Below are 85,144 nucleotides of genomic sequence, written 5' to 3' on the forward strand. Positions count from 1 at the left end.
GAAACCCTTCATTCATTCACAATTTATTTTCAGCTGCGTCAGGATGTGGCGTCAGGGCTGCGTTTGCGCGCAGGCAGCCGCAATTCGCTGGCCAGCACCCCCGCCACGATACACGCGGCCCCCGCCACCGATGTCGCGGGCAGCACATCACCCGCGATCCAGCCGACAATGCCACCCCATACCGGCTCACCCGCGTAAATGATGGTGGCGCGGGTGGGGGAAACCGCTTTCTGCGCCCAGTTCATGGTCAGCTGGATCATCACGCTGGCCGCACCCAGCCCCACGCCACCCGCGATCCATGCCCATGAAAAGGCGGGCAGACCTTCACCCATGACCGGCATGGCCGCCAGCGCCAGCACGCCCGTCACCACCAGCTGCACCACCGTAATGCGCCGGCTGTCGCCACGACCGGCAAACCGGCCGATCAGGATGATTTCCCCCGTCGTGGCCACCGCCGCCAGCAGGGTCGCGCATTCACCGGGACCAAAGCCGCCCGACGCGGCCCCGGTACCCGACAGCAGCATGAGACCACAGAAGGCCAGCCCGATGCCCACCCAGCTCATCAAATGGGGGCGGCGGCGCAGCACCACCCATTGCGCCAGCGGCACCATGGGCACGTACAACGCGGTCAGGAACGCGGAACGGCTGCTGCTGATGGTCCGCAGCCCGTATGTCTGGCTGGCATAGGCCACGCACATGCACAGCCCGATGGCCATGCCTGCGCGGATTTCCGTCGCCGTCACCCCCCGCAGCGCGCGGTGGAACACGGCAATCCCCATAAGCGAGGCGGTGCCAAAACGCACGCCCACGAAAAACAGCGGCCCGCAATACTGCTGCACCAGATGCACCGCCAGGAACGTGCCCCCCCAGCAGAAGGTCACGGCCATAAGCGCCACCTCCTGCCGGGACACGCGGATCAGCGATGACATGGCCCGCGTCCCTTCCTGCTGGTGACCGGGGCGTGCGCCCGATGCGTCATGAACATCTCCATGGGGTTTTTCCCGCGCCGGGCAGCGACCTGCCCGGCAATGCCTTGCTTTTGTTTCCATACTGTTGTGACCCGTGCGGCGCGCGCAGGCAACCCCGCCCGCGCCTGCCGTGTTGATGGCATGACACACCGCCATGACAGACAGGGACCATGGGCACGCATGACCATACAGCCATCATTCACACCGGCGACCGTGGGGGAGGGATGGCTGCAGCTGGGGGAACTGGCGCTGGCGTTCGTGCTGTCGGCGCTGGTGGGGCTGGAGCGGGAGTTCCGGCAGAAAAGCGCGGGACTGCGCACCTATACGCTGGTTGGGGTGGCGTCGGCGCTGTTCATGCTGGTATCGAAATACGGGTTCAATAACATTCTCGACAGCGGGCGGGTGGTGCTGGACCCGTCACGTATCGCGGCACAGGTGGTGTCGGGCATCGGGTTCATTGGCGGCGGCGTGATCTTCATGCGCCGCGACGTGGTGCGCGGGCTGACCACGGCGGCATCCGTATGGCTGACGGCGGCGCTGGGCATGGCGTGCGGGGCGGGCCTGATCGCGCTGGCGGTCGCGACGGTCGTGGGCCACTTCATCATCATGCTGGGGTTTCCACGGCTGTCGCACCTGGTCCCGCGTGACCATGCGGCGCGGTCGGCGGGGCTGTTCATATCCTATCCCGACGGGCGGGGGCTGCTGCGCGCCATCCTGATCCGCTGCACGCAGCTGCGCTTCACCATCCACCGCGTGCGCATCGAACCACCGGCAGGCGCAACCGCTGATCCCGAGGCATTGCAGGACCTGCGCGACCGCCAGCATGACACTACGGCAACCCCGGACCATGACGCCCACGCCACGGTCACGCTGTTCATAAAGGTGCGGGGCAGGCGGCCGCTGTCGCACCTGGTGGCGGCATTGTCGGATATTGACGGCGTGATGGGCGTGGAAACCGAGGAAGCCGACAACGACCCCGACTGAATCCCTGGCCTGCAGCCGACGGGATCAGACCGGCAGGTCCACCCCGCCATCAGCCGTGCGCGCCACCGGGGCGGTGGCCACCACCGCGCCCACGGGCAGGGGCGCATACAGGTGCGGGAAAAGCTGCCCCCCGCGTGAGGGTTCCCACCGCACCACCGCCGGGTCCAGCAGGGACAGGTCCACCGCCACCAGCACAAGCCCGGACTGACCGCTGAAATGCCTGTCCAGCGTGCCCGCCACCTGTGCTGCGGCCGACAGGTGGATGAACCCGTCCGCGATATCGGCCGGCGAGCCTGAAAAACTGCCCGCGCGGGTCAGGGCGTCATGTTCACCAGATGTCAGGATTTTATATACAATGCGATCGGTCATGGGGTCTTTCCTGTCTACACGGCGCGACCATAGGCCATGGGCGTGGCCCCGCCAACCGGGTCAGCGCGTGGCCTGCCGTGCGTAATGCCGCCCCGCGCGCAGCACCCACAGCGCCGCCAGCGCGATGCCGACACTCCACCCCAGTATGGCGTATGACCCGGCGGTGGACAGCGCCACGCCGCCACACAGCGCGCCCGCGCCAATGCCGGTATTGAACCCGGTCACGCAGAAGGAGCATGCGGCCTCACGCTCATCCGGGGCCAGTTCGATGGCGTAGCTCTGCGGTGTCAGGTTCAGCAGGGCCGCGACCACGCCCCAGATCACCATGTCCACCCAGACCAGCCCCGGCAGCCACCCCGACGCCACCAGCAGCCCATGGCAGAATACCATGGCGATGATGGACAGCCCCATGGTCCTGCCAGCCGACCACGGCAGCCGCCCGCCGGCCCAGTTGCCGCCAATGCCCGCCACGCCATAGACCAGCAGCAGTACCGGCACCAGCTTTTCCGGGCTGCGCGGAATGTCGTGCAGCAGCGGGATGATATAGGTATAGGCCGTGAAATGCGCCATGATGACCAGCATGGTCAGCACCGCGATATAGCGCAGCAATGGCTGGCGCAGCAGCACCGTGATGTTGAGATGCCTGCGTTGGGAGGGCAACGGCGGCAGCAGCGCCAGCAGCCCCGCCATGACCACCAGGGCCGCCACCCCGCATATGATGAACGCCGCCCGCCAGCCCAGCCACTGCCCGACGGCCGACGCCATGGGAATGCCACAGGCAAACCCCATCGCCACCCCGGTAAACGCCAGCGCCGTGGCGCGGGTGACCGGCAGTTCGGGCGCCAGCCTGACCGCGACCCCCGATATGATCGACCAGAAAATGCCATGCCCCAGCGCCAGCATCACGCGCAGCACAGCCATGACCGCGTAACTGCTGACGAACGCGCACGCAATGTCCACCACGCCCGCCAGCGCCAGCAGGCCCGCCACCAGCACGCGCCGGTCCATGCCCGATGTCAGCAGCGTCAGCGGAATCGCGGTCAGCGCCACCAGCCACGCATACCCCGTGACCAGCATGCCGACCGAGCCGTCGGACACATTCAGCCCATGGGCGATATCCGTCAGCAGCCCGATGGGCAGCACTTCGGTCACCAGCCAGATGAATGCCCCGATCGAGAGCATGCCGATACGCATCATGAGCACGGACACCACAGTGGATTGACAACAGGCGCGACACCGTGCGCGCAGGCAGCGGCGTGTCCGGCCGCTTTAGCCCCATCGAAGCGTTACGAAAAGGGGATGATCATGAAATCGTACCGCAAAAGGGCGAAAGGGGCTGGCTTTTGGCGTCACGACGCGGCACCCTGTCGCCATGCAACCGCAGTAAGCCGCGTCGTGCGCGGATATTCAGAACAGAGGTCCAAGCGTCGTGATGCGCCCCCAGAATGACAATTCCAGTCCGGCCGTGCTGCATTTCCCGCGCCGCAACATTCTTTCCCCGCGTGAGGCCTCGCATTACCTTGGTATCCGCCCGTCCCACCTGCGCATCATGAAATGGCTGCGCTGCGGGCCGAAACCCATCTCCATCAACCGCCAGACACTCTATACCGAAGCGGAACTGCGCGCTTTCCGCCTCGGGCTGCTCCAGGCGGTGGGGGTGGGGGAACAGGACGGCCCCTACCGCGAAATACACGGCCACGCCCCGGCACTGACGGCGGGCGAGGAAGGCGGGACGGGGGAAAAACCCGCGACCGACCCGCTGCTGGTGCTGCTGTCAGCCAACCTGATCCGGCGGCGGGCGCTGGGGGTTTCCCTGTGGGGCATGCTGCTGCTGGGCATTGGCATCGACCTGATCCTGTTCTGACCCGCCCGGCCGCCTGACGCGGCGCAAAGGGCAGGGGACAGGGCACAAAAAAGGGGCGTCCCGGCATGGGACGCCCCCCTTTTCGCGCTACGATGGCTGCAGATTACTGCTGCTGGCCTTCGTGGTCATGATCGTGGTCGTGCTCGCCGTGCTCACCACCGTGCTCGCCGTGTTCGCGATCACCATGTTCGCCGTGCTCACGGTCACCGTTTTCGCCGTTCTGGCCGTTTTCTTCATGGTGCTTGCCATGATGCTTGCCGTGGTGTTCACCGTGGTGCTCGCCGTGGCGGCCCTGTTCGTTGTTGTCTTCAGCGTGGGCGACAACCGGCAGGGACAGACCAAGGACTGCAGCCAGGAGAAGGGACTTTTTCATGTATTTAATTTCCTACTTTACCAATCGGGTTTTAAAAACCTGCCATTGCCTTATAAAATAACAACCAGCGACAAGAAAGCCTGTACCAGTAAATTATTTGTAACAGAATGCATCATACCCGCGGTTACTACGGGATATTATTGCGGATACGATACATCATGCCTCCTCATGCACGTAACCGTCATCGGGGTGCACATGGGATGCATCCTGCGTGCGGACATAGCCGCGACGGTTTTTCCATGCATGGATCAGGGCTTCGCGCCATTCTTCATGTGGCTCTTTACGGGGTCTGGGGGTGGAGACGGCTTGCGTATTCATGATCCGGAAACCTCCTGATAAGGAGCCAGCACAGGCGCGGGCAGGAACAACCTAACAAAAACAATGGGCCATGAATGTGATGATTGTATGAATCTCCGATCACCGCTACGCGATCATCATGCTGGTTGAACGGGTGGCATACGCGCAATTATTACTTATAAATTAATCCCCCCGATTAAAAAAAATCCGTGCATACCTGAATTGCACACGGAAATAATTCCTATTCCATAAACGATTACCAATGAATTCCTGATAACAGGCACTGTTGGTATCTTTTTGTAACAATGCACGCCCTTTCATCTTCCGGGCAATTCTACAATGTTACCACTTTGTAACCCGGAGAAACATCATGAAACGTACACTCATGTTCGTGCTGGCGCTTGGCGCATCGCTGCCGGTCGCCGCACAGGCCCAGTCCTTTTTTGGCAACCATGAAGAACACCGCGAAGGCCGTGAAGGCGGCTTTGGCGGTGAGCATCGTGAAGGCCGCGAAGGTGGCTTTGGTAATGAACGCCGTGAAGGTGGTTTTGGCGGCGAACACCGTGAAGGCCGCGAAGGCGGCTTTGGTAATGAACGTCGCGAAGGTGGTTTTGGCGGCGAACACCGTGAAGGCCGCGAAGGCGGTTTTGGCGGTGAACACCGTGAAGACCACCACGGCCGTCGCTAAAACAGCCGTTTCCGTTTGACGGACTGTTCAGGGGAAGGGCCATGCCGGTCCTTCCCGTCCTGCCCGCCCGGCATGTATCCGTGCCGGGCGGCAGGCATGAAAGGCGTATCCGACCCGGCCGCCCCGCCATACGGGGATCCGGTGGGACCGGATGCGCCCTTCGCGCCCATGCGGATGTCGCCAGCACGGGGGACATCGGTAACAACAGGCATGATCGGGACCGCGCCACCGGCGGCCCGTCATTTAATCGTCGTGGTCCAACACCGGCGTAATCCCGCTGTCCATGGCGGCGGCCATCTGCCATGATGGGGAGATTCCGGCCATCGTGGCCTGGTGGAGATCATGATGGCGTGGATTGCCCTGATTGTGGCGGGCGTGTTCGAGATAATATGGGCAACCGCCATGAAACAGTCGGAGGGTTTTACCCGCCTGTGGCCTACGGTTGTCACACTGGTGGCGGTGGCGGTCAGTTTCTGCCTGCTGCTGTGGTCCATGCGCACCCTGCCACTGGGCACGGCCTATGCCGTATGGACGGGCATCGGGGCGGTCGGGGCCTTTCTTGCCGGTATCGCGATTTTTGGTGAGGCGGCAAGCCCGGCCCGCATCATCGCGGCCCTGCTGATCCTTGCCGGGCTGGTCATCATGAAATCCGCCACGCCGTGATGTCATTCATCCATGTTGCCCGTAGGTGGCGTGGAGGAAGATGAGGGCGCCGCGCCCCCGCCAGGCTGCGTTCCGGGTATGCTCGGGTTGCTCGGGTCCTTGCGCGGGCAGGGGTGGGAATGGCCATGTGCCGTATCCTGTGTCCGGCACTGGCTGTCCGGTGTCCGGGATGTGGAGGTAGAGGGCGCGCCATGTTCGGGCATGGTCTCGACCGGCATCCGCGGCGGCGTGTTGCCCTGTGCGTGGGCTGCGGTATCAAGACACAGCGCAAACGCCACAAGCGACGCGATACGAAGGGGGCGTACGATCATTGTCGTTTATCCTTTGACGGTAACGTCGCGACAGGCGGCGTTGTAATGTAACGCCCGTCATTATTGCCGGTTTTATTTTATATCGACCCGCGACCGCATGAAAATCAGGTGGCCAGATCGATCGCAACCCATGCCTTGGGCCCACGTTCACCCGCCAGCACGACAACCAGACGTGGAGGCATGCGATGACACCCGATACACACACCCGAAAAATCCGTTACGCCGTCATCGGGGGCGGCCAGATTTCCCAGCAGGCCTTCATGCCGGGCATGGCGCGGGCAAGGAATTCCGTGCTGGCGGCCCTGGTGACCGGCGACCCGGAAAAGGCGCGCAGGCTGGCGGCGCGCTACGACATCCCGGCCTGCCATTATGATGACCTGCCCACGCTGCTGCGTTCGGGGCAGATCGACGCGGTCTATCTGGCGACACCCAACGCGCTGCACCGGCAGTACGCGGTACCCGTGCTGGAGGCGGGGCTGCACCTGCTACTGGAAAAGCCCATGGCGACCAGCGTTGCGGACTGCGAGGCCATGCTGGATGCGCAGAAGCGGGGCGGCGGGAAGCTCATGATCGCCTATCGCCTGCATTGCGAACCGGGGACGGTGGAACTGATCTCACGCTGCCGCAATGGGGATTTCGGGCACCTGATGGCCTTCAGTTCCATGTTCGGGCAGAATTTTGCCGAAGCCAACCATCGCGGCCATTCCGGCTACTGGTCCGGCCCGGTGCCCGACATGGGCACCTATCCGCTGAATGCGGTACGCAACCTGTTTGCCCGTGAACCGGTGGAAGTCCACGCCGTGGGCACGAAAACGCCGGGGCGGGGATTCAATTTCGATGATACGGTATCCGTCACCCTGCGCTTTGCCGAAGGGCGGATCGCGCATTTCCTGGTCAGCTATGCCTGCGCGCCGGTCGAGAATTTCTCGCTGGTGGGGGACAGGGGCAGCGTGACCGCAGGCCCGTGTTACATGTTCGGCCCCGATGTCGGCATTACCTATACCACCAGCATAGACGGCCGGAAGCAGACATGCCGCCATGACCCGGTGGAGCAGTTTGGCGGGGAAATCGCCTATTTTTCCGACTGCATCCTGCATGACCGCGATCCCGAACCGGATGGGGAGGAAGGATTGCGCGACGTGCGCGTCCTTGCGGCGGTGGAACGCGCGCTGCAGACCGGCCAGCCACAGAAGCTGGACCCCATGCCGCCCGCGCGCGTCGCACTGCCTGATCAGGTCATGACCCTGCCGCCGGTTCCTGAACCGGGCGAAGAAGAGATGATCGGCATTATCCCGCAATCCGCCTGACGGCCGGTTTTGTGCACCAGGCGGCAGGCCATGACACCGCATTCATGGCCTGCCCCAAAAAAAACCGCAGGCCATGGCATGACGCCGTGACCTGCGGTTGCATGTCCTGCCGGATCCGGCCCGGCTTACATTTTCGGCAGGTCGCCGTAATAGGTATCGACCTGGCTGCCGTACTGGCTGTTGGTCCAGTCGGGGGACGTATCCTCGGCATAGGCGGGGGCAGCTTCAAGCTGCTCGCGCGTCAGGGCGACAATGTAGCCGCCGCGTTCCTTATCATAATGCAGGGCTTTCCACGGCAGGGGATGGTAGCTGTTGCCCATGCCCAGAAATCCGCCAAAACTCATGATGACGTAGGCAACGTCGCCATTGACCTTGTCCACCATGAAATACCTGACCGTGCCAAGTTTTTCGCCCGACGGGGAGTACACGGACGTGCCCTCGACCTTGTCGGAAGAAATCAGGTCATGCCGGCCGGCGATGTCGCCGGTCATTTTGCTGGTCATGGACCCGTCTGTCGTATTGTTTGTCATTGAAGCGGACATGATGCTTCTCCTTGCGTGTCATGAAGGCCGCGCCGCCACCGGGGCGTGATCGCACCCCGCGTGGGGGACATTCATGGATAACGGGCAGGTTGGGCGGGCCCCGGTCAAAGGTCCCGCCCACCCGGTTGCTTACGACTTGCCGCCGTGGCTGTGCTGGCCACCCTTGCGCCCGGCTTCCGCCGCGCGTTCGGGATCATCGGCAAAGTTGCCCGACCCGTGCTGCGTCGCCTTGTGCGTGCCGGTGGCATGGGTGCCGCCGGTACGGGTGCTGGCGGATGTCGATTTTTCCGCCGTCTGGCCGCCATGGCTGTGCTGGCCGCCCTTGCGGCCGGCTTCCGCCGCGCGTTCCGGGTTGTTCGCGAAATTGCCGGAACTGTGTTGCCCACCCTTGTGCCCGGCTTCGGACGCGCGGGCGGGATCATTGGCAAAGTTGCCGGGATTGTGCGCGGCCCCCCCACCACCACGGCTGTCGGCCGGTGCAAATGCGGGCTGGCTGGTACGTGTGTGCAGGGAGATATGATAACTCATGATCTTCACCTTTCCATATCACAGCGGCTACAGAAGGTCCTTGTTTTTCCCCGGCCCCTGCCGGGCCATTGGGGAAGCAACCCCGAAAATACGCGCTGTGGGAGGTTCAACGGCATATCATCCCGGCGGTTCCGTATTCCATACATAAAATAAATAAGGCGCGGTTTCGCTTCGTTCAGACACAAAACAGGTCAGTTTCATAATATAATTAAGACCATGTACTTTATAATTTCCTGTCACACATCACATACGAAGCCACGGACGGGCAGGCAAGCCGCCGTGTTCACGCAGCCGCTTCGCTGCATGATGTAAAATACAGAAAATACATTTGTTATATCGCATCGTTACTTACATTTCACATGTGCAACATCATGGACGGCGCGCCATGCCATCCGTGCTACACGCCCCGGACCAGAGCGGCCCGGCCCCTGCACCCAAGGACCCTTTCATGACCAGCGACCTGATTGCCCGCGCGGATACATTTGCCGAAGCTGCCCATGCCAGCATCGGGCAGACGCGCAAATACAGCGGTGATCCGTATATCGTCCATCCCCGCCGTGTCGCGCGCATGGTGGCGCAGACTGGCGCGCGCGATGCAGTCATCGCCGCCGCCCTGCTGCATGACGTGGTGGAGGACACGCCCGTCACACTGGCGGACATACAGGCCACGTTTGGCAATGACGTGGCGGCGCTGGTTGAAATGGTGACGGATGTCAGCCGCCCAGGCGATGGCAACCGCAGGCGGCGCAAGACCATGGACCGCGACCATCTGGCCATGGCATCGGCCGGGGGCCAGACGATCAAGCTGGCCGACCTGATCGACAATACGGCGTCCATCACGCAGCATGATCCGGGTTTTGCACGGGTCTATATGCGCGAAATGCAGGAACTGCTGGATGTGCTGACGCGCGGGGACCGGAACCTGCACCGACAGGCGGCAACACTGGCCGCGCAGTATTTCCAGCGGGGATAGAAGGACAGAAGTTCTTGGTGAAGCTTTTTTCAAAAAGGCGACACCCAAAAACTTCTGTTTTCAGACAACCTTCATAAATGCCATGCGGGCAGACCGGTCATGGGCGATCTGCTTCATAATATTCAATAAAAAACACCCGCATCTGTTCCTGGTGTTCCTGTATCATGGTTCCCATTCGTTCCTTGATGCCGACGCTATTATCGATTTCCATATTTTTTGTAATGGCAAATAGCCAGGCCAGTTTCAGTGAATCATATCTGCCCGTTTTTCTGCCTTTTTCAAAAAACTCGTTTCTCTTGTCGGTAAAACTCTGGTTGCCGTACGCACTGTTCTCACCCGGATTCAGCAGGGCAAGATTACCGAAACAATGCAGGATCTCCGGGTTCAGGCGAGGCAGATTGCGCGGCGTCTGCGGATAGACGTGTTCAACCGAATTCCTGGACACGATCCGATAGCGTCTGAACCTGTCTTTCATATCCCTGTCCGACAGGTTGGGAACCATTCCGTCGCGCGCCTTTTTCCACAATATATATTCCAGCTTCTGGAACCAGTAATGCGTGATTTGGGGATATTCACGATGCATCAGCCCGGCGATAGCGCCCTGCGCCGCTTCATAAATGGGCGTGCCGGAACCGGACAGGTCAGCGGATAACAGATCGAAACTGGCAGTTTTCTGGGTATGGATACCGTTTTCCTGCGCAACGCATGACAGCCGGTTATCCAGCCTTTCCAGCAGGCCCAGCACATGCGTATCTGTCGGGAACCAGTCTGCCACCCACCGATCATCTTTCCACTGGCCCTTTGCCAGTCGGCCCAGAAACGGCGTCAGCCAGTACTGCGCGCTGTGGTCACCCGTAAAATACCGCACGGTCTGCAACTGCTCCAGCGCGCCAGCCCAGACATCTGCCGTGGGGGTGGTGCGGGACAGGCGTTTTTTACCGGTTTTTGTGTCCCTGATCTGCGCACGGAACATGATGGACTGGCCCGATTGCGGGTCCGTAACCCGTTTCATGACCCACTGGTCAAACTGGTGGCGCACGGTCCACAGGCATTCGATAAACTGGCGTGCCTTTTCAGCGCCCATCTCCGCCGAGGTCGTAGTACATTCCTTCAGAAAACCAGCGAAACATTCATTCAGACGATCCGGGTTGATGCTGGGAATATCACCATTATCCTCATCCTTATTCTTATCTTTATCCGGTTTCTGCCCCTGCTGATGGCGGTAAATACGCAGCGTATGCAGCAGCAGTTGGGGAAAGGTCAGGATGGAGGTGGCATGCGTCAGGGCATTCTCATCTTCGCCATCGTCCTTTTCAGGCTCCCGGTCCTGCGTGCCCGATAAGCTTCCCCGCGCCACGATATCCGACAGGGTCATGGCGGCTGTCTGGTCGGGGCTGCATCCCTCAAAATGGAATTTGCCCGGATCAAATGTTTTCAGCCCGTCATAAGAACAGTTTTCCCACTCAGCATGGGGGAACACAGCGCGCAGGTTGCGTTCAAAAAAGCCGTTCATGTTTTCACAGGCCTGCCAGATGGCGTCATAATCCATCCGGCGGTCCGGGATCAGTTCCAGCAGGCGGGCCTTGATGATATCGGATGCCTCCAGCTGCACGCCGCTGGTATTCAGCGCAGTAAACAGGCGGTTGAAATCGGTGCCCTGTGGCACGATGTTGTTGACCCAGCTTACCTTGCTGAACAGATAGTTTCCGAATTCGCACAGTTCAGGACCTTTTTTGCCAGCTAGAAAGTCTTTCGCGGTCTTCAGGCCACCCGACAGGTCCTTTACGTACGCATCCCCTGAACCGGCTTCGAACTCCCCGGCCAGCCAGGCACGAAACAGGTCGCGTACCTGTTCACGAATGGCGAAATGCAGGCGGGGTTCATCATGCATTGTTGGATCGTAAAGAAATTTCTTCAATACGCCATGCAGTAGCGTCAACCCCCTGTCTGGTTTTTGTGACTCAAGCACGCGGACAAATTCTTTTGACTCAATTACGCGGACAAACGCCAGGAAAATCAGCATCAGCGTTGTCAGGCGCTGCTGCCCGTCAATCAGTTCGTAACAGGGTGGTTCGGCATCCGTTGCAGCCGTATTTGTTGTAATCAGCGTGCCGATGAAATAATGCGGCCGGGCCGCCTTCATGGCATTTTCTATGTCCTGCAGGAATTTTTCCACATCTTCGGGCTGCCAGACATACGGACGCTGATAGCTGGGTATATCCAGACGCGCCTTGCATATCCACAGTCTCCGCGCCGTCAGTACTTCGGTCTTTACCATTTCCATGTCAGGCGGCCCGTCCAGAAGCTGTCAATTTCCCAAAATGCTCTATCAGGTTGGTATCAAACCCGTTTTTTAACTGTTCTTTCTCAGTGCATGACTGGTCCATCACGCCATACACGCTGCGGACATACCGCGCCCGGATGCCACCCCCGTCCAGCCCGTCCGTATCAATGTCATAGGTATAGGCACGCAGGTATTGCATAAGCTGCGCATGGTTGAAGCTGCACGCGATATGGTCCAGAAGCTGGTGATCCAGACAGAACTTCTGCACGCCCTGTTCAAATACACGCAGCTTCGTCAGGCGCAGGCTGAAGACAAAGCGCAGCAGCCACAGCCGCGCTTCCGCCAGGTTGCTTTGCCCGAACCGGCTGGCATAAAGCAGGATTGCAGTTTCGTACAGCGCACGCAGATACCGGCTTTCCGCGGCATCCATGATCGTCGCCTCAAGCTGTTCATGGCCATTTTTCACCATGGCGCCGCCATCGGGGTTTTCGCGCGGAAACAGGTCATTATGCAGTGTGCAGAAATACAGCAGGTAATTAATGGTATTGACCCCGCTGTTCAGGGGCTGGCGCATGGCATAGCCACATTCCGGCATAAGCTGTTGCCACAACCCGAAGGGCTGGTTCTGCCATACGCTCAGCCGGTACGCCGGGTCCTGTTCCGATGGCTGCGTATCATCCCCGAATTCGGCAATGATTTCATTGCGCAGTTCCGACCAGTAGAACTTTCGGACATGCAGATGGGTCCAGAACCGCCCGGCGATCAGCAGCCGGACCACACCATCCAGCGACGTGCCCGTCTTTTCCCATAACCGCGCGTAATCATCCCGCTGCCCCGACGCAATGACGCGCAGGTGATAGGCCTTGATGATATCCGTCCCCGACAGCCGCCGCCCGCCGGTGTTTATCGTCTGGAAAAAACGCCATGCGTCATCTTCCGACCGGGTCACGATCAGGGTGACGTTGATACTGCGCAGATCAAGATTCGGGCGACTGGCCTGCTTTATCGCTTGCACAATGCCAAAATTGCGCCGGATCCGTTCATGGCTGGCCGGTGCGCGATAGGTCAGGTCCAGTAGGGGCTGCTGACCCCACGCCTGGCACAGGATCGCCATGGTGGTCAGGCGCTGCTGGCCATCAATGATATCCAGCACCACCTCGCCCTGATCATTTTCATGCTGGTGCAGGACAATACTGCCAAGATAGAAGGCAATGGGCGGGTCCAGCCTGAAATAGGCCTCCAGATCCCCCACCAGTTGCCTGACCTGCTTTTCCCCCCAGCAATAGGGGCGCTGATAGACGGGCAGGTTCAGTTTTCCCTGCAGTTTTTCCACCCGTCCCTTGAAAAGCTCATCAAGGGTGGCCGATATGGGGTCAATACCGAAAATCAGCCTGCTACTTTCCACGCCATTATCAGGTGCGGACTCCGTATTATTTAACATATATAAAATATATCCGGTAAAATCATGAATTCATTCTATCATGATAAAAAAGCATGACCTGAATGACAAGCCATACCCTGACACGCAACGCCCGCTGGCTCATGGTCCCGTCAGGAAACCGCAAAGCGGGCAGGGCAGGGACTGCACTGGGGCATCGTGCAGATTATAGAAAAGCTTCAAAAAAAAGACGGCACCAGCAGGACAGCAGACGGGCAATCCGCATGAAGGGCCGCCCGCCTGCCGGTTTTCGGGGTTACTGGTTTTTCAGCGCGTCCGCTTCTTCCTGCCGCGTGGCAAAGGGGACTTCCTGCCTGTCATCCAGTTCATCCATGCTGCCGCCGGAATTGCCGAGGTTTTCTTCCAGGAACGCCTCCTCGACCGGCTGGCCGTTCGCGTCCAGCGGCACGGGGGAGTCCACGGGGATCTGTCCCGCATCGGGGTTGCTTTCCATCCCGATCAGTTCCGACGCATTTTCCCTGTAGGCATCCGGCCCGCAGCCCGGCCTGCCATCGGCTTCCCACAGTTCCTTTGCCTTCGCGGTGATGCGGGCCTCGGTCTGCGGGGTGGTTTCCAGTGGGTTGACCATGTTCATATCCTTATAAATGGACCAGAGGCGGGGCGCGTGGCCCGACTGTCGTGAACCAGACATAGCGTAGTCCCGTGCCCCCCGTCACCCGCAACAGGGGGCATGGCAGTCGCGTTCCCATGCGGCAGCTACCATGCGCATCGGGAATACCCCTGTAACATACATGGCAAAATCCGGCCCGATATCAATGGTGGCAGGCCTGTTCCATACATGTGCCTTCTGACAGTCCGCTGTTTGATAAGCCATGGTTATCATGACATGCGCAGAAGGTCTTGGACGCGCAACTTTTTACTGATCTAGCACTGTGCCCGACGCGTTGTGGTTCATACCGCGACATTCCGTGTGACCGACGGGCCCGACCCGGGCCTGCCCTTGCACGGGCGTATCCCTGTTTTCAGGTTTGGGAAAGTTATCGATGCACACCGTCCATGATCCCGCGCTATTGCTGGCGCGCTTCCAGTTCGCCTTTACCGTAGGCGTGCATATCATCTTCCCGGCGTTTTCAATCGGTCTGGCAGCGTACCTTGCCGTGCTGGAAGGGCTGTGGCTGCGAACGGGAAGGCCGGTCTTCCTTGATCTGTACCGATACTGGATCAAGGTGTTTTCGATCGTATTTGGCATGGGCGTGGTGTCGGGACTGGTCATGTCGTACGAATTCGGCACCAACTGGTCGGTCTTTTCACGCAAGGCCGGGCCGATTACCGGCGTGCTGCTGTCCTATGAGGTCATGACCGCGTTTTTCCTGGAGGCAGGCTTCCTTGGCGTCATGCTGTTCGGCATGAACCGGGTCGGGCGCGGCCTGCATTTCGCCGCGACGTGCTGTGTCTCCGTCGGCACCCTGATTTCCATGACATGGATCCTGTCATCCAATTCATGGATGCAGACCCCGCGCGGCTATACCATCGACCCCGCCACGGGGCGGTTCATGCCTGCTGACTGGCTGGCGATCATCTTCAATCCGTCCTTTCCCTTCCGGCTGGTGCATATGGGGCTGGCGGCCTTCCTGTCGGTGGCGTTCATCGTGGGGGCCACGGGGGCATGGCATATGCTCAAGGCCCGCAGGCGGGGGCAGGTGGCCAGTGAACCCGTGCGGGTCATGTTTTCCATGGCCATGTGGATGGCCGCCATCGTCGCCCCCATCCAGATCATGGCGGGCGACGCGCACGGGCTGAACACGCTGAAATACCAGCCCGCCAAGATCGCGGCGATGGAAGGGGACTGGGTATCGGAAGACCACGCGCCCGAACTGCTGTTCGGCATTCCCAACATGAAGACCGAACATACGGATTATGCCGTCAGGCTGCCGCTGGCCGGGTCGCTGATCCTGACCCACAGCGTGAACGGCAGGGTACCGGGAATGAAGGACTTCCCCCGCGACCAGCGGCCGCCGTCCTATGTCATTTTCTTCACTTTCCGCATCATGGTCGCCCTTGGCATGCTGATGGTGGCGGTGGGCATGTGGTCGCTGTGGCTGCGGCACCGGGGCAGGCTGTATGATACGCCGCTTTTCCACCGCGTCGCCCTGTGCATGGCGCCCGCGGGTTTCCTGGCGCTGCTGTGCGGCTGGATCACGACGGAGGTCGGCCGCCAGCCCTGGACGGTCTATGGCCTGCTGCGCACATCCGACAGCGTGGCGCCCAATGCCCTGTCGTCCATGGCGGTGTCCATGACGGCGTTCGTGGTGGTGTACGTGCTGGTGTTCGGGTCCGGGATCGGGATGCTGGTGCGCCTGCTGGGCCACACGCCGCATACGGGTGAACACGGCACCAGCCCCGACCACGCCCCCGACATACTGGCCGCGCGCAGCCACCCGGCGGTCGTTGACCCCACCCATGGCGAAGGAGCCTGAGACATGATGGACGTTTCCTACTGGCTGCCGGTCATATGGGCGGTGATCCTTGTGGCCGCGATTTCGATATACGTCATCCTTGACGGGTTCGACCTTGGCATCGGCATGCTGTTCGCGCTGGAACGCGACCGGGGGTGCCGCGATGTGATGATCAACACCATCGCCCCCGTATGGGACGGGAACGAGACGTGGATGGTACTGGGGGGCGCGGTGCTGTACGGCGTGTTCCCCGGGGCCTATGCCACGTTGCTGCCGGCGTTCTACGTGCCGATCGTGGTGATGCTGCTGGCGCTGATCTTTCGCGGCGTGGCGTTTGAATTCCGTATCCTGACCCGCGATACCCCGCGTGAACGGCTGTGGGAGGGCGGGTTCATGGCCGGTTCCGCCATTGCCGCGTTCTGCCAGGGGGTGATCCTGGGCGGCGTGGTGCAGGGGGTCCGGGTTGTTGACGGCGCGTTTGCCGGCGGCCCGCTGGACTGGCTGACGCCGTTCAGCATCCTGTGCGGGGTGGCGGTCATGTGCGGTTATGCCCTGCTGGGGGCGACGTGGCTGGTATGGCGCACAACGGGCAGGCTGGAAGCGGCGTGCCGCCGGTGGGCGGGGTGGCTGGCCATCGGGCTGTTCATGGGCATTGTCGCGGTCAGCGCATGGACGCCGCTGCTGCATGCGCCCTACCTGCGGCGCTGGACCGACTGGCCCAACATCGCGCTTGTGGCCCCGGTGCCGGTGCTGGTGGTCGTGCTGGGGATTGTGCTGGCGCGCTCACTGCGCCGTGGGCAGACGCGCGTGCCGTTTGCCTGCGCGCTGGGCTGGTTCGGGCTGTGCCTGTCGGGACTGGGGATTACGGTCTGGCCCTATGCCGTGCCGCCGGGGCTGACATTGTGGGACGTGTCATCACCGCCCTCCAGCCAGTTTTTCCAGCTGGTCGGCACGGCAATCATGATTCCCATCATCCTGACCTACACCATCCATTCGTATCGCGTATTTCGCGGAAAGGTGACCGAGAGCGATGGCTATCACTGATATTGTCGCGGGAAACGGGGACAGGGCGCCCCGCCGCGTGGGCGTGCGGATCGCATGGTTCATCGCCATATGGTCGGTCAGCACGGCGGTGTTCTTCGGTGTGGCCAGCCTGCTGCACCTGATCGTGCCGCATTAAGCACTGCTTCAAACAGGCGGCGGTCTTCTGAAGCTTCTTGAAACAGGCCTTGCCAGAAACTGTTATCCGATGCCCCGCCATGAACGGGCGGGGCACCCAACCGGTTCAGCCAACGCTGACGCTGACCTTGTGCAGTTCCGCCTTCACCTTCGCATCGGGATGGCCGACGTGAAAGGGTTCAGCGGACAGCAGGCGGATGCCGGTCATGTCGGACAGCGGCAGCACGCTCCATTCGCCCGTGGGGGGCACGCGCTTTTCATGGGCGTCCTCGCCGCGATAGATCAGGACATGTGGCGTGCCATCGCGCTCACCCAGCGCGTGGGGGGAACCGGTGTAGTTCTTGCCATCGAAGGTGAAGCCGACCACGGACTTCTTCTGGATGGCGTCACGAAGCGTGTTTTCAACTGACATGTATGTTTTCCATTCTGGTTGAACCCGATACGGGTTGCCGCATGTTATAACGGGCCAGTCAGGATATAGCCTTTCTGGCGGCATGCAGAAGCGGCGGAGGTAATATATTGCTGCAATACTGCCCTGCATCGCGCCAGTTCTGGCGCGGCATGGCATAAATCCCGCCCGATGTCGTTGCGATAAAGTAAAGGACAGCCCTGCATGGAATGGACCGCATGGCATGATTGATCTGTATCACGGTCGGGGCCGGATATTGCCCGCAGCATTCAGGGTGCAGGGCGGAAATGACCCAAAACAGACCGCTCAATGGTATGTATCGAGGAGCAATGACCATGATTGCACGACCGACATTTGTCGCAACCCCGGTCCGTACGGCCACGGCGCGCACGGCCGACCCGTTCGCGGTGCTGCAACGCCAGGTGGGGCGACTGATCGATGACTACCGCGCGCCCGACACGTTCGGTTCCGGCCGGATCGGGTCCACGGACATTACCGAGGACGCAACCGGCTACCACATCTATATCGAAGTGCCCGGCTGTTCGGAAAAAGACATTACCCTGAACGCCAGCAACGGCGTGCTGAGCATCTCGGGCGAGAAGAAAAGCCCCGTGACGGCCGAGCAGAAACAGCATGTCGCCACCCGCAGCTTCGGCGCGTTTTCCGAGCATTTCAGCCTGCCCGAAGGCGTGGATGAGGACAGGATCAGCGCCCGCATCCGGGATGGGGTGCTGCAGGTGACCCTGCCGCGCCGCGAACCGGCCAAACCGACCGAACGCCGGATCGAAATCCAGCCCGGCTGACCGGGGCATCCGTCTTACGGTCACGTGGCCCGGGTACCGCTGGTATCCGGGCCATGCGTATGTACGCTTCAGTCCAGTCCTTCCTCGCGCCGGGCCTGCTGTGCCGCGGGACGGGCAAACACCGTATCGCGCAGGGCGCAGGCGCGCGGATAGGCCGAAAGATCGATCCCCAGCGGGCCGGCCCAGCTCAGGATCACGGCCATCAGCGCATCCGCCTGCGTGAAGCCCGCGGGCAGCATGTGCCCGTTGCCACCGGCCTCCAGCAACGCCTCGACCTGCTTCAGGCGGCGCGTGACATTCGCCAGCAGCCGTTCGCGCATCACATCGGGCAGGTCGGGGGCGAACAGCGCGCCGAATGCGCCATGTACGTCCTCACAAAAACCAATCGCTTCCAGCAGGTGGAAGAATTTGACCGTATCAGGGGCGGGGTGAAGGGCGACATTGCCCGACTGCTGCCCGATATAGGTCAGCACCGCCACGTTCTGCGTCAGTACCGTGCCCGGTTCGATTTCCAGCGCGGGCACGGCCCCGCGCGGGTTGATTTTCAGGTAGTCGTCGCCGCTGGCGGTCTGTTTGGTCTTCAGGTCCACCCGTTCGAGGCTGTGCGGCAGCCCGGTTTCATTCAGGATGATATGCGCGGCAAGCGAGCACGCGCCCGGCGTGTAATACAGCTTCATTGCAACGGCCTTCCGTCTGGGTCTGGCTGGGGCACGACGACAGCGTCCCGCCCCCTGTCGCCAGAACACTGGCACATGCGCCACGCCATGAAAAGCACAGGCCCATGACCGGTATGCAGGCCACGGGCGGGGACCTACCCGATTGTAACACCGTGCAGGGAACCAATAGCCCACCGGCACTGTTTGTGACTGCAGGCGGGCAGCACGAGGGTTCTGTCCGGCCTGTTCCCTTTCCGCCAGGAGACTGTTTGAAAAGTCGGCCCAGGACCGCACCAGAAAACTGAAGGACGTTTTTGGTGAAGCTTTTTTTCAAAAAGGCGGCACCCAACAACTTTTGTTTTTCATCAGTTGATTATCACCAGACAGTTTCCTGAAATATAAAGGCATTTCCGCATGACCTTTCCCTTCGACGCCCTGACCGCCTGTCGCGCGGAACTGGAGGAGGAAGCAACGGTCAACGATGCACGGGCCGCATTCCCCACCGGCGGGCTGGACCGCCTGCGTCACCTGGGCGTCCTGACCGCCGCCCTGCCACAGACGCTGGGGGGATCGGGCTTTGGCACCGAAGCCCACGGGGCGGCGGGACTTTTGCACATGCTGCGGCTGGTGGGACAGGGCAGCCTTGCCCTTGGCCGCGTGGTGGAAGGCCACATCAACGCCATCCGCCTGGTCGCGCTGTACGGCACGCCCGAACAGCTGGACCACGTCGCGGCGGAGGTGCATGACAGCGCGCTGTATGGCCTGTGGGTCACCGATGGCGCGACACCGCTGCGCATGGACCAGACGGCGCGCGGCATCATGCTGCATGGGGGCAAGGCCTTTGCATCCGGCGCGCGGCATGTCACCCGCGCCCTTGTCACGGCGCGAACGGGGCAGGACGTCACGCGCATGCTGCTGGTGGCAATGGGGGCAGGGCGCGCCGTCCATGATACCCATGGCGGGCTGGCCGGCATGCGCGGGGCGGGCACGGGGCAATGCGACCTGACCGGCATGACCGTACTGCCCGCGGCCCTGGTGGGGCAGGCGGGGGATTACCTGCGCCAGCCCGAATTTTCGGCCGGGGCGTGGCGCGGCATGGCCGTGGCGCTGGGCGGCATCGAACGGCTGACCACCCTGCTGCGCGGCCAGCTTGCGGCCCGTGACCGCGCGGGCAGCCCGGCACAGCAGGCGCGGATTGGCATGGCGCTGATTGCGGCGGAAACCGCCCTGTTATGGACCCGCCGTGCGGCCCTGCTGGCCAGCAGTCCCGACCGGTTCGCGGCAGGCGACATTTCCGCCACCGTCAACCTGGCCCGGCTTGCGGTGGAACGCGCGGGGCTGGAGGTGATCGAACTGGTCCAACGCGGGCTGGGGCTGTCAGCCTTTGTGCGCGATAACGTGGTGGAACGGATCATCCGCGACCTTGCCACCTACCTGCGCCAGCCCGCCCCGGATGAGACGCTGTGCGAGGCCGCCGCATGGTTCACGCCGCGCGACATGCCCCAGCCGGACATCCGTGCATGAAGACGGCCCGCCTGCATGCGGCCCTGCGTAGCCTGCCCATAGCCCCCCTTGCCGCCATTGCGCCCGGCACCGCGCTGGTCCTGGCCCCGCACGCGGATGATGAAAGCCTGGGCTGTGGCGGGCTGATCGCCGCGTGCTGTGCGGCCGGGCGGCCGCCGCTTGTGGTCATCATGACCGATGGCGCGGCGTCGCACCCGCATTCGCGCCAGTGGCCCGCCCCGCGCCTGCGGACAAAACGCCAGCACGAAGCACGCGACGCGGTGGCGTGCCTGGGCCTTGCGCCCGACCGGCTTGCCTTCCTCGGCCTGCCCGACGCCGCCGCCCCGCATGACGGGCCGGTCTTTACCGACATCGCGGCACGGCTGGCGCACCTGGCCATCAGTCATGGCTGCACCACGGTTTTCGCCCCATGGCGGGCGGACCCGCATTGCGATCATGAAGCGACGTGGAAAATGGGGGTGGCCGTGCGGGACCTGTGTGGGCTGCGGCTTCTGGCCTATCCCGTATGGGGCTGGCTGCTGCCACCCGAGAGCGAACTGGACCACCCGCCACCGCGCGGCATGCGGCTGGACATTACCGCCCACCGCGCCGCCAAGGCGCGGGCGGTCAGCATGCATGAAAGCCAGTACGGCGGCCTGATTACCGACGATCCCGATGGTTTCCACCTGCCCGACAGCCTGCTTGCGGCGCTGGTGACGGATTTTGAGGTTTTTATCCATCCATGAACGCCACAAGCTGGTCCCCGACCGTATTCGAACGCCTGCACCGACAGCGCACCGACCCATGGGGCGTGGCGACGCGAACCTATGAACATGACAAGTACCGCCGGACGCTGGCTGTCCTGTCAGGACAGCATTTCAGTCAGGCGCTGGAACTGGGGTGTTCGATTGGCATGATGACGGCGCGTCTGGCGCGGCAATGTGACCGGGTGCTGGCAGTGGACGTGGCCGAAGCCGCATTGAACCGCGCGCGCCACCGCTGTGCCGGGCTGCCGGGGGTGTCGTTTCATCGCGGGCAATTGCCCGGCGCGTTCCCGCCGTTGCCCGCGCGGTCATGCGACCTGATCGTGATTTCGGAAATGCTGTATTTCCTGTCCCGTCGCGATATCCGCACCCTTGCCGCGCACTGCCTGCGCGTGCGGCAGGCGGGCGCGCCGGTCGTGCTGGCCAACTGGACCGGTCCGACCGATACGCCATGCACGGGCAACGAAGCCGCCCGCCTGTTCATAAATACCTGCCGCGCCGCCGGCCTGCACGTGACCCGCGCCCGGCGGTACGCGCAGTACCGCATCGACGTGCTCAACGGGCCGCAGATGTCGGCGGCGGAGCCATCCATCCCTGAAACAGCCGTCTGATCCGATCGAAGTTTTTGGTGAAGCTTTTTCCAAACAGCTTTGAAGAACGCCGCCTTTCGGAAAAAAAGCCGGCACCCGAAAACCGTTATCCGCTCTATCTCGCGATATGCCCCGTTCAGCGCACCGTGGATTCCGCTGCCGGGACAGGCAAGACGTGGGGCATGGCCCGTGCCACCAGCAGACTGTTCACGATCCGCCGTGCCGCATCCATATGCATGGGCAGGTCGGCACGGCGGATGGGCACGCGCCGCAATACCGGACTCAATGCCGCCAGCCGGTCCCATGCCATGCCGTCAAACCGGGCACGCGACATATGGGCCACACAGCCCGCGGGCAGGCGCAGCAGGGCGGCCAGATCCGCAACCGCGTCATGCCACGGGCCGGTGGCGGCCAGCAGGGCGCGCAGCCGGCGCAACGTCGCGCGCGCCTGCGCGCGGCGCAGGCAGGCCCGTGGCGGTTCAAGGCTGTCATCCAGCATTTCATCCTGCCGCACCATGCGCCGCGCCATGGTGTCCGCCATGCCACCACAGGCCCGCCCCGCCGTACGGCCCGACACCCACACCGTGACATCCGGCGCGTGGCGGATGGCGGCATCCACGTGCCGCAGGGCGCGCACGAAACCCCGGTCCTCGCCCAACGGCACGGCGGGAACGCCACCCGCGCGCCGCCAGGCGGCCACCGTTACCGCAATGCTGGCGCCGGAATGTTCCGTATGGCGCGGCCACGGATCATACGGGTCGGGATCAACCAGGTCATGGATACGGTCCAGCAGCGTGGCATAGGCGGTTTCCATGCGGTCATCTTCATGCAGGTGGGCGGGGATCAGCCGCGCTTCCTCCGGGTCGATCAGGGCGCGGCCACAGACCACCTCGGCCCCCGCGTCAAGGGCGGCCAGGGTATGGACCAGCCAGTCGGGCGCAACACGGCCATCGGCATCGGTTGTCAGCACGATGCCATCCGGCCCCGCAAGGGCCGCGGCAACCTGCATGGCCGCCCGCCGGGCCGTACCCGCATGGGCGATGGGCGGGGGATAGGTCCGCGGCGCCACCACCACGCCAAAGGGCAGGGACGGGGCCAGCGCACGCACCACGCCGCACGTGTCATCCGTGCAGTTGTTGAGCAGCAGGACAACATGGGACAGGCAGGCCCCGTGCTGTGCGGCAAGGGCGCGCAGGCAGGGGCCGATCCGCTGTGCCTCGTTACGTACCGGGATCGCCACGACAGGGGAGCGGGCAGGCGGCATGGGTCACCTGTTGGAAGGGGAAATGGTAAACGCGGCGTGGACCGGACGGGTTGCACAAAGCGGACGAACCAGCAGGAGGGCATCTGGAACACTGCATTGATAAATAGATATAAAAGTTTTTGGGTGCCGCTTTTTTTCAGGAAGCTTCACCAAAAAATTCTTGATGGGTTTCAGGAAGTTTTCTTTCCTGTGCGCACCGTTACATGACACAGGCATGAACCGGATAATTTTTATTTTAAAATCCCCGCAGGGCAGGAACCCATCCGTATCGGGCGATAGTTCCCCGATGCCGGATTTTTTATTTATGAAATTACAAAATCAATAAATTATACTTCATAAATTATCGGAAATAATTACGAACATTTCCGGTAATGAAGATTATTTTAAATCTTATCTGTTCATACTTTGTAAAAAAAACCTGTATCTGTCGATTCAGGCAGATGCCGCATGACCCCATGCCGGCCCGCCCGTTACCGATCATGACGGAGCATCGTCCCATGTCCACCACCATGACCCGTAAACCCTAGGGGCCTGTCCGCCACCGCGCGGGGCGCGGCCAATCCATCCATACAGTAAAGACCGCATGCCAGTACTGTGGCGCGTGCCCACGGTGCTGCGCGGTTCTTCGTGCTACAGGGAATTATCCATCCCATGAATGCCATCGTAGTGACCGCACTGCGTCGGCCCTATACCTTTGTGGTGCTGTCGATCCTTATCGTGGTCTTTGGCATCATGTCGGTATTGCGCACGCCGACAGACGTGTTCCCCAATATCAGGATACCGGTCGTATCCGTTGTCTGGACCTATGGCGGCATGCTGCCAGAGGAATTCGCCGGCCGTATCATCTACAATTACGAACTGATGGTGACCTCGACCGTCGAGGGCATCGAACATATGGAAAGCAGTTCGTATTACGGACGCGGTATCGTCAACATATACTTCCAGCCCGGCACCGATATCGGCAAGGCGGAAGCGGAAGTCACCGCCATATCGCAGACGGTCATAAAACAGCTGCCCGAAAACATCCCGTCGCCCATGGTGATGAGCCTTGATGCATCATCCGTGCCGGTACTCACGCTGCAGGTCACGTCTGACAAACAGACACCATCCGACCTGTTCAAGCTGGCGATGATCCGCGTGCGCCCGCTGCTGGTCACCGTGCCGGGTGCGGTGGTGCCGCAGGCCTATGGCGGGATGGACAGCTTTGTCATGGTCGCGCTGAACCAGCAGCAGCTTCAGGCGCACCACCTGTCGGCCATGGACGTGCAGAACGCCCTGCGCGGGCAGAATATCGTGCTGCCGGCGGGGGACCAGAAAATCTCGGCCACGGACTGGATGGTGCAGACCAACGCGACGCCCCGATCCATGAAGGAACTGGGCGATATCCCGGTCAAGCGCGTGGGCAACGCCGTGATCTATGTCCATGACGTGGCCGAGGTCTATCGCGGCGGCCACCCGCAGACCAACCTTGTGCTGGTGAAGGGCCAGCAGGGGGTGGAAATCGTCGTGATGAAAAGCGGCGATGCCTCGACGTTGGATGTCGTGGCGGGGGCCAAGGCGCTGCTGCCACGTATCCAGAAACTGCTGCCACCAGATGTGAAGGTCAGCATACTGGGCGATGCCTCGATATTCGTGAAGGATTCCATTTTCGACGTCGTGCGCGAAATGCTGACGGCCGCCGCCCTGACCGGCATGGTGGTGCTTCTGTTCCTGGGGTCGTGGCGACCTACGGTCATCATCGCGACATCCATCCCGCTGGCCATCCTGTGCGCCATCATCGGCCTGCACTGGGCGGGGCAGACCATCAATGTCATGACGCTGGGCGGGCTTGCGCTGGCGGTGGGCATCCTGGTGGATGACGCCACGGTGATGATCGAGAACATCGACGCGCATCTGGAAATGGGCAAGGCGCTGGAACCCGCAATCATTGACGCGGCCAACCAGATTGTCATTCCCACCTTTGTCGCCACCACCTGCATCTGCATTGTCTGGCTGCCGCTGTTTGGCCTGAGCGGGGTCGCGGGCTGGCTGTTCATGCCCATGGCCGAAGCCATCATCTTCGCCATGATCGCGTCCTTCATCCTGTCGCGCACGCTGGTGCCGACCATGGCCAAATACCTGCTGGCCGGTCACAGTGTTGCGGGACACGGGGATTCCCACCATTGCGAACCGCAGGTGCATAACCTGCAATACCCCAAACGGCTGCCCGAACGCTTCCAGCAGGCGTTTGAACGCGGGTTCAACACCTTCCGCGAAAACTATGCAGGCGTGCTGGAACGCGCGATTGCGGGGCGCAGGCGGTTTGTGGGTGTGTTCCTTGGGGTCTCGGTCTGTTCGCTGGGGCTGTACCTGATCGCGGGGCGGGATTTCTTCCCTGAAACCAAATCGGGCACGATCCAGATGCACATGCGCGCGCCGCTCGGCACCCGGATCGAGGTGGCAGGGCGCGAGGCATCGCTGGTGGAAGACCGGATCAACCAGCTGTTCCCCGGCAGGGTGGACAGCATGATCGAAAACTGCGGCCTGCCCGAAGGTGCCCATAACCAGGCCTTCATTCCCACGCCGACCATCGGCACGCAGGATTGTGATATCACCATTGCGCTGAAGGATGAGGAAACGCCGGTATGGGATGACCGCACCATCCTGCGCCACGACCTGTCGGCACGGTTTCCCGGCACGGTGTTCACCTTCCAGCCTGCGGACCTGACCGCCAAGATCCTGAACTTCGGCTCCCCCGCGCCCATCGACATCCAGATTTCGGGGCCGGACCTGCGCGACAATTACGACTATGCCCGCCTGCTGGTGAACCGCCTGCGCGCAGTGCCCGGCGCGGCTGATGTCGTAATCCAGCAGACCATGAAAACGCCGACCCTGTTCGTGCAGGGCAACCGCACCTTCGGTCAGGCCACCGGCATGACGGAAGCCGACCTGGCCAATAACGAACTCATGACCCTGTCGGGCAGCCAGACGGTGGACCCGCAATACTGGCTGGACCCGGCCACGGGCATCACATTCCCGCTGAATGTGTACGTGTCACAGGACCAGCTGACGCATTTCAACAACCTCATGACCATTCCGGTGGACAAGGGTGATGGCGACCCGCAGGGGCGGCACATGCAGCTGCTGGGCGGTATCAGCAATGTCAGCGCCACGGGCACACCGGGGCAGGTCTCGCACTTCAATTCCATGCCGGAAGTCGACATCTATGTCTCCGCCGAGGGCGCGGATCTGGGGCAGGTGACAACCGGCGTGCAGCACGTGCTGGACCAGACGCGGGGCAACGTGCCGTCCACCGCCGCCGTGGTGGTGCGCGGACAGACCGAAACCATGCGCCATGCCTATGTCGAACTGGTGTTCGGGCTGGTGGTGTCGGTGCTGCTGATCTACCTGCTGATCGTGGTCAATTTCCAGTCATGGCTGGACCCGTTCATCATCATTACCGCATTGCCCGGCGCATTGGCGGGCATCGCATGGGCGCTGTTCCTGACGCACACCCGCCTGTCGGTCCCGGCACTTACGGGGGCGATCATGTGCATGGGCACGGCGACCGCCAATTCCATCCTTGTGGTGTCGTTTGCGCGTGAACGGATCGAGGAACATGGCGATGCGCTGCGCGCGGCGCTGGAGGCAGGCTACGGCCGTATCCGCCCGGTGCTGATGACCGCACTGGCCATGGTGATCGGCATGGTGCCCATGGCCATGAGCAATTCCCAGAACGCGCCGCTGGGCCGCGCCGTCATTGGCGGGCTGCTGGTGGCCACTGTCTCCACGCTTTTGTTCGTGCCCTGTGTTTACGCAATTTTGCACAACCGTCCGTCCCGTGTCCGGGGGGAAATGAAGTGATGTCCACCCAGAACAACAGAAAAATCATCATGCTGGCCGGTGCCGCCGTCGTCGCGGGGTGGTGCGGGTACCTGCTGGTCGGGCGGGTGCAGCATGCAGCCGCCCTGCGGCGGGAGGCCGCCATTGCCTCCGTGCCCGATGTCATGGTCATCGCGCCGCGCCGGGAAGCCCGCCACGTCAGCCTGGACCTGCCCGGCACCATCGAGGCCTGGTACCAGGCCCCGATCTACCCGCAGGCATCGGGCTATGTGCGCATGTGGTACAAGGATTACGGTGCGCGGGTGGCGGCTGGCGACGTGCTGGCGGAAATCAACACCCCCGGCCTTGATGCCCAGTTTGCGCAGGCGCAGGCCGACCTGCAGTCATCACAGGCCAAATACGACCTTGCGGTGGTGACAGCCCAGCGCTGGCGGCTGATGGGCAGGTCACAGGCGGTATCGGGCCAGTCGGTATCGGTTCAGGACGCTAACGAGAAATCCGCCGCCGCCGACCTGGAGGCCGCGCGCCACAACCTTGACCGCTACGCCGCCCTTGAACGCTTCAAGGTCATTGTCGCCCCGTTTGACGGCGTGGTGACGGAACGCGACATCAACGTGGGCGACTACGTGCATGAAGGCGGCGGCAACCTGAATGCGTCGGGTGCGGCCAGTGAACTGTTCAGCGTGGCGGATACGCACCGGATGCGGCTGTTCGTCTCGATCCCCGAAAACATGTCCTACATCCTGCAGCCCGGCCTGCAGGCCAGCGTGCAGGTGCCGCAGTTCCCCGACCGGCGGTTTGAGGCGAAGTTCCTGACCGTATCGGGCGGCTATGACCCCGACACCCGCACCAGCGTGAGCGAGTTCGTGATCGACAATACCGACCACGCCCTGTGGCCCGGAACCTTTGCCGCCGTCACCCTGAGCGCCCCCGAACAGGCCACCCACCTGACCATACCCACCGGCGCGCTGGTGTTTCAGGAACACGGCATGCAGGTGGCCGTGGTGGATGCGCAGGACCACGCGCATTTCCACACCATAACCGTGGGCCGCATGGGCGACGGGGCGACACAGGTGCTGTCGGGCATCGCGCCCGATGACCGGATCATCGACAACCCGCCCGCCGACCTGCTGGAAGGCGAACACGTGCGCGTGACCCAACCCGTGGCCGGATACAGCAACGACACCGATGAAAAGGACGATGAATGATGGCCCGTACCCTCCGCCGCGCCATGGGCATGGGCGGCGTGTGCACCCTGTCGCTGCTGTCACTGGCGGGGTGCGACCTGGCCCCCGCCTATCACGCGCCCAGTTACGTCATTCCCGCGACATGGCAGGGGCAGGCCCCGTTTGGCGTGGCCCATCCCATGGACGACACTATTCCCGCGCAGTGGTGGGAAAGCTTTGCCGACCCGCAGCTTGATGATCTGGAAACCGCCGCCATGGCCCATAACGGCGACCTGCAGGCCGCCAGCGAGCGCTTTTTGCAGGCGCGCGCGATCGTAAGCGAGGCACGGGCCGACCTGCTGCCGCATTTTGGCGTGGCCTTTGGCGGCAGCAACAACAAAAGTTCGGCCGAGCGTCTGTTCCGCTACAAGGGACCGATTACGGATTCAGATGAATTCTATGGCGGCATGGCATCGTGGGAACCGGATTTCTGGTCTTCCATCCGCAACCGGGTGCGCCTGCAGAAGGATTATGCGCAGGAACAGGCGGCACAATATGCCGCAGCAAGGCTGAGTTTGCAGGCCGAACTGGCCAGCGACTATTTCACCCTGCGCGGGCTGGATGCGCAGGCGGCGATCTATAGCCAGTCGATCCGGTATTATCAGGAATCCCTGCGCGTGACCCAGACACGGCTGGTGGATCAGGCGGCGTCACAGCTGGATGTGGCGCGCGCGCAGAACCAGCTGTACACCACGCAGGCCCGCCTGCTGGACATCCAGGCCCAGCGCGAGGTGATGGAACATGCGGTGGCCGTGCTGGTCAACGTCGCCCCGTCATCCTTCCATATCGCGGCGGATGCCCACCTTAACACCACCCGCTTCGGGCTGCGTGCCCCCATGCCGTCCGACCTGCTGCAGCGCAGGCCCGACATTGCCATGGCCGAACGCCAGATGGCGCAGGCCAACCGGGCCATCGGCATCGCACGCGCCGCGTTCTACCCGCATGTATCCTTCCAGATGAACGGGGGGTTTGATGATAACGGCTTCAACCTGGCCAACCTTGCCAACTCCATGTGGTCCTATGGCGCGACCGTAACCATGCCGGTGTTCGAAGGCGGCCTGCGCCGCGCGCAGCTGCAGCAGAGCTGGTCCGCCTACCGTGAAACCCGCGACCATTACCGTGTCACCATCCTCAACGCCTTTCGCGATGTGGAGGACGGGCTGTCGCGCACCAACCGGCTGGATGGGGAAAACGGCCGCCTGCGCGCCGCAGTCGGCGCCGCCAGCCAGACACAGGACATTACCATGAACCTGTACAAGGGCGGCCTTGCCACCTACCTTGACGTCCTGATCGCACAGGTCAGCACGCTGGATGCGCGCATACAGCAGGCCGAAATCCAGACCCGTTACCTGCAGGCGCAGGTCGGCATGATCCGTGCGTGTGGCGGGGGATGGGATGCGGCCAGCCTGCCCGCGCCCAACAAACTGTTCGGGGTTGACCCGCTACAGTATTCCGGCCTGCACAACGCGCCGCCCGTGGGCGACGTGCCCGCGCCACACAGCCACGGCCCCGACCCGGATGACAACCTGACCCGGCCCATGCTGTCGCCCGGCATGGGGCAGTAAGCAAAAACAGATAAAAGTTTCCGGGCGCCGCCTTTTTCCAAAAAAGGCGGCGTTCCCTGAAGCTTTTTGCAAAAAGCTTCACCAAAAACTGCTTTATTCATGACTGACCGTCATGCTGCGGCCAACGGGTTATCCCGATGCATAAATATGGAACCTGCAAAAACACAAAACCCGCAGGCAGGACCGGCGTTACCTGAACCCGGACATATATGGCGGCGGGACATGCGATTATTTGCGCGCCCGTAAATAATGGCGACATGCCGCTTCGCATCTCACGGACAAGGAACAGGACAATGGGCACAAATCGCGGTGTGGTCTATCTTGGGCCAGAACATGTGGAAGTGCAGGATATCGCCGACCCGAAAATGGAAACGCCAGCGGGCCGCCGTATCACGCATGGCGTCATCCTGAAGGTGGTTTCAACCAACATATGCGGATCGGACCAGCACATGGTGCGCGGCAGGACGACCGCACCGAAAGGCATGGTGCTGGGCCATGAAATTACCGGCGAGGTCATTGAATGCGGCAGCGATGTCGAAATGGTGCGCAAGGGGGATCTGGTCTCGGTCCCCTTCAACGTGGCCTGCGGGCGGTGCCGGTGCTGCCGCGAGGGGGATACGGGCGTCTGCCTGACGGTCAATCCCGGCCGGGCGGGCGGCGCGTACGGGTATGTTGACATGGGTGGCTGGATCGGGGGGCAGGCGAAATACGTCATGGTGCCCTATGCCGATTTCAACCTGCTGCGCTTTGCCGACAGATCCATGGCGATGGAGCGTATCCGCGACCTGACCATGCTGACCGATATCCTGCCCACCGGCTTCCACGGGGCCGTGACGGCGCGGGTGGGCGTGGGGTCGGTGGTCTATGTTGCGGGGGCCGGGCCGGTGGGCATGGCGGCGGCGGCATCCGCGCGCATCCTGGGGGCTGCGGTGGTGATGGTGGGCGACCTGAATGAAGAACGCCTGGCCCACGCCCGCAAGGTGGGGTTCGAACCCGTTGATTTGCGCCAGCATGACCGGCTGGGGGACATGGTGGCCCAGATTGCAGGCACGCCGGAGGTGGACAGCTTCATCGACGCGGTTGGCTTCGAGGCGAAGGGATATGGCGGCAACGCCAGACCCGCCATCGTGCTGAACCAGGCCATGGAGGTGACCCGGCCCGCCGGGTCGGTCGGGATTCCGGGGCTGTATGTAACCGAAGACCCCGGCGGGGCGGATGAAGCGGCCAGGACGGGCAACCTGATCCTGCGCTTCGGGCAGGGATGGGCCAAGAGCCTTGAATTCCACACCGGCCAGACGCCGGTGCTGCGCTACAATGCGCGTCTTATGAACGCCATCCTGCACGGGCGGCTGCCCATTGCCGACATTGTCAACGCAACTGTCATCCCGCTGGAGGACGCGCCGCAGGGATATCGTGATTTTGATCGGGGGGCGGCAAAGAAATTCGTGCTTGACCCCCACGGCATGCTGGCGGCGTGAAACCGTATCAGGGCGCGTCGCGCGCCTGTGCCGTGGCCATGTTGCGGTCCACCTGATCCAGCAGGTCCGCATGCTGCGCGCCCCAGCGGTAGAGCATCTCCAGCGGTTCGACAAACTGCCGACCCAGTTCCGTCAGCCGGTATTCGACCACCGGTGGCATGACCTGCATGATCGCGCGTTCCACCAGCCCCATGCGTTCAAGGTCGCGCAGGGTCTGGGTCATCATCTTCTTCGACAGGCCGGGCAGGGCGCGTTGCAACTGCCCCGGGCGCGATACGCCATCCATCAGGTGCAGCGTATGCATGATCATGGTGGTCCATTTGCCTGAAAACAGGCGCAGCAGGCGGCGCGGCGCACAGTCCTGCGCAAAGGGTGCGTGGCGGTAGGCGTCGGGCAGGGGGGCGATATCCATGGGCGGCCTTATGGGAACGTTCAGGTGACCAGGGCACGAAAAGGTGCCGGATTGCCTTTTATGGCGTTTGCCAACAGCGTGTGAAGCCCACACCCATCCATGGAGGATCACAATGTCCCACAGGGCGCTTGTCATCGGTGCGACCGGTATTGTCGGCCAGAACCTTGCCAACCGTCTGGTCGCGGAGGGCTGGAGTGTTTACGGCCTGGCGCGGCGGACGGAAAACCTGCCCGGCACCATCATGCCCGTCGCGGCCGACGCGCTGGACCCGGACAGCCTGCGCACGGCGCTGGCCGGTATCGTGCCGACGCATGTGTTTTTCACCACATGGACCCGCCGCGAAAGCGAACGCGAAAACTGCATCGTCAACAGCGCGATGGTCCGCAACGTGTTCGCTGCCCTGCCACGTCCGCACGCGCTGGTACATGCCAGTCTGGTGACCGGGCTGAAACATTACCTTGGCCCGTTCGAAGCCTATGCACGGGGCAACCCGCCACAGACACCGTTTCGCGAGACCATGCCACGTCTGCCAGCGGAAAATTTCTATTACAGCCAGGAAGATGTCCTGTTCGAGGCCGCCGAGCGGCTGGGCATTGCATGGACGGTGCACCGCCCGCATACGGTTATCGGGTATGCGATCGGCAACCTCATGAACATGGGCACGACGCTGGCGGCCTATGCCACGCTGTGCCGCGAGACGGGGCTGCCCTTCGTCTTTCCCGGCTCGCCCGTACAATGGGAGGGCCTGACGGACGTGACCGACGCCCGCCAGCTGGCCAGCCAGATCCTGTGGGCCGCCACCAGCCCGGCCGGGCGCAACCGGGCGTTCAATGTCGTCAATGGCGACGTGTTCCGCTGGAAATGGCTGTGGGGGGAACTGGCGGCATGGTTCGGTATTGATCCCGCCCCGTATCCCGGCCACGCCACATCACTGGAACACATGCTGGCGGACAAGGGACCGCAATGGGCCGATATCGCGCAGCGCCATGGCCTGCGGGACGCCGTGCTGGGCCGGCTTGCATCGGCATGGCATACCGATGCCGACCTTGGCCGTCCCGTTGAATGCGTGACCGATATGAGCCTGAGCCGCAGGCTGGGCTTTACCGGGTATCAGTACACGCCTGATTCCTTCTTTGACCTGTTCGAACGCCTGCGGGCCGGGCGGTACATTCCCTGAGGGCGTGTTGGAAAAGGTCGCCTTTTGATAAGAGACTGTTTGAAAACAATATGTTACTAAAAAAATTCCGGGTGCCGTCTTTTTTCAAAAAGGCGGCGTTCTTCCGAAGTTTTTTGGAAAAAGCTTCACCAAAAACTTCCTTCAGCTTTCAGGTGCCTGTCATGATCTGACTTTTCAAACAGTCTTTAAAAAGGCGGCATCTGGCAAATTTTATTTATCAGTATTCTGTTTTCAGACGGTCCCCACCAAGACAGGCAGGATGCCATACCTTAATGAGGCGGACCGGACATTGATCCAGCCCATAAAATATGGACATGGAATTCAGCTTTCCCTGCTGCGGTATTTGGAAATTACGCGGTAGATGGTGGCCTTGTGCACATTGAACCGATCCGCCACTTCCGCAACCGGCAGGCCCTCCTGCGTGACCATTCTATATATAGCGGCACTTTCCGCCGGGTCGAGTTTGGCCGGACGCCCCATATGAATGCCACGCTGACGGGCGTTCAGGCGGCCCATCGCCGTGCGTTCACGGATCAGGGCGCGTTCAAAATCGGCTATGCCCGCAAATACCGTCATGACAATGCGGCCTTCGGACGATGTCGTATCCATCCACGGTTCACAGATGGAGCGTAGCCCGACATCCCTGCGCCGCAGGGATTCCGCAATTTCCAGCAGGTGCTGCGTCGATCGCGCAAGCCGGTCGAGCCGGTACACGATGACGATATCGCCCTTCGTGACATCCTGCAGAAGGCGATGCAGCGCGGGCCGCTTCTTTTCATCTTCCAGCAGGGAATCTTCATAAACCGTTTCACAGCCTGCGTCATGCAAATGCCACACTTGAACGTCAAGGGTGCATTCATCCGTACTTACACGCGCATAACCGATCAGCATTCTATCATCAAATCAGAATTGAATTTCAATCAGCTATGGTAATCAAAAACGGCCAATGTGAACAGCCGTTATCATAATAGTTCCACATAAGTTCGCTTTTTCTCGTACAGAACGATGGAACACTAAGGAATATATTCCCAATATTCAATTAAAAACGCATTTATATATGTATGACAAAATATGTTGCGTTAACGGATGGTAAATAGTATTTAGAATACCACTTCTCGAAAATCTTAAACTTCTGCGAAACGGGATATCAGACCTCATGAGGCGCCGAACAGACAGAGTTCCCGACCTGCCCGATACTGAATTGGATCAGGAAATTCGTGGTGGTCTGTTTGTCCTGCGCCATACCCTGATGAAAGTTGCACAGGATGCATCCATGTTCGGCAGTTATGCCAATGCTTCGGAACGGCAGGTGGTCGGGGCGGGCACATGGCTGCGGAAATCGCTGGCCGATATTGCCCGCACCTGCCAGCGTGACTATGTTTTGCGCGGCGGCACGATGGAATTCGACAGCACGGGCGCGCTCCATATCCTTTGGGTGCGCGTCACGGCGGCGACGGGCGGGGGCAGGCTGATCCTTGGCCCCAAATCAGATGATTCCGGCCTGCTGCTGATTGATGTCACCCCGAATGACGAAATCGGCGACACCACCGTATCCATTACCTTCAGGGGTGTCGCCCGCCTGACCGTCACGCACGATGTCGATACGGATATTACCCTGATCGGCCTGCTGAGTGGCGCACAGACCAAACTGGACTGCAATACATGGGCGGTGGTCAGGCTGCGGGGCAATGTCTGTGGCCTGTCTGAAGAAAACAGCCAGTCCATTGCCACAGACGATGGTTGCGGCAGCCTTTACGTCCGTCATTACATGGCGGGGGATACAAACGAAATCTGCTTTACTGTCAGAAAATAAGACTATTCCGGTATCGTTAGCAGACAGTCACGAACATGAAACAGAACGCATCCCTTTTTTCAAAACCATATCATTCCCTGTCCGGAACAAATGCGCTGCAGGTCCTGCATGGCGCCACGGATGGCGTTGTGGTGATTGATGAACGTAACCGGATCGTCTTTTTCAATGCAGCGGCCGAAAAGCTGTGGGGATATACCCAGTCCGAGGTGATCGGCTATAACGTGAACATGCTGCTGCCCGCCGGCATGCGTGATGAACACGATGCCTTTGTCGAACGAAACCGCAGCACCGGCATCAATACCATTATCGGCACATCGCGTGAGATCCGGTTTGAAAACCGGGCAGGGGAATACGTGGCGGGTGAACTGGCCCTGTCCATGATCACGCTGCAGCCTGACCTGCGCAAATACTACCTGGCCACCATCAAGGGCATGCCCGAGGAAAGCCACCGCAGAAACCTGCAGGCCCTGCAGAATACAGTCTTCCGTGCCCTTTCGACCGACATGAGCGTGCGGGACATTGGCGACCTGATCTGCCGCGAAACGGAAACATTCGTTCCCGATACCGTTGCCGTGCTGATACTGGTGGAAAAGGACCGCCGCCTGCGCGTCCTGTCGGGTGCCGGTTTCCCCCGGCGCTATGCCGCGGCGGTGGAAAACATCACCCTGTCGGATGCCGATATCGCAGCCCTTGCCCGCAACCCGGCCCATGCGGGGACGCTGGTATGGAAAAGCTATTCCTCGCTGGGCCGTTCTCTGGGGCTGCACCACTGCCGTGCTTCGGCCATCGTGTCGCCAGATGGGGCGGTGACGGGTATTTTCGGCCTGTTTTCACGCAACCCCGATCAAAAGCCAGACGGGCCGGACACGATTGTCAGCGGGTGCGTGCCGTTCTGCGGCGCGGTGATCGAACAGTACGAAACCCGTCAGCATATTGCGCAACTGGCCAGTTACGATCCGCTGACCGGCTTCCTCAACCGTTCGGCCGCGCATGATGTCCTTGCCAGACTGGTCGGGCAGCCGGGGGACAACCATTTTGCCGTGCTGCTGTTGAATGTCGACCGGTTCCGCGACATCAATGAAGCATTGGGGCATGGCAATGGCGACCTGCTGCTGCGGGCGCTGGCCACCCGCATGCGCACGCTCAGCCCCGACAGTTATGTCCCCAGCCGGTCCAGCGCCGATGAATTCATCATCATACTGCCCGACACGCAGCCCGATACCGCGGTCGCATTCGTCACGACCCTGCTGAAGGGACTGACGCAGCCGGTTGAGATCAGGGGCAATTACATCGTGCCGTCCGTCAGTGCAGGCATCAGCATGTTTCCCCATACGGGGCCGGACAGTGAATCCCTGATCGGGCTGGCGGAAACCGCCATGCGGCAGGCCAAGAAGGACGCACCGGGCACATACCGTATCGCGACACCGGCGCGGCATGATGCGGCGCGCGAACGGCTGCTTCCGGGCAGGGCGATGCGCGAAACCCTGCAGCGCGGCCTGCTGCACCTGCATTACCAGCCACAGGTCAGGACGCGGTCCGGGCACCTGTATGGCGTGGAGGCACTGCCACGGTGGCACCATCCGCATCTGGGCAACATCTTTCCCGCCCGCTTCATTGCCGTGGCGGAAGACACCGGCCAGATCGACACCATCGGCACCTGGGCGCTGGAGGCCGCATGCCGCCAGATCAGCGCATGGGACCGTGACGCCATCCATGTGCCCACCGTGGCGGTCAACCTGTCTGCCGGGCTGCTGCGCAAGCGCCATCTGCCGGAAATGATCGCCAGCATGCTGGAAACCTGCCAGCTTGCGCCACAGCGCCTGACGGTGGGACTGACCGAACAGGTCATGATGGATGACGATGCGGATACGATGGCGGTGCTGCATGCCATCCGCGCACTGGGCGTCGGGCTGTCCATGGATGATTTCGGCACGGGGTCTTCCAGCCTGTCGCGCCTTGCCCGCCTGCCGCTGAGCGAGATCAGGATCGACCACAGCTTCATCGCCAACCTTGAACACGACGCCAATGCGCAGGCCATGACCACGGCAGTGATCGGCATGGGCGGCATGCTGGGCATGACGGTGGCAGGCGGCGGTGTCGAAACCGAAAGCCAGAAGACCCTGCTTGAACGCCTGCATTGCGATGTGATGCAGGGGCACCTTTTCTCCCGCCCGTTGACAGCCACCGAACTGGGGCCATGGGTGCGGGACCGGATTACGAAGCAATAAAGTAATAAAAGACCATAATATTTTACATATTCATAATAAATAAAGGAGAGAGAGATGGGAAAGGAAGTTTTTCCGGTAACGGAAGAAAACGTCAATTCCGACATCTGCGTGGACATGCTGCAGCAGGCACGTGACGGCGTCATCATTATCGATGACCGCAACTGCATCGTCTTTTTCAACCAGGCGGCGGAAAAGCTGTGGGACTATACCGCGGCGGAAGTCATGGGGCGCAATGTCAAATGCCTGGTGCCGATGGAATACCGCGGCAAACATGACGGCTTCATCGCGCATAACCGCGAAACGGGCATCAACCGCATTGTCGGCACATCGCGTGAGATCACGTTTGAAAGCAAGAACGGGGATTACGTCTCGGCCGAGATGTCGATTTCCACCGCGCTGATTGGTCCGGATAAAAAACGGTATTACATGGCCTTCATGAAGGGCGTGACCGAAGAAAGCCATCGCAGGAAGCTGCTGGACCTGCAGAATACGGTCTTCCGCTCCCTTTCGGGGGACATGCTGATACAGGACGTGGCCGACCTGGTGTGTGACGGCGTGGAGGAATTCGTGCCCAATTCCGTCGCCGTGCTCATGCTGCTGACGCCGGAAAATACGCTGCAGATCCTGTCCGGGTCGGGCCTGCCGCGCCGTTTCGCCACGGCGCTGGAACACATGACGCTGACGGATGCCGATATTGCCGCGCTGGCCAATGATCTGGATGAAGCCAGTTCGGTCGTGTGGGAAAGCTATCGTTCGGTCGGGATCTCGCTCGGGCTGAATGACTGCTGGGCTTCGGCCATCAAGGCGCCCAATGGCAAGATATCGGGCATTCTGGCGCTATATTCGCGCAACCAGCACAAGGTGGCGGACTGGCCCCAAAAGATCGTATCCGGGGCCGTGCCGTTCTGTGGCGTTGTGATCGAGCAGTACGAGGCACGCCAGCATATATCCCAGCTGGCCAATTATGACCCGCTGACCGGCTTCCTCAACCGCAGTTCGCTGCACAAGGTGCTGAAATCCATGATCAGCCAGCCGGGCGACAACCGCTTTGCCGTGCTGCTGATGGACCTTGACCGCTTCCGTGACATCAATGACGCGCTGGGGCATGTGCAGGGGGATACGTTCCTGAAGGCCATTGCCGAACGGCTGAAGAAACTGTGTCGCAGCAACTATGTCCTCTCACGCGCGGGCGGGGATGACTTTGTTATCGTCATACCCAACGCCACGCCGGACATGGCGGTCGATTTCACCAAAACCATCATCACCGCCATGCAGCAACCGCTGGATGTCGCGGGCAACCAGATTTCCGCGTCCTTCAGCACCGGGATCGCGACCTTCCCCGAAAACGGGCCGGATGGTGAATCCCTGATCAGCCATGCCGAAATAGCCATGCGGCAGGCCAAGAAGGAAGCGCGCGGCAGCTACCGCCTGGTCAGCACGATTGACAGCAAGGACGCGCAGGACCGGCTGGTACTGGGCAGCGCGCTGCGGGATTCCCTGTCCAAGGGCCTGCTCAACCTGCATTACCAGCCACAGGTCGAAGCCCGCACGGGGGAGATCTATGGCGTGGAAGCACTGGCGCGGTGGAACCATCCCACGCTGGGCAACATCTTTCCCTCCCGCTTCATTGCCGTGGCGGAGGAGACGGGACAGATCGAGGCCATCGGCCGGTGGTCGCTGGAGGAAGCCTGCCGTCAGCTTACCCGTTGGGAAAGCGAGGGCGTGCACATACCCGTCGTGTCGGTCAACCTGTCAGCGGCCCATTTCCACAACCGTGGCCTTGTGCCGATGATCGCGGGACTGCTGGAAACATACGGACTGGCGCCTGAACGCCTGACGGTGGAAATAACCGAAAGCGTGATGATGGAGGAAAGCGAGGAGACGATGAATGTCCTCGCCTCCATCCGCAAGCTGGGCGTCGGCCTGTCCATGGATGACTTCGGCACCGGTTTTTCCAGCCTGTCGCGGCTGACACGCCTGCCGCTGACGGAAATCAAGATCGACCGCAGCTTCATCATGAACCTTGAAACCGACCCGAATGCGCAGGCCGTCACCACTGCCGTGATCGGTATTGGCAACCGGCTGGGCATGACGGTCGTGACCGAAGGGGTGGAGACGGAAGCCCAGTATGACCTGCTGGAAAGCCTGCATTGCGACGTGCTGCAGGGCTACCTGTTCGCGCGCCCCATGTCGGCCACCGATCTTGCGGCATGGGCGCGCCAACCCCGGCTGCTCATGCCCGCAATGGTCAGGAAAAAAGACGAAGGCAGCCAGTCATGACCGCCTGAATCCGGGCAGGCACAACAATACGGACAGCAATGTGATCGGGACCACGGTCCCGGCCGCCGGGTTGCGGATTGCTGCCGGAAAACGCCTGCGGGAACAGCAAAAACTACGGGGGGCAGCAGGTGGCACCCCCGCTTTTTATCAAACCATCCGCACACTGGACCATTAACCATCATGCACAGGCCACCGCGCATCCCGCGCGGCACGGCACGACGACCCCATGCATGAAACGGAGTGGCCACCATGAACAGGACCGTCCTTATCACCGGTGCCGGAACAGGATTTGGCAGGGAAATCGCCCTGCGGCTGGCGGCACGGCAATGGACCGTTATCGCGGGTGTTGAAATCCCGTCCCAGATCTTCCAGCTGGAACATGAAGCCGAACAGCGCGGCGTGGTCGTGCAGGTTGAAAAACTGGATGTGACCGATGCGGCGGATCGCGCGCGGTTCAGCCTGCTGGATGTTGACGTACTCCTCAACAACGCGGGCATCGGGGAAGGCGGCTCCATGGTTGACATACCCGAAGCCCACCTGCGCAGGCAGTTCGAGGTCAACGTGGTCGGACCGGTCATGCTGACGCAGGCCATCGCCAGACGCATGGCGGCACGCAGGGCGGGGAAGATCGTTTTCATGTCGTCGTGCGCGGGGCTGACCTCGGACCCGTTTACCGGGGCCTATTCCGCATCCAAACATGCCATCGAGGCCATCGCGGAAGCACTGGGCAAGGAATTGCAGGAATTCGGTATTGCTGTGGCGACCGTCAATCCCGGCCCGTTCCTGACCGGTTTCAATGACCGTATCTTTGATTCATGGAAAAGCTGGGACAAAAGCCTTTCGGACAATCTGTTCGATTACGAACGCATTGCCTATCCCTACAGGCAGTTTGACATCAAACCGGTCGTTGACACCACGATTGGCGTGATCGAAGGCACGATTGACACCTATCGCAATGTTGAACCCAGACAGAATATCGAAATGCAGCGCAAACAGATGGATGCCGCATGGACCCGCAGATATGACGAAAACCTGGGCAAACGCTTCCCGCTGGTTGAAACCTGCTATGACATGCAGCCCGGCACGCCGGTGGAGGAATAGCGCGGTCCCTTCATGACAGGCTGCCCGCACAACGCTTCACCAAGAACTTTCCTATGATCCAGGCGATATTGCAAAGGCAGGCTTCGACATGGGGCAGGGATCGCAGGCCGTGATTGACCACGAACCGCGTCCACACCCATCCCATGGCGGGGTTGCCTGTCGCCTGAAACAGGGATTGCTTACATGCCTCTTATCCGTTTTGACATGCTCGAAGGCCGTTCCGAGAAGGAACTGACCGCCATACTGGACGCCGCCCACCAGGCGATGCTGGACGCTTTCGGCGTGCCGCCGCGTGACCGGTACCAGATCATATATGAACACAGGAAAAGCCGTGTGCGCATTGAGGATACCGGACTGGGCATTGCACGTACCGATGATGTCATGATCATATCGGTTACCACGCGCCCGCGCACGGTTGATGAAAAAACCGCGTTCTACCGCCTGCTGACCGAGGCCCTGACCACGAAGTGTGGCATCGCCGCCAGCGATGTCATGGTCAACTACGTTGAAAACACGGATGCCGACTGGTCATTTGGCAATGGGGAGGCACAGTTCCTGACCGGAAAGCTGGGCGCGCCCAAGGTCTCGTGACGTAAAGGGGGGACAGGGCCGGGCCTTTCATACCCGGTCCTGTCTGTGTCAGGGCATCATTCAACATTGGCCGGGGCCATGATATAAAGGGATTCAGGCGACATGATAAAAGTCTTGTCCTGTTTACTGACAATGGACCCGACAACCTGCATGTTGCATATGTCATGCGTCATGTCGGAACACTTGACAATCGCCTTGCGCAGGTCGCTTCCATCAGCGACATCCTTTACGCTGAATCCCAGATACTGATAATCACCGGCCGTACTGGATTCCAGCGCGGCCTCCGTCGATATGACGCAGACATTGTCGCTCAGGACACATGATCCGCGGCCATTGACCTGGATATGCTTGCCTATGATGGAATTCCCGGCAGCAATCACGTCAATGATACTGTAAACCGGTGTTACAGACCGGGCCTGCGCCGCGGGCGACGCCGCCGCCTTGGCCGCCTGCTGCGCGGCCATGAAGTTTTTCATGTCCTGATCGGTCGCGGCATCGATGCATGGCTGTCTTAATGCGACATTTGTCCGGAACGCCTCATTACATCTGCGCCCCATGTATTCCAGCGCGCCCTGCGACTGCACTTCCTGTGCATCGGCAGGCGTGGCAAATTCACTATTGGCAATGTCCCGGCCGGTGCGCTGCGCAAACTGCTCTGGTGTTTCCTGTGTCCCGGCATCCTGGGCCTGCGCGGTTGAGGCACCGGCCAGTAATACAAACATGGAAAATATCAGTCTATTCATATTTCACCTGTAATAAATAAGGATATACCATAATTTTTCATGACCGGCCATGCTTTCAGGGGGGCACCATACTTCATGCCCACCAGCACGGAAAGCCATGCCCGCAACGCATGCTGATGTTCATGCAGGGCCAGATGAAAGATGACAGGAACGCCCCCCGTAATGCGCACCCCGTGACCACGGCGGCCCATCCGTCACCCGCACCACGGTCCCATGCCCGGTCATCAATCATGACCTGAACCCGTTTCCATCCGTTGCTGAACGATACCGTGTCGTTTATATGGAGCCGGAACAGTGCCGGTACATCGCGTACACGGTCGGCACGGATCGGATCGATATGCATGAAAAGGGGACATTCATGGCCAAAAGAACACAGATACACAGGATCATGACAGTATTCATCAATACATCAGGAGCGTGCGCCCTGCTTTTATCGGGAGTGAATACGTGCCTGGCCGCCGGGACAACACGCGCGCGCGAAGCGCATGCGTGTGAAAAAGATGCGTTCAGGTTCTGCGGCACGGACATTCCCAACAAGAAAAAAATTGCAGCCTGCCTGCAGGCCCACCGTGAACAGTTGCGCCCTGCCTGCCGCGCCCTGTTTCCCGTTGCCGGAGCACAGCCCGGAAACAACACACAGGACACGCACATCGTGGACTAGCGGCCAGCACAGCGGGGCAGGGGGGGTACAGGCGGAAACCGGCGCAGCAAATATTATTTCATGCCGGCCGCAATGCAGTGGGCACTGTCTGGGGAATAGGCCCAGTATCAGAAACCCGTTCCGCCTGGCACGACAGAAATGACAAAGCACAACAGGAAACGGAGCGGACAGATTTCCTGACATTTCAGAGATTATGCAACCCGACAGGTGCGCCAGGTGTTTTCTGGTTTCATGGCACGGAAGAAAAGGACAGCTTTCCGTGCCCGTCCTTTCAGGAGAACACGGTCGAAAGACTGTGGATGCATGAATGAAAACGCTTACAGACGCGCAGAAGCTGGTTACGAAAATTGTCATGGTTGTCACGATGGGTGCGCTCGCATTCGGCTATGATACAGGGGTGATTGCGGGCGCGCTGCCGTTCATGCAGCTTCCATCCACACAGGGCGGTCTGGGCCTGACCCCGTTAACCGAGGGACTGGTTACGTCCGCACTGGTGCTGGGGGCGGCCATAGGTTCGCTGCTGTGCGGCATCATCGCGGACCGGGTGGGGCGACGCGACAGTCTCATGGGGTTGTCCGTCATCTTCATGATCGGCGCGATCGGCACGTCACAGGCCCCCACGGTCCCGGTCATGGTGGTGATGCGCGCCATACTCGGCTTTGCCGTGGGCGGCGCGTCCGCCCTTGTCCCGATGTTCATTTCGGAAATGGCGCCCCCCGGCAGGCGTGGCCGTCTGGTCAGCCAGAACGAGATGATGATCGTGACCGGACAGTTGGCCGCCTATGTTCTCAGCGCCCTGCTGGCGCGGTTTTCGGGCGCCAATGATATCTGGCGCACCATGCTTGCGATTGCGGCCGTCCCGGCCTTCCTGCTGGGGCTTGGCCTGGTGTTCGTGCCGCGCTCCCCGCGCTGGCTGGCCAGCCGTGGACGGACCGAAGAAGCGCGGCAGGTGCTTGAACTCATCCGCTCGACCGACCGGCAGGTCAGCAGGGAAATGGGGGAAATCAAAGCACAGGTGAACGAGGAATCCGACCAGATGGGCTGGCGCGAGGCCATGGGCACGGTCTGGATCCGGCGCCTGCTGCTGGTCGGGATCGGGCTGGGGTTTTCCGCCCAGTTCACCGGCGTGAATGCCTTCATGTATTTTACGCCGATCATCCTGCGCCAGACCGGCCTGGGCACCCAGGCGGCCCTGACCGCGACAATCGGCGCGGGTGTCGTAGCCGTCATCGCGACCTTTCTGGGGATATGGATGATCGGGCGGTTTCCGCGCCGTTTCACGCTTCTGGGTGGTCTTGCCGGTGTCGTGTGCGCGCATCTGGGGTTGGGGGCGACGCTGCTGTTCATGGCGGGATCACCCATGCAGAGCATGGTGGCGCTGGGCTTCATCCTTCTGGCCCTGCTGTTCATCCAGATGATGGTCTCCCCCCTTTACTGGCTGCTGATGTCGGAACTGTTCCCTATGCGCGCCCGCGGTATCCTGACCGGGCTTAGCGTTGCCGCACAGTGGGTTTTCAATGCCACGGTTTCGTTCCTGTTCCCCGCGGCCCTGCACTGGATTGGCGCATCGACCTTCTTCGCCTTTGCCGCGATCAACCTGGTTTCCCTGATGTTCGTGGCACGGTTCCTGCCGGAAACGAAAGGCATGTCGCTGGAAAAGCTGGAAGGACACCTGGAAGATCATTTTTCCCCCGACGCCCCTGCCGCCGGCAACCCGCATGGTCTGGCGCGTGGCCTGTAACCCGGCGGGGCAGGTGATTACGAAAAAATAATGAACTCCACCATTCGCCCTGAATATACCACTTTATTGAAATGATAATCATTTTCATAATATAATTTCATGCAAATTCCTGCCCACAGGCCATATATTCAGGTTCGCGTCAGGTTTTCCTGTTATACGTCAGGATGTCATCATCATGATGATGCAGGCTTTATGTATGATGGGGAACAGACGCAGTCATGCGAAAGATATTCCTGGCCACCGTGTATGCCGTCTGCGCTGTCGTCATGACAGCACAGGCCGCCCGGGCAGAAAGCGGAACAGAGGGCGTATGCATGACCGTAGGTCAGGGCATCCGCCTGCATGTGGACGGCATGTATGGCGGCTATCCCCATTCCGTACTGCGTGACGCCGTGCTGCAGGGCGTGGCCTGCCCATCTGGCCAGGCGGAACTGCATGCCTTCAGCATGGTTGCCGCCCCGTCGCCCCACATGCATATTTTCGTCACGCGCCCCATCGGTCAGGGGCAGCAGGGGGCGATTTCCGCCCGGCTGTTTTCACACGGGCATTTCGTGATCGGGGAACGCATGTCGCTGTCCCCGCTGGCGCGATCGCAGTCCCCGTTTTCGGTTACTTCTGACATCAATCTGATGATGGCGCGCCTGTGGAGCGATCTTGCCGAACGGGTCAGCCATGACGGGCATGCGCCTGCTCAGCCAACAGTTCAGCATTTCGGCTGACCGGCCCTTGGGTCATTGATTGCAATAGGGGGGATCGGACACGTCGTGTCGTGACGGGGGAAAGAGCCTGAGGTGGCATTCGGTCATTTCACCGATCCGGCAGGTCATGCGCCCGGCGGGGACGCCCTGCCGGTCATCATCATGATCTAGGTCCGATCGGTTGTGGTTAGCACTACAGTTGCAGTTTATTTTCCGGGCCAGAAAAACGAAAAAATTGCGGTTTTTCTCGCCGTAGACAGCCTGAAATTCGAGCCTTCTGCAAAGTATAGGATCCATGAACAATTAACGAACAAAACAAACTGCAACTGCAGTACTGGAAATCCGTTGCCGCATATTCCACAATCCGTATCATCCGGTCCATTCATACGCGTTTCAGATGACCGGAATCCCGCACCCACAGACACGGGTGACACAGAAGAGGTCATCAGTGATCGGGGCCATGACAGCAACCGGATCAGGCTGTTTCTCATCGCACGGAATATTACTGCCTACCTGACATCCTTCCTGAATGATGAAACAGGCGCTTGTGTCGATGTTCCGGAACGGCGCCGGCATGGCGTAATGCTGGCGGGTCGGGGCAGGCCTGTCTCATTTCGAAGCCCTTCAGGTATTGTTATATTATAACATTGCATATAGGCTTGATGGATCGCAACCGAATGAATGGTGTCCGTCATGCGCGAAAGACTTCCGGTAACGGTTCTTTCCGGCTTTCTGGGAGCTGGAAAGACGACGCTTCTCAACCACGTGCTCAATAACCGCGAGGGGCGAAAAGTCGCGGTGATCGTCAATGACATGAGTGACGTGAACATTGACGCGGACCTGGTGCGCGACGGCAGCAACCTGTCCCGGACGAACGAAACGCTCGTGGAAATGAGCAATGGCTGCATCTGCTGCACGTTGCGTGATGACCTGCTGCACGAAGTCCGGCGGCTGGCGGAAGAAGGCCGCTTCGATTACCTCCTGATTGAATCGACAGGAATTGCGGAACCCCTTCCGGTTGCGGCGACATTCGAGTTTCGTGACGAGGCGGGCGAAAGCCTGTCCGATATCGCGCGGCTCGATACAATGGTAACGGTGGTTGACGCCGCCAACCTGCTGAAAGATTACGCCTCGACAGATTTCCTGCGCGACCGGGGCGAGACGGCAGGTGATGGGGACGACAGGGCGCTGGTTGACCTGCTGGTCGAGCAGATCGAGTTCGCGGATGTGGTGGTCCTGAACAAGGTCTCAAGTGCAACCGCAGCACAACGCGAGACCGCGCGGCAGGTCATCCAGGCCCTTAACGCCGATGCGGATATTATCGAAACGGATCAGGGCATCGTGCCCTGCGCGCGCATTCTGGATACACACCGCTTCGATTACGACCGGGCGCACAAGCACCCGCTGTGGTACAAGGAACTGTTCGAATTCCACAACCATGTTCCCGAAACCGAGGAATATGGCATCCACACCTTTGTCTGGCGTGCCCGCCGCCCCTTGGTGCCCGAACGCTTCAAGGCCTTTATCGACTCTGCATGGCCGGGCGTGATCCGGGCGAAGGGCCATTTCTGGCTGGCGACCCGCCCGCAATGGGTGGGCGAACTGGGGCAGGCCGGTGCGCTGGTCCGCACGCAGGCCATGGGACGCTGGTGGGTGACGATACCAAAAGACCATTGGCCGGACAGCGATGAATGGCGCGACCTGATCCTGTCGAAATGGGACCCGGTTTATGGGGACCGCCGACAGGAAATCGTATTTATCGGCACGGCAGAAATGGACGATGCCGGCATTGCCGCGGTTCTGGATGCCTGCCTTGTACCCGACTTTGATGTCGAGCAGTTCAATCCGCTGCCGTTCGCCCATCTGCCTGACCCGTTCCCGGCCTGGGAGCAGGGAGAAATGGCGGATGCGTAAGGTGAAGGCAGATAACGAGCGGACATTACGCCACGAGATGTGGCGGCGGTATGCGGGGGATGACTGGGCCGCATTCGACGCGCTGCCCGCCGCAATCCGCCAACGGATAGCAGCACATGCCTATGATGCCTGGTCGGTCAACGTCATGATGCTGTGGCAGCATTACAAACGGCTCTATGGACGCACGATGCGCGCCGAACGGGCATTGATCCGCTATCTTGATTATTGCGAGAGGCTGGAGCGGGAAGCATTTGCTTCACGCTACCATGAAGCCCACGGCATGGCCCTGCCGCATGACGCGGCCTGCGTGACAGTCCTGAGATGAAGCTGGCACCCGGCACGGCAGTGGCATTTCGTGATGGATCGGGAAAATTTCTGGCAATACAGGGAAATAAAGATGTGTTCTGCATAAGATTTCATGCCATGGCCTGACGTTGGAAATGATCCGCTGTCTCTGATATCCCGGTCATGAGAACAGAAAGGAAAAACCGGTCATGGTCAGGACAATAGTGGTGCAGCCCCCTGGTGGTTTTGAAAACGTAACCATCACGGAACAGGCGGCAAGGGCGCCTGCCGGGGGTGAAATCAGGGTAAAGCTGCATGCCTCATCCCTCAATTACCATGATTATGCCGTTGTAAGCGGCATGTGGGGGCCGACTGTTGCGCGTATTCCCATGGCGGACGGGGCTGGCGAAGTGGTTGAGGTTGGCGCGGGTGTTACGGAATTCGTACCCGGCGACAGGGTGGTCAGCACTTTCTTTCCTACCTGGCTTGCTGGCGCACCGCAGGTGATCGGATTTACGACGGTACCGGGTGATGGGGTTGATGGCTATGCGCGTGAAGAAGTCACGGCGTCCGCGACCTCATTTACGCATGCCCCGCGCGGCTGGACCCATGCCGAGGCCGCGACACTGACCACGGCGGGCCTGACCGCATGGCGTTCCCTGTTTGTCGATGACCAGGTCAGGCCTGGCAGTACCGTACTGGTTCAGGGAACGGGTGGTGTATCGATATTTGCGCTTCAGTTTGCCAAAATGGCTGGGGCGACAGTTATCGCCACCTCCTCCAGTGACGAAAAACTTGAACGCCTGCGCGAACTTGGGGCCGATCACCTGATCAATTACCGCAACGATCCCGCATGGGGTAAAACGGCATGGGACCTGACCGGCGGGAAAGGGGTCGACCATATTATTGAAGTCGGCGGTGCCAGGACCCTTGAACAGTCAATGGAAGCCATAAGGGTGGGGGGACATATTTCCACCATCGGCATTCTGAGCGGGGTTTCAGGTCAACTGGAAATTGTACCGATGTTGCTGAAGCAGTTCTGCCTGCAGGGCGTTCTGGTCGGGTGCCGGGCGAATCAGCAGGCAATGGTAAAGGCGTTTGACAGCAACGCCATCCGGCCCGTCATTGACCGTATATTCCCGCTGGAAAATATTGTGGACGCTTTCAGGTATCAGGAAAGTAACCGGCATTTCGGCAAGATATGCCTTGAGTACCAGAAATAAGCCAGGCCACCCTTTATTTATTGGGCGGATTGACCCGGTCGGCAGGGAACAGTCCATCCATGCTTCTGACCACGATCCAACCCGGCCAGATGCCGTTTCAGGCAGTGTCGTCCTGCACGCAGCACTTTTCCCGCAAGCGATACATGACTTCCCACCACGCGGAACCCGCGTGCATCGCCGGATACCCCGCCCTGATACAAAATTATCTGTCCCGCGCCACAAACCGGCCCGCGCCGCAGCCGTTATCTGAAGTCGGACATCCCATGAACCACAGGGCATCATAGCCGACAGGAAACAGGCAGGTGGCATGAATGCAATTGTTCAGCTGGCGCTTGCCCGTCCCTATACATTTGTCGTGATGGCCATCCTGATCGCCATAGCCGGTGTACTCTCCGCCATCCGCACACCGGAGGACATCTTTCCCGATATCGGCATTCCCGTCATTGCGGTGGCCTGGACCTACAGCAATCTCTCACCACAGGACATGTCCGGGCGCATCGTACTCCCATTCCAGCGCACGCTGACCACGACGGTCAACAATATCGAACATATCGAGGGACAGTCGCTGACAGGCATCGGGGTGGTAAAGGTCTTCTTCCAGCCCGGCACCGATATCCGCATCGCCAATACGCAGGTCACCGCCATTGCCCAGACCATCCTGCGCCAGCTTCCCATTGGCACCACCCCGCCGCTGATCCTGAATTACAATGCCTCCACCGTGCCGATCGTGCAGCTTGCCCTGTCGGGCGAAGGCATGACCGAACAGCAGCTTTATGATTACGGCTTCAACTTCATCCGCAACCGGCTGGTCACGGTGCCGGGGGCCGCCATTCCCTATCCCTATGGCGGGAAGGTGCGCCAGATCCAGATGGACCTTGACCCCGGCAAGCTGCAGTCGCGCGGTGTCTCGGCGCAGGACGTGGGCAACGCCCTGACCACCCAGACACAGATCACCCCTGCGGGTTTCGTAAAAATCGGGGAATACCAGTATAATTTCAGGCTGAACAACGCGCCCCTTTCGGTCGGACTGCTCAACATGCTGCCCGTGCGCACGGTCAATGGCGCGGTGGTGCGCGTGGGCGATGTCGCCCATGTGCGTGACGGGTCCATGCCCCAGCAGAACGTGGTGCATGTGGATGGCCAGCGCTCGGCGCTGATGACCGTGCTGAAATCGGGCGCCACATCCACCATCGCCATCGTGGCGGGGGTCAAGGCGATGCTGCCCGATGCGACACGTGGCCTGCCCAAACAGCTCAGGCTCAGGCCCGTCAATGACCAGTCGCTGTTTGTCCGCGCCGCCGTGGACGGGGTGATGCGCGAAGGCGCGATCGCGGCGGGGCTGACCAGCCTCATGATCCTGCTGTTCCTTGGTTCATGGCGGTCCACGCTTATTGTGGCGACCTCCATCCCGTTATCGGTCATGGGGGCGATTGCGGCCCTGTCCGCGCTGGGCGAGACACTGAATGTAATGACGCTGGGCGGCCTTGCCCTGGCCGTGGGCATTCTGGTGGATGAGGCCACGGTCACGATCGAGAATATCGAGCGCCACCTGGAAATGGGCAAGGATGTCCATGCCGCCATCATAGACGGATCGGGAGAAATCATCGTCCCGGCCTTCCTGTCGCTGGTCTGTATCTGCATCGTGTTCGTGCCGATGTTCTACCTGCCCGGCGTGGCGGGCTTCCTGTTTGTGCCGATGGCGCTGTCGGTCATGTTCGCCATGGTCATGTCCTTCATCCTGTCCCGCACGCTCGTGCCGACCATGGCCATGTTCCTGCTGCGCCCGCATGAGGCGGCAAGGCCGCACGGGGAGAATGTCCTCACGCGCTTCCAGCACGGTTTCGAGCGACGTTTCGCAGCGCTGCGCAGGCGCTACAGCGCGCTTTTGGAAAGTATTCTGGACCATCGCGGCCGGTTCGTGGCCGGCTTCGTGTGCTTTGCTGTGCTGAGCATGGGGCTGCTCCCGTTCCTTGGTCGCAATTTCTTTCCGCAGGTCGATGCGGGCACGATGACCCTGCACGTGCGTGGCCCCACAGGCATGCGCATAGAGGAGACATCGGCCCTGTTCCAGCGGATCGAAAAGCAGATCCGCCAGCAGGTTCCCGCAGACGAGGTCGAGTCCATTGCCGACAATATCGGCCTGCCCACCAGCGCCATCAATACCGCCTATAACGCATCGGGCACCATCGGGCCGCAGGACGGGGATATCCTTGTCGCCCTGAAGGAAAACCATCACCCGACCGAACGCTACATCCGCAACCTGCGCCGCGAACTGCCCCGGGCCTTCCCCGAGGCCAGCTTTGCCTTCCTGCCATCGGACATCACGACCCAGATCCTCAATTTCGGCGCGCCGGCCCCGATCGACATTCAGGTATCCGGCCCCAACCCCGATGAAACGCGGCAGTTTGCCGGCCGCATACTGCGCGCCATACGCCATATTGACGGCCTGGTTGACGCCCGCATCCAGCAGCCCGCCCATTACCCCGAACTGCGCTTTGAGGTGGACCGCACCCGCATCAACCAGCTTGGCCTGACGGAAGGTGATGTCACCACCTCCATCGCCACATCCATTGCCGGGACCGTACAGACCGCCCCGCTGTACTGGCTGGACCCGCACAGCATGGTCACATACCCCATCGCGGTGCAGATGCCCGAATACCGCATCGGTGCGCTGGCGGATATCATCGGCCTGCCGGTAACCGGGGTTTCAACCGACCGGCTGCAGGTGCTTGGCGCCCTTGGCACGATTACGCGCGGCACGACCTCCCCGGTGGAGGCACAATATAACATCCGCCCGCTGGTCGATGTGTTTGCAGGCGGCGACGGGCGCGATCTGGGCGCCATCGCCACGGACGTGCAGGCGGCCCTGCGCCATCTTGAACATGACCGGCCCGAAACCGTCACGGTCACGCTGCGCGGTCAGTACCAGGCCATGACAACCGCCTTTTCCGGCATGGGATTTGGCCTGCTGGGCGCGATCGTGCTGATCTACCTGCTGATCGTGATCAATTTCCAGAGCTGGACCGATCCGTGCATTGTCGTACTTGCGCTGCCGGGCGCGCTGGCGGGCATATGCTGGATGCTGTTTGCGACGCATACCCCGCTTTCCGTTCCCGCGCTGACGGGGGCAATCATGTGCATGGGGGTCGCGACGGCCAATTCCATCCTGGTCATCACCTTCTGCCGTGAACAGCTGGCGGAACATGGGGATGCGGTCAGGGCGGCGCTGACAGCGGGCAGCACCCGCCTGCGGCCCGTCATCATGACGGCGCTGGCCATGGTCATCGGCATGCTGCCCATGGCGCTGGGGCTGGGCGAAGGGGGCGAGCAGAATGCGCCGCTGGGGCGGGCCGTTATCGGGGGGCTGATATTCGCCACCTGTGCCTCGCTGTTTTTTGTGCCGACCCTTTTCGCCATCATCTACGACCGGCGCGCACGCCACGACACGGATGGGGCCCATGCCCATGGCTGAGACCCAGGCTGCCGTACACGCCGGCCCCCGGCCACGCCTGCGCTGGATCATTCTTGGCGGGGCGTGCATTTTCGGGGCCATTGTGGTGGTGGGCACGATAACGCGCATCCATGACCGCCGCCAGCTTCATGCCACCAATGTTGCGGCGCTGGTGCCCAGCGTGACAGTCGTGCATCCGGCTGGCCATGCGGTTGATACGCTGGTCCTGCCCGGTATCCTGCAGGCATGGTACAGCGCGCCGGTCTATGCCCGGACCAATGGCTACCTGCGGCAATGGTATGTCGATATCGGGCAGAAAGTGGCGGCAGGGCAGCTACTGGCGGAAATTGATACGCCCGATGTCGACCTGCAGCTGGCAGGGGCAAGGGCCGCGCTGGGCACGCGGACCGCGCAGCGTGACCTGGCGCGGATCACATCGCGCCGGTGGGACCGGCTGAATGCCCAGAACGCCGTATCCCAGCAGGAAACGGACGAACGCCGGGGCAATCTGGCCGCCAGCGAGGCCACGCGGCATGAAGCCGCGGCAGAGGTCGAACGGCTTGAAACGCTCTCTGCCTTCAAGCGCATCATTGCCCCGTTCGCCGGTGTGATCACCAGCCGCGCGACCGATATCGGCGCGCTGATCGTGGCCGGCACGGCTGCCAGCCAGCCGCTTTTTACCGTATCGGACGTGACCCGCCTGCGGCTTTATGTCCGCGTTCCACAGGCCTATGCCGCGCGGATGCGTGAGGGCTTTGTCGCGCATTTTACGGTACCCGATTACCGCAACCGGCAGTTTGAAGCCCGGCTGCTCCATTCCTCGGATGCGGTTGATTCCCAGTCGGGCACGATGCTGGTCCAGCTTGTCTATGATAATGGGGAAAATCTTCTCAAACCCGGTGCCTATGCCCAGATCGCCTTTGCGTTTCATGGTGCCGGGCCACAGGCGCCGCCTGCCGCGCGCATTCCCGCCAGCAGCCTGCTCTTCCGCCGGGACGGGACAACCGTGGCGCTGGTGGACGGGCACGACCATGTCAGGATACAGCCCGTCGCCATCCTGATCGATTTCGGAACCGAACTGGAGGTGACAGGAATTACGCCACAGGACAGGATCATAACCAACCCGCCGGATGATATCGGGGACGGGGATCCCGTCAAACCGCGTGAGGGCAGGCATGGCGCCTGAACGGGGCAGGGCGCTCCTGCTTCTTGTCGTCCTGCTGTGCGGCTGCAATCTCGCCCCCCGTTACCACAGGCCCACACTGCCCGATACACCCGCCACATTCAGGGAAACCGGCGTGTGGACACCGGCACAGCCCGCCGATACCGCGCAGCGCGGGGCGTGGTGGTCGGTCATGGGGGACGAAGGGCTGGACCGGCTGGAAGACCGGATCGAACACGGCAGCCCGCAACTGGCCGCCGCCGTGGCACGATATGACCAGGCCCGTGCGCTGGTCCGGCGGGCGCGGGCCGACTTCTTTCCTCAGATTGATGCAACAGCCAGCGCGCAGCGTGAACGCGCGCTTTTTCCCGCCACCGGCAATTATTACGAATATCACGACTATGAATCCGGCGGCACCGTTTCATGGGAGCCGGATATCTGGGGGCGCATCCGCAACCTGGTCAGGGCAGCGCGGGCCAATGCGCAGGCGAGTGCGGCGGACCTTGCGTCGATCCGCCTCAGCCTGGAGGGCGAACTGGGCGATGATTATTTCCAGTTACGGGGGCTGGATGCCCGCATCAGCCTGCTGCACAAGACCATAGCAGCCTATTCCGCGGCGCTGGACCTGACCACAAAGCGATTTGTGGGCGGGGCCGCGAATGAACTGGATGTCGGCCGTGCCCGCACACAGCTGACCACCACGCAGTCCCAGCTGGAACAGCAGGTGGCGGACCGTGCGCTGGCGGAACATGCCATTGCGGTACTGATCGGTGAGCAGCCTTCAACTTTTTCAATCCCGTCGGCGGACGACCTGCCCCCCGTGCCGCCCGTTCCCGTAACCGCGCCCGCCCACCTGCTGGAACGCAGGCCCGATGTCGCATCGGCGGAGCGGCATATGGCCGCGGCAAATGCCCGGATCGGCGTGGCGCGGGCCGCCTTCTTTCCCAACATCACGCTGGGGGCGACTGGTGGTTCGGAAACCACGACCAGCATGCTGGCCTCGGCCGGAAGCGGTGTATGGGCGCTTGGCCCGGCGCTGGCTACACTGGCCATATTTGATGGAGGGCGGCGGTTCGCCAACCTGGCACTGACGCATGCGGAATATGCACAGGCCGCAGCCAGTTACCGGCAGACGGCGCTGACGGCCTTTCGGGAAGTGGAGGACCAGCTTGCGCTCCTCAACCATCTGGCCGATGCCGCCACATGGCAGGAGGAGGGGGTGGTGGCGGCCACGCGCACCAACCATCTGGCAGGTGTCCAGTACCGCGAGGGGGCCGTGGACTACCTTCAGGTTGTCATTGCCCAGACAGCGGAACTACAGGCGCGCGAAGACCTGATTACGGTCAATACGCGCCGCCTGGTAAGTGGCATCGACCTTGTACGGGCCATGGGGGGCAACTGGGGCAGGCATGATGGCGCAAAAGGAAAGTAGGTCTCCGTTTTCCATCGGTTTTGGAAATTCATAAGAAAAATTTCTGGTGAATATTTTTTCAACAGAATCAAAAACTGCCTGGAAACAAATTATTGATAAAAAACAATAAACGTTTCCGGGTGCCACCTTTTTTCAAAAAGACGGTGTTTTCCAAAGCTTTTTGAAAAAAGCTTCACCAAAAACTTTCTTATGATTGCCGGATGTTTTCCGGGCTGACTTTCCAGGCAGCCTTTTAGGGGAACGTCACCTTTTTAACAAAACGACACCCGAAAACGTTTCTTTATTCATAAATCATTTCCGAATGGCCTCCAGATACGTAACAGGCCACGAAACTCCAGCACACAGCAGCACTTTATAGCGGCACAGAACACGGTTCAACTTGCCCGAAAGGACAGGCCATGTCGTTCCTTCATAACCTTACCTGCCGCCGGTGTTTCAGCCGCGCACTGGCCGCGACCCTTGTTGCGGCGCCGCTTACGGCCATCGCGGGACGCAAGGCCGGTGCGGCCGACAAAAAGCTGGCGCCCATGCCCGGCGGTCCGACATCGCTGCGCAGCACTGTACTTGATACAGCCGCAGACACCCTGCAGGCCAAGAAACCGATCGATGCGATGAGCGCGTATCTGAATGGTTTCCATTTCTATGCCGATGACCTGGGGCGTCAGGTCGAAGCCAATCACTACTGCACACATCTGGGCGAAGGCTTCCATCAATGCGTGATCTATGAAGCCAACCAGAAAAACGCCCGGCTTATCGGCGTTGAATACATTGTCAGTGAGACAATATTCAAAACACTTCCCGAAGAAGAAAAGAAATTATGGCACAGCCATCATTACGAGGTAAAATCCGGCATGCTGGTCGCCCCCGGCGTGCCCGATATGGGGGAACATGCATTCATGGCCGATCTGGTCACCACTTATGGCAAGACATGGCACACCTGGCAGATCGACCGGGATCATGACCTGCCCCTGGGCATTCCCCAGCTGATGATGGGCTTTACCAGAGATGGGCAGGTCAGCCAGTCCTCGCTGGATGACCGGGACAGGCGTTTCGATATTTCCACCCTCAGCGAAAAAAAGAACCGTGCCGATATCCCGACACCGCAGATTGTGCCGGGCGCCAATGCATGGCAGAGCGGCACGACGCCACAGTTACAGCTTGTGGAAATGCCCGTCAAAAACCTTACCCTCTGACAGGGTCATGAACACAACCCGTCCAGCCCTGCGCAACAGCAGGGCACGCACAGGGGGACGGATGCACGATGCCCGCAGTGAAAACACCCACAGCCCGGGCCGGTCATGGTGTCATGCTGACCCATCCGGACCGGATCTACTGGCCGGATGCCGGCATAACCAAGGCCGGGCTGGCCGATTATTACAACGCTGTATGGCCGCGCATGGCCCCGTTCATTATCGACCGGCCGCTGGCGCTGCTGCGTTGCCCGGACGGGATCGAAGGGCCACGCTTCTTCCAGAAAAATGCGTGGAAAGGCATGAACGCCCATATCATGGCGCTTGATGACCCGCAGGGCGCGCCATCGGGCCATCTGATCGGTATCCATGATCTTGATGGCCTTATGGGGCTGGTGCAGGGCGCTGCGCTGGAAATTCACCCCTGGCAGGCTTCATGCCGTGACTGGGAGCGACCTGACCAGATGGTCATCGACCTTGATCCGGGGGAGGGCGTCGGGTGGGCATCTGTCATTGCCGCCGCGCGGGAGGTGCGTGCACGGCTTGAAACCTCCGGGCTTATGACCTTTGTCAAGACTTCCGGCGGCAAGGGGCTGCATGTCATTGCCCCGCTTGAACCCGTGGCCGACTGGGCGCATGTCAGGACTTTTGCCCATACGCTGGCGCAGGACATGGCCGCCGACAGCCCGGATCGTTTTATTACCACTGTTTCCAGGGCAAAGCGCCATGGCAGGATCCTGCTTGATTACCTGCGCAACCAGCGCGGGGCGACATCCGTGGCGCCCTATTCAGGCCGCGCGCGTCCCGGTGCCCCGGTCTCGATGCCGGTAAGCTGGGCGGAACTTGACGTACTTGCGGGTCCGGCGCAGTTCACGGTGGGCAACACCATGGAACGGCTTGCATCACGGCGTACGGACCCATGGGCGGATTTTCATGCGGCGCGCCGACCTGTTCCCTGAAGGCCGGGCACGGGATCTTATGGGACAGCGGACGGGATCAGTTTTTCTTTTCCCCGCATTGGTGGGGGGATGTGTCAGTAGGTGGCTGGACAGCCGCGTGGTCGCTGCCTGTCACGTAATCCTGCAGTTCCTGTGCTTCCTGTTCCGCATTTTCGGCACGCAGTTTGACAATATCCCCGATGCTGACCAACCCGACAAGCTTTCCATTTTCCAGAACGGGCACGTGCCGGTTGCGGGAATACGTCATGCGGCAGGCAATGTCATAAATACTGTCATCGGGTGATGCAGTCGGTATATCCTTTGCCATGACGTCCTTTGCCGCCAGGGTCGCCATGTCCGCACCGTGTTGGGACAGGGCATGGACAATCCCTTTTTCCGATACAAGGCCAACCAGCTGCTCATCTGGGCCAAGGACGGGCGCCCCGCCAATATTATGCCGCGCCAGCGTGGTGGCGACGCTCAGTATGGGGTCATCTGCCCTGACGGTTATGACCGTATTGCCTTTTTGCGCCAGAATGTGAAAGACATGAGAGGACATGGGAAAACCCTTTCCATGTTTTGGATAACCGAAAACAGTCCCGTCAATGCGTTATCCCATCCCGCGTTTCAGACGGGACGGTGGCGGCAGGAAGCAACGGATGGATGGCACGGGCGGGGAACAGCCCCCCGATCACGACGATCATGCCCAGAACGATGACAAGCGCCGTCAGTTCCGGACGGACATGCCGGTTCAGGGGATGGGAAGGTAACGATGGGGTCACCATCATGGTCCGAACGATGTTCAGATAATAATACAATCCGATAATACTGCCGATTATAAGAAAACAGAGCAGCAGGTCACGCTGGTGTGCCACACCAGCCGCAGCGATCCCGAATTTCGCGAAAAATCCGATCCCGGGTGGAATACCCGCAAGCGAAAGCAGCATGAACGACATGACAGCCCCCACAAACGGACGGCTGGAAAACACGCCCTTCCATTGCGCAATAACCCGGCCATCCGGCCCGCCGGGGGTGGCAAAGGCATCCATGACCGCAAATACGCCCAGTGTACTGGCGGTATAGGCCGCAAGATAAACGGTTATGGCCCCGGATTGCAGACGGCCCGGGCACATGAAAGCAATCAGAAGATATCCCATATGCGCGATGGATGAATATGCCATAAGACGTATGAAACCCGCCTGACGCAATGCCATGAGGTTGCCCCCCATAATGGTCAGGATAATGACGCCACACAGGATGTCATTCAGGAATGGTGGCTGGTTTTCCGTCCCGAAATAGCGGACGAGCGGCGAAAATATCGCAATTTTCGAGACCACGGCCACAAACGCCGCCACCGGAACGGGCGCCCCCTCCATGACATCGGGCAGCCACATATGGAAGGGCACCGCGGAAAGTTTGAAGAACATGCCGACCAGGATCATGATCGTGGCGGCAAGCGGCAATGCAGCGGAAACCCCGCCCGCCGCGATGGGCGGCATGAACCGCAGGGATCCGGTCACACCATAGGCCAGGCCGATACCGAACAGGAGGATGGCGGAAGAAACACCCGACAGGATCAGGTATTTCATTGCGGCCTCATGCCCCGGCACGGCACGATGCCCAAAGGTCACAAGTCCCATGATGGAGACGCCCAGTATCTCCAGCCCCAGAAAGAACGGCATGTAATTCGCACTGAATACCATGGCCAGCGCACCCAGCGTACCCAGCATGAGCAGCAGGGCGTATTCATCTGCGCGCATGATCCCGTCATCCCGCCATGACATGAGCATGATGCATATGGTGGAAAACATGATCAGGATGGCCGTATAGGCCGTCCATCGATCCTGAACGAACAGGCTGTCACCATGATCGGGCACCGTTCCCGCATGGTGCCCCACGACCATGATGGCCAGCAACAGTATGCCCATGGCGCACAGGAAACTGCGTCCCACCGAACGCCGCCATGCCGTTGCACCAAGCATGACCATGATCCCGGAGGACACGACCAGCAGCGGGGCCGGCAGGAAAACGTCATGCACGATCATGGCGTGGCACCTTCCGGACCGGTCATGGCGGCAACGGGCAGGGGCAACGGGGCGGAAAACGTCACGAAAGGCTGCGGATACACCCCCAGCAGCACAAGAAAAACCATGACGCAGGCAAAAACCGCCATCTGCCGGGACGCAACATCCGGCACGGGTTGCAGATCTGTCCGCGGGGCTGACAGAAATATGCGGTTGACCATCCGTAGTGCATAGATGGCGGCCAGAACCAGTCCCACGGCTGCCAGTATCGCAGGCAGGGGGCTGACATGCCATGTCGCCAGCAGTACAAGGAACTCACCGGTGAAGTTCCCCAGTCCCGGCATGCCGAGTGCGGCTATGGCAAAAAACAGCCCCGCACAGGACAGGCGTGGCATGGCAGTCCACAATCCGCCAATACGGCGCATGTCACGTGTATGCAACCGGTCCTGGATGGCACCCGCGACCACGAACAGGCCGGCCGTGCTTAACCCGTGGGCCAGCATCTGTATGATCGCCCCCTGCATCCCCATGCGCGAACCGGTAAAAATGCCCAGCAGCACGAAACCCATGTGGCTTATGCTGCTATAGGCGATCAGGCGCTTCACATCATCCTGCGCATATGCCAGCCACGCCCCGTACACGATCCCGGCCACACCCAGCCCCATGGCGATGGGGGCAAACCGGCTGGCCGCATCGGGAAACAGCATGATGTTGAAGCGGATCATGCCATACCCCCCGGTCTTGAGCAGGATACCCGCCAGCAGCACGCTGGCCGCGGTCGGCGCCTGCGTGTGGGCATCAGGCAGCCAGACATGGACCGGCACCACCGGCAGCTTGACGGCGAAGGCGATGAAGAACCCCAGCATGAGCAGCATGGACACGACGGGGGACAATGGTGTGTGGGCCAGCGTGAAGTAATCAAACGTCAGCACGCCCGTCTGCCGGTAATGCGTGATGACCAGCCCGAGGATGGACAGCAGCATGATCAGCCCGCTGCCCTGCGTAAACATGAAAAACTTCATGGCGGCGCGCTGCCTGTCCTCATGCCCCCATGCGGCGATCAGCCCGAACATCGGCACCAGCATCAGTTCCCAGAAAAAGAAGAACAGGAACAGGTCCGTGGCCAGGAATGTCCCGATAATACCCGTAAGGGTCGCAAGGAACAGGAAACGGAACGCCCCGGCATGGGCCGTGACCTGACGGGTGGCAAGAAATACGCACAGGAAACACATGATGAGCGAAAGCCAGATCAGCGACAGCGAAAGACCATCCATATCCAGCCTGACCGCAATGCCCATGGCCGGGATCCATGGCATGGAAAAATGTCCCAGCCACGGCCCCGTATGGACGGGATGGCCGAATGTGGCCATGATCAGGACAAACGTTTCCACAATCAGCGTTACAAGCACCACCCACCATGACGCATCGCGCGATGTCGTGGTGACACGCGGCCGGACATGCCCGGCAACCCATGCCACCCCGCCACCCATGATGGGCAGGAGCACAAGGGCGGGCAGGGGGTTCATGACAGCACCACCATGGCAAGGCCCGCGCACAGCCCGGTTGCAATCCACGCCGCATACCACCGCACGCGGCCATTCTGGAACTGGCCCGGCAGATGACCCGCCCATCTGGCCATGCCGGTGGCCCGTATCGCCAGCATGTCCAGAACCCCGGCCCGCGCCCTGAACATTCCGGCGCTGGCCGCCCGTGTCAGCCGCCCTGTTCCGGTTATGACGTGATCCGCAATATCAAGCCGTGTCAGCCATACCAGCAGGCACAAGGGCTGCACGAACACCCGGTCATACACCACGTCCATGCCCCGGCCGTCGCGGGCAGGACGGATAATGGCAGCCTGACCGGGTATTTCGCGCATGACGGGCACACGACGCCCCCACAGCACCCATGCCACCCCAAGCCCGGCAAGGGGCACGATAGCACCCAACAGCACAAGCCAGATCGGTTCATCCGCATGTGATAATGGCACCCCGGGATCCAGAAGGGCACTGAACAGGTGAAGGCGGGGAAGCGTATCAGGCATTTCAATGACTCCGCCAGACAGCGAGAGAACACACAGACAGCCCAGCGGAATGCTCATGAGGCGTGACGTCCGGCCCACGGCCCTGGTTCCTGCTTTCCCGCAAAAGACAATGAAGACACAGCGGAAAATATACAGCGCGGTCAGGAAGGCCCCCAGCAGGGCAATTCCCCATAACGGATGTCCGCTCAGGCCCCATTCCCGCGTCAGGCCAAAATGGACGTGCCATACACCCGACAGGATCATTTCCTTGCTGTAGAACCCGGCCGTCACCAGCGGCAGGCCAGCCAGCGCCGATGCCCCCGCGACAAACGCCATGGTCAGTCCCGGCATGGCGTGGCGCAGGCCGCCGAGGCGAAAAATATCCTGTTCGTGGCCTGCGCGCATGATGACCGCACCCGCCGTCAGGAACAGCAGCGCCTTGAAGAAGGCATGGGTCATCAGGTGAAACAGCGCCGCCTGCCACACCCCGCACCCAAGGGCGAGAAACATGTACCCAAGCTGGCTGATCGTGGACCATGCAAGAATACGCTTGAGATCGGACTGCACCAGCGCCTTGCACGCCCCCATAAGCAGCGTCAGCGCCCCAAGCACGGCCATGAACGCCATGACGGGGGCCGCCATGGCAAACAGGTCATGCAGGCGTGCGATCAGGTAGACGCCTGCCGTTACCATTGTGGCTGCGTGGATAAGGGCGGAGGTCGGTGTCGGCCCCGCCATGGCGTCCGGCAACCATGTCTGGAAGGGGATCTGCGCCGATTTGGCAAGTGCCCCCACCAGTATCAGGGCTGCCGCCGCATTCACGCTGAACGGGGGCAACTGCCCGTCAGTGACCGCCGCCAGCACGGTCCCCATGCGCAGGGAACCCGTAGCCGTGGCCAGCAGCAGCAGGCCACACAGCAACGCCACATCGCCCATGCGTGTCATGTAGAAGGCCTTGCGCGCAGCCGCGGTATTGGCGGGGTCATCATACCAGAACCCGATGAGCAGGTAGGAACACAGCCCCACGCCTTCCCACCCGATAAACATGCACAGCAGGTCGTCTGCCAGCACCAGTACCACCATGGCGGCCACAAACAGCGTCATGCAGCCGAAAAAGCGCGCGATACCCGGGTCGTCGCGCATGTAGCCTGCGGCATAAACATGGATCAGCAGCCCCACGATCGTGACGACAAGGATCATGACCATGGAAACCCGGTCCAGCGTGAAGGCGATATCCGCTGAAAATCCCTCAATACGCATCCACGGCCACAGCATCACCCGCAATGCGTCCGTCGCGGGTCCGGACAGGAGCATGACGGACAGGATGACGCTGATTACGGCGGCAAGCCCCACACCGGCACACGCAACCGTCCCGATGGCGCATGCGCCCATGCGGCCTGCGGATACGGACACGACCAGCGACGCGACAAGCGGGCAGAGGATGATGAGGGGAAGCAGGATTTCACCCATGGCCTTATCCCCGCAGCAGGTTGCCGGTATCGGCGTCAAGCGTGGGCCGCCCCCAGGCATGCAGGCACACGATGATGGCAAGCCCCACCGCCGTTTCCACGGCGGCGAGGGCAAGGATCAGCACGAACATCACCTGTCCCGTCGCATCATGCCAGCGCGCACCCGCCCCCACGAACACAAGGGCGGCCGCATTGAGCATGATATCCAGCGACATCAGCATGAACACCAGATCGCGCCGGACCAGAACGCCCGCCAGCCCGACAGAAAACAGGACTGTGGCCAGCAGCAGGGTATCGTTGAAGGAAAAGGCAGGCATGTCAGCGCCCTCCCACTCGGTTGCGCCCGATATGAAAGGCCGAGATCAGACCGGCCAGCAGCAGGTACGACACCAGTTCCACCATCAGCACGTAGCGACCGAACAGGCCCAGTCCCACATCATGCGCCGTAATGGGGGCAGAAGCCGGTGCAGGCCCGGATAGCGGGTTGAGGCAATAGAACAGTTCCGCACATACAATGGTGGCCAGAACGCCCGGTCCCAGCCATGCGCGCGGGTGCAGCCATTCCTTTTCACGCGCGCTGTCCGGTTGCCCCAGATTGAGCATCATGATGACGAACACGAACAGCACCATGATCGCACCGGCGTAGATGATGACCTCCAGCATCGCGGCAAATGACGCGCCCAGCATGACAAGGACGGTCGCCAGCGCCAGCAGCGTCACCACCAGGTACAGCACCGCATGGACCGCCACCGACCGTGTAATGACCATGATGGCCCCCACGACAGTCACACACGCGGCAAGAAGGGCCAGGGCATGCATGGCGGTTACGGCAGCAGGGAATGGAGGTCGACCGGCGGGCGTTCACGTTCGGACGTGCCACGCGCCTTGCCGGGAACGGGAATGCCCGCGACATGATAGAAACTGTAACCGGGATATTTCCCGCTCCCGCTTATCAGCAGGTCTTCCTTTTCATAAACAAGGTTGGGCCGCGCATATTCGCCCATTTCAAAATCGGGCGTCAGCTGTATGGCGTAGGTGGGACAGGCTTCCTCGCAAAAGCCGCAGAAAATGCAGCGCGAGAAATTGATCCGGAAATATTCCGGGTACCACCGCCCATCGGCTTCGGTTTTCTGCAGGCTTATGCAATCCACCGGGCAGGCGACGGCGCACAGGTTGCACGCAACGCACCGCTCCGCCCCGTCGGGATCGCGCGACAGGATGATCCGCCCGCGATAACGTGGCGGCAGGTAAGGTTTCTGTTCCGGATACTGCACGGTCGCGCGCCGGTGGAAGGCATGCAGCGCCGTCAGGAACAGGGTGCGCAGGGTATCAAGCATGGGAAATGCCTTTGCATCAGGCGTGTCACAAAGACGCGCGCAGCATGAGGATGGTTCCGGTCGCCATGACATTGAACAGGGAAAGCGGCAGCAGGACTTTCCAGCCCAGCGCCATCAGCCGGTCATAACGCGGGCGCGGCAGGGCCGCCCGCAGCAGGATAAAAAATACCACCATGCCCCCGGTCTTGAGCGCAAACCACACGGCAGGGGGCAGGAACGGCCCGCGCCAGCCACCAAGGTAGAGCGTGGTGACAAGGCTTGAGACCAGAACGATCCCGGCATATTCGGCAATGAAGAACATGCCGAACTTCATGCCCGAATATTCGGTATGGAACCCCGCACCCAGTTCGTTCTCCCCTTCGGGCAGGTCAAAGGGCAGGCGGTGCGTTTGTGCAATGCCGGCCAGCATGAACACGCCAAAGCCAAGGCATTGCGGAATGATGAACCATAGCCCCGCCTGCGCCGCCACGATATCATGCAGGTTGAACGACCCGGCCATCATGACCACACCCAGCAGCGACAGCCCCATGAACGCTTCGTAGCTGACCATCTGCGCCGCTGCCCGCATGCCACCCAGCAGCGCGTATTTGCTGTTGGACGCCCACCCCGCCAGCACCACCGCATAAACCCCAAGCCCCATCATGCCGAGGATGAACAGCAGTCCGACATTCATGTCACCCGCAATGCCCACGCCCATCGTGACCGGAATGACGGCAAAGGACAGCAATACCGTCATCATGCCAATGACCGGGGCAAGAACGAACACGGCCCGGTCGGCAAAGGGGGGGATCCAGTCCTGCTTGAACAGGATCTTGGTTCCGTCCGCCACGGCCTGGAACATGCCGCCCGGCCCCACGCGGTTGGGTCCATACCGGTCCTGCCATAATCCCAGCAGCCGCCGTTCAACCCATGTCAGCACGGTGGCAAGGCCAAGGACGACAGGTGGCATGAGAATGATGGTGGCAAGGGCTGGATACGTCATGACCGCCCCCCTTCGTCCGGCATCCGCTCCAGCCGGGCCATGCGGGGGAAACGGAACGCACGCGTGACCATGTGCGCCGGGCACAGGGCAATGCCCTCGGGCAGTCCGGGCACGGGTTCCACGGGCAACATGTGCGGTCCGTCATCCAGATGCAGCACCATGCGGCCTGTTGCCACCATGCCGGCAGGCAGCCCCAGCGCTGGCGCGGTTGCGCGCGCCATGACGGATGGGGAGAACATGCTCAGTTCCTCACTGCCGAACAGGCGCGTATCGGGCAGGACCAGAACGGTGTCAGCCTGCACCACATGGGGACGGGGAATATCGGTGGCATAAGCCGGTTTCGCATCAGAATGCCCGACACGGGACAACAACCGGATACCGCATTCCCCGCCACGCATGGGACCACCGATTTCGTGCTGGAAACGGTTGAGCGCCTGAACCGAATTCCATGGTGATGCCTGATAGCCCGAAACCAGTGCTGCGGGCATGTCCGGCCCATAGGCGCCTTCCATGGAACTGCTGAACGGGGTGTCCGGACTGCGGGGCGGTGGCTGGTCGCGCACATTGACGAAGGAACGGATGACGGTCCGCCCGCTGGCGCGGTAGGTCTGGCTGCGCAGTTTCTGGCCATTCATGCGGTAATCCGCCCCCGGCGCCGCCCTGACGGCCGGGGCAAGATGGGGAAACGCTTGCGCCAGCGCGGACAGGACATCATCCAGATCCCGCCAGACGGTCAGGCCCGTCATATGCGGCGCGGACGGGTCAAGACTGCGGGCCAGCGCCTGTACCCAGCGCCAGCCGGCCTGTATGGGGGCAGGGGGAAAGACCGCCTGAAAAAAGCGTTGCGCCCGGCCTTCCTGACTGACCAGCGTGCCGCTGCATTCACTGAAGGCACTAGCGGGCAGCACAAGGCTGGCCTGCCGGCATAGCGGCGTGGCCGTATGGTCGATCACGACGATATCGGGAACCGCCGCCAACAGTTCCGCCACATCCGCTGGCGGCAGGTGGCGGGTCAGGTCATTTTCCACAATGACCAGAACGGAAATCGCGCCCGCCCGCGCCTGTTCCATCACCGTTTCCAGCGACAGTCCCCCCATCATGGCCAGCCCCATGCTGTTGCATTCCGGCAGCACCAGCGACAGGCCGGCTGCGGGTGTGGCGCGCGCGAGCGCCGTGGCGATACTGGCGGCGGCCTGCATCAATGCGGGGGACCCGTATTGCATGCCGGATACGACCAGCGGCTTTCCGGCTGCCACAAGCGCATGCGCAATACGGGCGGCAAGCCGCGCGTCATCCGCCGCCAGATCCGTGACGGCCGGGGCGGCAGGATCAATTTCGTGGGCGATGGCAAAACCCAGCCGCGCGATGTCATCAGGGGCGGCACGCCGGGTTTGTGCCGCTACATCATCCAGATCAGTCGGCGCTGGCGTCAGCACATACAGACCGGATGGGCATTGTGCCCCCAGCGTGCGCACCGCTGCATCCATCCAGCGCGGCACCCTGGCATCATCCGCCGTATGGAAGGACGCCTGCCGCGCCGACTGCCGCAGCGACAGGCCAAGCCGGGGGGCGGTGGCGCATACGTCCTCGCCCAGTACCAGCACGGCATCGGCGCTTTCCATTTCATGGATGGTGGGCAGGGCGCCGGGATGGCGGGTCAGCAGGGCATGGGCCAGTTCCACGCATTCCTGTTCGTGCCGCGTCTGGCCGGTGCAGAAATGCTGCGGCCCCACCAGCGCATGCAGGCTGAAACAGGTTTCCAGCGCCGCGCGGGGGGAGGTTATGCCCACGATCCGTCCACCTGCCGCCATACGGGCGAAGGCCTGCAGGGCGTCCGTCATGGGAATGGCTGCCTGCTGCCCGTCAATGGCGCGCAGTGGCGTGCGGATACGCGTCGGTGCGTTGACAAAACCATGGCCGAACCGGCCCCGGTCGCACAGAAGGTAGCGGTTGATGTCCTCATGATAGCGGTTGAGGACACGACGGAGGGTTTCCTCACGCGCATTGACAATGGTGTTGCAGCCCACCGCGCAATGTACGCACACCGAGGGCGCGCCCCGCATGTCCCATTTACGGGTGTAGGTCGCGGAAAAGGGTTTGTCGGTAAACACGCCGGTCGGGCAGATTTCCACCAGATTGCCGCTGAAGGCATTCTGCAGCGTGCCATCTTCGGCACGGCCGAAATACACATTGTCATGTGACGCAAAGACCGCCAGGTCATCCCCGCCCGCGTAATCACGGTAGAAGCGCACGCAGCGGTAGCAGGCGATGCAGCGGTTCATTTCATGCTTCACGAATGGCCCGAGATCCTGATTGCGATGGGTCCGTTTGGTGAAGCGGTAACGGCGGGTATTGTGCCCGGTCATGACCGTCATGTCCTGCAGGTGGCATTCGCCGCCTTCCTCGCACACCGGGCAGTCATGGGGGTGGTTGACCATCATCCATTCGATGATGCTGGCGCGGAAATCCCGGGCCTCCGGGTCGTCAATGGATATGATGGTATTTTCGCTGACCGGGGTCATGCAGGCCATCACGATGCGGCCCTTCGTGTCATCGGGCCCGCTGAACTGCCTGATGGCGCACTGGCGGCACGCGCCCACGGAACCGAGTTCGGGATGCCAGCAGAAATAGGGCAGGCTGGCCCCCGCTTCCAGGCAGGCCTGCAGCAGGTTGATGCCGGTGCGGGTCGGGCAGTCCCGTCCGTCAATGCGGATGGAGGTCATGGTCATGCTCCCGATTTATGGGGGCAGCGGCGCTGCTGGATATGGGCGGCAAAATCGGCGGCGAACAGTTTCAGTCCACTGGCCAGCGGCGCCATCGCCCCGGGCGCATGGGCGCAGAAGGTCCGGCCCGGGGCGCCCAGCATGCGGGCATGGCGGGCAAGCTGGTCCATGTCCTCCTCCTGTCCCGACCCGTCCTCGATCGCGTCCAGCAGGCGTTCCACCCATGGCAGCCCGTCACGGCACGGGGTGCACCACCCGCAGGATTCCTGTGCAAAGAAATGTTCCAGGTTACGGATCATGCCGATGGGGCAGGTCCGGTCATCCAGTATGATGGCCATGCCGGTCCCGAGCCTGCTGCCCGCCTTTTCCACCGATCCGTAATCCATCGCGACATCGAGTGCCGTCGCGTCCAGAAAGGCGGTGGACGCCCCGCCGGGCAACAGGGCGCGCAGCTGGTGGCCCGGACGCATGCCGCCTGCATGTTCTTCAATGATCTGGCGCAGGGGGGTGCCAATGGGCAGTTCCCATGCGCCCGGTTTTGCCACCCGGCCACTGACACCATAGATCTTGGTGCCCCCATCCTCCCCCAGCCCGAGGCCCGCGAACCATTCCGGCCCGTTGGTGATGATATGGGGCAGGTTGCACAGTGTCTCGACATTGTTCACTACGCTGGGCGCGCCCCACAGGCCGCCGGTCTGGGGAAAGGGCGGCTTGCTGCGCGGTGTGGCGCGACGGCCTTCCAGCGCGGTCAGCAGGGCGGTTTCCTCGCCGCATATGTAGCGTCCGGCGCTGGAATGCACATGGATGTCAAAACCGAAGCCGGAGCCAAGGATGTTTTCCCCCAGCCAGCCCTGCTGCCGTGCCTCCCCGATCGCATGGTGCAGGCGCGAACAGGCCAGGCCGTATTCCCCGCGCAGGAAGATGATGCCATGCCCCGCCTGCACGCCATAGGCCGCAAGGATCATCCCCTCGATCAGTTGCAGGGGATTGCCCTCAAGCAGCAGACGGTCCTTGAAGGTGCCCGGTTCCATCTCGTCCGCATTGGCGATCAGGTACTTGCGGCGTTCGGCTGCAGGCTCCTTCGGCACGAAACTCCATTTCTGGCCGGTCCCGAAGCCGGCACCCCCACGCCCGCGCAGTTTTGAGCGTGTCACCATGTCAATGATTTCAGACGGGGCAAGGTCCCCCAGCGCCCTGCGCGTGGCCTGCCAGCCGCCTGCACGTTCATATGCCGCGCAGTCCGGTGGGCCTGCGGCCGGGTCGATCATGGCGGTCAGGGGCCGTTCGGTCGGCGGCGTCATGGCGTATCCCTCAGCGTGTCGATCAGGTGATCGAGGGTGGCCGTGTCCACATCCCCATGCAGCGTGCCATCGACCAGCATGGCCGGGGCATGGTCACAGTGGCCGATACAGACCGTGGGCAGCAGCGTGATGGCGTTGTCCGCCGTGGTTTCGCCGGGTCTTATGCCCAGTGTCCGGCACATATGGGCGCACAGGGGTTCACGCCCCATGATCCAGCATGAAACGCTGTCGCACAGCATGACGACATGCCGCCCGACCGGCCGGCGGAACAGCAGGTTGAAATAGGTGGCGATACCATCCAGATCATCAACCGACATGCCCAGCAGGTCGGCCACTTCGCGCAGATGCATGGTGCTGATCCAGCCAAGGCGGGCCTGCACCAGCCGCAGGGCCGCGACACTGGCCCCGCGCGCGTGCGGTTCCTGCGCCGCAAGGGCCAGGATTTCCGCCCGCACGGGCGTGGGCAGGAGGGCTTCAGCGGTCAACATCGGCCATGACGAAGTCAATGCTGCCCAGGATCGCGATCAGGTCCGCGATCATGATGCCGCGGCTGAGCAGCGGGATCATCTGCAGGTGGGCAAAGGATGGGGTGCGGATGCGCGTGCGGTAGGACGCGGTGCCGCCATCGCTGATCAGGGTATAGGTATTGACGCCTTTCGTGGCTTCGATGCTGGCGCGTGCTTCCCCCGGTGGCATGACCGGCCCCCAGCTTACACTGAGGAAATGGTGGATCAGGGTTTCGATGTCGTGCATCGTCCGCGCCCTGGGCGGCGGGGTGGTCAGCGGGTGGTCGGCCTTGACCGTGCCTGCGGGCATGTTGTCAACGCACTGGCGGATGATGCGCAGGCTCTGGCGTATTTCCTCCACATGGACGGCAATCCGGTCATAACAGTCGCCATTGGTGCCGGTGGGAATGTCGAATTCCAGCTGGTCGTAACAGGCATAGGGCGCATGCCTGCGGTAATCCCATGCCAGACCGGTGGCGCGCAGCCCCGGCCCGGTGACACCCCATTCAACGGCTTCCGCCGTGGTATAGGCACCAATCCCCTTCGTCCGGGCGCGGAAAATGGGGTTGCGCATGACCATGGCATCGTATTCGTCCAGCCGCCCCGGCAGGTCATCAAGAAAGGCGCGGACCAGTCCTGCCCACCCTTCGGGCAGGTCCATGGCCACGCCGCCGATGCGGAACCATGCCGGATGCATGCGAAAGCCGCATATCGCCTCGATAATCCCGAACACGCGTTCGCGGTCGGTAAACATGTAGAACACCGGTGAAAGCTGCCCCACATCCTGCGCCATGGTGCCGTAGAACACGAGATGGCTGGCAATGCGGAACAGTTCGGCCAGCATGACACGGATCATCTGCGCCCGTGGCGGCACGGTAATTCCCGCCAATGTCTCGACCGCCATCACGTAGGGGAAATTGTTCATGACCCCGCCGAGGTAGTCCACCCGGTCGGTATAGGGGATGTAGCTATGCCACGACTGGCGTTCGCCCATTTTTTCCGCGCCGCGATGGTGGAAGCCGATATCGGGCACGGCATCGACAATCCGCTCGCCTTCCAGTTGCAGCATGATGCGGAAAACCCCATGCACGCTGGGGTGGTTGGGACCGAGGTTGAGGAACATGAAGTCACTGTGGTCACCATGCCGCCGCATGCCCCATGCGGAGGGGTCAAAGCGCATGGCGTCCTGCTCGCGCGCTTCGTGTTCTTCCGTCAGGCTGTAGGGCGGCATTTCGGTAGCGCGGGCATGGTGGTCCTTGCGCAGCGGGTGCCCGGTCCATGTGGGCGGGGTCAGGATGCGGCGCAGGTCGGGATGATCATGGAAATGGATGCCGAACAGGTCCCAGGCCTCGCGTTCATACCAGTTGGCGCCCGGCCACAGGTCACTGATGGTGGGAAGGGCGGGGGCGGTTGCGCCAAGGGGAACCTTGATCCGTACCTCATCCGCGCGCACGGTGAGGGAGATCACATGATAGACGACGGTGAAGGCCGCCTGTGGCTGTCCGTCGCGGTGGGTGCGATCGCGTTCGTCTATGGCCGCAAGATCCAGCAGCATGAGGGATGCGGACGCCTTCAATGCAGCAAAGGCGGGGCGGAGGTCGGCAGCCGCGATCCAGATGATGGAAACGCCATCACATGTGGACTGGGTGGCCAGCGCGCCGTTGGGGAGATGCGCGGAAATCATGTCCGCAAGACCCTGTTCGCGGGTGGGGGCAAGGGTGGTGCTCATGGTGTCAGATCCCATCGGGCGTGCGCAGGTCGCGCATGGCCTGGCGTCCGGCGCGCTTTTCATCGCGCAGGCTGGGCGGTGTGACGGGTTGGGCCCCCTGCGGTCCCACCAGCCAGCTAAGGGGCCTGCGCTGTGTGCCGATGGATTTCTGCAGCAGCAGCAGGCCTTCCAGCAGCGCCTCGGGGCGTGGTGGGCAGCCGGGCACGTACACATCCACCGGCAGGAAGCTGTCCACGCCCTGCACGACACTGTAAATGTCGTACATGCCACCGGAATTCGCGCATGACCCCATGGAGATGACCCATCGTGGTTCCAGCATCTGGTTGTACAGATGCTGGATGACCGGGGCCATCTTGACGAACACGGTGCCGGAAATGACGATCAGGTCTGCTTCGCGGGGCGTGGCGCGCAGGACTTCGGAACCGAAGCGGGCAATGTCAAACCGGCTGGTGAATGCCGTCGCCATTTCCACATAACAGCATGACAGCCCGAAATTCAGCGGCCAGATGGAGTTTTTCTGTCCCCATGCAACGAAATCCTGCAATCGGCCCATGACCAGATTCCGGCGCAGGGTTTCACTGAAGCTGGGTGTGGCCCGCGCGGGTTCAGCCGCATTGGGGGAAGAAAGGGACCAGTTCATGATACGGGATCCTTGTGCGTGTCCGCCATCCGGTGCTGACGGGCCTTCGGCCCCCAGTCCAGCGCCCCGGCGCGCCACAGATAGGCAAGGGAGACGGCCAGAAAGACCGTAAAGACAAGGGCCGCGCCATAACCGATCCATCCCGTTTCGGTCACAACGGTTGCCCATGTCAGGAGAATGGCCGTTTCCACATCAAAGATGACAAAGAACACGGCCACCAGGTAATACTGCACAGGCAACCGCAGATGTGCCGACCCCGTGGGCACCATGCCGGATTCAAAGGGCATGGACATGGATCGGCCCATGGCCCTGCCACCGCGCCGGGTACCGGTGATGGCGGACAGCCCGAGCATGCTGGCCAGAAGTACCGCTATGACCATGGCATAGGCGGATATTGACCATATATTGGAAATGTTTTCCATGACGGGCATTTCCGTTTCTGTTTGTTTTATTTTTAACGGAGACGATCTGCGCCATGCCATGTGCATTGATGCGCAATAACCGGCCACTACCTTACAGGCGATACCTGCATGCCTTGATATAGTCTGGCTCGATACAGTAAATGCCAGAACAGGCTGCCAATCGCCTATACGCGGCAGGCGCGGGGAAGTTGCGACCGGATCATGCAAGTTTTTCAAAGAACAGAGCCATGACGGCATCCGTGCATGACCCATGTTCCATGGCTTGCGCCGCTATCCCCATGCCCTATGGGCACGGTCGTTCGCAGTGGCGCGCATAGGGAAATCTTCACCGGCTGCGCCGGCAGGCAGGCCCGATATTGTCAGCCCGGGGTCAGACGCTGTCTGAAAACAGCCCGGTGATAAAAAAATAAAAGTTTCTGGGGCGCCGCCTTTTTCAAATAAGGTGACGTTCTTCAAGGCTTTTTGAAAAAAGCTTCGCCAAAAATTTTCTTATGGTTGCAGGATATTTCCTGATCTGGCCTTTCAAGCAGCCTCCCGGTCATCCTTGCGGTTCAGGCTTGTTATAATTCCAATCCCCCATAAAGGAATGAAATACGCAGATCATCAATATTGAACCGTGAACAGGCGAGGGTTGCGCTGCCCCTGTTGCAGCAGGACACCCCCGCCATAAACACCATCAGACCGGATTTTCAGGAACAATCCTGTGAAATGGCGCGTTTCAGGGCGGTAAAATAAGAGTCCCTGAATTGCCTGCTCATGGGTGCGTCGGGAATGAACACGTCAAAGACATGATAGGCACCGGGCATGACACAGACCTCTGTCGGCACGCCAGCAGCCATCAGGCGCCGGGCATATTCCAGGTCCTCGTCCAAAAACAGGTCCAGGGAACCTACGCCGATATAGGCAGGCGGCAGTCCCGTCAGGTCCGTTGCGCGAAAGGCCGCGGCATATTCTGAAATGCCCGCGCTTCCGGGCATTTTACCCAGATAGGCATTCCATGCGTAATGATTGGCGGAACGCGTCCAGATATATTCACCCAGGGCAGGCGATGGCATGCGCGTTGTTCCGGTCCTGTCATCCAGCATGGGATAAATCAGCAGCTGGAAAAGGACTTTGATCTCAGCCCGGTCGCGTGCCAGCAGGGCAAGACAGGCTGTCAGGCCACCGCCCGCGCTATCGCCGCCAATAATCAGGCGGTTCCGGTCAATTCCCAGCCTGGCTGCATGTCCGTGTGCCCATTTCAGGACAGCATAGCAATCCTCGATTGCCGCAGGGCAGGGGGCTTCTGGCGCCAGACGATAGTCAACCGAGAAAATGACCAGACCCAGTTCGCTGACCATCTGCCGGCAGCGTGCATCATCGACTTCCGGTGTGCCGCTTACGATACCGCCGCTATGGATATAGATCAGCGCGGGGGCATTCGGGTGGGTGGCTGCAGGCCTGTAGGCCACGACCGGCACATCAGGAGCGCCCGCAGGCCCGGGTACATGGCATGCCTCAACCATGACGTCAGGATGTGCGGCAACCCTGACGCTGCGGATTGCGGAAATGAATGCCTTGCGTGTTTCGTCCAGGGTCTCATCTGAAAGACCATCAAAGGAGGGCAGGACTTTCAGGGCTGCACGAAATTCCGGGGCGACGGGATTGTTGGGCATGACAGTTTCTCCGCGTTATCTTTTCCTCACGATAGATGGCATCCGGATCAGGAGCATCATCACGTCCAACTGATTGAACAGAAAGTGTCATTCAGGAAATTTCAGGATCACGAACCGGGGGCTGCGCATACAGGTCGCGCTGTTTCATGCTGGAATATGCCCGCATGCGTTTTTTGTATTTATGTTTATTCACCCATATTTTATCCTGTTAATTAATAAAGGCGTCGGAAATTATATATAATAAGCACTTACCATCCTGCCCATATATGAATACTGAACATAGGATAAATAACCATGCCAGTTGACCAGATGCGTAAGAACATGTCGGAGAACACGGGTTTCATCGCGGCCCTGGACCAGAGCGGGGGATCAACACCGGGTGCGCTGCGGCATTACGGCATACCGGACAGCGCCTACAGCACCGATGCCCAGATGTTCGCCCTGATGCACGAAATGCGGGTCAGGGTCATCACCGCCCCGGCCTTTACGGGCAAGAGCATCCTTGCCGCCATTCTGTTCGAGCAGACCATGAACGGGCTGGTCAGGGACACGCCCGTCCCCACCTACCTGTGGAAGGAAAAAGGGGTCGTTCCCTTCCTGAAGGTGGACAAGGGGCTGGAGGCCGAGGCGGGCGGCGTGCAGATGATGAAGCCCATCCCCAACCTTGAAGCCCTGCTGGACCAGGCCATCAGCAAGGGTATTTACGGCACGAAGGCGCGTTCGGTCATCCGCCTGGCCGAGCGCGAGGGCGTTGCCGCCATCGTGAAGCAGCAGTTCACCCTGGCCGAGCAGATTGCGGCCCGTGGCCTCGTGCCCATCATGGAACCCGAAGTGCTGATCAGAAGCCCGGACAAGGCGGGGGCGGAAACCCTGCTGCATGATGAACTGCACCGTGGGCTGGATGCCCTGCCCGGTGACTATCAGGTGATGATCAAGGTCTCGATCCCTGAAAAGGCCGATCTTTACCTTGACCTGATCAGGCACCCGCGCGTGCAGCGTGTCGTGGCGCTGTCCGGTGGGTATCCGCGTGATGAAGCGTGCCAGCGGCTGGCGAAGAACCATGGCATGATCGCCAGCTTCTCGCGCGCGCTGCTCGAAGACCTGCGCTACACCATGACGGATGCGGAATTTGACGCAGCCCTTGCAAAGTCCATCGCGCAGATCTTCAGGGCTTCAACGCAGAAGGCCTGATCCCCCCGTCCTTTTTTTATTTCAAACAAAAACGGCTTCCGGTGCATTCCGGAAGCCGTTTTTTGTCCGCCTGCCGTCGTGTGTCAGGCAGACGGATGTGTGGACATTTTTCCACCCTGCGGCAGGGAACGCGCACCCAGGTTACGCAGGGGCCATCCCGCAAGCAGGTGGGATTCAATATCTTCCAGCGAAACCCCCTTCGTTTCCGGCACATAGAACAGTGTGATTACGATAAACACGGCATTCATTCCCGCAAACAGCCAGAACGTATGGGCTTCCCCCAATGTATCAAGCACGCTGAGGAATGTGTTGCTGACCGCCCAGTTGGTGGCCCAGTTGGTAAAGGTGGAACAGACAATGCCAAAGTCACGACCGCGCAGTGGCTGGATTTCAGCGCACAACGTCCAGACCAGCGGCCCGGCGCCAATGGCGAACCCCAGCACAAACACCAGCAGCGACCCCACCATGGCAATCTGGGCCACGGTATCATGACCGCCATATTCAACCAGCCCGCCAGCCAGCAGCATGCTGCCCGTCATGATGGCACAGCTGAGCAACAGCAGCGGCCGGCGGCCCCAGCGGTCAACCGTCACGATCGCGACACAGGTGGCGACAAGGTTGATCAGGCCGATCAGGGCCGTGGCCCAGCCTGCGGCGGACGCGCCGAAACTGGCGGCCTGAAAGACCTTGGGCGCGTAATACATCAGCACATTGATACCAGTCAGCTGCTGCATGATCTGCAACACGATGCCCAGCCCGACCGAACGGCGGAAATTGGCATTATTGCGGAAAAACGAAAATCCCTCCGACCGGCCACGGGTCAGTTCCGTGGCAATATCGGATATTTCCCGGTCAGCCTGTTGCGGGCTGGGACGCAGGTAACGCATTACCTTGCGCGCGCGCAGCTTCTCCCCCCGCATCATGAGCCAGCGCGGGCTGTCCGGCAGGAACAGGCAGCCAACAAGGAATACCGTCGCGGGCACCGTCATGAGGCCAAGCATCCACCGCCAGTGCGCGCCATTCGCCAGCACCCCATCGGTTACATAGGACAGGAAAATGCCGCCCGTCATCATTAACTGGTAACAGGCGATCATCGACCCGCGCTGCGCCACGGCCGAGACTTCGGATATGTAGAGCGGCGCGGTAAAGGCCGCGATCCCCACCGCGAAGCCCAGGAAAATCCGACCGATGACAAGCATGGCAACAGACGGGGCCAGCGCGCTGATAAGGGAACCGACAAGAAAAAGAATGGATGAACCCAGCAGCGCGCGCCTGCGTCCAAAGCGGAACGAGATCGTCCCGGCGATCAGCGAACCCACGGCTGCCGCCGCCATCATGGAGGAGACGATCCATTCCTGCATGCGTGGCGATGCATTGAAATCCGTCCCGATAAAGCGCAGCGCGCCCGCGATCACCCCGGTATCCAGCCCGAACATCAGACCGGCAAGGGCTGCCAGCACCCCTACGACAATGGCATGCCCCGCCGCGGGCGCGTCCGGGGCGGGGGGCTGACCCTGTGCGGTGGCATGTATCATGGTACGGGAAACCAGATCGTCTTCGGGCATGCGTGACACCTTTTCTTTTTATTTATTGAAATGCGGCTGTTCCGCCATGAAAGGTCGGGTCATTACAGACGCTGATATACATGCATCAATGCATGGATTGCCCCCTGCTGAACAATAGATATGAACCCGGTTGCCAACATTTTTCTGTGACCCGGATATCTAATATTTTTATATAAATCGAAGAAAATCCTGATAACGGTGGCAAGGCGCCATCCGTCGGCTTCCTTATGCGTCACTTTCGGCATGACGGGCGGGAAAGCAGTCCCCAGATGGCATGGCGGGATCCATTATGTGCAATCCGTATTGCAGATATAAGTAACGGAATCCGAATTGAAATAAGAATCGCATACAGGACCGGACCGATCCCCAGACGTATCTTATTTTTACATATGTTCTATCCATTAATCCTAAAAATATATTCGATTCCCGCCTTATGTTATTTTCTTAACGTGTGATCATGCACATATTTTTGTGTACTGCGGCTGTATACAGGCCTGTTTAATGGCATCCAAACCGTCCATGCGCGCCTGCATTTCCGATCCCCGCACCATGCTGAAAAATGGCAGAAAACCGTACATTTTCCGACACTGACATATCTTGTCACATTTCCATAACAGCATATGAAAAATGTATGGCCATGCACGGAAAGAATAAATGAGTGTCAAGAACTCGTGAATGAACGAGGCTGGAATTAGGTCCGGATTGGGACTTCAATGCAGGAACTGCCGCGCCAGACATGACGCACTGTTCCATATCAATAAACCGCACGACTGAATCAACTACATCCGGCCTGCGGGTTATACTGGGACCATGTCGGCGCATCGGTCCCTGTACTGTCACGGATGGCAGCAGGGTAATGGATCTCGGCACAGGTATGTGACGTACGCGGCATGCAGGCATGACCGGATGAATGCTGTCCCCTCATGCAATTCCATGTAACGCCCGTAGCGAACAGGGCTGGCCGTGACAACGGAGGACGGTTTTCATGCGTTCATTATTTCCCTGTCCCGTATGGGCACCTGATGGTGCCGGCAACGCACGGGCGGATCTTGATACCCTGTGCATCAATACAATCCGTACATTGGCCATGGATGCGGTGCAGAAAGCCAATTCCGGCCACCCGGGCACGCCCATGGCGCTGGCCCCGCCAGCCTATGCATTGTGGCGCGACGTCCTGAATTACGATCCCGCCAATCCCCTGTGGCCCAACCGTGACCGCTTCGTGCTGTCGATCGGCCATGCCTCCATGTTGCTGTATTCGCTGATCTATCTGTCCGGTATCCGTGATGTGAAGGATGGCCGCGTACAGACGGACAGGCCCGCACTGACCCTGGCGGATATCGAGCAGTTCCGCCAGCTCAATTCACGCACCCCCGGCCACCCGGAATATGGTCATACCGCGGGCGTCGAGACCACGACCGGCCCGCTGGGGCAGGGATGTGGCAACTCCGTCGGCATGGCCATTGCCCAGAAATGGCTGGCCGCGCATTTCAATAAACCCGGTTTCGACCTGTTCACCTATCATACCTATACGTTCTGCGGTGATGGCGACAACATGGAAGGCGTGTCCAGCGAGGCCGCGTCCATCGCGGGCCACCTGAAGCTGGGTAACCTGACATGGATCTATGACAGCAACCATATTTCCATCGAGGGCAATACCCGCATCGCCTTTACCGAAAGCGTGCATAAACGCTTCGAGGCCTATGGCTGGCATGTCCTTGAACTCAAGGATGCCAACGATACCGGCGACATGCGCCGCCTGCTGGCCGAAGCGAAGGCGGAAACATCCCGCCCGACGCTGATCATCGTGCATTCCATCATTGGCTGGGGGTCGCCGCACAAGGCGGGCACGGCGGCGGCGCATGGCTCGCCCCTGGGTGTGGAAGAAATACGCGAAACCAAGAAATTCTACGGCTGGCCGGAAGACAAAAGCTTCTACGTGCCCGATGGCGTGCCTGAACACATGCAGCAGGGCATCGCCACACGCGGGGCCACCGCCAGCAAGGCGTGGTATGACCTGCTGGCCCGCTACCGCACGGCACATCCCGACCTTGCAGCCGAACTGGACCTGATCCTTGCCGGCAGGCTGCCCGAAGGCTGGGACCGCCAGATCAGCGATTTCCCCGCGGACGCCAAGGGCCTTGCCTCCCGCGCCAGTTCCGCGACCGTGCTCAACCAGGTGGCCGCCAGCTATCCGTGGATGATCGGCGGATCGGCCGACCTGTCGCCATCGACCAAGACGCACCTGACATTCGATGGTGCGGGTGATTTCCAGCCCCCGCAATGGGGCGGAACCTATGGCGGGCGCAACCTGCACTTCGGTGTGCGTGAACATGCCATGGGGTCGATCTGCAACGGGCTGGCGCTGTCTTACCTGCGGCCCTACTGCTCCGGCTTCTTCATATTTTCCGATTACATGAAGCCGCCCATCCGGCTTGCGGCGCTGATGAAGCTGCCGGTGCTGTATATCTTCACCCATGATTCCATCGGGGTAGGCGAAGATGGCCCGACCCACCAGCCGGTCGAACAGTTGGCGCAGCTTCGGGCCACACCGGGGGTGACCCTGATCCGCCCGGCGGACGCCAACGAAGTCGCGGAGGCCTGGCGCACCCTTGTCCCGCTGGTTGACCGCCCCACGGTTCTGGTGCTGACACGCCAGAACTTGCCCACCATCTGCCGAAAGACCTATGCGCCGGCCACCGGCCTGGCAAAGGGTGCCTACGTGCTGGCCGACAGCAGCACCGGTACGCCCGATGTCATCCTCATGGCAACGGGCAGCGAGGTCGGGCTGATCGTGAAAGCCTTCGAACAGCTCAAGGCCGAAGGAATCAGCGCCCGCATCGTCTCCATGCCGTCATGGGACCTGTTCGAAGCCCAGCCCCGGTCCTACCGCGACAGCGTGCTGCCGCCCGATGTCACCGCCCGCGTGGCGGTGGAACAGGCGGCACGGCTTGGGTGGGAACGCTATGTCGGCCTGCGGGGTGCGACCGTCGTAATGCACACATTCGGTGCCTCCGCCCCGGCGGGTGAACTGGAGGTCAAGTTCGGGTTCACGGTGGACGCCGTCCTGACCGAAGCCCGCAGGCAGCTTGCCACCCGGCGCTGAGCGCCCGCCCAACCATAATTGCGACAGGACAGCCACCACGGCCACCCGCCGGATGGCTGCCTGCAATAATGAAGGAAACACGCCATGACCGCGTATGATGCCGGCACAAGTGAAGCCGCCAATCCGTTAAAACAGCTGGCCCGCCTGGGTCAGTCCCCGTGGCTGGACTTCATCCAGCGTTCCTATACCGAAAGCGGCAAGCTGAAAAAGCTGGTGGAGGAAGACGGGCTGAAGGGCGTCACCTCCAACCCGTCCATCTTCCAGAAAGCCATGGGCCACGGCACCGATTACGATCCGCAGATCCGCCAGATCCTCGAACACCAGATCGTTGACGCCGGGACGCTGTATGAAACACTGGCGATCCATGACATCCGCGCGGCGGCAAAGGTGCTGCACCCGGTCTATGAACAGACCGCGAAGGTGGATGGCTATGTCAGCCTTGAGGTCTCGCCCTATCTGGCGCGTGATACCGACGCCACCATTGCTGAAGCGCGGCGGCTGTGGCTTGCGGTTGGCGCGCCCAACCTCATGATCAAGATCCCTGGAACGGATGAAGGCGCACCCGCCGTGCAGGCCGCCATTACCGCAGGGATCAATGTCAACGTAACACTGCTGTTCTCGCTGAATGCATACAAGAAGGTTGTGGAAGCCCATATCGCCGGGCTGGAGGACCGCCTGAGCCGCGGCGAAAGTGTTGCGGGGATCGCCAGCGTCGCCTCCTTCTTCGTCAGCCGCATCGACGTGAAGATCGATAAGGAAATCGATGATCGTATCGCCGCGGGTGACAGCGATGCGGCTGCGCTGAAGGCCCTGCGCGGCAAGGTCGCGATCGCCAACGCCAAGCAGGCCTATGAATACTGGCAGGGCGTGGTGAAAAGTCCGCGCTGGCAGAAACTGGCGCACGCCGGCGCCATGCCGCAGCGCCTGCTATGGGCCAGCACCAGCACCAAGGACAGGACGTTTAGCGACGTGCTGTACGTGGACGGCCTGATCGGCCCGGAAACCGTCAACACCATTCCCCCCGCAACCTTTGATGACTTCCGCGATCACGGGAAAGTCGCCCCGACCCTGACACAGGACGTGGCGGGCGCGCACAGGGTGATAAGCGAGGCCCGGCGCCTTGGCCTCGACCTGGATGGCGTGACCCGGACATTGGTGGATGAAGGGGTCCGCGGCTTCGAGGAGGCATTCGACGCCCTGCTGGGGGCGATTGCTGCCAAACAGGCAGCATTCCTGGGCCACAGGATCACCACGACCACGCTCAACCTGCCTGCCGACCTTGATACGGCGGTCAAGGCTGAACTGGAAACATGGCGCATACAGGGTAACGTGCGCCGCCTGTGGAACAGGGACGCCACGTTATGGACGGGACATGATGAGGCAGGCTGGCTGAAATGGCTGAACATTGTTGATGACCAGTTGCTGGATCTGGCGAAGTTCGAGGAATTCCAGGCCGAAGTGAAAGCGCGCGGCTTTCGCGACGCGCTGCTGCTGGGCATGGGTGGGTCGAGCCTTGGGCCGGAAGTCCTGTCAGTAACGTTCGGCAGGCACGAGGGCTTTCCGCACCTGTATGTCCTCGACAGCACCGACCCGCAGCAGATCAGGGATTTTCAGGACAGGATCGATATCAGCAGGACGCTGTTCATCGTCTCGTCCAAATCCGGCGGCACGCTGGAGCCGAACATCCTCAAGGCCTATTTCTTCGATCAGGCGAAAAAGGTGCTGGGTGAGCGGGCCGGTTCACATTTCATCACCGTCACCGATCCCGGTTCACACATGGAAGACGTGGCGAAGAAGGACGGGTTCTGGAAAATCTTCTACGGCAACAGGCAGATCGGTGGCCGGTATTCCGTCCTGTCCGATTTCGGCATGGTACCCGCCGCCGTTGCCGGCCTGCCGCTGAAGCGGCTGCTGGATTCCGCCCTGCGGGGTGAAAAATCCTGCGCCGCCTCCGTCCCGCCCGCGCAGAACCCCGGTGTCATTCTGGGCAGCGTGCTGGGCGTGGCCGCGCGGTCGTTCGGCCGGGACAAGGTCACGCTGCTGGCATCGCCCGCCATATACGACATGGGCGCGTGGCTGGAACAGCTTCTGGCGGAATCAACGGGCAAGGACGGCCGCGGCCTGATCCCCATTGATGGGGAAACCGCCGGACCTGCGTCCGTTTATGGCAAGGACCGCGTGTTCATATACCTGCGCCTGGGTGAGAAGCCATGTGAAAAGCAGGACGCGGCATTCAAGCGACTGATCGCGGCGGGTGAGCCTGTTGTAACCATCGAACTGCATGACCGCCACCAGATTACCGAGGAATTCTTCCGCTGGGAATTCGCAACGGCCGTCGCCGGTTCAATCATCGGCATCAACGCCTTCAACCAGCCTGATGTCGAGGCGTCGAAGATCGAGACAAAAAAGATCACCACCGCCTATAACGAAACCGGCAGACTGCCGCCGTATGAACCGTTCGCGAAAGACGGCTGCTTTGCCTTCTATGCCGACCCCAAAAATGCTTCAGCCCTGAAGGGCGGCACGGCGGAAGCAATCCTGAAGGCCCATTTTGCCCGGGGCAGGGCGGGCGATTATGTCGCCCTGCTGGCTTATATCGACCGCGACACGGCCACGCGCGAATGGCTGCAGCAGGTGCGGCTGTCGGTGCGTGATGGGCTGAAGCTGGCCACGGCGGCCGAATTCGGCCCGCGTTTCCAGCATTCCACCGGCCAGGCCTACAAGGGCGGCCCCAACACGGGCGTATTCCTGCAGATCACGTGTGATGACGAAATCAACCTGCCGGTACCGGGGGAGAAATATACCTTCAGCATCGTGAAGGAAGCACAGGCACGCGGGGATCTGGAAGTACTGGGCGAACGTGGCCGTCGCGCCCTGCGCGTGCATATCCGCGGTGACTTGAAATCCGGCCTTGAAAAACTGGCGCAGGCCATCAGGGCCGCCGTCTGATCGCACGGCGCAGTCGCCCCGCCACGATCAAAATGGCGGGGCCCATTTTTTCACCAGCCCGGATATGGGCTGAAGCGCAGGGCACGCCCCTGCCACGGGAGCAGCAGAAATCATGCAGATTGGTATAGTGGGTCTGGGCAAGATGGGGGGCAACATCGCCATCCGCCTGACGCGTCACGGGCACGATGTGGTGCTGTATGACCGCACGCCAGCGGTAATGACCAAAATCGCGCAAAAGGCCGAAGCCGGAAAGACCATCGCCTCATCCGGCCTGAAGGACATGGTGTCCAGACTGACGGCACGACGGCGGATCATCTGGCTCATGCTGCCCGCAGGCCCCGTAACCGAAGCGGCGGTGGAAGAACTCGGCAGCCTGCTGGGGCAGGGGGATATCCTGATCGACGGCGGCAATTCCTTCTACAAGGACGACATCCGCCGGGCTGCCGCACTGACAAAAAAGGGGATCCACTATGTCGATGTCGGTACATCGGGCGGCGTGTGGGGGCTGGAACGCGGCTACTGCATGATGTACGGCGGCACCACGGATGCCACCGACCATATCGACCCGATCCTGTCCGCCCTTGCACCGGGAATTGGCGATATTCCCCGCACGCCAAACCGTGACAAGCCCGGTTTTGACCCACGTGCCGAACAGGGCTACCTGCATTGCGGGCCTGCGGGGTCGGGCCATTTCGTGAAGATGGTCCATAACGGCATCGAATACGGCATCATGCAGGCCTTTGCCGAGGGCTTCCATGTCATGAAGTCCAAGAACTCCACCGAACTGCCTGAAAACCAGCGCTTTGAACTGAACATGGCCGATATTGCCGAAGTCTGGCGGCGGGGCAGTGTCGTGTCGTCATGGCTGCTGGACCTGTCGGCCAGCGCGCTGGCGGGCAACCCCGACCTGTCGAACTACAAGGGCGACGTGGCCGATTCCGGCGAGGGGCGGTGGACCATCGAGGCCGCAATTGAAGAAGCCGTACCCGTCCCGGTCATGACGGAAGCCCTGTTCACACGTTTCCGTTCGCGCACCGGCAACAACTTTGCCGAAAAGATGCTGTCGGCCATGCGTTTCGGCTTTGGGGGCCATATCGAAGGCACGAACAACTGACGGCGCGCGCCAGATAACGCACCCGGCAGGCCAGACCACGCTGGCACCATAACGACCACGGGCGGCCTGGTCGGGTTTTAACGCTAAATAAGTTCAGGGAGAAGCAAGATGGAGAGCATCGTCGCATCCGCGTCCTCGCAGATTGACGACACGCGGCATGAAAACGTGCCGCGTCGCGGGCCACCGGGGGTATTTGTCATATTTGGCGGGGGCGGGGACCTGACGCACCGCCTTCTTGTCCCCGCACTTTATAACCTGGCCAGTGCGGGACTGCTGGACGGCCATTTCTCCATCATTGTGGTGGACCGGGCCGATGTCTCGGCGGCCGACCTGCGCCAGAGCTTTCATGCCTCACTGGAAAACTTCGTAACCAGTCGCGGGACCGAAGCCGTCAGCCTGCATGATGATGTGTGGAAACGTCTGGCTTCCAGCATCGACTATGTGCGCGGTTCGTTCGAGGATAGCGCGACCTACGATGCCCTGGCCCGGAAAATCGGCAACCAGAACTGTATTTTCTACCTTGCTGTGGCCGCCCGTTTCTTTGGCACGATCGTGGACCAGCTTGGTGTATCGGGCCTTGCGAAGGAAAGCGGGAAGGCCTTTCGCCGGGTCATTATCGAAAAGCCATTCGGCAGCGACCTTGCATCCGCCATCGCGCTGAATGAACGGCTGCTGCATACGCTTGATGAAAGCCAGATTTACCGGATCGACCATTATCTGGGCAAGGAGACGGTACAGAACATCCTTGCCCTGCGGTTTTCCAACGGTTTCTTTGAACCCTTGTGGAATCGCGACAATATCGACCATGTGCAGATCACCGCGGCCGAGACGGTCGGCGTGGAACAGCGCGCCCGGTTTTACGAAAGCACGGGTGCGGTGCGCGACATGGTGCCCAACCATGTCATGCAGCTTCTGGCCATGACGGCGATGGAAGCCCCCATTTCATTCGATGCCGATGCGGTGCGTGATGAAAAGACCAAGGTGCTCAAGGCCATCCATGCCGTGCAGCATCATGACGTGGTGCGCGGCCAGTACGCGGCGGGCAGCATAAAGGGCCAGCCCGTTGCGGGGTATCGTGAAGAACCCGGCGTGGATCCCCATTCCCATACCGAAACCTATGTTGCGATGAAGCTCATGATCGACAACTGGCGCTGGGCGGGGGTGCCGTTCTATGTGCGCACCGGCAAGCGCCTGGCCGCGCGCAAGACGGAAATCGCGGTGCATTTCAAGTCCGCACCCTATGCCCTGTTCCGCGATACGCCGGTGGACAAGCTGACACCCAACATCATGCTTTTGCATATCCAGCCGACCGAAGGGGTAACGCTGCAGTTTTCTGCCAAGATCCCCGGTCCCACGGTACACCTGGGCGGCGTGCGCATGAAGTTCGATTATTCCGAATGGTTCCACGAGGGGCCAAGCACCGGATATGAAACGCTGCTGTATGACTGCATGATCGGGGATGCGACCCTGTTCCAGCGCGCGGACAATATCGAAGCCGGATGGCGCGTGGTCCAGCCCGTTCTGGACTGGATGCACGCACCCGCCGGACTGGATTTCTACGCCGCCGGCAGCGAGGGGCCAAAAGCCGCCGATGACCTGCTGGCCCGCGACAACCGGCACTGGCTGAAAATCGGGTCCTAATGGGACCTGACGCACACGCCAACCAGACTGACATGATACTGACAGGAGGACACTTGCGTGTCTGACCCCGAAATACGCCTTGTGCTGGCCGATGTGGATGGCACCCTGGTCACGAAGGACAAGATCCTGACACCCCGGGCGATCCGGGCGGTCGAACGCCTGCGTGAACGCGGAATCCTGTTCACCATCACCAGCGGCCGCCCGCCCAAGGGCATGAAGATGGTCATTGACCCGCTGAAGATTTCCGAACCGATCGCGGGTTTCAACGGCGGCATGATGGTCAGACCCGATTTTACCGTGATCGAGGCCCGCACGCTGCCAGCTGATACGGCGCGCAAGGTGATCAGCATCATCCGCGACCACGGGGCCGATCCGTGGGTCTATAACGGCAATGACTGGATCGTCTCGAAACCTGATGCGCCGCATGTCGCGCGCGAACAGTGGACGGTCAAATTCCCGCCCGTA

Annotated in this window: 74 protein-coding genes; 41 read left to right on the plus strand and 33 right to left on the minus strand. The window is 61.1% G+C overall.

Annotated elements, in window-relative coordinates; genetic code table 11:
* Positions 1–38 precede the first annotated feature (38 nt).
* Positions 39–929: a DMT family transporter gene (locus AC1RQ9_RS08525; RefSeq protein ID WP_193731845.1), complete on the minus strand. Its 891-nt coding sequence runs from the start codon at positions 927–929 to the stop codon at positions 39–41.
* Between the two features lie 60 nt (positions 930–989).
* Between AC1RQ9_RS08525 and AC1RQ9_RS08530 the strand changes: the two genes are divergently transcribed.
* Positions 990–1,952, plus strand: coding sequence for an MgtC/SapB family protein (locus AC1RQ9_RS08530; protein ID WP_485986538.1), 963 nt, complete (start codon positions 990–992; stop codon positions 1,950–1,952).
* Positions 1,953–1,976: 24 nt separating this feature from the next.
* Here the strand turns inward: AC1RQ9_RS08530 and AC1RQ9_RS08535 are convergent, their stop codons facing one another.
* Both AC1RQ9_RS08535 and AC1RQ9_RS08540 read right to left on the minus strand, forming a co-directional pair.
* The gene (locus tag AC1RQ9_RS08535; RefSeq protein WP_193731846.1) at positions 1,977–2,321 is read right to left on the minus strand and encodes a DUF952 domain-containing protein; all 345 of its coding nucleotides are present in this window, start codon (positions 2,319–2,321) and stop codon (positions 1,977–1,979) included.
* A gap of 60 nt (positions 2,322–2,381) precedes the next feature.
* Positions 2,382–3,518, minus strand: coding sequence for an MFS transporter (locus AC1RQ9_RS08540; protein ID WP_485986450.1), 1,137 nt, complete (start codon positions 3,516–3,518; stop codon positions 2,382–2,384).
* A 235-nt stretch (positions 3,519–3,753) separates the two neighbouring features.
* Here AC1RQ9_RS08540 and AC1RQ9_RS08545 point away from each other — a divergent pair, with 235 nt between their 5' ends.
* The 3 genes from AC1RQ9_RS08545 (at position 3,754) to AC1RQ9_RS08555 (ending at position 5,543) form a co-directional block, all read left to right on the plus strand.
* Positions 3,754–4,185: a hypothetical protein gene (locus AC1RQ9_RS08545; RefSeq protein WP_485986540.1), complete on the plus strand. Its 432-nt coding sequence runs from the start codon at positions 3,754–3,756 to the stop codon at positions 4,183–4,185.
* Positions 4,186–4,312: 127 nt separating this feature from the next.
* On the plus strand, positions 4,313–4,894 hold the full coding sequence (locus tag AC1RQ9_RS08550) for a hypothetical protein (protein ID WP_485986452.1): 582 nt from the start codon (positions 4,313–4,315) through the stop codon (positions 4,892–4,894).
* A gap of 331 nt (positions 4,895–5,225) precedes the next feature.
* Positions 5,226–5,543: a hypothetical protein gene (locus tag AC1RQ9_RS08555; protein WP_485986454.1), complete on the plus strand. Its 318-nt coding sequence runs from the start codon at positions 5,226–5,228 to the stop codon at positions 5,541–5,543.
* Here AC1RQ9_RS08555 and AC1RQ9_RS08560 read toward each other — a convergent pair.
* A complete protein-coding gene (locus AC1RQ9_RS08560; protein ID WP_485986456.1) occupies positions 5,540–5,755 on the minus strand; it encodes a hypothetical protein in 216 nt (71 codons plus the stop codon). The two genes, AC1RQ9_RS08555 and AC1RQ9_RS08560, sit on opposite strands and share 4 nt — an antisense overlap.
* A gap of 130 nt (positions 5,756–5,885) precedes the next feature.
* Between AC1RQ9_RS08560 and AC1RQ9_RS08565 the strand changes: the two genes are divergently transcribed.
* Complete coding sequence (locus AC1RQ9_RS08565; protein WP_485986458.1) at positions 5,886–6,206, plus strand: DMT family transporter; 321 nt, start codon at positions 5,886–5,888, stop codon at positions 6,204–6,206.
* 2 nt (positions 6,207–6,208) lie between these two features.
* Here AC1RQ9_RS08565 and AC1RQ9_RS08570 read toward each other — a convergent pair whose 3' ends face one another.
* Positions 6,209–6,517, minus strand: a complete 309-nt coding sequence (locus AC1RQ9_RS08570; RefSeq protein WP_485986460.1) for a hypothetical protein — start codon at positions 6,515–6,517, stop codon at positions 6,209–6,211.
* A 185-nt stretch (positions 6,518–6,702) separates the two neighbouring features.
* Here AC1RQ9_RS08570 and AC1RQ9_RS08575 point away from each other — a divergent pair, with 185 nt between their 5' ends.
* Positions 6,703–7,824 (plus strand): Gfo/Idh/MocA family protein, encoded by a 1,122-nt coding sequence (locus tag AC1RQ9_RS08575; protein ID WP_193731853.1) that lies wholly within the window; start codon positions 6,703–6,705, stop codon positions 7,822–7,824.
* 125 nt (positions 7,825–7,949) lie between these two features.
* Here AC1RQ9_RS08575 and AC1RQ9_RS08580 read toward each other — a convergent pair whose 3' ends face one another.
* Together AC1RQ9_RS08580 and AC1RQ9_RS08585 are read right to left on the minus strand one after the other, a co-directional pair.
* Positions 7,950–8,354 (minus strand): PRC-barrel domain-containing protein, encoded by a 405-nt coding sequence (locus AC1RQ9_RS08580; protein WP_193731879.1) that lies wholly within the window; start codon positions 8,352–8,354, stop codon positions 7,950–7,952.
* 141 nt (positions 8,355–8,495) lie between these two features.
* A complete protein-coding gene (locus tag AC1RQ9_RS08585; RefSeq protein WP_193731854.1) occupies positions 8,496–8,894 on the minus strand; it encodes a con-10 family general stress protein in 399 nt (132 codons plus the stop codon).
* Between the two features lie 448 nt (positions 8,895–9,342).
* Here AC1RQ9_RS08585 and AC1RQ9_RS08590 point away from each other — a divergent pair, with 448 nt between their 5' ends.
* Positions 9,343–9,867, plus strand: coding sequence for an HD domain-containing protein (locus tag AC1RQ9_RS08590; RefSeq protein ID WP_485986462.1), 525 nt, complete (start codon positions 9,343–9,345; stop codon positions 9,865–9,867).
* 97 nt (positions 9,868–9,964) lie between these two features.
* Here the strand turns inward: AC1RQ9_RS08590 and AC1RQ9_RS08595 are convergent, their stop codons facing one another.
* The 3 genes from AC1RQ9_RS08595 to AC1RQ9_RS08605 form a co-directional block, all read right to left on the minus strand.
* The gene (locus AC1RQ9_RS08595) at positions 9,965–12,151 is read right to left on the minus strand and encodes a DUF262 domain-containing protein (RefSeq protein WP_485986463.1); all 2,187 of its coding nucleotides are present in this window, start codon (positions 12,149–12,151) and stop codon (positions 9,965–9,967) included.
* Between the two features lies 1 nt (position 12,152).
* On the minus strand, positions 12,153–13,592 hold the full coding sequence (locus AC1RQ9_RS08600; protein ID WP_485986464.1) for a DUF262 domain-containing protein: 1,440 nt from the start codon (positions 13,590–13,592) through the stop codon (positions 12,153–12,155).
* Positions 13,593–13,845: 253 nt separating this feature from the next.
* Positions 13,846–14,178 carry a DUF2934 domain-containing protein gene (locus tag AC1RQ9_RS08605; RefSeq protein ID WP_193731858.1) on the minus strand — a complete coding sequence of 111 codons (333 nt, stop codon included), beginning with the start codon at positions 14,176–14,178 and terminating at the stop codon, positions 13,846–13,848.
* A gap of 415 nt (positions 14,179–14,593) precedes the next feature.
* Between AC1RQ9_RS08605 and AC1RQ9_RS08610 the strand changes: the two genes are divergently transcribed.
* The 3 genes from AC1RQ9_RS08610 to AC1RQ9_RS08620 are packed head-to-tail and all read left to right on the plus strand — an operon-like array spanning position 14,594 to position 17,186.
* The gene (locus AC1RQ9_RS08610; protein ID WP_193731859.1) at positions 14,594–16,027 is read left to right on the plus strand and encodes a cytochrome ubiquinol oxidase subunit I; all 1,434 of its coding nucleotides are present in this window, start codon (positions 14,594–14,596) and stop codon (positions 16,025–16,027) included.
* Positions 16,028–16,030: 3 nt separating this feature from the next.
* Positions 16,031–17,050 carry a cytochrome d ubiquinol oxidase subunit II gene (cydB, locus tag AC1RQ9_RS08615; RefSeq protein ID WP_485986465.1) on the plus strand — a complete coding sequence of 340 codons (1,020 nt, stop codon included), beginning with the start codon at positions 16,031–16,033 and terminating at the stop codon, positions 17,048–17,050.
* The gene (locus AC1RQ9_RS08620; RefSeq protein WP_485986466.1) at positions 17,037–17,186 is read left to right on the plus strand and encodes a DUF2474 domain-containing protein; all 150 of its coding nucleotides are present in this window, start codon (positions 17,037–17,039) and stop codon (positions 17,184–17,186) included. Before cydB ends, AC1RQ9_RS08620 begins: the two co-directional genes overlap by 14 nt.
* 105 nt (positions 17,187–17,291) lie before the next feature.
* On the opposite strand, the gene AC1RQ9_RS08625 is transcribed toward AC1RQ9_RS08620, so the two are convergent.
* Positions 17,292–17,597, minus strand: coding sequence for a hypothetical protein (locus tag AC1RQ9_RS08625; protein WP_193731862.1), 306 nt, complete (start codon positions 17,595–17,597; stop codon positions 17,292–17,294).
* Positions 17,598–17,929: 332 nt separating this feature from the next.
* Here AC1RQ9_RS08625 and AC1RQ9_RS08630 point away from each other — a divergent pair, with 332 nt between their 5' ends.
* Positions 17,930–18,397, plus strand: a complete 468-nt coding sequence (locus tag AC1RQ9_RS08630; protein ID WP_227672454.1) for an Hsp20/alpha crystallin family protein — start codon at positions 17,930–17,932, stop codon at positions 18,395–18,397.
* A gap of 68 nt (positions 18,398–18,465) precedes the next feature.
* On the opposite strand, the gene AC1RQ9_RS08635 is transcribed toward AC1RQ9_RS08630, so the two are convergent.
* Complete coding sequence (locus AC1RQ9_RS08635; protein WP_485986467.1) at positions 18,466–19,074, minus strand: glutathione S-transferase N-terminal domain-containing protein; 609 nt, start codon at positions 19,072–19,074, stop codon at positions 18,466–18,468.
* A 393-nt stretch (positions 19,075–19,467) separates the two neighbouring features.
* Here AC1RQ9_RS08635 and AC1RQ9_RS08640 point away from each other — a divergent pair, with 393 nt between their 5' ends.
* Genes AC1RQ9_RS08640 through AC1RQ9_RS08650 form a run of 3 tightly spaced genes read left to right on the plus strand, consistent with a single transcriptional unit; the run spans position 19,468 to position 21,931 of the window.
* Positions 19,468–20,577, plus strand: coding sequence for an acyl-CoA dehydrogenase family protein (locus AC1RQ9_RS08640; RefSeq protein ID WP_485986468.1), 1,110 nt, complete (start codon positions 19,468–19,470; stop codon positions 20,575–20,577).
* The gene (locus AC1RQ9_RS08645) at positions 20,574–21,302 is read left to right on the plus strand and encodes a PIG-L deacetylase family protein (RefSeq protein ID WP_485986470.1); all 729 of its coding nucleotides are present in this window, start codon (positions 20,574–20,576) and stop codon (positions 21,300–21,302) included. The genes AC1RQ9_RS08640 and AC1RQ9_RS08645 overlap by 4 nt, the downstream gene beginning before the upstream one ends.
* Positions 21,299–21,931 (plus strand): class I SAM-dependent methyltransferase, encoded by a 633-nt coding sequence (locus tag AC1RQ9_RS08650; protein ID WP_485986472.1) that lies wholly within the window; start codon positions 21,299–21,301, stop codon positions 21,929–21,931. Before AC1RQ9_RS08645 ends, AC1RQ9_RS08650 begins: the two co-directional genes overlap by 4 nt.
* 115 nt (positions 21,932–22,046) lie before the next feature.
* On the opposite strand, the gene AC1RQ9_RS08655 is transcribed toward AC1RQ9_RS08650, so the two are convergent.
* Entirely contained in the window at positions 22,047–23,174 is a 1,128-nt protein-coding gene (locus tag AC1RQ9_RS08655; protein ID WP_485986473.1) for a glycosyltransferase family 2 protein, read from the minus strand.
* Positions 23,175–23,825: 651 nt separating this feature from the next.
* On the opposite strand from AC1RQ9_RS08655, the gene AC1RQ9_RS08660 reads away from it, so the two are divergent.
* The 4 genes from AC1RQ9_RS08660 (at position 23,826) to fdhA (ending at position 31,265) form a co-directional block, all read left to right on the plus strand.
* Positions 23,826–27,017: an efflux RND transporter permease subunit gene (locus AC1RQ9_RS08660; RefSeq protein WP_485986475.1), complete on the plus strand. Its 3,192-nt coding sequence runs from the start codon at positions 23,826–23,828 to the stop codon at positions 27,015–27,017.
* Positions 27,017–28,204, plus strand: a complete 1,188-nt coding sequence (locus AC1RQ9_RS08665) for an efflux RND transporter periplasmic adaptor subunit (protein WP_485986476.1) — start codon at positions 27,017–27,019, stop codon at positions 28,202–28,204. Before AC1RQ9_RS08660 ends, AC1RQ9_RS08665 begins: the two co-directional genes overlap by 1 nt.
* Entirely contained in the window at positions 28,201–29,787 is a 1,587-nt protein-coding gene (locus AC1RQ9_RS08670) for an efflux transporter outer membrane subunit (protein WP_485986477.1), read from the plus strand. Before AC1RQ9_RS08665 ends, AC1RQ9_RS08670 begins: the two co-directional genes overlap by 4 nt.
* Positions 29,788–30,080: 293 nt before the next feature.
* A complete protein-coding gene (fdhA, locus tag AC1RQ9_RS08675) occupies positions 30,081–31,265 on the plus strand; it encodes a formaldehyde dehydrogenase, glutathione-independent (RefSeq protein ID WP_485986478.1) in 1,185 nt (394 codons plus the stop codon).
* A 7-nt stretch (positions 31,266–31,272) separates the two neighbouring features.
* Here fdhA and AC1RQ9_RS08680 read toward each other — a convergent pair whose 3' ends face one another.
* Positions 31,273–31,677: a winged helix-turn-helix transcriptional regulator gene (locus tag AC1RQ9_RS08680; RefSeq protein WP_485986479.1), complete on the minus strand. Its 405-nt coding sequence runs from the start codon at positions 31,675–31,677 to the stop codon at positions 31,273–31,275.
* Between the two features lie 112 nt (positions 31,678–31,789).
* On the opposite strand from AC1RQ9_RS08680, the gene AC1RQ9_RS08685 reads away from it, so the two are divergent.
* Positions 31,790–32,854 carry an SDR family oxidoreductase gene (locus AC1RQ9_RS08685; RefSeq protein WP_485986480.1) on the plus strand — a complete coding sequence of 355 codons (1,065 nt, stop codon included), beginning with the start codon at positions 31,790–31,792 and terminating at the stop codon, positions 32,852–32,854.
* A 321-nt stretch (positions 32,855–33,175) separates the two neighbouring features.
* Here AC1RQ9_RS08685 and AC1RQ9_RS08690 read toward each other — a convergent pair whose 3' ends face one another.
* Entirely contained in the window at positions 33,176–33,745 is a 570-nt protein-coding gene (locus AC1RQ9_RS08690; RefSeq protein ID WP_485986481.1) for a recombinase family protein, read from the minus strand.
* 265 nt (positions 33,746–34,010) lie between these two features.
* Between AC1RQ9_RS08690 and AC1RQ9_RS08695 the strand changes: the two genes are divergently transcribed.
* The 5 genes from AC1RQ9_RS08695 (at position 34,011) to AC1RQ9_RS08715 (ending at position 40,867) form a co-directional block, all read left to right on the plus strand.
* Positions 34,011–34,667 (plus strand): hypothetical protein, encoded by a 657-nt coding sequence (locus tag AC1RQ9_RS08695; protein ID WP_485986482.1) that lies wholly within the window; start codon positions 34,011–34,013, stop codon positions 34,665–34,667.
* Positions 34,668–34,702: 35 nt separating this feature from the next.
* Positions 34,703–36,895: an EAL domain-containing protein gene (locus tag AC1RQ9_RS08700; protein WP_485986484.1), complete on the plus strand. Its 2,193-nt coding sequence runs from the start codon at positions 34,703–34,705 to the stop codon at positions 36,893–36,895.
* 54 nt (positions 36,896–36,949) lie between these two features.
* On the plus strand, positions 36,950–39,175 hold the full coding sequence (locus AC1RQ9_RS08705) for an EAL domain-containing protein (RefSeq protein WP_485986485.1): 2,226 nt from the start codon (positions 36,950–36,952) through the stop codon (positions 39,173–39,175).
* A 249-nt stretch (positions 39,176–39,424) separates the two neighbouring features.
* On the plus strand, positions 39,425–40,276 hold the full coding sequence (locus AC1RQ9_RS08710; RefSeq protein WP_485986487.1) for an SDR family oxidoreductase: 852 nt from the start codon (positions 39,425–39,427) through the stop codon (positions 40,274–40,276).
* Between the two features lie 183 nt (positions 40,277–40,459).
* On the plus strand, positions 40,460–40,867 hold the full coding sequence (locus tag AC1RQ9_RS08715; protein WP_193731888.1) for a tautomerase family protein: 408 nt from the start codon (positions 40,460–40,462) through the stop codon (positions 40,865–40,867).
* Positions 40,868–40,923: 56 nt separating this feature from the next.
* Here AC1RQ9_RS08715 and AC1RQ9_RS08720 read toward each other — a convergent pair whose 3' ends face one another.
* Both AC1RQ9_RS08720 and AC1RQ9_RS08725 read right to left on the minus strand, forming a co-directional pair.
* Positions 40,924–41,589, minus strand: a complete 666-nt coding sequence (locus tag AC1RQ9_RS08720) for a hypothetical protein (protein WP_485986489.1) — start codon at positions 41,587–41,589, stop codon at positions 40,924–40,926.
* 94 nt (positions 41,590–41,683) lie between these two features.
* A complete protein-coding gene (locus tag AC1RQ9_RS08725) occupies positions 41,684–41,953 on the minus strand; it encodes a hypothetical protein (RefSeq protein ID WP_485986491.1) in 270 nt (89 codons plus the stop codon).
* A 45-nt stretch (positions 41,954–41,998) separates the two neighbouring features.
* Between AC1RQ9_RS08725 and AC1RQ9_RS08730 the strand changes: the two genes are divergently transcribed.
* From AC1RQ9_RS08730 to ligD, 11 genes are all read left to right on the plus strand, one after another.
* Entirely contained in the window at positions 41,999–42,271 is a 273-nt protein-coding gene (locus tag AC1RQ9_RS08730) for a hypothetical protein (protein ID WP_485986493.1), read from the plus strand.
* 307 nt (positions 42,272–42,578) lie between these two features.
* Positions 42,579–44,012, plus strand: coding sequence for a sugar porter family MFS transporter (locus AC1RQ9_RS08735; RefSeq protein ID WP_485986495.1), 1,434 nt, complete (start codon positions 42,579–42,581; stop codon positions 44,010–44,012).
* Between the two features lie 314 nt (positions 44,013–44,326).
* Positions 44,327–44,731: a hypothetical protein gene (locus AC1RQ9_RS08740; RefSeq protein ID WP_485986541.1), complete on the plus strand. Its 405-nt coding sequence runs from the start codon at positions 44,327–44,329 to the stop codon at positions 44,729–44,731.
* A 660-nt stretch (positions 44,732–45,391) separates the two neighbouring features.
* A complete protein-coding gene (locus AC1RQ9_RS08745) occupies positions 45,392–46,624 on the plus strand; it encodes a GTP-binding protein (protein ID WP_485986497.1) in 1,233 nt (410 codons plus the stop codon).
* Positions 46,617–46,949 (plus strand): DUF6525 family protein, encoded by a 333-nt coding sequence (locus AC1RQ9_RS08750; protein WP_485986499.1) that lies wholly within the window; start codon positions 46,617–46,619, stop codon positions 46,947–46,949. The genes AC1RQ9_RS08745 and AC1RQ9_RS08750 overlap by 8 nt, the downstream gene beginning before the upstream one ends.
* A gap of 169 nt (positions 46,950–47,118) precedes the next feature.
* The gene (locus AC1RQ9_RS08755) at positions 47,119–48,132 is read left to right on the plus strand and encodes a zinc-dependent alcohol dehydrogenase family protein (RefSeq protein ID WP_485986501.1); all 1,014 of its coding nucleotides are present in this window, start codon (positions 47,119–47,121) and stop codon (positions 48,130–48,132) included.
* A gap of 307 nt (positions 48,133–48,439) precedes the next feature.
* A complete protein-coding gene (locus AC1RQ9_RS08760; RefSeq protein WP_485986503.1) occupies positions 48,440–51,604 on the plus strand; it encodes an efflux RND transporter permease subunit in 3,165 nt (1,054 codons plus the stop codon).
* Positions 51,597–52,769: an efflux RND transporter periplasmic adaptor subunit gene (locus AC1RQ9_RS08765; RefSeq protein ID WP_485986505.1), complete on the plus strand. Its 1,173-nt coding sequence runs from the start codon at positions 51,597–51,599 to the stop codon at positions 52,767–52,769. The genes AC1RQ9_RS08760 and AC1RQ9_RS08765 overlap by 8 nt, the downstream gene beginning before the upstream one ends.
* The gene (locus tag AC1RQ9_RS08770) at positions 52,759–54,177 is read left to right on the plus strand and encodes an efflux transporter outer membrane subunit (RefSeq protein ID WP_485986507.1); all 1,419 of its coding nucleotides are present in this window, start codon (positions 52,759–52,761) and stop codon (positions 54,175–54,177) included. Before AC1RQ9_RS08765 ends, AC1RQ9_RS08770 begins: the two co-directional genes overlap by 11 nt.
* A 398-nt stretch (positions 54,178–54,575) precedes the next feature.
* Complete coding sequence (locus tag AC1RQ9_RS08775; RefSeq protein WP_485986509.1) at positions 54,576–55,370, plus strand: OBAP family protein; 795 nt, start codon at positions 54,576–54,578, stop codon at positions 55,368–55,370.
* 68 nt (positions 55,371–55,438) lie between these two features.
* Positions 55,439–56,326 carry a non-homologous end-joining DNA ligase gene (ligD, locus tag AC1RQ9_RS08780; protein ID WP_485986511.1) on the plus strand — a complete coding sequence of 296 codons (888 nt, stop codon included), beginning with the start codon at positions 55,439–55,441 and terminating at the stop codon, positions 56,324–56,326.
* A gap of 37 nt (positions 56,327–56,363) precedes the next feature.
* On the opposite strand, the gene AC1RQ9_RS08785 is transcribed toward ligD, so the two are convergent.
* From AC1RQ9_RS08785 to AC1RQ9_RS08855, 15 genes are all read right to left on the minus strand, one after another.
* Positions 56,364–56,864 carry a CBS domain-containing protein gene (locus AC1RQ9_RS08785; RefSeq protein WP_485986513.1) on the minus strand — a complete coding sequence of 167 codons (501 nt, stop codon included), beginning with the start codon at positions 56,862–56,864 and terminating at the stop codon, positions 56,364–56,366.
* A 43-nt stretch (positions 56,865–56,907) separates the two neighbouring features.
* On the minus strand, positions 56,908–58,350 hold the full coding sequence (locus AC1RQ9_RS08790; RefSeq protein ID WP_485986515.1) for an NADH-quinone oxidoreductase subunit N: 1,443 nt from the start codon (positions 58,348–58,350) through the stop codon (positions 56,908–56,910).
* On the minus strand, positions 58,347–59,855 hold the full coding sequence (locus AC1RQ9_RS08795) for a complex I subunit 4 family protein (protein WP_485986516.1): 1,509 nt from the start codon (positions 59,853–59,855) through the stop codon (positions 58,347–58,349). The genes AC1RQ9_RS08790 and AC1RQ9_RS08795 overlap by 4 nt, the downstream gene beginning before the upstream one ends.
* Entirely contained in the window at positions 59,852–61,819 is a 1,968-nt protein-coding gene (nuoL, locus tag AC1RQ9_RS08800; RefSeq protein WP_485986518.1) for an NADH-quinone oxidoreductase subunit L, read from the minus strand. The genes AC1RQ9_RS08795 and nuoL overlap by 4 nt, the downstream gene beginning before the upstream one ends.
* 4 nt (positions 61,820–61,823) lie before the next feature.
* Positions 61,824–62,135: an NADH-quinone oxidoreductase subunit NuoK gene (nuoK, locus tag AC1RQ9_RS08805; RefSeq protein WP_485986519.1), complete on the minus strand. Its 312-nt coding sequence runs from the start codon at positions 62,133–62,135 to the stop codon at positions 61,824–61,826.
* A 1-nt stretch (position 62,136) separates the two neighbouring features.
* Positions 62,137–62,637, minus strand: a complete 501-nt coding sequence (gene nuoJ, locus AC1RQ9_RS08810; RefSeq protein WP_485986520.1) for an NADH-quinone oxidoreductase subunit J — start codon at positions 62,635–62,637, stop codon at positions 62,137–62,139.
* A 5-nt stretch (positions 62,638–62,642) separates the two neighbouring features.
* Positions 62,643–63,155, minus strand: a complete 513-nt coding sequence (gene nuoI, locus AC1RQ9_RS08815) for an NADH-quinone oxidoreductase subunit NuoI (protein WP_193731908.1) — start codon at positions 63,153–63,155, stop codon at positions 62,643–62,645.
* A gap of 25 nt (positions 63,156–63,180) precedes the next feature.
* On the minus strand, positions 63,181–64,137 hold the full coding sequence (nuoH, locus tag AC1RQ9_RS08820) for an NADH-quinone oxidoreductase subunit NuoH (RefSeq protein WP_193731909.1): 957 nt from the start codon (positions 64,135–64,137) through the stop codon (positions 63,181–63,183).
* A complete protein-coding gene (gene nuoG, locus AC1RQ9_RS08825) occupies positions 64,134–66,860 on the minus strand; it encodes an NADH-quinone oxidoreductase subunit NuoG (RefSeq protein WP_485986521.1) in 2,727 nt (908 codons plus the stop codon). The genes nuoH and nuoG overlap by 4 nt, the downstream gene beginning before the upstream one ends.
* 2 nt (positions 66,861–66,862) lie before the next feature.
* Positions 66,863–68,161, minus strand: coding sequence for an NADH-quinone oxidoreductase subunit NuoF (nuoF, locus tag AC1RQ9_RS08830; RefSeq protein WP_485986523.1), 1,299 nt, complete (start codon positions 68,159–68,161; stop codon positions 66,863–66,865).
* A complete protein-coding gene (gene nuoE / locus AC1RQ9_RS08835; protein WP_485986524.1) occupies positions 68,158–68,649 on the minus strand; it encodes an NADH-quinone oxidoreductase subunit NuoE in 492 nt (163 codons plus the stop codon). The genes nuoF and nuoE overlap by 4 nt, the downstream gene beginning before the upstream one ends.
* Positions 68,636–70,351, minus strand: coding sequence for an NADH-quinone oxidoreductase subunit C/D (nuoC, locus tag AC1RQ9_RS08840; protein WP_485986543.1), 1,716 nt, complete (start codon positions 70,349–70,351; stop codon positions 68,636–68,638). Before nuoC ends, nuoE begins: the two co-directional genes overlap by 14 nt.
* A gap of 49 nt (positions 70,352–70,400) precedes the next feature.
* Positions 70,401–71,036, minus strand: a complete 636-nt coding sequence (locus AC1RQ9_RS08845) for a NuoB/complex I 20 kDa subunit family protein (protein ID WP_485986525.1) — start codon at positions 71,034–71,036, stop codon at positions 70,401–70,403.
* A complete protein-coding gene (locus AC1RQ9_RS08850; RefSeq protein WP_485986527.1) occupies positions 71,033–71,458 on the minus strand; it encodes an NADH-quinone oxidoreductase subunit A in 426 nt (141 codons plus the stop codon). Before AC1RQ9_RS08850 ends, AC1RQ9_RS08845 begins: the two co-directional genes overlap by 4 nt.
* 689 nt (positions 71,459–72,147) lie before the next feature.
* Positions 72,148–73,113: an alpha/beta hydrolase gene (locus tag AC1RQ9_RS08855; RefSeq protein WP_485986529.1), complete on the minus strand. Its 966-nt coding sequence runs from the start codon at positions 73,111–73,113 to the stop codon at positions 72,148–72,150.
* Between the two features lie 294 nt (positions 73,114–73,407).
* Here AC1RQ9_RS08855 and AC1RQ9_RS08860 point away from each other — a divergent pair, with 294 nt between their 5' ends.
* Positions 73,408–74,304: a fructose bisphosphate aldolase gene (locus AC1RQ9_RS08860; RefSeq protein ID WP_485986530.1), complete on the plus strand. Its 897-nt coding sequence runs from the start codon at positions 73,408–73,410 to the stop codon at positions 74,302–74,304.
* 83 nt (positions 74,305–74,387) lie between these two features.
* On the opposite strand, the gene AC1RQ9_RS08865 is transcribed toward AC1RQ9_RS08860, so the two are convergent.
* Positions 74,388–75,869 (minus strand): sugar porter family MFS transporter, encoded by a 1,482-nt coding sequence (locus AC1RQ9_RS08865; protein ID WP_485986531.1) that lies wholly within the window; start codon positions 75,867–75,869, stop codon positions 74,388–74,390.
* A 985-nt stretch (positions 75,870–76,854) separates the two neighbouring features.
* Between AC1RQ9_RS08865 and tkt the strand changes: the two genes are divergently transcribed.
* The 5 genes from tkt to AC1RQ9_RS08890 all read left to right on the plus strand — a co-directional run.
* Positions 76,855–78,975 (plus strand): transketolase, encoded by a 2,121-nt coding sequence (gene tkt / locus AC1RQ9_RS08870; protein WP_485986532.1) that lies wholly within the window; start codon positions 76,855–76,857, stop codon positions 78,973–78,975.
* Between the two features lie 84 nt (positions 78,976–79,059).
* Positions 79,060–81,924, plus strand: coding sequence for a bifunctional transaldolase/phosoglucose isomerase (locus tag AC1RQ9_RS08875; RefSeq protein ID WP_485986533.1), 2,865 nt, complete (start codon positions 79,060–79,062; stop codon positions 81,922–81,924).
* Positions 81,925–82,036: 112 nt separating this feature from the next.
* Entirely contained in the window at positions 82,037–83,038 is a 1,002-nt protein-coding gene (gene gnd / locus AC1RQ9_RS08880; protein WP_485986534.1) for a phosphogluconate dehydrogenase (NAD(+)-dependent, decarboxylating), read from the plus strand.
* Between the two features lie 108 nt (positions 83,039–83,146).
* On the plus strand, positions 83,147–84,679 hold the full coding sequence (zwf, locus tag AC1RQ9_RS08885; protein ID WP_485986535.1) for a glucose-6-phosphate dehydrogenase: 1,533 nt from the start codon (positions 83,147–83,149) through the stop codon (positions 84,677–84,679).
* 57 nt (positions 84,680–84,736) lie between these two features.
* Positions 84,737–85,144, plus strand: a 408-nt coding sequence (locus tag AC1RQ9_RS08890) for an HAD family hydrolase (protein ID WP_485986536.1), incomplete at its 3' end; no start/stop codon positions are given.

Source organism: Komagataeibacter ossonobensis, from assembly GCF_057359305.1.

Excerpts from the sequence above, each read along its gene's own strand:
- AC1RQ9_RS08525 (WP_193731845.1), bottom strand. The coding sequence starts at position 929 with ATGTCATCGCTGATCCGCGTGTCCCGGCAGGAGGTGGCGCTTATGGCC.
- AC1RQ9_RS08530 (WP_485986538.1), top strand. The coding sequence starts at position 990 with ATGGGGTTTTTCCCGCGCCGGGCAGCGACCTGCCCGGCAATGCCTTGC.
- AC1RQ9_RS08535 (WP_193731846.1), bottom strand. The coding sequence starts at position 2,321 with ATGACCGATCGCATTGTATATAAAATCCTGACATCTGGTGAACATGAC.
- AC1RQ9_RS08540 (WP_485986450.1), bottom strand. The coding sequence starts at position 3,518 with ATGATGCGTATCGGCATGCTCTCGATCGGGGCATTCATCTGGCTGGTG.
- AC1RQ9_RS08545 (WP_485986540.1), top strand. The coding sequence starts at position 3,754 with ATGCGCCCCCAGAATGACAATTCCAGTCCGGCCGTGCTGCATTTCCCG.
- AC1RQ9_RS08550 (WP_485986452.1), top strand. The coding sequence starts at position 4,313 with ATGATCGTGGTCGTGCTCGCCGTGCTCACCACCGTGCTCGCCGTGTTC.
- AC1RQ9_RS08555 (WP_485986454.1), top strand. The coding sequence starts at position 5,226 with ATGAAACGTACACTCATGTTCGTGCTGGCGCTTGGCGCATCGCTGCCG.
- AC1RQ9_RS08560 (WP_485986456.1), bottom strand. The coding sequence starts at position 5,755 with ATGCCTGTTGTTACCGATGTCCCCCGTGCTGGCGACATCCGCATGGGC.
- AC1RQ9_RS08565 (WP_485986458.1), top strand. The coding sequence starts at position 5,886 with ATGATGGCGTGGATTGCCCTGATTGTGGCGGGCGTGTTCGAGATAATA.
- AC1RQ9_RS08570 (WP_485986460.1), bottom strand. The coding sequence starts at position 6,517 with ATGATCGTACGCCCCCTTCGTATCGCGTCGCTTGTGGCGTTTGCGCTG.
- AC1RQ9_RS08575 (WP_193731853.1), top strand. The coding sequence starts at position 6,703 with ATGACACCCGATACACACACCCGAAAAATCCGTTACGCCGTCATCGGG.
- AC1RQ9_RS08580 (WP_193731879.1), bottom strand. The coding sequence starts at position 8,354 with ATGACAAACAATACGACAGACGGGTCCATGACCAGCAAAATGACCGGC.
- AC1RQ9_RS08585 (WP_193731854.1), bottom strand. The coding sequence starts at position 8,894 with ATGAGTTATCATATCTCCCTGCACACACGTACCAGCCAGCCCGCATTT.
- AC1RQ9_RS08590 (WP_485986462.1), top strand. The coding sequence starts at position 9,343 with ATGACCAGCGACCTGATTGCCCGCGCGGATACATTTGCCGAAGCTGCC.
- AC1RQ9_RS08595 (WP_485986463.1), bottom strand. The coding sequence starts at position 12,151 with ATGGAAATGGTAAAGACCGAAGTACTGACGGCGCGGAGACTGTGGATA.
- AC1RQ9_RS08600 (WP_485986464.1), bottom strand. The coding sequence starts at position 13,592 with ATGTTAAATAATACGGAGTCCGCACCTGATAATGGCGTGGAAAGTAGC.
- AC1RQ9_RS08605 (WP_193731858.1), bottom strand. The coding sequence starts at position 14,178 with ATGGTCAACCCACTGGAAACCACCCCGCAGACCGAGGCCCGCATCACC.
- AC1RQ9_RS08610 (WP_193731859.1), top strand. The coding sequence starts at position 14,594 with ATGCACACCGTCCATGATCCCGCGCTATTGCTGGCGCGCTTCCAGTTC.
- cydB (WP_485986465.1), top strand. The coding sequence starts at position 16,031 with ATGATGGACGTTTCCTACTGGCTGCCGGTCATATGGGCGGTGATCCTT.
- AC1RQ9_RS08620 (WP_485986466.1), top strand. The coding sequence starts at position 17,037 with ATGGCTATCACTGATATTGTCGCGGGAAACGGGGACAGGGCGCCCCGC.
- AC1RQ9_RS08625 (WP_193731862.1), bottom strand. The coding sequence starts at position 17,597 with ATGTCAGTTGAAAACACGCTTCGTGACGCCATCCAGAAGAAGTCCGTG.
- AC1RQ9_RS08630 (WP_227672454.1), top strand. The coding sequence starts at position 17,930 with ATGATTGCACGACCGACATTTGTCGCAACCCCGGTCCGTACGGCCACG.
- AC1RQ9_RS08635 (WP_485986467.1), bottom strand. The coding sequence starts at position 19,074 with ATGAAGCTGTATTACACGCCGGGCGCGTGCTCGCTTGCCGCGCATATC.
- AC1RQ9_RS08640 (WP_485986468.1), top strand. The coding sequence starts at position 19,468 with ATGACCTTTCCCTTCGACGCCCTGACCGCCTGTCGCGCGGAACTGGAG.
- AC1RQ9_RS08645 (WP_485986470.1), top strand. The coding sequence starts at position 20,574 with ATGAAGACGGCCCGCCTGCATGCGGCCCTGCGTAGCCTGCCCATAGCC.
- AC1RQ9_RS08650 (WP_485986472.1), top strand. The coding sequence starts at position 21,299 with ATGAACGCCACAAGCTGGTCCCCGACCGTATTCGAACGCCTGCACCGA.
- AC1RQ9_RS08655 (WP_485986473.1), bottom strand. The coding sequence starts at position 23,174 with ATGCCGCCTGCCCGCTCCCCTGTCGTGGCGATCCCGGTACGTAACGAG.
- AC1RQ9_RS08660 (WP_485986475.1), top strand. The coding sequence starts at position 23,826 with ATGAATGCCATCGTAGTGACCGCACTGCGTCGGCCCTATACCTTTGTG.
- AC1RQ9_RS08665 (WP_485986476.1), top strand. The coding sequence starts at position 27,017 with ATGTCCACCCAGAACAACAGAAAAATCATCATGCTGGCCGGTGCCGCC.
- AC1RQ9_RS08670 (WP_485986477.1), top strand. The coding sequence starts at position 28,201 with ATGATGGCCCGTACCCTCCGCCGCGCCATGGGCATGGGCGGCGTGTGC.
- fdhA (WP_485986478.1), top strand. The coding sequence starts at position 30,081 with ATGGGCACAAATCGCGGTGTGGTCTATCTTGGGCCAGAACATGTGGAA.
- AC1RQ9_RS08680 (WP_485986479.1), bottom strand. The coding sequence starts at position 31,677 with ATGGATATCGCCCCCCTGCCCGACGCCTACCGCCACGCACCCTTTGCG.
- AC1RQ9_RS08685 (WP_485986480.1), top strand. The coding sequence starts at position 31,790 with ATGTCCCACAGGGCGCTTGTCATCGGTGCGACCGGTATTGTCGGCCAG.
- AC1RQ9_RS08690 (WP_485986481.1), bottom strand. The coding sequence starts at position 33,745 with ATGCTGATCGGTTATGCGCGTGTAAGTACGGATGAATGCACCCTTGAC.
- AC1RQ9_RS08695 (WP_485986482.1), top strand. The coding sequence starts at position 34,011 with ATGAGGCGCCGAACAGACAGAGTTCCCGACCTGCCCGATACTGAATTG.
- AC1RQ9_RS08700 (WP_485986484.1), top strand. The coding sequence starts at position 34,703 with ATGAAACAGAACGCATCCCTTTTTTCAAAACCATATCATTCCCTGTCC.
- AC1RQ9_RS08705 (WP_485986485.1), top strand. The coding sequence starts at position 36,950 with ATGGGAAAGGAAGTTTTTCCGGTAACGGAAGAAAACGTCAATTCCGAC.
- AC1RQ9_RS08710 (WP_485986487.1), top strand. The coding sequence starts at position 39,425 with ATGAACAGGACCGTCCTTATCACCGGTGCCGGAACAGGATTTGGCAGG.
- AC1RQ9_RS08715 (WP_193731888.1), top strand. The coding sequence starts at position 40,460 with ATGCCTCTTATCCGTTTTGACATGCTCGAAGGCCGTTCCGAGAAGGAA.
- AC1RQ9_RS08720 (WP_485986489.1), bottom strand. The coding sequence starts at position 41,589 with ATGTTTGTATTACTGGCCGGTGCCTCAACCGCGCAGGCCCAGGATGCC.
- AC1RQ9_RS08725 (WP_485986491.1), bottom strand. The coding sequence starts at position 41,953 with ATGCATATCGATCCGATCCGTGCCGACCGTGTACGCGATGTACCGGCA.
- AC1RQ9_RS08730 (WP_485986493.1), top strand. The coding sequence starts at position 41,999 with ATGACAGTATTCATCAATACATCAGGAGCGTGCGCCCTGCTTTTATCG.
- AC1RQ9_RS08735 (WP_485986495.1), top strand. The coding sequence starts at position 42,579 with ATGAAAACGCTTACAGACGCGCAGAAGCTGGTTACGAAAATTGTCATG.
- AC1RQ9_RS08740 (WP_485986541.1), top strand. The coding sequence starts at position 44,327 with ATGACCGTAGGTCAGGGCATCCGCCTGCATGTGGACGGCATGTATGGC.
- AC1RQ9_RS08745 (WP_485986497.1), top strand. The coding sequence starts at position 45,392 with ATGGTGTCCGTCATGCGCGAAAGACTTCCGGTAACGGTTCTTTCCGGC.
- AC1RQ9_RS08750 (WP_485986499.1), top strand. The coding sequence starts at position 46,617 with ATGCGTAAGGTGAAGGCAGATAACGAGCGGACATTACGCCACGAGATG.
- AC1RQ9_RS08755 (WP_485986501.1), top strand. The coding sequence starts at position 47,119 with ATGGTCAGGACAATAGTGGTGCAGCCCCCTGGTGGTTTTGAAAACGTA.
- AC1RQ9_RS08760 (WP_485986503.1), top strand. The coding sequence starts at position 48,440 with ATGAATGCAATTGTTCAGCTGGCGCTTGCCCGTCCCTATACATTTGTC.
- AC1RQ9_RS08765 (WP_485986505.1), top strand. The coding sequence starts at position 51,597 with ATGGCTGAGACCCAGGCTGCCGTACACGCCGGCCCCCGGCCACGCCTG.
- AC1RQ9_RS08770 (WP_485986507.1), top strand. The coding sequence starts at position 52,759 with ATGGCGCCTGAACGGGGCAGGGCGCTCCTGCTTCTTGTCGTCCTGCTG.
- AC1RQ9_RS08775 (WP_485986509.1), top strand. The coding sequence starts at position 54,576 with ATGTCGTTCCTTCATAACCTTACCTGCCGCCGGTGTTTCAGCCGCGCA.
- ligD (WP_485986511.1), top strand. The coding sequence starts at position 55,439 with ATGCCCGCAGTGAAAACACCCACAGCCCGGGCCGGTCATGGTGTCATG.
- AC1RQ9_RS08785 (WP_485986513.1), bottom strand. The coding sequence starts at position 56,864 with ATGTCCTCTCATGTCTTTCACATTCTGGCGCAAAAAGGCAATACGGTC.
- AC1RQ9_RS08790 (WP_485986515.1), bottom strand. The coding sequence starts at position 58,350 with ATGATCGTGCATGACGTTTTCCTGCCGGCCCCGCTGCTGGTCGTGTCC.
- AC1RQ9_RS08795 (WP_485986516.1), bottom strand. The coding sequence starts at position 59,855 with ATGAACCCCCTGCCCGCCCTTGTGCTCCTGCCCATCATGGGTGGCGGG.
- nuoL (WP_485986518.1), bottom strand. The coding sequence starts at position 61,819 with ATGGGTGAAATCCTGCTTCCCCTCATCATCCTCTGCCCGCTTGTCGCG.
- nuoK (WP_485986519.1), bottom strand. The coding sequence starts at position 62,135 with ATGCCTGCCTTTTCCTTCAACGATACCCTGCTGCTGGCCACAGTCCTG.
- nuoJ (WP_485986520.1), bottom strand. The coding sequence starts at position 62,637 with ATGCATGCCCTGGCCCTTCTTGCCGCGTGTGTGACTGTCGTGGGGGCC.
- nuoI (WP_193731908.1), bottom strand. The coding sequence starts at position 63,155 with ATGCTTGATACCCTGCGCACCCTGTTCCTGACGGCGCTGCATGCCTTC.
- nuoH (WP_193731909.1), bottom strand. The coding sequence starts at position 64,137 with ATGACGTATCCAGCCCTTGCCACCATCATTCTCATGCCACCTGTCGTC.
- nuoG (WP_485986521.1), bottom strand. The coding sequence starts at position 66,860 with ATGACCTCCATCCGCATTGACGGACGGGACTGCCCGACCCGCACCGGC.
- nuoF (WP_485986523.1), bottom strand. The coding sequence starts at position 68,161 with ATGACGCCGCCGACCGAACGGCCCCTGACCGCCATGATCGACCCGGCC.
- nuoE (WP_485986524.1), bottom strand. The coding sequence starts at position 68,649 with ATGTTGACCGCTGAAGCCCTCCTGCCCACGCCCGTGCGGGCGGAAATC.
- nuoC (WP_485986543.1), bottom strand. The coding sequence starts at position 70,351 with ATGATTTCCGCGCATCTCCCCAACGGCGCGCTGGCCACCCAGTCCACA.
- AC1RQ9_RS08845 (WP_485986525.1), bottom strand. The coding sequence starts at position 71,036 with ATGAACTGGTCCCTTTCTTCCCCCAATGCGGCTGAACCCGCGCGGGCC.
- AC1RQ9_RS08850 (WP_485986527.1), bottom strand. The coding sequence starts at position 71,458 with ATGGAAAACATTTCCAATATATGGTCAATATCCGCCTATGCCATGGTC.
- AC1RQ9_RS08855 (WP_485986529.1), bottom strand. The coding sequence starts at position 73,113 with ATGCCCAACAATCCCGTCGCCCCGGAATTTCGTGCAGCCCTGAAAGTC.
- AC1RQ9_RS08860 (WP_485986530.1), top strand. The coding sequence starts at position 73,408 with ATGCCAGTTGACCAGATGCGTAAGAACATGTCGGAGAACACGGGTTTC.
- AC1RQ9_RS08865 (WP_485986531.1), bottom strand. The coding sequence starts at position 75,869 with ATGCCCGAAGACGATCTGGTTTCCCGTACCATGATACATGCCACCGCA.
- tkt (WP_485986532.1), top strand. The coding sequence starts at position 76,855 with ATGCGTTCATTATTTCCCTGTCCCGTATGGGCACCTGATGGTGCCGGC.
- AC1RQ9_RS08875 (WP_485986533.1), top strand. The coding sequence starts at position 79,060 with ATGACCGCGTATGATGCCGGCACAAGTGAAGCCGCCAATCCGTTAAAA.
- gnd (WP_485986534.1), top strand. The coding sequence starts at position 82,037 with ATGCAGATTGGTATAGTGGGTCTGGGCAAGATGGGGGGCAACATCGCC.
- zwf (WP_485986535.1), top strand. The coding sequence starts at position 83,147 with ATGGAGAGCATCGTCGCATCCGCGTCCTCGCAGATTGACGACACGCGG.